The sequence below is a fragment of the Mycobacterium hubeiense genome, assembly GCF_002838065.1.
GTDB lineage: Bacteria > Actinomycetota > Actinomycetes > Mycobacteriales > Mycobacteriaceae > Mycobacterium > Mycobacterium hubeiense.
Genome location: NZ_PIZU01000007.1, coordinates 1 through 115,343, shown reverse-complemented (window position 1 = coordinate 115,343; position 115,343 = coordinate 1). Strand labels below are relative to the sequence as shown.

General features: G+C 66.3%; 98 protein-coding genes, 5 tRNA genes and 1 pseudogene (1 of these 104 running past the window's edge). 39 read left to right on the top strand and 65 right to left on the bottom strand.

What is annotated here, in order from left to right:
- The 3 genes from CWS39_RS08185 to CWS39_RS08175 form a co-directional block, all read left to right on the top strand.
- Window positions 1–2,229, top strand: the 3' portion of a protein-coding gene (locus CWS39_RS08185; protein WP_102142399.1) for an FdhF/YdeP family oxidoreductase. 99 nt of this gene lie to the left of the window's left edge; the window shows 2,229 of its 2,328 coding nt (coding positions 100–2,328); its start codon lies beyond the left edge, outside the window; the stop codon is at window positions 2,227–2,229.
- Entirely contained in the window at window positions 2,217–3,041 is an 825-nt protein-coding gene (fdhD, locus tag CWS39_RS08180) for a formate dehydrogenase accessory sulfurtransferase FdhD (RefSeq protein ID WP_102142398.1), read from the top strand. Before CWS39_RS08185 ends, fdhD begins: the two co-directional genes overlap by 13 nt.
- A gap of 79 nt (window positions 3,042–3,120) precedes the next feature.
- Entirely contained in the window at window positions 3,121–4,416 is a 1,296-nt protein-coding gene (locus CWS39_RS08175) for a nucleotide disphospho-sugar-binding domain-containing protein (protein ID WP_102142397.1), read from the top strand.
- Window positions 4,417–4,483: 67 nt separating this feature from the next.
- On the opposite strand, the gene CWS39_RS08170 is transcribed toward CWS39_RS08175, so the two are convergent.
- Complete coding sequence (locus CWS39_RS08170; protein WP_102142456.1) at window positions 4,484–5,209, bottom strand: TetR/AcrR family transcriptional regulator C-terminal domain-containing protein; 726 nt, start codon at window positions 5,207–5,209, stop codon at window positions 4,484–4,486.
- Window positions 5,210–5,449: 240 nt separating this feature from the next.
- Here CWS39_RS08170 and CWS39_RS08165 point away from each other — a divergent pair, with 240 nt between their 5' ends.
- A complete protein-coding gene (locus CWS39_RS08165; protein WP_102142396.1) occupies window positions 5,450–6,670 on the top strand; it encodes a fatty acid desaturase family protein in 1,221 nt (406 codons plus the stop codon).
- 103 nt (window positions 6,671–6,773) lie between these two features.
- Complete coding sequence (locus CWS39_RS08160) at window positions 6,774–7,295, top strand: DUF5994 family protein (RefSeq protein ID WP_102142395.1); 522 nt, start codon at window positions 6,774–6,776, stop codon at window positions 7,293–7,295.
- On the opposite strand, the gene clpX is transcribed toward CWS39_RS08160, so the two are convergent.
- On the bottom strand, window positions 7,292–8,572 hold the full coding sequence (gene clpX / locus CWS39_RS08155; RefSeq protein WP_102142394.1) for an ATP-dependent Clp protease ATP-binding subunit ClpX: 1,281 nt from the start codon (window positions 8,570–8,572) through the stop codon (window positions 7,292–7,294). The two genes, CWS39_RS08160 and clpX, sit on opposite strands and share 4 nt — an antisense overlap.
- A 266-nt stretch (window positions 8,573–8,838) precedes the next feature.
- Between clpX and mmuM the strand changes: the two genes are divergently transcribed.
- Window positions 8,839–9,714, top strand: a complete 876-nt coding sequence (gene mmuM, locus CWS39_RS08150; protein ID WP_102142393.1) for a homocysteine S-methyltransferase — start codon at window positions 8,839–8,841, stop codon at window positions 9,712–9,714.
- Window position 9,715: 1 nt separating this feature from the next.
- Here mmuM and CWS39_RS08145 read toward each other — a convergent pair whose 3' ends face one another.
- From CWS39_RS08145 to CWS39_RS08125, 5 genes are all read right to left on the bottom strand, one after another.
- On the bottom strand, window positions 9,716–10,459 hold the full coding sequence (locus CWS39_RS08145; protein ID WP_102142392.1) for a VOC family protein: 744 nt from the start codon (window positions 10,457–10,459) through the stop codon (window positions 9,716–9,718).
- A gap of 4 nt (window positions 10,460–10,463) precedes the next feature.
- Window positions 10,464–11,117 (bottom strand): ATP-dependent Clp protease proteolytic subunit, encoded by a 654-nt coding sequence (locus tag CWS39_RS08140; protein ID WP_102142391.1) that lies wholly within the window; start codon window positions 11,115–11,117, stop codon window positions 10,464–10,466.
- Window positions 11,110–11,697 carry an ATP-dependent Clp protease proteolytic subunit gene (locus CWS39_RS08135; protein WP_102142455.1) on the bottom strand — a complete coding sequence of 196 codons (588 nt, stop codon included), beginning with the start codon at window positions 11,695–11,697 and terminating at the stop codon, window positions 11,110–11,112. The genes CWS39_RS08140 and CWS39_RS08135 overlap by 8 nt, the downstream gene beginning before the upstream one ends.
- A gap of 105 nt (window positions 11,698–11,802) precedes the next feature.
- The gene (gene tig / locus CWS39_RS08130; RefSeq protein ID WP_102142390.1) at window positions 11,803–13,191 is read right to left on the bottom strand and encodes a trigger factor; all 1,389 of its coding nucleotides are present in this window, start codon (window positions 13,189–13,191) and stop codon (window positions 11,803–11,805) included.
- A gap of 47 nt (window positions 13,192–13,238) precedes the next feature.
- A tRNA-Pro gene (locus CWS39_RS08125) sits at window positions 13,239–13,312 on the bottom strand.
- 120 nt (window positions 13,313–13,432) lie between these two features.
- Here CWS39_RS08125 and CWS39_RS08120 point away from each other — a divergent pair.
- From CWS39_RS08120 to CWS39_RS08110, 3 genes are all read left to right on the top strand, one after another.
- Window positions 13,433–13,506, top strand: a tRNA-Gly gene (locus CWS39_RS08120).
- Between the two features lie 169 nt (window positions 13,507–13,675).
- Window positions 13,676–14,872: a serine hydrolase domain-containing protein gene (locus CWS39_RS08115; protein WP_102142389.1), complete on the top strand. Its 1,197-nt coding sequence runs from the start codon at window positions 13,676–13,678 to the stop codon at window positions 14,870–14,872.
- Between the two features lie 45 nt (window positions 14,873–14,917).
- Window positions 14,918–15,724 carry a DUF1542 domain-containing protein gene (locus CWS39_RS08110; protein WP_102142388.1) on the top strand — a complete coding sequence of 269 codons (807 nt, stop codon included), beginning with the start codon at window positions 14,918–14,920 and terminating at the stop codon, window positions 15,722–15,724.
- 15 nt (window positions 15,725–15,739) lie between these two features.
- Here CWS39_RS08110 and CWS39_RS08105 read toward each other — a convergent pair whose 3' ends face one another.
- From CWS39_RS08105 to CWS39_RS08095, 3 genes are read right to left on the bottom strand one after another with little or no spacing between them, the layout of a single operon-like run.
- A complete protein-coding gene (locus tag CWS39_RS08105) occupies window positions 15,740–16,534 on the bottom strand; it encodes an Fpg/Nei family DNA glycosylase (protein WP_102142387.1) in 795 nt (264 codons plus the stop codon).
- Window positions 16,535–16,536: 2 nt separating this feature from the next.
- Complete coding sequence (locus CWS39_RS08100; protein WP_199178007.1) at window positions 16,537–17,016, bottom strand: ribose-5-phosphate isomerase; 480 nt, start codon at window positions 17,014–17,016, stop codon at window positions 16,537–16,539.
- Between the two features lie 27 nt (window positions 17,017–17,043).
- Complete coding sequence (locus CWS39_RS08095; protein WP_102142385.1) at window positions 17,044–17,664, bottom strand: mycothiol-dependent nitroreductase Rv2466c family protein; 621 nt, start codon at window positions 17,662–17,664, stop codon at window positions 17,044–17,046.
- A gap of 213 nt (window positions 17,665–17,877) precedes the next feature.
- On the opposite strand from CWS39_RS08095, the gene CWS39_RS08090 reads away from it, so the two are divergent.
- From CWS39_RS08090 to CWS39_RS08080, 3 genes are all read left to right on the top strand, one after another.
- Window positions 17,878–18,204, top strand: coding sequence for a DUF732 domain-containing protein (locus CWS39_RS08090; protein WP_102142454.1), 327 nt, complete (start codon window positions 17,878–17,880; stop codon window positions 18,202–18,204).
- 35 nt (window positions 18,205–18,239) lie between these two features.
- Window positions 18,240–20,792, top strand: a complete 2,553-nt coding sequence (pepN, locus tag CWS39_RS08085) for an aminopeptidase N (protein WP_102142384.1) — start codon at window positions 18,240–18,242, stop codon at window positions 20,790–20,792.
- Window positions 20,793–20,864: 72 nt separating this feature from the next.
- Window positions 20,865–21,209: an HNH endonuclease gene (locus tag CWS39_RS08080; protein ID WP_102142383.1), complete on the top strand. Its 345-nt coding sequence runs from the start codon at window positions 20,865–20,867 to the stop codon at window positions 21,207–21,209.
- On the opposite strand, the gene CWS39_RS08075 is transcribed toward CWS39_RS08080, so the two are convergent.
- Genes CWS39_RS08075 through CWS39_RS08065 form a run of 3 tightly spaced genes read right to left on the bottom strand, consistent with a single transcriptional unit; the run spans window position 21,206 to window position 22,556 of the window.
- A complete protein-coding gene (locus tag CWS39_RS08075; RefSeq protein ID WP_102142382.1) occupies window positions 21,206–21,685 on the bottom strand; it encodes a DUF5130 domain-containing protein in 480 nt (159 codons plus the stop codon). The genes CWS39_RS08080 and CWS39_RS08075 overlap by 4 nt on opposite strands.
- A complete protein-coding gene (gene ctaJ, locus CWS39_RS08070) occupies window positions 21,672–21,905 on the bottom strand; it encodes an aa3-type cytochrome oxidase subunit CtaJ (protein WP_102142381.1) in 234 nt (77 codons plus the stop codon). The genes CWS39_RS08075 and ctaJ overlap by 14 nt, the downstream gene beginning before the upstream one ends.
- Window positions 21,906–21,929: 24 nt before the next feature.
- Entirely contained in the window at window positions 21,930–22,556 is a 627-nt protein-coding gene (locus CWS39_RS08065) for an HNH endonuclease (protein WP_102142380.1), read from the bottom strand.
- A 117-nt stretch (window positions 22,557–22,673) separates the two neighbouring features.
- Here CWS39_RS08065 and CWS39_RS08060 point away from each other — a divergent pair, with 117 nt between their 5' ends.
- Window positions 22,674–23,069, top strand: a complete 396-nt coding sequence (locus CWS39_RS08060; protein ID WP_102142379.1) for a globin — start codon at window positions 22,674–22,676, stop codon at window positions 23,067–23,069.
- Complete coding sequence (locus CWS39_RS08055; RefSeq protein WP_199178006.1) at window positions 23,069–24,625, top strand: glycoside hydrolase family 13 protein; 1,557 nt, start codon at window positions 23,069–23,071, stop codon at window positions 24,623–24,625. The genes CWS39_RS08060 and CWS39_RS08055 overlap by 1 nt, the downstream gene beginning before the upstream one ends.
- A 14-nt stretch (window positions 24,626–24,639) precedes the next feature.
- Here the strand turns inward: CWS39_RS08055 and CWS39_RS08050 are convergent, their stop codons facing one another.
- From CWS39_RS08050 to CWS39_RS08010, 9 genes and pseudogenes are all read right to left on the bottom strand, one after another.
- Window positions 24,640–25,293 carry a DUF8185 domain-containing protein gene (locus tag CWS39_RS08050; RefSeq protein ID WP_102142377.1) on the bottom strand — a complete coding sequence of 218 codons (654 nt, stop codon included), beginning with the start codon at window positions 25,291–25,293 and terminating at the stop codon, window positions 24,640–24,642.
- Window positions 25,290–25,703 carry an acyl-CoA thioesterase gene (locus CWS39_RS08045; RefSeq protein WP_102142376.1) on the bottom strand — a complete coding sequence of 138 codons (414 nt, stop codon included), beginning with the start codon at window positions 25,701–25,703 and terminating at the stop codon, window positions 25,290–25,292. The genes CWS39_RS08050 and CWS39_RS08045 overlap by 4 nt, the downstream gene beginning before the upstream one ends.
- Complete coding sequence (locus CWS39_RS08040) at window positions 25,700–30,574, bottom strand: NAD-glutamate dehydrogenase (RefSeq protein ID WP_102142375.1); 4,875 nt, start codon at window positions 30,572–30,574, stop codon at window positions 25,700–25,702. The genes CWS39_RS08045 and CWS39_RS08040 overlap by 4 nt, the downstream gene beginning before the upstream one ends.
- A gap of 92 nt (window positions 30,575–30,666) precedes the next feature.
- Window positions 30,667–32,434, bottom strand: a pseudogene (ettA, locus tag CWS39_RS08035) (energy-dependent translational throttle protein EttA).
- A 102-nt stretch (window positions 32,435–32,536) separates the two neighbouring features.
- Window positions 32,537–33,010: a single-stranded DNA-binding protein gene (locus CWS39_RS08030; RefSeq protein WP_102142373.1), complete on the bottom strand. Its 474-nt coding sequence runs from the start codon at window positions 33,008–33,010 to the stop codon at window positions 32,537–32,539.
- Window positions 33,011–33,252: 242 nt separating this feature from the next.
- The gene (locus CWS39_RS08025) at window positions 33,253–35,250 is read right to left on the bottom strand and encodes a bifunctional copper resistance protein CopD/cytochrome c oxidase assembly protein (RefSeq protein WP_199178005.1); all 1,998 of its coding nucleotides are present in this window, start codon (window positions 35,248–35,250) and stop codon (window positions 33,253–33,255) included.
- 37 nt (window positions 35,251–35,287) lie between these two features.
- On the bottom strand, window positions 35,288–37,630 hold the full coding sequence (locus tag CWS39_RS08020) for a glycerol-3-phosphate 1-O-acyltransferase (protein WP_102142372.1): 2,343 nt from the start codon (window positions 37,628–37,630) through the stop codon (window positions 35,288–35,290).
- Complete coding sequence (locus tag CWS39_RS08015; RefSeq protein ID WP_102142371.1) at window positions 37,627–39,330, bottom strand: HAD-IB family hydrolase/lysophospholipid acyltransferase family protein; 1,704 nt, start codon at window positions 39,328–39,330, stop codon at window positions 37,627–37,629. The genes CWS39_RS08020 and CWS39_RS08015 overlap by 4 nt, the downstream gene beginning before the upstream one ends.
- A 56-nt stretch (window positions 39,331–39,386) precedes the next feature.
- Window positions 39,387–40,871, bottom strand: a complete 1,485-nt coding sequence (locus tag CWS39_RS08010; RefSeq protein WP_102142452.1) for a wax ester/triacylglycerol synthase family O-acyltransferase — start codon at window positions 40,869–40,871, stop codon at window positions 39,387–39,389.
- A 102-nt stretch (window positions 40,872–40,973) separates the two neighbouring features.
- On the opposite strand from CWS39_RS08010, the gene CWS39_RS08005 reads away from it, so the two are divergent.
- The 3 genes from CWS39_RS08005 to CWS39_RS07995 all read left to right on the top strand — a co-directional run bounded on the left by CWS39_RS08005 (window position 40,974) and on the right by CWS39_RS07995 (window position 42,518).
- Window positions 40,974–41,051: transfer RNA gene (locus CWS39_RS08005), tRNA-Arg, on the top strand.
- Window positions 41,051–41,653, top strand: coding sequence for a class I SAM-dependent methyltransferase (locus CWS39_RS08000; protein ID WP_102142370.1), 603 nt, complete (start codon window positions 41,051–41,053; stop codon window positions 41,651–41,653). The genes CWS39_RS08005 and CWS39_RS08000 overlap by 1 nt, the downstream gene beginning before the upstream one ends.
- A gap of 115 nt (window positions 41,654–41,768) precedes the next feature.
- Window positions 41,769–42,518, top strand: a complete 750-nt coding sequence (locus CWS39_RS07995) for an enoyl-CoA hydratase (protein ID WP_102142369.1) — start codon at window positions 41,769–41,771, stop codon at window positions 42,516–42,518.
- 1 nt (window position 42,519) lies between these two features.
- Here CWS39_RS07995 and CWS39_RS07990 read toward each other — a convergent pair whose 3' ends face one another.
- The 8 genes from CWS39_RS07990 to CWS39_RS07955 form a co-directional block, all read right to left on the bottom strand.
- Window positions 42,520–43,707, bottom strand: coding sequence for a dihydrolipoamide acetyltransferase family protein (locus CWS39_RS07990; protein WP_102142368.1), 1,188 nt, complete (start codon window positions 43,705–43,707; stop codon window positions 42,520–42,522).
- Window positions 43,704–44,759, bottom strand: a complete 1,056-nt coding sequence (locus CWS39_RS07985) for an alpha-ketoacid dehydrogenase subunit beta (RefSeq protein WP_102142367.1) — start codon at window positions 44,757–44,759, stop codon at window positions 43,704–43,706. The genes CWS39_RS07990 and CWS39_RS07985 overlap by 4 nt, the downstream gene beginning before the upstream one ends.
- Before the next feature lie 3 nt (window positions 44,760–44,762).
- Window positions 44,763–45,854, bottom strand: a complete 1,092-nt coding sequence (gene pdhA / locus CWS39_RS07980) for a pyruvate dehydrogenase (acetyl-transferring) E1 component subunit alpha (protein WP_102142366.1) — start codon at window positions 45,852–45,854, stop codon at window positions 44,763–44,765.
- 95 nt (window positions 45,855–45,949) lie between these two features.
- The gene (locus CWS39_RS07975) at window positions 45,950–46,768 is read right to left on the bottom strand and encodes an HpcH/HpaI aldolase/citrate lyase family protein (RefSeq protein ID WP_102142365.1); all 819 of its coding nucleotides are present in this window, start codon (window positions 46,766–46,768) and stop codon (window positions 45,950–45,952) included.
- The gene (locus tag CWS39_RS07970; protein WP_102142364.1) at window positions 46,768–47,256 is read right to left on the bottom strand and encodes a MaoC family dehydratase; all 489 of its coding nucleotides are present in this window, start codon (window positions 47,254–47,256) and stop codon (window positions 46,768–46,770) included. The genes CWS39_RS07975 and CWS39_RS07970 overlap by 1 nt, the downstream gene beginning before the upstream one ends.
- The gene (locus tag CWS39_RS07965) at window positions 47,253–48,413 is read right to left on the bottom strand and encodes an acyl-CoA dehydrogenase family protein (RefSeq protein ID WP_102142363.1); all 1,161 of its coding nucleotides are present in this window, start codon (window positions 48,411–48,413) and stop codon (window positions 47,253–47,255) included. The genes CWS39_RS07970 and CWS39_RS07965 overlap by 4 nt, the downstream gene beginning before the upstream one ends.
- Window positions 48,410–50,398, bottom strand: a complete 1,989-nt coding sequence (locus CWS39_RS07960; protein WP_102142362.1) for an acetyl-CoA carboxylase biotin carboxylase subunit — start codon at window positions 50,396–50,398, stop codon at window positions 48,410–48,412. The genes CWS39_RS07965 and CWS39_RS07960 overlap by 4 nt, the downstream gene beginning before the upstream one ends.
- A gap of 4 nt (window positions 50,399–50,402) precedes the next feature.
- Complete coding sequence (locus CWS39_RS07955; protein WP_102142361.1) at window positions 50,403–51,953, bottom strand: carboxyl transferase domain-containing protein; 1,551 nt, start codon at window positions 51,951–51,953, stop codon at window positions 50,403–50,405.
- A 71-nt stretch (window positions 51,954–52,024) separates the two neighbouring features.
- Here CWS39_RS07955 and CWS39_RS07950 point away from each other — a divergent pair, with 71 nt between their 5' ends.
- A complete protein-coding gene (locus CWS39_RS07950; protein ID WP_431306099.1) occupies window positions 52,025–52,657 on the top strand; it encodes an SACE_7040 family transcriptional regulator in 633 nt (210 codons plus the stop codon).
- Here the strand turns inward: CWS39_RS07950 and CWS39_RS29115 are convergent.
- From CWS39_RS29115 to CWS39_RS07940, 3 genes are all read right to left on the bottom strand, one after another.
- Window positions 52,654–52,809, bottom strand: a complete 156-nt coding sequence (locus CWS39_RS29115; protein ID WP_142386814.1) for a DUF6131 family protein — start codon at window positions 52,807–52,809, stop codon at window positions 52,654–52,656. The genes CWS39_RS07950 and CWS39_RS29115 overlap by 4 nt on opposite strands.
- Before the next feature lie 63 nt (window positions 52,810–52,872).
- Entirely contained in the window at window positions 52,873–53,082 is a 210-nt protein-coding gene (locus CWS39_RS07945; protein WP_102142359.1) for a hypothetical protein, read from the bottom strand.
- A gap of 94 nt (window positions 53,083–53,176) precedes the next feature.
- Window positions 53,177–55,054 (bottom strand): alpha/beta hydrolase family protein, encoded by a 1,878-nt coding sequence (locus tag CWS39_RS07940; protein WP_102142358.1) that lies wholly within the window; start codon window positions 55,052–55,054, stop codon window positions 53,177–53,179.
- Window positions 55,055–55,144: 90 nt separating this feature from the next.
- Between CWS39_RS07940 and CWS39_RS07935 the strand changes: the two genes are divergently transcribed.
- Complete coding sequence (locus CWS39_RS07935; protein WP_102142451.1) at window positions 55,145–55,891, top strand: MmpS family transport accessory protein; 747 nt, start codon at window positions 55,145–55,147, stop codon at window positions 55,889–55,891.
- A 6-nt stretch (window positions 55,892–55,897) separates the two neighbouring features.
- Here the strand turns inward: CWS39_RS07935 and CWS39_RS07930 are convergent, their stop codons facing one another.
- Entirely contained in the window at window positions 55,898–57,223 is a 1,326-nt protein-coding gene (locus CWS39_RS07930; protein ID WP_102142357.1) for an MFS transporter, read from the bottom strand.
- A 25-nt stretch (window positions 57,224–57,248) separates the two neighbouring features.
- On the opposite strand from CWS39_RS07930, the gene cmrA reads away from it, so the two are divergent.
- On the top strand, window positions 57,249–58,055 hold the full coding sequence (gene cmrA / locus CWS39_RS07925) for a mycolate reductase (protein WP_102142356.1): 807 nt from the start codon (window positions 57,249–57,251) through the stop codon (window positions 58,053–58,055).
- 17 nt (window positions 58,056–58,072) lie between these two features.
- Here the strand turns inward: cmrA and CWS39_RS07920 are convergent, their stop codons facing one another.
- The gene (locus CWS39_RS07920) at window positions 58,073–59,665 is read right to left on the bottom strand and encodes a helicase HerA-like domain-containing protein (RefSeq protein WP_102142355.1); all 1,593 of its coding nucleotides are present in this window, start codon (window positions 59,663–59,665) and stop codon (window positions 58,073–58,075) included.
- Between the two features lie 109 nt (window positions 59,666–59,774).
- Between CWS39_RS07920 and orn the strand changes: the two genes are divergently transcribed.
- Together orn and CWS39_RS07910 are read left to right on the top strand one after the other, a co-directional pair.
- The gene (gene orn, locus CWS39_RS07915) at window positions 59,775–60,422 is read left to right on the top strand and encodes an oligoribonuclease (protein WP_199178004.1); all 648 of its coding nucleotides are present in this window, start codon (window positions 59,775–59,777) and stop codon (window positions 60,420–60,422) included.
- Window positions 60,423–60,450: 28 nt separating this feature from the next.
- Window positions 60,451–60,523: transfer RNA gene (locus tag CWS39_RS07910), tRNA-His, on the top strand.
- Window positions 60,524–60,610: 87 nt separating this feature from the next.
- Here the strand turns inward: CWS39_RS07910 and CWS39_RS07905 are convergent.
- A complete protein-coding gene (locus CWS39_RS07905; protein WP_102142450.1) occupies window positions 60,611–61,828 on the bottom strand; it encodes a L,D-transpeptidase in 1,218 nt (405 codons plus the stop codon).
- Between the two features lie 157 nt (window positions 61,829–61,985).
- On the opposite strand from CWS39_RS07905, the gene CWS39_RS07900 reads away from it, so the two are divergent.
- Window positions 61,986–62,058 (top strand) — tRNA-Lys (locus CWS39_RS07900).
- A gap of 523 nt (window positions 62,059–62,581) precedes the next feature.
- Here CWS39_RS07900 and CWS39_RS07895 read toward each other — a convergent pair.
- A complete protein-coding gene (locus CWS39_RS07895; RefSeq protein ID WP_102142353.1) occupies window positions 62,582–62,809 on the bottom strand; it encodes a DUF3618 domain-containing protein in 228 nt (75 codons plus the stop codon).
- A gap of 117 nt (window positions 62,810–62,926) precedes the next feature.
- On the opposite strand from CWS39_RS07895, the gene bcp reads away from it, so the two are divergent.
- The gene (gene bcp / locus CWS39_RS07890) at window positions 62,927–63,400 is read left to right on the top strand and encodes a thioredoxin-dependent thiol peroxidase (RefSeq protein ID WP_102142352.1); all 474 of its coding nucleotides are present in this window, start codon (window positions 62,927–62,929) and stop codon (window positions 63,398–63,400) included.
- Here the strand turns inward: bcp and CWS39_RS07885 are convergent.
- From CWS39_RS07885 to CWS39_RS07870, 4 genes are all read right to left on the bottom strand, one after another.
- Complete coding sequence (locus CWS39_RS07885) at window positions 63,397–64,731, bottom strand: dipeptidase (protein WP_199178003.1); 1,335 nt, start codon at window positions 64,729–64,731, stop codon at window positions 63,397–63,399. The genes bcp and CWS39_RS07885 overlap by 4 nt on opposite strands.
- 45 nt (window positions 64,732–64,776) lie before the next feature.
- The gene (gene acpS, locus CWS39_RS07880) at window positions 64,777–65,169 is read right to left on the bottom strand and encodes a holo-ACP synthase AcpS (protein WP_102142351.1); all 393 of its coding nucleotides are present in this window, start codon (window positions 65,167–65,169) and stop codon (window positions 64,777–64,779) included.
- Window positions 65,170–65,178: 9 nt separating this feature from the next.
- A complete protein-coding gene (locus CWS39_RS07875; protein ID WP_102142350.1) occupies window positions 65,179–74,427 on the bottom strand; it encodes a type I polyketide synthase in 9,249 nt (3,082 codons plus the stop codon).
- 507 nt (window positions 74,428–74,934) lie between these two features.
- The gene (locus tag CWS39_RS07870; protein ID WP_102142448.1) at window positions 74,935–75,651 is read right to left on the bottom strand and encodes a DUF1906 domain-containing protein; all 717 of its coding nucleotides are present in this window, start codon (window positions 75,649–75,651) and stop codon (window positions 74,935–74,937) included.
- A 301-nt stretch (window positions 75,652–75,952) separates the two neighbouring features.
- On the opposite strand from CWS39_RS07870, the gene CWS39_RS07865 reads away from it, so the two are divergent.
- Both CWS39_RS07865 and CWS39_RS07860 read left to right on the top strand, forming a co-directional pair.
- Window positions 75,953–77,329 (top strand): PE-PPE domain-containing protein, encoded by a 1,377-nt coding sequence (locus CWS39_RS07865; RefSeq protein ID WP_158240327.1) that lies wholly within the window; start codon window positions 75,953–75,955, stop codon window positions 77,327–77,329.
- A gap of 57 nt (window positions 77,330–77,386) precedes the next feature.
- Window positions 77,387–78,547, top strand: a complete 1,161-nt coding sequence (locus CWS39_RS07860; protein ID WP_199178002.1) for an ABC transporter substrate-binding protein — start codon at window positions 77,387–77,389, stop codon at window positions 78,545–78,547.
- Here CWS39_RS07860 and CWS39_RS07855 read toward each other — a convergent pair.
- Window positions 78,544–79,287, bottom strand: a complete 744-nt coding sequence (locus CWS39_RS07855) for a MerR family transcriptional regulator (protein WP_102142447.1) — start codon at window positions 79,285–79,287, stop codon at window positions 78,544–78,546. The genes CWS39_RS07860 and CWS39_RS07855 overlap by 4 nt on opposite strands.
- A gap of 316 nt (window positions 79,288–79,603) precedes the next feature.
- On the opposite strand from CWS39_RS07855, the gene CWS39_RS07850 reads away from it, so the two are divergent.
- Complete coding sequence (locus tag CWS39_RS07850) at window positions 79,604–80,899, top strand: MFS transporter (protein ID WP_199178009.1); 1,296 nt, start codon at window positions 79,604–79,606, stop codon at window positions 80,897–80,899.
- A 2-nt stretch (window positions 80,900–80,901) separates the two neighbouring features.
- Here CWS39_RS07850 and CWS39_RS07845 read toward each other — a convergent pair whose 3' ends face one another.
- Together CWS39_RS07845 and CWS39_RS07840 are read right to left on the bottom strand one after the other, a co-directional pair.
- A complete protein-coding gene (locus CWS39_RS07845; protein WP_102142446.1) occupies window positions 80,902–81,321 on the bottom strand; it encodes a ChaB family protein in 420 nt (139 codons plus the stop codon).
- A 206-nt stretch (window positions 81,322–81,527) separates the two neighbouring features.
- A complete protein-coding gene (locus tag CWS39_RS07840) occupies window positions 81,528–82,814 on the bottom strand; it encodes a low temperature requirement protein A (RefSeq protein WP_431306098.1) in 1,287 nt (428 codons plus the stop codon).
- Window positions 82,815–83,125: 311 nt separating this feature from the next.
- Between CWS39_RS07840 and CWS39_RS07835 the strand changes: the two genes are divergently transcribed.
- Window positions 83,126–83,836: an IspD/TarI family cytidylyltransferase gene (locus CWS39_RS07835; protein WP_102142346.1), complete on the top strand. Its 711-nt coding sequence runs from the start codon at window positions 83,126–83,128 to the stop codon at window positions 83,834–83,836.
- Here the strand turns inward: CWS39_RS07835 and CWS39_RS07830 are convergent.
- From CWS39_RS07830 to CWS39_RS07805, 6 genes are all read right to left on the bottom strand, one after another.
- The gene (locus tag CWS39_RS07830; protein WP_102142345.1) at window positions 83,817–84,491 is read right to left on the bottom strand and encodes an IspD/TarI family cytidylyltransferase; all 675 of its coding nucleotides are present in this window, start codon (window positions 84,489–84,491) and stop codon (window positions 83,817–83,819) included. The genes CWS39_RS07835 and CWS39_RS07830 overlap by 20 nt on opposite strands.
- Before the next feature lie 19 nt (window positions 84,492–84,510).
- Window positions 84,511–85,107, bottom strand: coding sequence for a hypothetical protein (locus CWS39_RS07825; protein WP_431306097.1), 597 nt, complete (start codon window positions 85,105–85,107; stop codon window positions 84,511–84,513).
- A complete protein-coding gene (locus CWS39_RS07820) occupies window positions 85,104–85,943 on the bottom strand; it encodes a hypothetical protein (RefSeq protein WP_102142344.1) in 840 nt (279 codons plus the stop codon). Before CWS39_RS07820 ends, CWS39_RS07825 begins: the two co-directional genes overlap by 4 nt.
- Window positions 85,944–86,109: 166 nt before the next feature.
- Window positions 86,110–87,564 carry a FadD3 family acyl-CoA ligase gene (locus tag CWS39_RS07815; protein WP_102142343.1) on the bottom strand — a complete coding sequence of 485 codons (1,455 nt, stop codon included), beginning with the start codon at window positions 87,562–87,564 and terminating at the stop codon, window positions 86,110–86,112.
- Window positions 87,561–88,751, bottom strand: a complete 1,191-nt coding sequence (locus CWS39_RS07810; RefSeq protein WP_102142342.1) for an amidohydrolase family protein — start codon at window positions 88,749–88,751, stop codon at window positions 87,561–87,563. The genes CWS39_RS07815 and CWS39_RS07810 overlap by 4 nt, the downstream gene beginning before the upstream one ends.
- A gap of 35 nt (window positions 88,752–88,786) precedes the next feature.
- Complete coding sequence (locus CWS39_RS07805) at window positions 88,787–90,334, bottom strand: AMP-binding protein (protein WP_102142341.1); 1,548 nt, start codon at window positions 90,332–90,334, stop codon at window positions 88,787–88,789.
- A 58-nt stretch (window positions 90,335–90,392) separates the two neighbouring features.
- On the opposite strand from CWS39_RS07805, the gene CWS39_RS07800 reads away from it, so the two are divergent.
- The gene (locus CWS39_RS07800) at window positions 90,393–91,109 is read left to right on the top strand and encodes an enoyl-CoA hydratase/isomerase family protein (protein ID WP_102142444.1); all 717 of its coding nucleotides are present in this window, start codon (window positions 90,393–90,395) and stop codon (window positions 91,107–91,109) included.
- An 8-nt stretch (window positions 91,110–91,117) separates the two neighbouring features.
- Here CWS39_RS07800 and CWS39_RS07795 read toward each other — a convergent pair whose 3' ends face one another.
- Complete coding sequence (locus CWS39_RS07795) at window positions 91,118–91,537, bottom strand: nuclear transport factor 2 family protein (RefSeq protein WP_102142340.1); 420 nt, start codon at window positions 91,535–91,537, stop codon at window positions 91,118–91,120.
- A 54-nt stretch (window positions 91,538–91,591) separates the two neighbouring features.
- Here CWS39_RS07795 and CWS39_RS07790 point away from each other — a divergent pair, with 54 nt between their 5' ends.
- The 3 genes from CWS39_RS07790 (at window position 91,592) to CWS39_RS07780 (ending at window position 93,675) form a co-directional block, all read left to right on the top strand.
- Complete coding sequence (locus tag CWS39_RS07790; protein WP_102142339.1) at window positions 91,592–92,023, top strand: Zn-ribbon domain-containing OB-fold protein; 432 nt, start codon at window positions 91,592–91,594, stop codon at window positions 92,021–92,023.
- Window positions 92,024–92,038: 15 nt separating this feature from the next.
- Window positions 92,039–93,184: a thiolase family protein gene (locus tag CWS39_RS07785; RefSeq protein WP_102142338.1), complete on the top strand. Its 1,146-nt coding sequence runs from the start codon at window positions 92,039–92,041 to the stop codon at window positions 93,182–93,184.
- Between the two features lie 65 nt (window positions 93,185–93,249).
- On the top strand, window positions 93,250–93,675 hold the full coding sequence (locus CWS39_RS07780; RefSeq protein WP_431306096.1) for a hypothetical protein: 426 nt from the start codon (window positions 93,250–93,252) through the stop codon (window positions 93,673–93,675).
- On the opposite strand, the gene CWS39_RS07775 is transcribed toward CWS39_RS07780, so the two are convergent.
- Entirely contained in the window at window positions 93,591–94,262 is a 672-nt protein-coding gene (locus tag CWS39_RS07775; RefSeq protein ID WP_102142442.1) for a TetR/AcrR family transcriptional regulator, read from the bottom strand. The genes CWS39_RS07780 and CWS39_RS07775 overlap by 85 nt on opposite strands.
- 140 nt (window positions 94,263–94,402) lie before the next feature.
- Between CWS39_RS07775 and CWS39_RS07770 the strand changes: the two genes are divergently transcribed.
- Window positions 94,403–95,683: a cytochrome P450 gene (locus CWS39_RS07770; RefSeq protein WP_102142337.1), complete on the top strand. Its 1,281-nt coding sequence runs from the start codon at window positions 94,403–94,405 to the stop codon at window positions 95,681–95,683.
- Between the two features lie 62 nt (window positions 95,684–95,745).
- Here the strand turns inward: CWS39_RS07770 and CWS39_RS07765 are convergent, their stop codons facing one another.
- Window positions 95,746–96,129 carry a hypothetical protein gene (locus tag CWS39_RS07765; protein WP_102142336.1) on the bottom strand — a complete coding sequence of 128 codons (384 nt, stop codon included), beginning with the start codon at window positions 96,127–96,129 and terminating at the stop codon, window positions 95,746–95,748.
- Between the two features lie 79 nt (window positions 96,130–96,208).
- Between CWS39_RS07765 and CWS39_RS07760 the strand changes: the two genes are divergently transcribed.
- A complete protein-coding gene (locus CWS39_RS07760; RefSeq protein ID WP_102142335.1) occupies window positions 96,209–96,727 on the top strand; it encodes an Rv2253/PknI dimerization domain-containing protein in 519 nt (172 codons plus the stop codon).
- 10 nt (window positions 96,728–96,737) lie between these two features.
- On the opposite strand, the gene CWS39_RS07755 is transcribed toward CWS39_RS07760, so the two are convergent.
- The 12 genes from CWS39_RS07755 to CWS39_RS07700 are packed head-to-tail and all read right to left on the bottom strand — an operon-like array spanning window position 96,738 to window position 111,358.
- The gene (locus CWS39_RS07755; RefSeq protein ID WP_102142334.1) at window positions 96,738–98,387 is read right to left on the bottom strand and encodes an MCE family protein; all 1,650 of its coding nucleotides are present in this window, start codon (window positions 98,385–98,387) and stop codon (window positions 96,738–96,740) included.
- Complete coding sequence (locus CWS39_RS07750; RefSeq protein WP_102142333.1) at window positions 98,387–99,724, bottom strand: MCE family protein; 1,338 nt, start codon at window positions 99,722–99,724, stop codon at window positions 98,387–98,389. Before CWS39_RS07750 ends, CWS39_RS07755 begins: the two co-directional genes overlap by 1 nt.
- Window positions 99,721–101,208, bottom strand: coding sequence for an MCE family protein (locus CWS39_RS07745; protein WP_102142332.1), 1,488 nt, complete (start codon window positions 101,206–101,208; stop codon window positions 99,721–99,723). Before CWS39_RS07745 ends, CWS39_RS07750 begins: the two co-directional genes overlap by 4 nt.
- The gene (locus CWS39_RS07740) at window positions 101,192–102,295 is read right to left on the bottom strand and encodes an MCE family protein (protein ID WP_102142331.1); all 1,104 of its coding nucleotides are present in this window, start codon (window positions 102,293–102,295) and stop codon (window positions 101,192–101,194) included. Before CWS39_RS07740 ends, CWS39_RS07745 begins: the two co-directional genes overlap by 17 nt.
- Window positions 102,296–103,321 carry an MCE family protein gene (locus CWS39_RS07735; protein ID WP_102142330.1) on the bottom strand — a complete coding sequence of 342 codons (1,026 nt, stop codon included), beginning with the start codon at window positions 103,319–103,321 and terminating at the stop codon, window positions 102,296–102,298.
- Window positions 103,318–104,604, bottom strand: coding sequence for an MCE family protein (locus tag CWS39_RS07730; RefSeq protein ID WP_102142329.1), 1,287 nt, complete (start codon window positions 104,602–104,604; stop codon window positions 103,318–103,320). The genes CWS39_RS07735 and CWS39_RS07730 overlap by 4 nt, the downstream gene beginning before the upstream one ends.
- Window positions 104,605–104,612: 8 nt before the next feature.
- Window positions 104,613–105,470, bottom strand: coding sequence for an MlaE family ABC transporter permease (locus CWS39_RS07725; protein ID WP_199178001.1), 858 nt, complete (start codon window positions 105,468–105,470; stop codon window positions 104,613–104,615).
- A gap of 13 nt (window positions 105,471–105,483) precedes the next feature.
- On the bottom strand, window positions 105,484–106,281 hold the full coding sequence (locus CWS39_RS07720) for an MlaE family ABC transporter permease (protein ID WP_199178000.1): 798 nt from the start codon (window positions 106,279–106,281) through the stop codon (window positions 105,484–105,486).
- Window positions 106,271–107,440, bottom strand: a complete 1,170-nt coding sequence (locus CWS39_RS07715; RefSeq protein WP_102142328.1) for a thiolase C-terminal domain-containing protein — start codon at window positions 107,438–107,440, stop codon at window positions 106,271–106,273. Before CWS39_RS07715 ends, CWS39_RS07720 begins: the two co-directional genes overlap by 11 nt.
- Entirely contained in the window at window positions 107,437–108,630 is a 1,194-nt protein-coding gene (locus tag CWS39_RS07710; RefSeq protein WP_102142327.1) for a Zn-ribbon domain-containing OB-fold protein, read from the bottom strand. The genes CWS39_RS07715 and CWS39_RS07710 overlap by 4 nt, the downstream gene beginning before the upstream one ends.
- 17 nt (window positions 108,631–108,647) lie before the next feature.
- Window positions 108,648–109,856, bottom strand: coding sequence for a CaiB/BaiF CoA transferase family protein (locus CWS39_RS07705; RefSeq protein WP_102142326.1), 1,209 nt, complete (start codon window positions 109,854–109,856; stop codon window positions 108,648–108,650).
- Complete coding sequence (locus tag CWS39_RS07700; protein WP_102142325.1) at window positions 109,853–111,358, bottom strand: aldehyde dehydrogenase family protein; 1,506 nt, start codon at window positions 111,356–111,358, stop codon at window positions 109,853–109,855. The genes CWS39_RS07705 and CWS39_RS07700 overlap by 4 nt, the downstream gene beginning before the upstream one ends.
- A 245-nt stretch (window positions 111,359–111,603) precedes the next feature.
- Between CWS39_RS07700 and CWS39_RS07695 the strand changes: the two genes are divergently transcribed.
- The 5 genes from CWS39_RS07695 (at window position 111,604) to CWS39_RS07675 (ending at window position 115,284) form a co-directional block, all read left to right on the top strand.
- The gene (locus CWS39_RS07695; protein ID WP_102142439.1) at window positions 111,604–112,305 is read left to right on the top strand and encodes an SDR family NAD(P)-dependent oxidoreductase; all 702 of its coding nucleotides are present in this window, start codon (window positions 111,604–111,606) and stop codon (window positions 112,303–112,305) included.
- Window positions 112,306–112,329: 24 nt separating this feature from the next.
- Complete coding sequence (locus CWS39_RS07690) at window positions 112,330–113,190, top strand: mycofactocin-coupled SDR family oxidoreductase (RefSeq protein ID WP_102142324.1); 861 nt, start codon at window positions 112,330–112,332, stop codon at window positions 113,188–113,190.
- A 13-nt stretch (window positions 113,191–113,203) separates the two neighbouring features.
- Complete coding sequence (locus tag CWS39_RS07685; RefSeq protein ID WP_102142323.1) at window positions 113,204–113,398, top strand: ferredoxin; 195 nt, start codon at window positions 113,204–113,206, stop codon at window positions 113,396–113,398.
- Between the two features lie 33 nt (window positions 113,399–113,431).
- A complete protein-coding gene (locus CWS39_RS07680; protein ID WP_102142322.1) occupies window positions 113,432–114,781 on the top strand; it encodes a cytochrome P450 in 1,350 nt (449 codons plus the stop codon).
- Between the two features lie 65 nt (window positions 114,782–114,846).
- The gene (locus CWS39_RS07675) at window positions 114,847–115,284 is read left to right on the top strand and encodes a hypothetical protein (protein ID WP_431306095.1); all 438 of its coding nucleotides are present in this window, start codon (window positions 114,847–114,849) and stop codon (window positions 115,282–115,284) included.
- Window positions 115,285–115,343: the final 59 nt, after the last annotated feature.

Below are 115,343 nucleotides of genomic sequence, written 5' to 3'. Positions count from 1 at the left end.
GCGGTCGTGGTGTCGCTGCAGCGCGGCCTGGAGCAAATGGGCGCGCTGCGCACCGCGGCCGCGTTGGCCCGGCTCAACCAGCGGCGGGGTTTCGATTGCCCCGGCTGCGCCTGGCCCGAAGAGCGCGGCGGGCGCAAGTTGGCCGAATTCTGCGAGAACGGCGCCAAGGCGGTCGCCGAGGAAGCCACCAAGCGCGTCGTCACGCCCGAGTTCTTCGCCCGCCACTCGGTGGCGGAGTTGTCCGCCAAACCCGAGTACTGGCTTTCCCAGCAGGGCCGGCTGACCCATCCCATGGTGCTGCGGGCCGGGGATGACCATTACCGGCCGATCGAGTGGGACGACGCCTACCGGTTGATCGCCGACGAACTGCGCCGCCTCAACAGCCCCGATGAGGCGGTGTTCTACACGTCGGGACGCACCAGCAACGAGGCCGCCTTCCTGTACCAGCTGATGGTGCGCAGCTTCGGCACCAACAATCTGCCGGACTGCTCGAACATGTGCCACGAGTCGTCGGGTACCGCGCTGATCGAGGCGATCGGTATCGGGAAGGGCTCGGTCACGGTCGAAGACATCACTGAAGCCGACCTCATCGTCATCGCCGGGCAGAACCCCGGCACCAACCATCCGCGCATGCTGTCGGTGCTAGAGAAAGCGAAAGCCAACGGCGCCAAGATCATTGCGGTCAATCCGCTGCCCGAGGCGGGGCTGATCCGGTTCAAGGACCCCCAGAAGGTGCGCGGCGTGATCGGCGACGGCGTCCCTATCGCCGACGAGTTCGTGCAGATCCGCATCGGCGGCGATATGGCGTTGTTCGCCGGCCTGGGCCGGCTGCTGCTGGAGGCCGACGATGCCGCACCCGGCACGGTCGTGGACCGTGACTTCATTGCCACCCACTGCGCGAATTACGAGGGGTACGAAGCGAACACCCGCGCGGTCGAGATCGACACCGTGCTGGAGGCGACGGGCGTCGGCCGCGATCAGCTCGACCGGGTGGCCAAGATGCTGATCGATTCACAACGGACCATCGTGTGCTGGGCGATGGGGTTGACCCAGCAACGGCATGCCGTCGCCACCATCGGCGAGATCACCAACGTGCTGCTGCTGCGCGGCATGATCGGCAAACCAGGCGCCGGGTTGTGCCCGGTGCGTGGGCATTCCAATGTCCAGGGCGACCGCACCATGGGCATCTGGGAGAAAATGCCCGAGTCGTTCCTGACCGCGCTGGACAACCGGTTCGGCATCACCAGCCCGCGCAAACACGGTTACGACACCGTGCACGCGATCCGGGCGATGCGCGATGGCCGCGCCAAGGTGTTCATGGCGATGGGCGGTAACTTCGCGTCTGCCACACCCGACACCGCCGTCACCGAGGCGGCGCTGCGGAACTGCTCGCTGACCGTGCAGGTGTCCACCAAACTGAACCGCAGCCACCTGGTGCACGGCACCACCGCACTGATCCTGCCGTCGCTGGGGCGTACCGACCGCGACGTCCAGGCAAGCGGCAAACAGCAGGTGTCGGTGGAGGATTCGATGTCGATGGTGCATCTGTCCCGGGGCAGCCTGCATCCACCGAGTGACCACGTGCGCAGCGAAGTGGCGATCGTCTGTCAGTTGGCGCGCACCCTGCTGGGCCCGGACCACCCGGTGCCGTGGGAGCAGTTCAACGCCGACTACGACACCATCCGCGACGCGATCGCGGCGGTGGTGCCCGGCTGCGCCGACTACAACATCAAAGTGCGCGCGCCCGACGGCTTCCAGCTGCCCCACCCGCCGCGGGATGCCCGCGAATTTCCCACCAGCACAGGCAAAGCCAACTTCTCGGTCAATCCGCTGGAATGGGTGCCGGTACCGCCCGGCCGGCTCGTGCTGCAGACACTGCGCAGCCACGACCAGTACAACACCACCATTTACGGTCTCGACGACCGCTACCGCGGCGTGAAGGGCGGGCGGCGGGTGGTGTTCGTCAATCCGACGGATTTGGAGAATTTCGGGCTGCGTGAGGGCGACAGGGTCGATCTGATCTCGGAGTTCACCAACGGTGACGGTGAGCTCCAGGAGCGTCGCGCCAAAGACTTCATGGTCATCGCCTATTCCACCCCGGTTGGCAATGCCGCTGCCTACTACCCCGAGACCAACCCGCTGGTCGCGCTGGATCACACTGCCGCCAAATCGAATACGCCGGTGTCGAAGGCGATCGTGATACGCCTGGAGCCGCAATGGGCCGGGTGACTGCACGACGTCGGGCCCAGCACGTCACCGCCGACGCCGCGGTGGCCCGGCCGGAAACCCTGGTGGTCGAGGAGCCGCTGGAGATCCGGGTCAACGGGAAACCCACGACGGTCACGATGCGGACCCCAGGATCGGATATCGAGCTGGCTCAAGGCTTCCTGTTGACCGAGGGTGTCATCGCGCACCGTGACGACGTCCTCACCGTCCGGTACTGCAAGGGAGCCGGTGAGGACTCGCTCAACACCTACAACGTGCTCGATGTGACCCTGGCGCCGGGTGTCGCGACGCCGGACGTCGACGTCACGCGCAACTTCTACACCACCTCCTCGTGTGGGGTGTGCGGTAAAGCCTCGCTGGAGGCCGTGCAGTTGGCGAGCCGGTACTGCCCGGGCGATGACCCGTCAACCGTTGCGGCAGAGACACTGTCGGCGATGCCAGGCCGACTTCGCAACGCGCAGAAGGTGTTCGCGAGTACCGGCGGACTGCACGGTGCGGCGCTGTTCGGCGTCGACGGTACCGCCCTGGTCGTCCGCGAGGACGTCGGCCGGCACAACGCCGTCGACAAGGTCATCGGCTGGGCGTTGGAACAGGGGCGCATTCCGCTCACCGGCACCGTGTTGCTGGTCAGCGGCCGCGCGTCGTTCGAGCTCACGCAGAAGGCGGTGATGGCCGGAATTCCCGTGCTGGCCGCGGTGTCTGCGCCCTCGTCGCTGGCCGTCGACCTGGCCAGCCAGTCGGGCCTGACGTTGGTGGCGTTCCTGCGCGGCGAGTCGATGAACATCTACACCCGCCCGGACCGGATCACCCGCTAACAGCGCCTACCTGCAATCTCCAGCCGATCTCCACACAACCTCCAAGCTTGCGCAGCGGTGGTCGCCGAGCATCATTGGCATGCCAGAAATTCTCATTGCCTCGCTGTCGCCGACCGGGCACATCGGCCCCCTGCTGAGGGTCGCCCAGGGCCTTGTCGATCGCGGCGACCACGTCACGGTGCTGACGTCGGCGGCGCACGAAGCCAAGGTTCGCGCGGTCGGGGCGACGCCGGAAGCGATCTCAGCCGAGGCCGATTTCGACCTCACTCGCCTCGATATCGATCTGCCCGGTCGCGCCGACACGTCGGGCATCAAGCGGGTCAACTTTGACATCGTCCGGCTGTTCATCGCACCGATGCCGCACCAGACTGCCGTTCTGTCAAAGCTGTTCAACCGCAGACGATTTGATGCAGTCATCGCCGACGCCGGCTTTTTCGGAATCCTGCCCTTCCTGCTCGGCGAGCGGGCCCGTCCCCCGATACTCACCTACACCACCACGCCGCTGATGGTCAGCAGCCGCGACACTGCGCCCAGCGGGCTGGGCCTGGCACCGTCGTCGACCATGTTCGGCAGATTGCGCAACAGCACCCTGAATGTGCTGTCGCAGAAGGTGTTACTGCGCCAGTCGCATCAGGCCGCCAATCAGCAGCTGCGCCGGATGAACTGCCGTCCACTACCCATGTTCATACTGGATTCGGGACTGCTGGCGGACCGTTACATCGTGCCGACGGTGCCCGAATTCGACTATCCGCGCAGCGATCTGCCCGCGCACGTGCGCTACGTCGGCGTGGTGCATCCGGTGGCATCGCAGGGCTTTCGGCCCCCGCCGTGGTGGGGGCAACTCGACGGCGATCGCCCGGTCGTGCACGTCACTCAGGGCACCATCGACAATGCCGATCTCGGCCGACTGCTCGAGCCGACAATCACGGCGCTGGGCGGCGAGGACGTCGTCGTGGTGGCCACCACCGGCGGTCGCCATGTGTCGGATCTCAATATGGCACTGCCCATGAATACCTATGTGGCCGAATATATCCCGCATGATGTGCTGCTACCCAAGGTCGATGTGATGGTGACCAACGGGGGCTACGGCGCGGTGCAACAGGCGCTGTCGGCGGGTGTGCCGCTGGTGGTGGCCGGCAATACGGAGGACAAACCGGAAGTGGCCGCCCGCGTCGCATGGACCGGGGCGGGCATCAACCTCAAGACCGGCACCCCGACGCCCGCAGCGGTGCGCTCTGCGGTGCGCAAGGTGCTCAACGACGGACGCTACCGGCGCGGCGCGCAGGAGTTGGAGGCGGCGTTCGCCCGTCGCGACGGAGTGGCCGAGATCGCGGCCCTGGTCGACGAGGTCATCACCGAACGGGTGACCCGCTGATGGCCGCCAGTTGTGCCGATCCGTTCGGCCGTCCGCCCGTAGACCACCTTGCCTGCACAGCGCCTGATCAGTCGGATGAGCGTGCGAGTGTGGTCTTGAGCCCGGCGAACAGAATGTCCAGGCCAAGTTCGAGTTCCGCGGCACCGTCGTAGCTCGCGAGTTCCGATGCGAGGTCACGCAGGAGAGGAAATTCTGTGGCGGGCAGTCGGTGCAATCCGAGACGCAGGAGGTCGTTCGTTTCGTCGGGGCGCTCGACAACCTCCTGCAATTCGCTGAGCACATGGCCGTATATGACACCGAAGAGTGCCCGGTAGATGTGAAGCGCCTCCGCACTGGTGAAGCCCGCACGGGTGAGCAGCGTCAGGATCTGCTCGAGTGGGCGCAATGTGCCCAGCGGTTGCAGTCCCAGTGGCGTGGCCAATGGTCGGGTGACCAGGAGCGGAACGACATTGGGGTGGGCGAGCGCCAGTTCACGGAAATGCCTTGCGAATCTTCGTAACTGGCCCTCCCAGTCCGGGTCGGTGCTGTCGACGGACAGTTCGTTGACCACCATCTCGACGACGCCGTCGAGCAGGACCGCCTTGTTGGCCACATGTCGGTAGAGCACCATCGGGTCCCGCCCCAACGTCTCGCCCAGACGGCGCATGGTGAGCCCCTCGACCCCATCGCGGTCGATGAGCTCGAGCGCGGCAGCCAGAATCGCCGCCCGCGTGTAAGGGCGTTGCGCTGGGGCATCAGTTCCGCCCGCGTCGGCCTGACCGCCTCTGGGACTGCGCCCAGAGGCTCGCTTCATCGAGATCAACACCTTCCAAATTCCCCCAGCAATGGCGCTTGTCTACAATGTAGAACTACAGTGTTGACTACGTCGTAGACCAACGGTAGGCTCGCAACGGTAAGAAAGCAATAGCTGTGCCGGACTCCTCGGTGCGGACTGCGGCAGCTTCTCGGTCCAGGTCTGAACAAAAGATCTCACCTTCAGAGCTGTGCGCGCCCCAACCAGCTGCCAGGCAGCACTATTCGAGGAAGTCCCCGATTGGCAATCACCCAGGTCGCCGTTTACGCGCATCTGAACGACACCGACGTCGAGGCGTTGGGGCGCGAACTCGACGCGATCCGCTCCGACATCGCGGACAGCCTCGGCGCACGCGATGCCGCCTACATACATCGCACCATCGCATTGCAGCGCATGCTCGACCTCACCGCGCGGCTCGTCATCCCCCTGACCCGGTCGCGGACGGGCTGGTTAGTGGGCACGATCGCCCTTGCCGCCGCCAAGAGCATCGAGAACATGGAAATCGCCCACAATGTCGGTCACGGCCAATGGGATTGGATGAACGACCCGGAAATCCACTCCACCACCTGGGAGTGGGACATGGCGGGCCTGTCATCGCAGTGGCGGTACTCGCACAACTACATCCACCACATCTTCACCAATGTGGTGGGAATGGACGACGATGTCGGCTTCGGCGTGATGCGAGTGACCCGTGACGAGCCGTGGCGGCCCGTCCATCTGCTTCAACCACTGCGAAACTATCTGCTGGCAGCGATATTCGAGTGGGGAATCGCATTGCATGGGTTGCACGCGGCGCGGGCCCGGGCGACGACTGAGGAGCGGAAAGCCGCCGAGGGCCGCGCACTGAGGCGCAAGATCGCCCGGCAAGTCACCAAGGATTACGTACTGTTCCCCGCGCTGAGCGGACGACGGTGGCGACGCACCCTGACGGCCAACGCAACCGCCAACCTCATCAGGAACATCTGGGCCTACTTGGTGATCTTCTGCGGCCACTTCCCCGATGGCGCCGAGAAATTCACGCCAACCGCGATGGAGGACGAAACAAGGTCGGAGTGGTATCTGCGGCAGATGCTCGGCAGCGCGAACTTCGACGCCGGGCCCGCCCTGGCATTCGCCAGCGGACACCTCTGTTACCAGATCGAACATCACCTGTTTCCCGACCTACCGAGCAACCGGCTGCCCGAGATCGCCGAGCGGGTGCGGGCATTGTGCGACAAGTACGACCTGCCCTACACACGCGGGCCGCTGGCACGGCAGTACCTGTTGGCGCTGCGCACCATTCACAAGCTGGCCCTGCCCGACCGATTCCTGACCGCCACCTCCGACAACGCGCCCGAGACCGCCTCGGAGCGACGATTCCTCGCGTCCACCGCGATCCTCAGCGGCGCCTCGGTCATGGGGCGACAGGGCTTGCGCACCGCGTTAGAGCGTCTGCGACGACGGCCGCGACTAAGCGCGTAGCGTATGAGCCATCGGCGGTACTTCGCATATGACCGTTCTGAGGTCGTTTCATCGCCGGTTTGAAGAAGATTGACCGATTCGCGGTCAAGACGGGAGCGTCGCCATGACGCTGCAACACGACCGCCCCGAACCCGGTCGGCACCAAACCCCTCCCGAGTACACGCCGCGGCTGCGGTTGAAGCCCAAGGGCCAGCTCTCCGGCTATGTCGATGGCGCCTGGTGGCCCCGGACCGACGATCTGGTGACCGAGCTTCCGGACCTACTCGCCGTCCTTTCGGTACGTCTCGGCCGGATCGACCGCGTGCTGTACAGGTTCGGCGAATGGGCAAGCGCCCCACGCAAACTCGTCACTGGCGGACGAGCTGTCCGACTCGACGGCTACAAGCGTCAGCCGCGCAACACCATTGAGGTCCTCGGCGTCAACCGCGACAAGATCGTGCTGTTGATCGTTGCGGCGCACACCAAGCCCGACCAGGCCCACGACAGCATGATGGCCGCGGCGGGCCCCGGGAACGACGACAGCGTCGACGATCTACTCATGGTCAGCGCTGGCGAGCAGCACGCGCGTGCGCGCGCGGCCGCGGCGGAAGGTCATTGGGCGGCCGGAGTCAGCACGCCACGCTAGGCGGACTTGTCGCGGCGCTCACTGCGCGGCGGCTTGCGCGGCACGATCGTCGGCAGCACGTTGTCCTGCACGGTCTCCTTGGTGACGACCACCTTGGCGACGTCGTCGCGGCTGGGGATGTCGTACATCACCGGCAGCAGCACTTCTTCCATGATGGCGCGCAGCCCACGGGCGCCGGTACCGCGGTGGATGGCCTGATCGGCGATGGCCTCGAGCGCATCGTCGGTGAATTCCAGCTCCACGCCGTCCATTTCGAACAGCCGGGTGTACTGCTTGACCAACGCGTTCTTCGGTTTCGACAGGATCTGAACCAGTGAATCCTTGTCGAGGTTGGTCACCGATGCGACCACCGGCAGCCGGCCGATGAACTCGGGGATCAGCCCGAACTTGATCAAGTCTTCGGGCATGACCTCGGCGAAGTGATCCTGAGTATCGATCTCGGCCTTGGAATGCACCTCGGCGCCGAAGCCCAGACCGCGTTTGCCGATACGATCCGAGACGATCTTCTCCAGACCCGCGAACGCACCCGCCACGATGAACAACACGTTGGTCGTGTCGATCTGGATGAACTCCTGATGCGGATGTTTGCGTCCGCCCTGCGGCGGCACCGACGCCTGCGTGCCCTCGAGAATTTTCAGCAGCGCCTGCTGCACGCCCTCACCGGAGACGTCACGGGTGATCGACGGGTTCTCGCTCTTGCGGGCGATCTTGTCGACCTCGTCGATGTAGATGATTCCGGTCTCGGCGCGCTTGACGTCGTAATCGGCGGCCTGGATGAGCTTGAGCAGGATGTTCTCGACGTCCTCGCCCACATACCCGGCCTCCGTCAGCGCGGTGGCGTCGGCGATCGCGAACGGGACATTGAGCATCTTGGCCAGCGTCTGCGCGAGATAGGTCTTGCCGCAGCCCGTGGGGCCGAGCATCAGGATGTTGGACTTGGTCAGTTCGACGGGCTCGGAGCGCGAATCCCGCGACTTCTCACCTGCCTGGATGCGCTTGTAGTGGTTGTAGACGGCGACGGCCAGCGTCCTCTTGGCGGTGTCCTGACCGATCACATAGCTCTCGAGAAACTCCCGAATCTCGGCCGGCTTCGGCAGCTCGTCGAGTTTTACGTCGTCGGCGTCGGCCAGCTCTTCTTCGATGATCTCGTTGCAGAGGTCAATGCACTCGTCGCAGATATAGACGCCCGGCCCCGCAATGAGCTTCTTCACCTGCTTTTGACTCTTGCCGCAGAACGAGCACTTCAGCAGGTCACCGCCGTCTCCAATGCGCGCCATGGTGGTGGGGTCCTACTCTCTAAGTTCGCAGTCGGTGTCGATCCAGTTCGAGCGGTCGCCTCGAGTTGTTGGTCCCGACGCTACCCGCTTGTTCCGGCGCGGTGCGACCGATAAAGCCGAATCGCGTCGGTGGTATTTAGCTTTCGTTCGCTGAACATATCCCGTGACGGCCCTCGTCGCCCCTCCGAACGCGCCGCCGTGTCCCTGGCGTGTCGCCGCCGTGATCGGACCGAGAGGCGGTGCACGAGTGGCCGTAGAGTTGCGCCGTGGTGTTCGCCGTGCCCCACGATACCGTTCTCATCAGCGACGGCGGCCTGGCCACCGAGCTGGAGGCGCGTGGCCTCGATCTCTCCGACGCGCTGTGGTCCGCCCGGCTGCTACTCGACGGCCCAGAGCACATCGTCGCAGTTCATAAGGCATTCTTTGACGCCGGCGCCCGGTTCGCCACGACTGCGAGTTATCAGGCCTCGTTCCAGGGTTTCGCGGCGCGCGGAATCGATCGCGACGGCGCCGAGCGACTGCTGCGGCGCAGCGTCGAGCTGGCCCGAACGGCCGCCGCGGAGGCCGACGGCTGGGTGGCCGCCTCGATCGGGCCGTACGGCGCCGCGCTGGCCGACGGCTCGGAATACCGCGGCCGCTACGGGCGCTCCGTCGCGGAGTTGATGGCGTGGCATCGCCCGCGGATGGAGGTGCTCGCCGACGCCGGACCCGACGTGTTGGCCGTCGAAACCATCCCGGACGCGGACGAAGCCGAGGCGCTGGTCGCCTTGATTCGCGAACTCGCCGTGCCGGCCTGGCTGAGCTACACCATCGACGGGAGGACGACCCGCGCCGGACAACCACTGGACGAGGCGTTCGCCGTCGCTTCCGGCGTGCCGGACATCGTCGCCGTCGGCGTCAACTGCTGCGCGCCGGGCGACGTGCTGCCCGCGATCGAGATCGCCCGCAGCGTCACCGGCAAGCCCGTCGTCGTCTACCCCAACAGCGGGGAAGGCTGGGACGCAACCCGTCGCACGTGGGTAGGCCCGTCGCAATACTCGCCCGACCTTGCCCCGCAATGGGTTTCGGCGGGCGCGCGCATCATCGGCGGGTGCTGTCGGGTGCGGCCGTCGGATATCGCCGCGCTCGCCGCAGCGATTTAGCTCAGCCGAGCATCCCGGTCTCGGGGTCGCGGTCGGTCAAGCAGTAGCGCCGGCCGCAGGGGTCGGCGAGCACCGTCCACACCGGTTGGACGTCCAGGACGCGTGCGCCGAGCGCGACATGGCGTTGGGTCTCGGCCGCGCGATCAGTGGTCGCCCAGTCGAAATGGGCGCCGACGTCACCCGCTGAGTCACCCAGCCGTTGCAGGAGGAGCCGCAGTGGATGGCCCTCGGGACGGGCGAGCGACCGGAAGTCCGTCGAGACCGCCGATGCCCGTGTCTCCCACTCGGTCAACGCCGCCCAGAAGGTGCATTCGGCGTCGTAGGACGGCCCCGGGATGTCCAGGCACACCTGGTCGACGAGCGACGAGTGGCCGCTCGGCCAGGTGCTCGGCCGCGGCCGGGTGGCCGCCGGATGGGCCACGAAGCAGAACGTGAACCCGCCCGGGGACCGCAGGACCACATAGCCGCGATCGGCGAGCTCGGTGGCACCGAGTTCGATCGCGCGGTCCGCGGCCGTGCGGGGGTGCGCCACGTGCAGGTCGAGATGGATCCGGTCGGCGCCCTCGTCGAGGCGCTGCACCTTCAAGAACGCATCGCCGTCGGCCGGCACCAGCGTCGCGAACTCGCCATTGTCGCAGCGGCGTGGGCTTATCCCGTACCCCGTCGCCGACGACCAGATTCGCATGCCCTCGCCGTAGTGCTCAGGCGCGAAGTCGAGAAACGCGGTGACCCAGTCGGGAGTCAACCGGTTAGGCCGTCTGCGCGGACAGCTTCCGGTACTCCAGAACGGTGTCGATGATCCCGTAGTCCTTGGCCTCTTCGGCGGTCAGGATCTTGTCGCGGTCGGTGTCTTTGCGGATCACCGCGGGATCCTTGCCGGTGTGGTGGGCGAGGGTGGTCTCCATCAGCGTGCGCATCCGCTCCACCTCGGCGGCCTGGATCTCCAGATCGGAGAACTGGCCCTGGATGACGCCCGACAGCGCCGGCTGGTGGATCAACACGCGGGCGTTGGGCAGCGCCAACCGCTTACCCGGCGTACCCGCCGCCAGCAGCACCGCAGCCGCCGACGCGGCCTGGCCCAGGCACACCGTCTGGATGTCGGCGCGCACGTACTGCATGGTGTCGTAGATCGCCATCAGCGAGGTGAACGAACCACCCGGCGAGTTGATGTACATGGTGATGTCGCGGTCGGGATCCAGCGACTCCAGCACCAGCAGCTGGGCCATGATGTCGTTGGCCGACGCGTCGTCCACCTGTACGCCGAGGAAGATGATCCGTTCCTCGAACAGCTTGTTGTACGGGTTGGACTCCTTGACGCCAAAGCTCGAGTGCTCAATGAACGACGGCAGGATGTAGCGCGCCTGCGGCGCCAGGCGAGGGTCAGCTGACGAGTAGTTAGACATTGGACACTCCATTGACTGCGGCGCGGGTGATGATGTGGTCGACGAACCCGTACTCGAGGGCCTCCTGCGCGGTGAACCAGCGGTCGCGGTCGGAGTCGGCCTCGATGCGTTCGACCGGCTGTCCGGTGAACTCCGCGTTGAGCCGGAACATTTCCTTCTTGATGACGGCGAACTGCTCGGCCTGGATCGCGATGTCGGCGGCGCTACCCGTCACACCGCCGAGCGGCTGGTGCATCAGGATCCGCGCGTGCGGCAGCGCGTAGCGCTTGCCCTTGGTGCCGGCGGCCAGCAGGAACTGGCCCATCGAGGCGGCCATGCCCATCGCGTACGTCGCGATGTCGCACGGCGCCAGCACCATAGTGTCGTAGATCGCCATGCCCGCGCTGATGGAGCCGCCGGGCGAGTTGATGTAGAGCGAAATGTCCTTGGTGGGGTCCTCGGCGGCGAGCAGCAGAATCTGCGCGCACAGCCGGTTGGCGATGTCGTCGTCCACCTGGGAACCCAGGAAGATGATGCGCTCGGAGAGCAACCGCTCATACACCGAGTCGACGAGGTTGAACCCCTGCCCGTTCGACCGCATGTCCGTCACGACTGGATACCTGCTTTCTCTACGTCTGGTACTCACCGACACTAACCAACCTGCGACGCCGCGCACTCCCTGAAAGGCTCGCGTTCGCTCACAGCGTCACTGTGCGTCGTCGGGCGCCTCGTCCTTGGACTCTTCGCCAGCCTCTTCACCGGCTTCTTCCCCGCCGGACGGGCCGAAGAACTCCGTGGTGTCGATCACGTTGCCCTCGGTGTCGGTGACCGTGGCGCCATGCACCACCGCGGCGATGGTCAGGCCGCGTCGCACGTCGGCATACATCGCGGGTAGCTGGTTGTTCTGCTGCAACACCTGCAGCAGCTGCTGCGGCTCGAGGCCGTACTGCCGCGACATCAGCACCAGCCGCTCGGTGAGGTCGTTCTGGCCGACCTGGATGTTGAGCTTGTCGGCGATGGCGTCCATCAGCAGCTGGGTCTTGATGGCCTTCTCGGCGTTGCTGCGGCTGTCGGCGTCGAATTCCTCGCGGCTGCTGCCCTGTTCGGCCAGCGCCTCGGCGAAGCGCTCCTCGTCGTGGTCGAGGGCGTGGATGGCGTTGTGCAGGGTGTCGTCGACCTGGGCCTGCACGATCTTCTCCGGCAGCGGCACCTCGGTCTGCTCGAGAAGGGTTTCCAGCGCCTTGTCACGGATCTGCTCGGCCTGCTGCACGCGCTTCATCCGGCGCACCTGCTCGGTGAGGTTTTCCCGCAGCTCGTCCATGGTGTCGAATTCGCTTGCCAATTGCGCGAATTCATCATCGGGCTCGGGCAGTTCGCGTTCCTTGACCGACTTCACCGTGACGGTCACCTGGGCCTCCTTGCCGGCGTGCTCACCGGCGGCCAGCTTGGTGGTGAAGACGCGGGTCTCGCCCTCCTTCAGCCCGACGATCGCCTCGTCGAGGCCGTCGATCAGCTGACCGGAGCCGACCTCGTGGGACAACCCCTCGGTGTTGGCTTCGGGCACCTCTTCGCCGTCGACCGTGGCCGACAGGTCGATGGAGACAAAGTCGCCCTCCTGGGCTGCACGGTCGACGCCCGTGAGCGTGCCGAAGCGGGCGCGCAGGTTCTGCAGCTCGGCGTCGACCTCCTCGTCGCTCACCTCGATCGGGTCGACGGTGATCTTGAGCGCGCTCAGGTCGGGCAGGTCGATCTCGGGACGGATGTCGACCTCTGCGGTGAACTCGAGGTCCTCGCCGTAGGCCTTCTTGGTGATCTCGATCTCGGGCTGCCCCAGCGGCTTGACGTCCGAACTCGTCACCGCCTCGCTATAGCGACTGGGCACCGCCTCGCTGACCACCTGGTCGAGCATCGCTTCCTTGTCGATGCGCGCCTCCAATAGCTTCACCGGCACCTTGCCCGGCCGGAACCCGGGCAGCCGCACTTGCTTGGCCATCTCCTTGAGGGCCCGGTCGAAGTCGCCTTCCCACTCCTCGAAGGGCACCTCCACGTTGATGCGCACCCGCGTGGGGCTCAACTGCTCGACGGTGCTCTTCACTGCGGTACTCCTCTTATCTCGGTCTGGGTAGACGGGTCTGCTGTCGGTCGGGGTGACAGGATTTGAACCTGCGGCCTTCCGCTCCCAAAGCGGATGCGCTACCAAGCTGCGCTACACCCCGGTGTGCCGTCCGCTGCAAAAAACGCACGGCTGACCACGCGAGATACTACGGGCTGGACACGCGACGCATTCAATTGGATTTGATTTCGGACGCGCCGGTACAGTCTGCGTTGCGCAACATGCGGGCGTAGCTCAATGGTAGAGCGCTAGTCTTCCAAACTAGTGACGCGGGTTCGATTCCCGTCGCCCGCTCCACGACCGGAAATCTCGGCCCGACGGCGAGGCCGTAACGATCCGATACCGCCCCTCCATGCAGGGCGCCACGCCGACATAGGATCACCCGACCGGCTGATCTCACTTCTGCCCAATATCGTTGCGGCCGGTAAGGTTTCCAGGGCCTTCAGGGATGGTCAGCGACAGGAGGATGGGGTTGAGGGACACGCAGGTGCCCATCAACGGCTCATGCTCTGCCGGCTTCGACAAAGTCCGCGACGCCTTCGAGCAGAACTTCACCGATCGCGGCGATATCGGCGCCGCGGTGGCGGTGTGGGTGGACGGCGACCTCGTCGTCAACCTGTGGGGCGGCTCCGCTGATGCCGACGGCCGTCGGCCCTGGCGGCAGGACACGCTCGCCAGCATCTTCTCTGGCTCCAAAGGACTCACCAGCACCTGCGTGCATCTGCTGGCCGACCGCGGCGAGCTCGACCTCGACGCCCCCATCGCCGCGTACTGGCCCGAATTCGCCCAAGCCGGCAAACAGGACATCACGCTGGCCATGGTGATGGGCCACCGGTCCGGCGTGATCGGCCCGCGTCATCGCCTGCACTGGGCCGACGCCGCCGACTGGGACGGCGTGTGCCGCCACATCGCCGCGGCCGAGCCGTGGTGGGAACCCGGCACCGCGCAGGGCTACCACATGGTGACGTTCGGGTTCATCCTCGGCGAGGTGGTCCGTCGCGTCACCGGCCGCACCCTCGGCCAGTACCTGCGCACCGAGATCGCCGAACCGCTCGGCATCGACGTGCACATCGGCCTGCACCCGTCGCAGCACCACCGGTGCGCCGAGATGGTGAACAAGCCGCACATCCGCGATGTGCTGGCCGCCAGTGAGGCGCCCGAGCATCCGGCCTCGCTGGCGGAGCATCCGATGGCCGGGCTCGCGGTGGCAATGGGCTTTGTCCCCGACGACGAACTCGGCTCCAACGTCCTGGAGCTGTGGCGCGAGATCGAGTTTCCGGGGACCAACGCGCACGTGTCGGCGCTGGGCATGGCGACGTTCTACAACGCGCTGGCGCAGGAGAAGCTGCTCTCACGCGACCACATGGAGCGCGTGCGGGTGTCGCAGGGCGGGTTCGACACCGATGTCGTGCTGGGGCCGCGGGTGGCCGACCACGGCTGGGGTCTGGGCTACATGTTGAACCAGCGCGGCGTCGCGGGCCCCAACCCGAAGATCTTCGGGCACGGCGGCTCGGGCGGATCGTTCGCGTTCGTCGACCTCGAATACCGCATCGGCTACGCGTACGTGATGAACTACTTCGATGCCACCAAGTGCAACGCCGATCCCCGCTCGGTGGCGCTGTCCGACGAGGTGTACTCCGCTCTGGGCGTAATCCGCGACTGATTCAGTCCGCCGTTTTCGCTCGTCGCGCTGGGTACGCTGGACGCCATGAACACCGTGTTGGTGGTCCTCATCATTCTGGTCATCGCCGCGATCGCGCTGGCCGTATACAGCTCGCGGGCGTCGGGTAGGCGCACCGCCACCACGCTGGCCGACGCCAAGGCCGACGCGCGCCGTCTCATCGAACGCCTCGGCGGTCAGGTGCTCAACCTGACCGGCACCGACGAGGCCTCCAAGCAGGCGCTGGCCGACGCCAGCGAGCGCTACACCGCCGCGTCGTCGCAGATCGATCAGGCCACCACGCCGCGCCAGGCCGAGCTGGCCAAGGAGAGCGCGCTGGAAGGTCTGTACTACGTCCGCGCCGCGCGCGTCGCGATGGGCATGGATCCGGGACCCGAACTGGAATCGCTGGCCGGCCAACGGTCGGCGGGTGCGGTCACCGAGGACCGTCGAATCAACTTCGAGGGCAGGGAGATCGAGGCCTCCCCCGAGCCGTCGGAACGCACGCCGAACTACTACCCCGGCGGCCGAGTGGCGGGCCGACCCGTTCCGGCCGGATGGTATTCCGAGCCGTGGTGGAAGCCGGCGCTGGTGGCCGGCGCGTGGGGCATCGGATCGGTGCTGCTGTTCGATGCGCTGTTCTCCGGCATGCACGGAGTTGACTACGGCGCACAAGGTTTCGAGAGCGGCTACGGCGAGGGCTACCAGGACGGCTTGGCCGCTTCAGACGCGGGAGACGCGGGTGGCGGCGACTTTGGCGGTGGTGACGCCGGCGGCTTTGACGGCGGTGGCGACGGCGGCGGCTGGGATTTCGGCGGTGGGGACTTCGGCGGTGGGGACTTCGGCGGCTTCTGAACGCAGCATCGACGGCTACACCTGACAGCCCGGGCACCAGAACAGGTTTCGGCCCTCGAGTTCGGCGGTGCGGATCGTCGTGCCGCACACCCGGCACGCCTCCCCCGCCCTGCGGTAGACGTAGGTGCGCGGGCGGTCCGGCGCATACGAGGGCGCACCGTGGTCGTGCTCGGGCCGCACCACGATGATCTTGCCGCGGCGCAGCCCGACCTTCATCAGCGCCACCAAGTCGGTCCACATCGCGTCGAACTCCCCCGCGTCGATCGACGTGCCGAGCCGGTACGGGTCCACGCGATGGCGGTACAACAGCTCGCTGCGATACACATTGCCGACGCCGGCGATCACACTCTGATCCATGAGTAGCGCACCAATAGGCCTGCGGGACTTGGTGATTCGCTTGAAGGCCAGCGCCGGATCGGCGTCGCGGCGCAGCGGGTCCGGACCCAGCCGCATGACGATGTCGGCGATCTCGGGTTCGGTGATCACCTCGCACACCGTCGGCCCGCGCAGATCGGTGCCGTACTCGGCGCCGACCATCCGCATCCGAACCTGCCCGACCGGCAGCGGCATCGGCAGCGCCGTCTCGGTGAAGGTGCCGTACAGGCCGAGGTGCACGTGCACGACGCGGCCGCCCTCGTAGTGGTGGAACAGGTGCTTGCCCCACGCGCTGGCCCGCTTGAGAATTCGGCCGTTCACCGCGTCGGCGCCGTCGGCGAATCTGCCCTGGGGGCTGGACACCAGCACCGGAGCCCGGCCGAACCGGCGTTGATGCAGCCGGGCCAGCCGATGCAGCGTGTGCCCTTCGGGCATGGCTAGGCAGGCGCGCCGGGCACCGGCGGCGCGACGTGGGTGCGCTCGTACTCCGACAAGATGTCGATACGCCGTTGGTGGCGTTCGGCTTGCGACCACGGCGTGGACACAAACGCGTCGACGATGGCCAGCGCCTCCTCGGTGCTGTGCATGCGGCCGCCGATGCCGATCAACTGGGCGTTGTTGTGCTCGCGGGCCAGCTTGGCCGTGTCCACGCTCCAGGCCAGCGCGCAGCGGGCCCCGGGAACCTTGTTCGCCGCGATCTGCTCGCCGTTGCCCGAGCCGCCCAGCACCAGGCCGAGGCTGCCCGGATCGGCCACCGTCTTCTCCGCGGCCGCGATGCAGAATGCGGGGTAGTCGTCGTCGGCGTCGTAGCTGAACGCGCCACAGTCGATCGGCTCGTGGCCAGTTTTCTGCAGGTGTTCGATGATGGCCTGCTTGAGTTCGAAGCCGGCGTGGTCAGCTCCCAGGTAGACGCGCATGGCGGCCATTCTGGCAGAGCGCGAACCTCAGTCGAATGTCGGCGGCTCGGTGCGGGTGCGCTTGAGCTCCCAGAAATGGGGATAGCTCGCGAACGTCACCGACGCGTCCCACAGCTTGCCGGCTTCTTCGCCGCGCGGAATCTTCGACAGCACCGGTCCGAAGAACGCGACACCGTTGACATGAATCGTCGGCGTGCCGACGTCCTCGCCGACCGCATCCATGCCCTCGTGGTGGCTCTGGCGCAGCGCCTCGTCGTATTCGTCGGTGGTGGCCGCCTCCGCGAGCTCGGCCGGCAGGCCGACCTCCTCGAGTGACTGCTTGATGACCTCGTCGAAGTTCTTGTTGTCCTGGTTGTGAATCCGCATGCCCATCGCGGTGTAGAGCGGGCCGAGGATTTCGCGGCCCTTGGCCTGCTCGGCGGCGATGGCCACCCGCACCGGGCCCCAGGCCTGCTTGAGGCCTTCCTTGTATTCCTCGGGCAGATCGCGGCCTTCGTTGAGCACCGCCAGGCTCATCACGCGGAAGTTCACCTCGATGTCGCGCACCTTTTCGACCTCGAGGATCCACCGCGAGGTGATCCAGCACCACGGGCACAGCGGGTCGAACCAGAAATCCGCGGTGGATTTCGCGGGGGCCTTCTCGGGCATAGCGGTCCTCTCGATCGGTCGGCAGGCTTCAGGCTTCTGCTCAGCTCAACTACGGGTGCGCGGGCGTTGTTCCCCGGGCACATCCCCCAAGCACGCCGCACGCACTGGGCGGTCCAACGAAACGCATTGTGTGCAAACCTTGGCCAAATCGTGTTGCAGATGTGACTGTTGTAGACCAGTGTCACCGAAGTGAAAGCAATTTTGGCGGTCGGCATGGTCACCGCGATCGCGTTCGCCGCACCGGCCAGCGCCGACACGATCGACGCGGTCGACGACACCTTCCTCACCACACTGACCAACGCCGGCGTGTCCTACGCCGACCCGACCCGCACCGTCGAGCTGGGCCAGTCGGTCTGCCCGATGCTGGTCGAGCCGGGCAAGTCGTTCGCGAGCGTCGCCTCGCGGGTCGCCGACAACGGCATCCATCCGGACATGGCGGCGTTCTTCACCGGCATCGCCATCTCGATGTACTGCCCGTCGATGATGTCGTCGCTCGGCAACGGCACCTTTTTGAACTGGCTGCAGGCGCCACGGCCGTAAGGACCAGCCCGCTGCGCTACCACTAGGTTGGGTGCGTGGCACTTCCCAATCTCACTCGCGAGCAAGCGATCGAGCGCGCCGCGCTCGTCACCGTCGACTCCTACCGCATCGACCTCGACCTCACAAACGGCGACCGCACCTTCCGCTCGGTGACCACCGTGGAGTTCGACGCGCTGCCCGGCGCCGACACGTACATCGACATCGCCGCCGACACGATCCGCAGCGCCACGCTCAACGGCCACGCCATCGACGTATCGGGTTACGACGAATCCACCGGCATCCCGCTGACGGGATTGGCCGAGCGCAATGTCGTCGTCGTCGACGCCGACTGCCTCTACTCCAACACCGGCGAGGGCCTGCACCGTTTCGTCGACCCGGTCGACAACGAGGTGTACCTGTACTCCCAATTCGAAACCGCCGACGCCAAGCGGATGTTCGCGTGCTTCGACCAGCCCGACCTGAAGGCCACCTTCGACGTGACGGTCACCGCGCCGGCCCACTGGGAGGTCATCTCCAACGGCGCGACGGTGTCCGCGGACGGCGGGGTGCACACCTTCGCCACCACACCGCGGATGAGCACCTACCTGGTGGCGTTGATCGCCGGGCCGTACGCGGTGTGGCGCGACGTCTACCGCGATGAGCACGGCGAGATTCCGCTCGGCCTGTTCTGCCGAAAGTCGTTGGCGCAGTTCATGGATGCCGAACGGCTCTTCACCGAGACCAAACAGGGCTTCGGTTTCTTCCACGCCAACTTCGGCGCGCCGTACGCGTTCGGCAAGTACGACCAGCTCTTCGTGCCGGAGTTCAACGCCGGAGCAATGGAAAACGCCGGCGCCGTCACGTTTTTGGAGGACTACGTCTTCCGATCGAAGGTCACTCGCGCGTCCTACGAGCGGCGAGCCGAGACGGTGTTGCACGAGATGGCGCACATGTGGTTCGGCGATCTGGTCACCATGACGTGGTGGGATGACTTGTGGCTCAACGAATCCTTCGCGACGTTTGCCTCGGTGCTGTGTCAGGCCGAGGCCACCGAGTACACCGAGGCGTGGACGACGTTCGCCAACGCGGAGAAGTCGTGGGCGTACAAGCAGGATCAGCTGCCGTCGACGCATCCGGTGGCCGCCGACATCCCGGACCTCGCCGCCGTGGAGGTCAACTTCGACGGCATCACCTACGCCAAGGGCGCCAGCGTGCTGAAGCAGTTGGTGGCCTATGTGGGTCTCGAGGAGTTCCTGTCCGGGCTGCGCGACTACTTCCGCGACCACGCGTTCGCCAACGCGACGTTCGGCGATCTGCTGGGCGCGCTGGAGAAGGCGTCGGGTCGTGACCTCTCCGGGTGGGGCCAGCAGTGGCTCAAGACCACCGGCCTGAACACCTTGCGCGCCGACTTCGATGTCACCGACGGCAGGTTCACTCGGTTCACCGTGCAGCAGTCCGGCGCCGCGCCGGGGGCGGGTGAGACGCGGGTACACCGACTGGCGGTGGGCGTCTACGACGACGACGGGTCCGGCAAGTTGGTGCGCGTACACCGCGAGGAGCTCGACGTCGAGGGCCCAACCACGGATGTGCCTGCGCTCGTTGGGGTTTCGCGTGGCAAGCTGGTCCTGGTCAACGACGACGACCTGACCTACTGTGCACTGCGGCTGGATCCGGATTCGCTGCAGACGGCATTGACCCGCATCGCCGACATCGCCGAGCCGCTACCCCGCACGCTGGTGTGGTCGGCGGCGTGGGAGATGACGCGCGAAGCCGAGTTGAAGGCGCGCGATTTCGTCGCCCTGGTGTCCTCGGGTGTGCAGGCCGAAACCGAAGTGGGCGTGGCGCAGCGACTGCTGATGCAGGCCCAGACCGCGCTGGGCTCCTACGCCGAACCGGGCTGGGCCCGTGCCGAAGGTTGGCCCGCGTTCGCCGACCGCCTCCTGGAGCTGGCGCGCGGTGCCGAAGCCGGATCGGACCATCAGCTGGCCTACATCAATGCGCTGTGCAGTTCGGTGCTCTCGCCGCGGCACACGGTGGTGCTGGCGGACCTGCTCGATCGCGACCCGGCCGAGCTCGGGCTGGCGGGCCTGGACGTCGACACCGATCTGCGCTGGCGCATCGTCACGGCGTTGGCCGCGGCGGGCCAGATCGACGCCGAGGGTCCACAGACGCCGTTCATCGACGCCGAGGTGCAGCGTGATCCGACGGCGGCGGGCAAGCGCAATGCCGCGGCGGCGTCGGCGGCCCGTCCGCAGGCCGGTGTCAAGGAATCGGCGTGGCAGCAGGTCATCGAGGACGATACGCTGCCCAACATCACGGCGCGCTCCATCGTCGGCGGTTTCGTGCGGCCCGGGCAGGAGGAGTTGCTGCTGCCGTTCCGCGACCGCTACTTCGGCGCGATTTCCGGTGTGTGGGAACGGCGTTCGAGTGAGGTCGCGCAGACGGTCGTGATCGGCCTGTACCCGTCGTGGGACATCAGCCAGGACGGTCTCGATGCCGCCGACCGGTTCCTCGCCGACCCCGATCTGCCGCCGCCGCTGCGCCGGCTGGTGTTGGAGGGCCGCGCCGGCGTCGAGCGCGCGCTGCGGGCCCGGGCCTTCGACGCATAAGGGCCGACACGCCGGCCGACACGCCGTGGCTGAGCAGCATTTTGCGCACGCTCGCGCGCATACGCTTGCTCGATGGCGAGTCGCACACGCACGGCACGGTATGCCCGCAGACGGAAACGCCGGCTCGGGCGCGTCGTCAACGACCTCACCGACGACCAATGGGCCGCCCTCAAGGCCGCCTGGAACGGCTGCGCCTACTGCGGCGCGACGGATGGCCCATTGCAACGCGACTGCGTCATGGCGATTTCACGGGGCGGCCGGTACACCGTCGACAACGTCGTGCCCGCCTGTACCGCCTGCAATGCGAGCAAGTGCAACGACGAGGTCACCGGCTGGATGCGGCGAAAGCGCCTCGACGAGCGCAGGTTCCTGCAGCGCTACGTCGAGATCCGCGCGGCCCTTACGACTGCCGACTAGCGCGGTGAGACGCCGGCGCTCAGCACGCGCACGGCGCTGATCAGTCCGTCCATCAGGTTGCCCTCGCGGAACGACGCCGCGGCCGCCGAGACTCCCAACGGGGCGGCTTCTTCGATGCCGCGACCCTTGACGTCTGCGCCGTAGACCACCTCGATCGCGCGCTGGTTCGGCGACACCGCGAGCAGCACCGCGTTATCGGGCGTGGGCACCTTGGCCAGGATTTCGCGGGCCGTCGCGGCGGTGTCCTCGCCCAGATCGCCGATGTACACGGCGAAGCGGGCCTTGGCCCCACGCGAGCCGTACGTCAGCGCATCGTCGAGCATCACCAGATCCTTTGTGGGGAACGGATAGTCGACCGACGGCTGACCGGGCTCGGTGACGCCCGAGACTCGGCCGCTGGAGGTGACCACGAAGCCCAGCGGCAACTCACCCCGCTCGAGCGTCGCGACTTCGGCTGTTGGGCTACCACTTGCCACTGGCGCCGCCTCCTACGGTCAACGGGTGCGAACCATGTCCGCCATGTCCATGATCGGCGGGCTCCTCGGACGCCCACAGGATCGGCGCGTGCGTCCAGGGCTCCGACAACGTGTACGTCGCCGGGTGCGGTCCCTTACGGCGGTAGATCAGTGCGATCAGTACCACCAGCACCAACAGCGGAACCCCTCCGAGGAGGGAATGGGTAAGTGCAGTGCTCACGTCGCAAACCGTACAACAGACGGCTTACGCCGCGCCCTCACCCAGGTATCGCGCCCACGCCGGGTCGAGTTCCTTGACGCTGGACAGCAGTCGCCAGTGCTGGCCCTTGGGCGGCACCGGCACCGACCGCAACGTCCAGCCCAGTTCCGCGAGCAACCGGTCGGCCTTGCGGTGATTGCACGTCGAGCAGGCGGCCACACAGTTCTCCCACGAGTGGTCCCCGCCGCGGCTGCGCGGCACCACATGGTCGACGGTGTCGGCCTTGCTGCCGCAGTAGGCGCAGCGGAACCGGTCGCGGTGCATCAGCGCCGCGCGCGTCATCGGGATGCGCGCCCGGTATGGCACCCGCACGTAGGACCGCAGCCGGATCACCGACGGCACCACGATCGCGCGGGTGGCCGAATGGATGACCGGGCCGTTCGGGTCGTCGTGCACAGCGTCGGCTTTGCCGCACATAAGCATGATGACCGCCCGGCGCATGGGCAGGGCGGTCAACGGTTCGTATGTGGAATTGAGGAGGAGGACCCGACGACGGCCCCAGATCGAGCCGTCGTGCGTGGTACTTGGCGGATGCCCGTCGACGCTGTGCAGCGCGCGCGACCGGGCATGCGTCACTGCCGGCCCGGACGAGCTCTTCTTGCGATGCGCCATACGTCCTCCGACGCACAGTCCACCATGGATTGCCGTCGATCGCACGACAATTCTTGTCGTGTTCGCTGGTCAGTCCCGTGAACGCGAGGTGACTCGCTGGGCTGACACAATGGAGCCGTGACGCAAGCGCAGCGCTCGTTCTACGACGAAGTCGGTGGTCACGACACGTTCCACGCCATCGTGTCGAGGTTCTACCAGCTGGTCAGAGAGGACGAAATCCTGCTTCCGCTGTATCCGCCGGACGAGCTCGACGACGCCGAAGAGCGGCTGCGGATGTTCCTCGAGCAATACTGGGGCGGCCCGCGGACCTACTCGGATCAGCGCGGGCATCCCCGGCTGCGGATGCGTCACGCCCCGTTCCGGATCGGCTACCTCGAGCGCGACGCCTGGCTGCGCTGCATGCACACCGCCGTCGCGGAGATCGACTCCGAAACCCTCGACGACGACCACCGCAAGGCGCTGCTGGACTACCTGGAGATGGCCGCGCATTCGATGGTCAACTCGCCGTTCTGATGTTCTGGTGGTCCCGTGCGGTGTTCTACCAGGTCTATCCCCGCTCGTTCTGCGACAGCAACGGTGACGGGGTCGGCGACCTGGACGGCGTCACCGCCAAGCTGGACTACCTGCAACGGTTGGGCGTCGACGCCATCTGGCTCAACCCGGTGACGGTGTCCCCGATGGCCGACCACGGCTACGACGTCGCCGACCCCCGTGACGTCGATCCGCTGTTCGGCGGGCTCGGCGCGCTGGACCGCCTGATCGACGCGGCGCATCGGCGCGACATCAAGATCACGATGGATCTGGTGCCCAACCACACCAGCTCGGCGCATCCGTGGTTTCAGGCCGCGCTGGCCGCCGGCCCCGGCAGCGACCAGCGTGAGCGCTACATCTTCCGCGACGGCACCGGGCCCGACGGCATCCACCCACCGAACAACTGGGTGTCGGTGTTCGGCGGACCGGCGTGGACGCGCGTCATCGAACCCGACGGCAACCCCGGCCAGTGGTATCTGCATCTGTTCGACGCCGAGCAACCCGACCTCAACTGGGACAACCCCGAGGTCTTCGACGACCTGGAGAAGACGCTGCGGTTCTGGCTGGAACGCGGGGTCGACGGGTTTCGCATCGACGTCGCACACGGTATGGCCAAGCCGCCGGGACTGCCCGACATGACGATCACCGACACCGCGCTGCTGCGCAACGACGACGACGATCCGCGCTTCAATCACGACGGCGTACACGAGATCCACCGCTATATCCGCTCGGTGCTCAACGACTACCCCGACGCGGTGGCGATCGGCGAGGTGTGGGTGCACGACAACGAACAGTTCGCCCGGTATCTGCGGCCCGACGAGCTGCATCTCGGCTTCAACTTCCGGTTGGTCAAGGCGATGTTCGACGCCGAGCAGATCCGCGATGCGATCGAGAACTCGTTGACCGCGGCCGCGATCGAAGGCGCGACGCCAACATGGACGCTGTCCAACCACGACGTCGACCGCGAGGTCACCCGTTACGGCGGCGGCGATGTGGGCCTTTCGCGGGCCCGCGCGATGGCGTTGGTGATGCTGGCCTTGCCCGGCGCGGTGTTCATCTACAACGGCGAAGAGCTCGGCCTGCCCAACGTCGACCTGCCCGACGAGGTGTTGCAGGACCCGGTGTGGGAGCGTTCCGGACACACCGAACGCGGTCGCGACGGCTGCCGGGTGCCGATCCCCTGGCACGGCGACGAGCCGCCGTTCGGCTTCTCGACGAACCCTGCTACCTGGTTGCCGATGCCGCCGGAGTGGGCTGCGGTGACGGTCGAGAAGCAGCTTGGTGCACCGGATTCGACGCTGTCGTTCTTTCTGCGGGCACTCGAATTGCGCCGCAACCGAGGCGAATTCGAGGGGTTCACCATCGAATGGCTGCCTACGCCTCCTGACACGCTGATGTTCCGGCTCGACGGCGGACTGGTGTGCGTGCTCAACGCCGGCGCCCCGCCGATACCGCTGCCTGCGGGCGAGTTGTTGTTGGCCAGCGGGGAGTTGGTCGACGGCATGCTCTCGCCGAATGCGGCCGCCTGGCTCGTCTAGGACTCCCCGCTAACCTAGGAAATCAGAGCCGCAGCGCCGCGGCGGCGGTACACCGAGCCGAACCGCGCATCGATCCGCAGCCACGCGGCGTGTGCCCGCACCCGGACCATCTCCTCGGCGGACACATCGTCGCCGGATTGCGGTAGGAAACCCATTGCGGTCAAAGCGAATACACACCGCATCGGAATACCGATGCCGACGCCCTCCGAACTCACCTCGACCACATCCTGGTCCAGCAGTGAGGCCGGCGGGCCGTGGGCGCTCGAATGTTCCTTGGCCAGCGCCACGCCGCGCTGCGCCAGGTCAAGGACCGCGCGCGCCGGCACGTCGTCGAGATGGACGAAGCCGGTCTCCGGTGGCAACGCGCCCCGCCACGCCGAATCCATCGCAAACCCCGGATCGACGAAGCCGGTGCTGTCCATCGCGGCGAGTCCCCGCGCCAGCACGTCACCGCCCGCGCACAGGTCGGCGGGCTTGATCCGGCCCGCAACCACCCGGCTGGCCAGCACGTCGAAACCCGTTGCCACCCAGGCGACCACCGCTCCGTCCGAACGTTCCTTCAAGCGGATGACGGCGGAGTCGTCGAGGCGCAACGCCCGATCGACGAACGTCGCAAGGTCCTCGCGGTGACCGGCGTCGAGCCAGAGACCGCGCTCCGGTTGGTTCATCGCATCCAGCGCTGCAAATATTCGCGCTGCTCAGCCGAAAGACGTTGCAGCCGTTGTTCTTCGATATGCACCGCCGCCAACTGGGTCTCGGCGATCACCGACGGCTTGGAATCGGGCGCCGCACTCACCGAGCGCACCTCGTAGCCCACCGTGAAATCGACGGCACGCACCCGCTTCGACCACATGGTCACCTGCAGCGGCGAGTCCACCAACCGCAGCTGTCCCTTGTACAGGATCTTCACCTCATGGATCAGCAGGCCGATCGTGGTGATGTCGGCCCCGAAAGGCTCGCGCAGGAACGGAATCCGGGCCTCTTCGAGGATGGTCACCATGGTGGCGTGGTTGATGTGCTGGTACATGTCGATGTCTGACCAGCGCACATGCACCGGCGCTACAAAACCTGCGCTCACCCAGTTGATCCCGTCCCACTCGTTCGTGTCATACTCCGGATTTGACGCGCCGCCACCGATAGCGTCGCCAAGTCGTGCTCTTCATCTTCGTAGATCTCGGTCAAGGTGCGGCGGGCACGCGCCACCCGCGCACTGTTGGTCGCCTCCCATTCGGCGATCTTCTCGTCGCCGCTCTCCTCCGGCTCACCCACCGCGAGCACGTCGAAGCACAGTGCCCGCAACGAACTGTAGATGTCCTCGCGAATCGCCAAGCGCGCCAACGAATGCCACCGGTCATCACGCGGCAGCCGGGACACCGCGGTGAGCAGTCCATCGGTGTTGAGATGGTCCATCAGCGCAAAATAGGTGTCGGCAACCTCGTCCGGTTCGCGGTCGGCGATGTCGGCGATGTCGATCACGTCGAGCAGACTGTACTGGTACAGCCCGGTCGCCACCATATAGGCCAAATCCTCGGGCACACCGTGCGAGCTGAATTCACCGGCCTCCTTGGCGACGATCGCCTTGTCGTCACCACGCAGCCACTCCGACATCCGCGGCGTGAGTGCGCCGACCTTCTTGGCGAATCGGTTGATCTCCGCCCCGACGGCCAGTGGCTGCGGACGGTAGTTGAGCAGCCAGCGTCCGGCCCGGTCGACGAGCCTGCGCAGATCCAACGTCATCCGATCGGTCACCGCCACCGGAACCCCGTTGGCCCCGGCCGCGCGGATCTGCCGCCACACCTCACCGATGCGGAAGATCGCATTGGTCGCGGCGTAACTGCGCACCGCATCGACCGGTCCGACGCCGACGTCTTCGGTGATCCGGTAGGCGTAGGTGATGCCGCTGGTGTCGACGAGATCATTGACGAGCATGGTGGTGACGATCTCCCGGCGCAGTTGATGCGATCGGATGTCACCGGTGAAGCGGTCACGCAGTTCGCTCGGGAAGTAGTAGGGCAGCCGGGATGCGAAAACTTCTTGGTCCGGCAACTCGCTGGCGAGCACCTCATCCTTCAGCGCCAGCTTCACATGTGCCATCAGGGTGGCCAGTTCGGGCGAGGTCAGGCCGAGGCCGGCTTCGCTGCGTCGGCGGATCTCCTTCTCCGACGGCAACGCCTCCAGTTCGCGGTTGAGGCCCCGCTCTTTGACGAAGTCCTTGATCATCCGGGCGTGTACGGGCAGCAGACTGGGGGCGTTGGCGCGGCTGGTGCCCATCAGATCGTTCTGATCCTCGTTGTCCTCCAGTACCAGCCGGCCGACCTCGTCGGTCATCGACATCAGCAGGTCGGTGCGCTCCTCGGCGCGCACCTTGCCCGCGGTCACCAGCGAGTCGATCAGGATCTTGATGTTGACCTCATGATCGGAGCAGTCCACGCCCGCGGAGTTGTCCAATGCGTCGGTGTTGATCCGCCCACCCGCCAGGTCGAACTCGATACGGCCGAGCGATGTCACACCCAGGTTGCCGCCTTCACCGATCACCTTGGCGCGCACCTGGTTTCCGTTCACCCGCACCGGGTCGTTGGCCCGGTCGCCGACGTCGGCGTCAGACTCGCTCTCCGCTTTGATGTAGGTGCCGATCCCGCCGTTCCACAGCAGATCGACGGGCGCCTTGAGCACCGCCTTGATCAGCGCCGGCGGCGTCATCTCCTCGGCGCTGTCCTCGATCCCCAGAGCCGTGCGCACCTGCGGGCTGATCGGAATCGCTTTCTGCTGCCGGCTGTACACGCCGCCGCCCTCGCTGATCAGCGCTCGGTCGTAGTCCTCCCAACTCGACCGGGGCAGTTCGAACAGCCGCTTGCGTTCCTGCCACGACGACGCCGCGTCGGGGTTGGGGTCGAGGAAGATGTGACGGTGGTCGAACGCGGCGATCAACCGGATGTGTTGGGACAACAACATTCCGTTGCCGAAGACGTCGCCGCTCATATCCCCGATGCCGACGACGGTGAAGTCTTCGGACTGGGTGTCGATCCCCATCTCACGGAAATGCCGCTTGACGGACTCCCACGCACCCTTGGCGGTGATGCCCATTGCCTTGTGGTCGTACCCCACCGAACCGCCGGAGGCGAACGCGTCGCCCAACCAGAACCCGTACGATTTGGCGACCTCGTTGGCGATGTCGGAGAAGGTGGCGGTGCCCTTGTCAGCGGCCACCACCAGGTAGGCGTCATCGCCGTCGCGACGCACGACGTCCTGGGGAGCCACGACGGCGCCGGTGGACTTGTCGACGTTGTCGGTGACGTCGAGCAGCCCGGCGATGAACAGCCGATAACACGCGACGCCCTCGTTGCGCTGCGAATCACGGTCTACCGCAGCGTCACCGGTGAGTTCAGGCGGCTGCTTGACGACGAAGCCGCCCTTCGCACCGACCGGGACGATCACCGCGTTCTTGACCGCTTGGGCCTTGACCAGGCCGAGGATCTCGGTGCGGAAGTCCTCCCGGCGGTCCGACCAGCGCAGCCCGCCGCGCGCAACATAGCCGAACCGCAGGTGCACGCCCTCCACCCGCGGCGAGTACACGAAGATCTCGAATTTGGGTCGCGGCAACGGCAGTTCGTTGATCAAACCCGGGTTCAGTTTGAGCGACAACACATTCTGCTGACGCGCCGACTCCGGCCGCTGCACAAAGTAGTTGGTGCGCAGGGTGGCCTGGATCATCGAGGCGAACGCGCGCAGCACCCGGTCGGTGTCGAGGCTCACCAGCGCGTCGATGTCAGCGGCGACCGCGGCGGCCGCGGCCTGAGCGTTCTCACGTTTGGAGGTGTCCGCGGGATTGAACAAGGCTTCGAACAGTTCGACCAGCGAGCGCGCGGTGCGGGGGTTGTCGTTGACCACCGACTCGATGTGGGACTGGCTGTAGGGGAAACCCGCCTGCCGCAAGTACTTTGCGTATGCGCGCAGCACCATCACCTGCTGCCAGGTGAGGCCCGCGCGCAGCACCAGCTCGTTGAACCGGTCGATCTCCGCCCGGCCGTGCCATATCGCGGTGACGGCGTCGGCGAAGCGTTCTGCGGTGGCCTCCCGCTCCGCCCCCGGCGGCGTGTCGGGAATGGTGTGGTGCGGCGAGATATTGAACTGGTAGATCCACACCGGCAGCCCGTCGGCACGGGTCACCGTGAACGGGCGCTCTTCGAGCACCACCACACCCATCGATTGCAGCATCGGCAGCAGTTGGCTCAGCGAGGCGGACCGCCCACCCAGGTACCAGGTGAGCTGCGCGATCTTGTCCTCGCGCCCCTCCGAGAACACCAACTTGACCGAATTGTCTTGCAGCTGTTGGATGATCGCAATGTCGTGGATCGCCTCAACCGGTGTGACGGCCTGCTTGTAGTCCTCCGGGAAGGCGGCGGCGTAGTGCTCGGCCATCGCCTGGTCGATCGATCCGGTCTTGACCGCGCCGATGAGCCGGTCGCCCCACGTTCGGGCCGCCTCGGTGAGCAGGTTCTGAATCCGGGTCTTGTTGTCGGCCGATACGTCGATGTCCCGGGGACGCGTGCCATCCGGCATGCGTACCGTGAAATGCACTGCTGCCCAAGGCGATTCGCTGACCCGGGCGGTGTACTCGATGCTGACGCCGCCGAGTTCGCGCACCAGGATGTCCTGCATCTGCAGCCGAACGGCCGTGGTGTAGCGGTCGCGCGGGAGGTAGACCATGCATGAGACGAAGTGCGCGAGCTGGTCGACGCGCATGAACAACAGCGTGCGGCGCCGCGAACCCAGGTCGACCACCGCCATCGCCATGTCCAGCAGCTCCCCCGCGCTGAGCGCAAACAGTTCCGACCGCGGAATGGTCTGGATGATGTCGAGCAGCAGCTGGCCGGGGTGGCTGGGATCGCGCTGAGCCATCGCGAGCGCCTCGGTGACGCGACGCGAGATCAACGGTATTTCAAGCACATTCGTGTTCATCGCGGCGACGCTGAACAACCCTACGAAGCGGTGCTCAACGGCCCCCGCGCCGGTCTGTTCGCGGACCACGACGATGTAGGGGTAGGCGCCGTAGCGCAGGTAGCTCGGGATGGTCGCCTGCGCCAGCACCAGCAGGTCGTCGCTCTTGGTGAGTTGCGGAAGCACGTCGGTGCGCAGTCGGAGCACGCCGAGCCGGCTGGCCGGGTCGACGGACGCTTGCCCGTCGCGGACCGAGCACCGCTGGTAGCCCAGGAGGATGAAATTGCCGTCGCCCAGCCACCGCAGGAGCGCGGCGACGTCCTTGCGGTCCGCGCTCGGGAAGTGGCCCTCCGGATCGGTCGCGAGGTCGTTGGCCAGGCCGTGCAGCGTCGCGGCCAGCGCGCCGCTGTCGAGAGAGACCTGCCGGGCATCGGCGAGGACTCCGGGTAGCAGCCGTTCGGCCTCCGCGACCGATTTGCGGTCCACCGACCTCGACAATTGGACGTGAATCCATGCCTCGTCGATTCCGTCACCGAAGGCGGCGTCCGACGGCGGCTGAACGTCCAGCAGTTCGCCGGTCGGCCCGCGGCGTACCCGGAACACCGGGTTCATGATCGACTTGTAGGCCACACCGAACCGGTGCAGCAGCACCGTCACCGAATCCATCAGCATCGGCGCGCGGTCGGTCACGATTTGCAGGGCCGGACCGAATCCGCCGGGATCGTCCTCGTCATAGACCGCCACCCGCGTCTCGCCGATCGCGCGCAATCGTCCCAGTCGGCAGTGGGCGGTGACCAGGTCCGCGGACACCGCCTGGCCTGCCGTCCGGATATCCACCGGCGCGGTGACCGCGGAGTCGGCGGCGGGTGCGTCGGCGTGCGGTCCGCGGTAGGTCGCGATGTAGGCCCTGGCCAACTTCGCCAGGGTGTCTTGTGACAGCGGTGTAGATGTGTCAGAGCCGGTGCTCGGTTTGGTCCGCTCTCCCCCGATGGCTCCCGGATTGACCGTCATCGCACCGCTCCTGCCTCACACCCGCGTACCGACGCTGGTACGCATGCGAGACATTATCGCCCCCCGAGTCGCAGCGCTCCTGCCCCGCAGGATCAGTCGCGTGTGAGCCTGCGGTGGGTCACCCTGTGCGGACGGGCCGCCTCGATTCCGAGCCGCGCCACCTTGTTCTCCTCGTAGGCCGCGAAGTTGCCCTCGAACCAGAACCACTTGGCCTCGTTGTCCTCGTCGCCCTCCCACGCGAGGATGTGGGTGCAGGTCCGGTCGAGGAACCAGCGGTCGTGGGAGATCACCACGGCGCAGCCCGGGAAATTCTCCAGCGCATTCTCCAGCGACGAGAGCGTCTCCACGTCGAGGTCGTTGGTCGGCTCGTCGAGCAGGATCAGGTTCCCGCCCTCCTTGAGAGTAAGTGCGAGATTGAGCCGGTTGCGCTCGCCGCCGGACAGGACGCCCGCGGGCTTCTGCTGGTCGGGTCCCTTGAACCCGAACGCCGAGACATATGCCCGCGACGGGATCTCGTTCTGGCCGACCTCGATGTAGTCCAGCCCGTCGGAGACCACCTGCCAGACTGTCTTCTTCGGGTCGATGCCGGCACGCGACTGGTCGACATAGCTGAGCTTGACCGTGTCGCCGATCCTCACCGTGCCGCTGTCGGGCTGCTCCAGGCCGACGATGGTCTTGAACAGCGTGGTCTTGCCGACACCGTTGGGACCGATGACGCCGACAATCCCGTTGCGGGGCAACGTGAACGACAGGTCCTTGATCAACTGCCGGCCTTCGAAACCCTTGTCCAGGTGCTCGACCTCGACGACGACGCTGCCCAGCCGCGGCCCGGTCGGGATCTGGATCTCCTCGAAGTCGAGCTTGCGCGTCTTCTCGGCCTCCGCCGCCATCTCCTCGTAGCGCTGCAGGCGGGCCTTGCTCTTGGCTTGGCGCGCCTTGGCGCCGGAGCGCACCCACGCCAGCTCGTCCTTCAGCCGCTTCTGCAGCTTGGCGTCCTTGCGGCCCTGCACCGCGATCCGGTCGGCCTTCTTCTCCAGGTAGGTCGAGTAATTGCCCTCGTACGGATACGCGCGGCCGCGGTCGAGCTCGAGGATCCACTCCGCGACGTTGTCCAGGAAGTAGCGGTCGTGCGTGACCGCCAGGATCGCGCCCTTGTATTCGGCGAGATGCTGCTCGAGCCACTGCACGCTCTCGGCGTCGAGGTGGTTGGTCGGCTCGTCGAGCAGCAGCAGGTCCGGCTTGGACAGCAGCAGCTTGCACAGCGCCACCCGGCGGCGTTCACCGCCCGACAGATGCGTGACGGGCTCGTCGGGCGGTGGGCAGCGCAGCGCGTCCATCGCCTGCTCCAGCTGCGAGTCCAGATCCCACGCGTCGGCGTGGTCCAGCTCCTCCTGCAGCCGGCCCATCTCCTCCATCAACTCGTCGGAGTAGTCGGTGGCCATCAGCTCGGCCACCTCGTTGAAGCGGTCGAGCTTGACCTTGATGTCGCCCATGCCCTCTTCGACGTTGCCCCGAACGGTCTTTTCCTCGTTCAACGGCGGTTCCTGCTGCAGGATGCCGACGGTGGCGCCGGGCTGCAGGAACGCATCGCCGTTGTTGGGCTGGTCCAAGCCGGCCATGATCCGCAAGACGCTCGACTTGCCTGCCCCGTTGGGGCCGACGACGCCGATTTTCGCGCCTGGAAGGAAGTTCAGGCTCACGTCGTCAAGAATCACCTTGTCGCCGNGACTTGCCTGCCCCGTTGGGGCCGACGACGCCGATTTTCGCGCCTGGAAGGAAGTTCAGGCTCACGTCGTCAAGAATCACCTTGTCGCCGTGCGCCTTGCGGACCTTCCGCATCGAATAGATGTAATCGGCCATGCCGTGGTGTTGCCTTTCCCAAAATGTTGACGTCGGGTGTTGCCCGCGGCCCATCCTAGGCGTGGCCACGTCGGCGGAGCCGACCAGAGCTACCTCCGCCGGCTAGGCGCTCAAAGGCAGCGCCTTTCCGTCGGCGACCTCATCGGCCTCGCCGGCCTCGCCGCCCTCGGACGCGTCGTCCTGGGTGTCTGCCGCATCCCCGCTGCCGGCGCCGGTCGCTTTCGGCCGGTCGATGGTGGCTATGCAGCGCGAGAGATCCGGCCCCACCGCGGTGGCCCGCACTTCCAGCGACGACCGTCGCACGCCTCCGCGATCGTCGTACTCGCTGGTGTACACATATCCAACAACGATAACCGGGTCTCCCTTCCCGAGCGAGGCGCCGACGCCCTTCACCAGCTTGCTGCCCCAGCAGTTGACTCCGACGTACAGCGAATTCCCGGGCTCCCACTGACCCTCGGCGGTGCGCCGTCGCGAATTGCTGGCCACCCGGAACTTGTAGACCTCCTGATCGCCGACGCGGCGGCGGATCGGGTCGGTGATGATGGTGCCGACCACGGTGAACGGTGTCTCAAACATTGCCAATTCCTCTCATTTGTCTCCGGTTGCGACGCGCGTCGCACCGCCATTGACCGCCGCAGCTCCGACAGAGCCGCTCGTTGGTGGCGCCTCGCCCGCAGAGGTTGTGGATGAACTGCGCACTGTGGATAACCGCGTACGCCCGCCCGTCGAGCTCGTCGAGATCTGCACCAGGGTCGTGCCGCTCGCCGCACAATCACAGCCCTCGCGCAGAATTCGGCGGTCGCCGGCTTTTGCTGGAGCTATCTCGTCGCGTCCCGTCGCGCCAGCTCGGCCAGCATCGCGTTGTAGGCGGCCAGCTCGGCGTCGTCGTCGCGCTCGGCGGCCCGGTCGAGCCGCTTGGCGGTGCGCCGGTCGCTGCGCGTCCACTGGATCAGCAGCGCGATCATCACCACGACGAGCGGGACTTCCCCTGCGGCCCAAGCGATTCCACCGCCCAGGCGCTGGTCGCCGAGCAGGTCGGTGTGCCAGGGCAGCTGCAGTGAGCGATAGAACGGCTCCCCCAGCACGGTCTGCATGCCCATCAGCACCACACCGAAGAATGCATGCAGCGGCAGCGAGGCGAACACCATCGCGACCTTGCCCAACTGCGGGATGGGCCGCGGCGTGGGATCGATGCCGATGACCACCCAGTAGAAGAGGTAGCCGGACAGCAGGAAATGCACGTTCATCAGCACGTGCGCGGCGTGGTTGCTCACCGCCGCGTCGAAGATGCCGCCGAAGTAGAGCCCGTAGAACCCCGCCACGAACAACACCGTCGCCACGATCGGATGGGTCAGAAACCTCGACACCCGCGAGTGCAGCGCGGCCAGCAGCCACTCCCGCGGCCCGGGCGGGGCGCCGCGTCCCGCGGTCGGCAGTGCCCGCAGCGCCAGGGTCACCGGCGCGCCGAGCACCAGCAGGATCGGCACCAGCATCGACAGCAGCATGTGGGCGACCATGTGCATGGAGAACATCGCCGGCATGTAGCGGCCCAGCCCCGAGGAGGTCGCGAACAGCAGCGCCGCACACCCCAGCAGCCAGCCCAGCGTCCGTCCCACCGGCCACGCGTCTCCGCGGCGGCGCAGCCGCCGCACCCCGGCCAGGTACAGTACCGCCATCACGATCGCGGCGGTGCCGAAGATCAGATCGAACCGCCAGTCGAACAGCACCCTCGCGAGGGTCGGCGGGCCGGCGAAGTCGTAGCCGATCGCGACCTCGGCGGCGCTCGGCTGCTCGGGCAGCGGCGGCGGCGGGGTGCGGCCCAGGCCCACGGCGATACCGAATGTCGCGCCGAACAGTGCCGCCTCGGCCAGTGCCAGTTGGATGAGCGGACGTCGGCCCGTCGGATCGGCCTGCAGGGCGGCGACCCCGCGGCGCCGCTGCGCCCAGCCGAGCACACCCAGCAGGCATAGCGCCACGAACTTGGCCACCACCAGCCAGCCGTACTCAGTGCGGACCAGGTCGACGGGTTCGATGCGCACCAGTGCGTTCACCACACCGCTGAGCGCCATCGCGACGAAGCACCACAACGCCAGCGCGGAGAACCGGCGCGCCGCCAGATCCGCACCCTCACCGCGTCGCAGAGCATGCACCAGCAGCGCGAGCAGGCCGCCCGCCCACAGCGCGGCCGCGACGAGGTGGATCAGCAGGCTGTTGGTGGCCAGATCGTGCGCACCGCCCGACGACGAGTGCCCGGTCAGGCCCAGCGGAACCAATGTGATGAGCGCGCCGCCGAACAGCAGCGGCGTCCACGACCAGCGCAGCACCGGCAGGCTGGCCACCGTGACCGCGGCCGCCAGCAACGCGGTCCAGCGCCAGGCGCCCGCGACGTCGATGAGGTTGGTGGCCGTCCACACGCCGCCCGGATCGAGGCCGCTCAGCGGCTGACCGGCGACGTCGGAGACGGTCAGCGGAACCAACAGCGCCGCGCAGACCGTCCACACCCCAGAGGCCGCGGTGCCCAGTCGCAGCGCGCGATAGCCGGCGGCGTCGAGCACCCCGTTGGACTGCGGCGGGACCAGAAACGCAGCGAATAGAAACGACCCGACGGCCACTACCGCGGCGATCTCGCCCGCCGCGCGGACGAACGGCAATCCATATGTCGTCACCGGGCCGGGGTCGGGCAATCCGGTCGCGGTCAGCGCGTCGGCCAGCGACAGGGCGCCGATGCCGGCCGCGATCGCGCCGGCCAACACGCCGACGCCGACGAGCACGGGCCACGCTGGCGTCGTACGCATCTTGGCGGCGGCGGTGGTCATCCTCCCAGCGTATGGCGTGGCCGCTGCATCGCTGCGGCTAGGCGGATTGCTGACGCTGCCGGCGTCGCTCCATCTCACGGGCGTAGAACTGCTCGCGCGAGATCGCCTCGACCTTGTCCATATCGGCCAGGATCGCCCGCAGTTCGGCGAGGAATGCCGACCGCCGCTCGGCCAGATCGGGTGCGGGCTCCAGCAGATTCTGATCCGCGACGACCTGGCGTGCGGTGGCGAACAAAAGCGCCGAGACCGACTCGTTGCTGTGTACGCGGTCCTGCGCGACGTATTGGCGCCCGACGCCGAGGGCCCGCGTCGTCAGTTCTTTCTCCTCGACTTCGGCGGGTAGGTCACGTAGCACGTCGGCCACGATCTCGTAGGCCTCGAAGTACGGCCGCAGCATGGCACCGGCCACCAGTGGGCGCTTGGCCCGCAACAACATGTCGACCTCACCGGCTTCGACATGGGTTTCCCAGTCCTCGTGCCACGACATCTCCTCGGCGACGTGCTCGCGGAAGGCGGCCGAGTCGGCGAAATAGAAGTCGAACTTCAGCAGATCGCGCAGCCGCATCACCTGCGACCAGAACGCCTCGAGTCTATTGCCTTCGGCACGCCCCGCATAAGCGAGGCCCAGGTCGACGATCGATGTCTCCAGGAACGCGTGGATCAACGTGTTGCGGTAGAACGACGCCTCGTGCTCGTCTTCGGGGGCGATGTACCAGACAGGCTCGCGGCCGCTGTCGACGCGGGTTACGGGATGACCGTTCGACAGCGCGTCCACCGCCGCCCGCACACCGTCTTGGGTTCGTAATCGCAACGCGCTGTTGGTGATCGGAGTCTGCTTGCGCTCCAAATAGTCCAGCGAATCCTGTAGGGTGTGGTGCAGCTGGTCGAGTGTGAGCGCCCGACCGCGGGTGGCCAACAACAACGCCGACACCAACCCGGTCGCGTTGACCGGGGTGGCGCGCAGGATGCGCCAGGCCACCTCGAACGCCATCTTCTGCATGGCGAGGCGCTTGGCAGCCTGGTCTGTCGTCATCGGACCGTGCGGATCGCCGAGGTACTCGCGCATCGAAACCGCTTCGGGGAAGCGGACATAAATCTTGCCGTAGTTGCGCTCCCCCTGCGCCTTGATGAAGTTGTACAGCCAGCTCAAACCCTCGGGCGTCTTCTCACCACCACGGGCGTATGCGGCGTATTCGGCGGTCTCGTGCAACTGATCGAAGCTGATGGACACCGGCTGCAGCAGGATGTCTTCACTGCGCCCGTCGAGGTACGCGTCGGCGACGTAGGCGAGCAAACCGAGCTTGGGCGGCAACATCTTTCCGGTGCGGGAGCGCGTGCCCTCGATGGACCAGCTCAGGTTGAACCGCTTTTCGACGATATAACCGACGAACTGCCGCAACACATATTTGTAGAGCGGGTCGTCGAGCTTGCGCCGTAGAAAGATGACGCCGGAGTGGCGCATCAGCGGGCCCATGAGGCCGAACGACAGGTTGATGCCCGCGAAAGTATGGACCGGGGGTAATCGGTTCTCCTGCATCGCCACCGGCACGATCACGCCGTCGAGATAGGACCGGTGTGAGAACAGCAATACGGCCGGATGGGTCTCCAACGCCCGTCGCATCGCCTCGATTTCGGCGCGGTCGTAGTCGATGTTGGGGTCGAAGCCCCGGCTGAAGATCGCGCGGCCCACCGTCGGGATCAGATCGACCGAGAACCGACTCCATCCGGTGGATAGCTCGTCGAGCATCTCGCCGGCCTTCTCGATGGTGGCGCCGGGGATGTTCTCCAACCCTTCGCGGAATCTCGCCGACGCCAGCATCTCTGGTTTGATGAGTCGTGGCGACTTGTATTCCGGCCCCAGCAGCCGCAATTCCACCCGCTCGATCGCCAGGATCGCGCGGCGGATCACGAAACGCGCGAATTCCCTTGGGTTCTCGGCGACCGTGGTGTCGCTCCACTGCTGCCGCAATTCGGAGACTGTGGCGGGTTCACCGGCGACCACCCGGGCCCGCGACGGGTCCTTGCGCAGGATGCGACGTTGCAGGATCTCGGGAGGACGGTAGGTGTCGCGCCCGGATATCAGCGCCACCACCTTCGAACGCGTGGGCAGTCCACCCGGTATCCAGAACACCCGCACCGGCACGACGGTGCGATCCTCGTCGGCCTCCAGCAGTTCCACCAGTCGTGCCAGCACCCAACCCGGCGGGTCGTCGTCGACGGGCATCCGCAGCACCTCGACGTGGGTGTCGGGATGATCGCGGCGTTGCTGCGCCAGCCAGTCGTTCAGCAACTCCTCTTCGGCCGGTGACGACACCGACGCGAGCACGAGCGCATCGTCGGTGGCCGTGAACGGGGTGAAGTAGTCGGCGGGAACTTTCACGATCGACCTTTCGCGCCGGACTTCGGAGTGCCCTTCGCCGCGGTTTTGGTCGCCTTCACGGCTTTTTCGGCCTTCTTGGCTGCAGCCTTCTTGACGGCCGTCTTGGCGGCCTTCTTGGGTGCGGCCTTCTTGGGTGCGGCCTTCTTGACGGCCTTGGCCGGAGAACCCTTCTTGGCGGCCGTCTTCTTGGCCGGCGCTTGCCCGCCTGCCTTCTCAGCGGCCTTCTTGGCCGCCCTCGACCGGGTGTACAGCGGCACCTCGGGCACCGTGTCGTGCGGCCAGGCTTTGAGCGTGTCGAGGTAGAGCTGACGAACCTCCTCGATGCGATCGGTCAAGTTCTCCGTTGTCCAGTCGTCGACCGGAATCGGTGGATAGACAACGACATCCACGGTGCCGGGATTGAACGTCGTCGAATCACGGGCCGCGATGACTTCGGCGTTGCGGATCACGATCGGCACGATCGGTATCCCCGCCGACATCGCGATCCGGAACGGCCCCTTCTTGAACGGGCCGACCTCGGTGGTGTCGAGCCGGGTGCCCTCGGGCGCGATCAGGATCGACAAACCCTTGCGCGCAAGGTCTTCGACCTTCTTCAGGCCCTCGACGGCCTTCTTGGGGTCATCGCGGTCGATGAACGCCGCATCCATCACCTTGCCGATGGTGCCGACGATCGGATCTTTCTCCAGTTCCTTCTTGCCGACAGAGGTGAAGTTGTCGTTGACGAGCCTGCCCGCGATGATCGGGTCAACCTGGTTGCGGTGATTGAAGATGAACACCGCGGGCCGCTGTTTGGTCAGGTTCTCCTCGCCCAGCACGTTGAGGTGGACACCGGTGGCGGTCAGCAGCGCCCGACCGAACGCCGACGTGAAGAAGTTGACCCCGGTGCGCTTGTTGCGGGTCAAAAGGCCCAATCCGACGGCCCCTGCGGCGATCGGCATCATCGACGCCACACCCGCTACCGTGCGCAGCTGCGAAACGGGATTGCTCCCACTGCGACTGGTGAACCGCAGCACCGGCCACCCGCGTTTGGCCGCCACGGCGGCCAATTTGCCTGCGGGGTTGGTCGGCCGCGGATTGCCGACGAGGTACATCAACGCGACGTCTTCGTCACCGTCGGCGTAGAAGTAGCTCTTGGACAGGTCGATTCCGTTCTTCGCGGCGAATTCCTGCACCGCGCGGGCTTTGCCCGGGCCCCAGATGATCGGCCGCTTCACCTCGCCGGTGATCAGCCCGTCGTCGTCGGTCTCGAACTTGTTGCTCAGCACGTTTTCGATGCCCAGAAACCGTGCCACCGGCTCCACCTGCACGGTCAAAGCCGAAGAACTGAGTACGACGGTGTGGCCGCGGGCTTGGTGGGCGCGCACGAGTTCACGCATCTCGGGGTAGATGCGGCCCATGATCTTCTGCACGAACAGCCGTTCGGCCAATTCGTCGATATCGTCCAACGAACTACCGCGCAGCATACGGGCGCCCCTGCCGATGAGATCCTCGAACTCGGAGCGCCCGAGTTGGTGGTTGAGGCCGGCCTGCACCATGCCGATGAACTCGCCGACGCCCATCTGCCCGCGTCGCAAGCGATCTCGCGTCATGATCACACCGGTGAAGCCGGCCACCAGCGTGCCGTCCAGATCGAAGAACGCGCCGACTTCGGGCCCTTCCGGGCTGGCCTCGATCTCTGCGACCGACCCCGGCAGGCGCATTGTCTTCGACGCTTGACCGTTGCCTGAAGTCCCTGAAGTCCCTGAAGTCCCTGAAGTCATTGTGCTGCACTCCCGTTGGGTGAGGGCGTACTGGACTCAGCAGCCTCGACCGCGAACGTCGCCGGAACGGCCCGCGCCGGGCCGCCGAGCGCCAGCACTTCGTCGAATCCGGCAAGCAGGCACCGCGCGAACAGAGCGTCATCGTTGATGGCGGCGCGGTCGTAGCGCGCGGTGATGGTGCAGTAGCCGCCGCGGGAGATCAGCACCACCATCATCGCGACACCTGGCAGCGGGCCAAGCCCGTAGTGCCGCAAGATCTTTGCGCCGGCGATGTAGGTGTCGCCCGCATACACCGGCACATTGCTGGCTTGCACGTCGGAGTTGACGATCGAACCGGCCATCGATTCAAGCAGGTTGTCCGGTAACAGGCTGAGCACCGGGGCGATGGCGCCGACCATGTCCAGCGCGCGTTCTTCGCGCTTGCGCGTCATCTGTGCGCGGATGTTCTTGATGCGTCGCTGCGGATCGGCAATGCCCACGGGCGCAGCCAAGTTGACGCCCGTGAAACGATTTCCCCCGGCCGGGTCAGCCTCCGAGCGCAGATTGACCGGGACGGCCATCGGCAGCGCCTGGACGGGTATGCCCTTGGCTTCGTGATAGAGGCGCAGCGCACCGCACACCCCCGCCAGGTAGGCGTCGTTGATCGAGCCACCGACTGCCTTGGCCGCCTTGTGCAGATCGGACAGTGGGATGTCGATCGCCTCGGTCCGCGACGACAGGCTGCGGCGCCGGAGAAGCGGTGACGGTTCAGCGGCCGGGCTCATCACGCGAGCACCTGAGCGCGCATAGTCGACGACACCGCCCACCGCCGAGATCGGATCGCGGACCACCTGTCCGACCGCATGTGCGGCACCACCGAGCACCCCACGCACGCCCCCGAATATCGCGCCGGGAAGCCGGTTGATCCCTTCGCGCATAAGGTCATTGGGCGACAGATCCTGCGGAATGGGCAGCGGCGGGATCTCCTGCGGAGGCGGATCACGCTCGAGGTCATAGATGTTGGCGAACATTTCCACGCTGCCCACACCGTCGGTGACCGCGTGGCTCAAGTGCAACATGGTCGCGGCGCGGCCATCGGCGAGACCCTCGACCAGCGTCGCCGTCCACAGCGGACGGGAGATGTCCAGCGGCGATTGCAGCGCGACCTCGGCGAGGTCGATGACCTGGCGCAGCGTGCCCGGCGCGGGCACGCGCACCCGGCGCACGTGAAAGTCGAGGTTGAAGTCGGGATCGACCACCCAACGCGGCGCCGCGGTCGGCAACGTGGGCATCACCACCTTCTGGCGCAGCCGCAAGACCTTTCGCGAAGCGATATCGAACCGAGTGCGAAAGCGGTCCCAATCCGGGGTGGTATCGAGCAACTCGACGCCCATGATGCCGGAACGGGTGCGCGGGTTGGCTTCTCCGCGATGCAGGATCTGATCGAAGGGGCTGAGTTCCTCCGGAAGTCCGGCCGCGTCATGTTCCGGCACGTCGCTCATGGTCACCACGCTAGTCCGACGCCCGTCGGCGCGGAGTGCCTTTACCGCCCCGCTGTCGCGCCGGCCGATGCCGGGGCCTGCGAGATAGACTTTCCGGGCGTTGCCTCCGTAGCTCAGTTTGGATAGAGCATCGGACTTCTAATCCGACGGCCGCAGGTTCGAGTCCTGCCGGGGGCGCCATGGCTGGCTCACCCGAGTACTGGAACCACAACACCGCGTATCACCCCTGGCTGCTGCGCATCGCCGCGACGCACCGCGGTGACGTGCTGGACGTCGGCTGCGGGGACGGGCTGCTCGCGCAGCGACTGGCCGCCGTGTCTCGCTCCGTTACGGGCATAGATTCCGATGCCGCCGCAATTGAGCGGGCGCGAAACAGGTTGGCGGACCAGGCGAACGTCACCGTGTCGCACGAGAACTTCCACGCCTTCGACGCCGGTGCCCGAAGATACGACCTCATCACGTTTGTGGCCACCCTCCATCACATGGATCTGCGGGCAGCTCTGTCGAAGGCGCGCGACTTGTTGACACCGACCGGTGAGATTGCCGTGGTCGGCCTCGCCACCAATAAGTCGGTCTGGGACTGGGCCTGGGCCGTCGCTTGCGTACCGCCCGCCCGCATCGGCTCCTGGCTGCACGGTGAGACCCGAGATGTCGGTGGTGCCGTAGCCAATCCGCGTGAGGGGCTCGGCGAGATTCGCCGCACGGTCGCGGAAGTGCTTTCGGGAGCCTCCGTACGCAGGGCGCTCTATTACCGCTACCTGCTGCGGTGGACCAACAGCTGACTTACAGCTAAAACTTGTCGGTGGTTCGAACTAGTGTTCGACCTCCACCACCCCGAAAAACTACCTCGTCCAACCAGAAGACAACGACGAGCACTAGCGCACTACGCTGACGCGCGTGTCCGATCCGTTATTGGTCGACGTCACCGACCACGTCGCGCTGCTCACCGTCAACGATCCCGACCGCCGCAACGCCGTCACGGCCGAAATCTCGGCGGCATTGCGGGCGGCCGTCGATGCCGCCGAGGCCAATCCCGATGTGCACGCGGTGATCGTCACCGGCGCGGGCAAGGCGTTCTGCGCGGGCGCCGATCTGAGCGCACTGGGTGAAGCGACCGAGGGCGGCCTGCGCCGGATCTACGACGGCTTCCTCGCAATCGCCAATTGCACGTTGCCGACGATCGCGGCGGTCAATGGTGCCGCCGTCGGCGCCGGCTTGAACCTGGCGCTGGCAGCCGACGTGCGCATCGCCGGAGCGGCGGCGCTGTTCGATCCGCGGTTCCAGAAGCTCGGCATACATCCAGGGGGCGGCGCGACGTGGATGCTGCAGCGCGCCGTCGGCCCGCAGGTGGCACGGGCCTCCCTGCTCTTCGGCATGCGTTTCGACGCCGAGGCCGCAGTGCGACACGGCCTGGCGCTCACCATCGCCGAGGACCCCGTCGCCGCCGCACGCGAATTGGCCGCCGGTCCCGCCGCGGCCCCACGGGAAGTCGTCATCGCCACCAAGGCTTCGATGCGGGCCACCGCCAACCCTGGATTCGTCGACACCGAGCAGCACGCCATCGCGGTCGACACCGAGCTCGGCCCGCAAGCCGAATCGATCCTTTCGCCGGAATTCGCACGAAGGCTCGCCGCCGCCCGGAAGTGAGCTACAGGTCGAGCAACGCCAGTTCGGGCGACTCGATGAGATCGCGAAGCTCGCCCAGGAACGCCGCGACTTTCGCGCCGTCGGCGATTCGATGATCGAAGACGCATGTCAGCGGCATCGTCGGCCGAGGCACCACCGCACCGTCGACCACCACCGCCCTCGGCTTGAGCGCGCCGACACCGAGGATCGCCGCCTCCGGGTAGTTGATCACCGGCACTCCGTCGTCCAGGCCCAAGGCGCCGAAGTTGGACACGGTGAACGTCGAGCCGACCATGTCGACGGGTTTGAGGGTGCCGGCCCGCGCCTCGTCGATCAGCCGGCTCACTTCAGCGGCCATGGCCCGTGTCGTCTTGGCTTGGGCGTCCTTGACCACCGGCACCAACAATCCCCGCGGCGCCGCCACCCCGAAGCCCAGGTGCACGGCCGAATGCAGATGGATGTGCGGGCCATCCCCCGCGTCCACCCATGTGGAGTTCAACACCGGGTGGTGCGTCAGCGCCAGCGCCACCAACCGCAGCGTCAGCACGAACGGCGTGATCTGCGCGCCGCCCTCCCCGGGGGTTGAGCGCAGCCGGTCGCGCAGCCGCAGCAACGCGGTGCCGTCCACCTGAACGCTGGCGGTGGCATCAGGAATCTCGCGGCGCGACAAAGTCATTCGCTGCGCCATTTGCGCCTGCACACCACTGACCTCAAGCGTGTCCGAGGTCGGGAACGCCTGCCCGGCGGCGGCCAGCACATCCTCCCGGGTGATCACACCGCCGGGGCCAGAGCCGGCCAACGCGGTCAGGTCGACGTGCAGGTCGGCGGCCAGTTTTCGCACGGCGGGTTTGGCCCGCGGCCGCTCCGAGGGCGGCGCGGTGCGCCTGCTGGTGTCCATATCGTCGTCGGTGCCGTAGCCGACCAGCACCGGCTTGCGCGGCTTGGTCTCCTGCGAGGCGGGCGCGTGCGCCTCGGTGGCGATGCGCACCAGCACCGAGCCGACGTTGAGCGTGTCACCCTCGGCGCCGCCCAATTCGACCACCCGGCCCGCGAACGGACTGGGTATCTCGACCTCGGCCTTGTTGGTTTCCACGGTGCACAGCGTCTGGTTCAATTCGACGTCGTCACCCACCGCGACGTCCCAGCTGGTGATCGTGGCGTCCTCCAGACCCTCGCCGAGGTCGGGGACGAGGAAGTCCCGTACCGTCACGGCTGCTCCATCGCCCGCTCGACGCAGTCCAGCAGCCGGTCCGGCCCGGGCAGCCACAGCTTTTCGAGCCGCGCCGGCGGATACGGCGTGTCAAACCCGGTGGCGCGCAACACCGGCGCCTCCAAGTCGTAGAACAGCTCCTCCTGGATACGGGCGGCCAGTTCGGCGCCGAAGCCCAACGTCCGTGGCCCCTCATGCATCACCACCGCGCGACCGGTCTTGCGTACCGACTCGGCGACGGTGTCGAAGTCGAGCGGGTTCAACGACCGAAGGTCGACGACCTCGAGGCTCCAGCCCTGTGCATCCGCCAAATCTGCTGTGGCCAAGGCGGTCTGGACGAGCCCACCGTACGTCAGGACGGTGACGTCGTCGCCGCTGCGCCGCACCGCTGCCCGGCCTATCGGCAGCCCCGGAGTTGTGGTGTCGACGGGCTCGCGCGCCCAGTACCGTCGCTTGGGCTCCAGGTAGATCACCGGGTCTGGACTGGTAATTGATTGCCGCAGCAACCAATACGCATCCGACGGTGTCGACGGAACCACAACCTTCAACCCGGCGGTGTGCAGCCAATAGCTTTCGGTGGATTCCGAATGGTGTTCCACCGCACCGATTCCGCCGAACGACGGAATCCGGATGGTGACGGGCATGTCGAGATCGCCGTGGCTGCGCATCCGGTACTTCGCCAGATGGCTGGCAATCTGGTCGAACGCCGGGTAGCTGAAGCCGTCGAACTGGATCTCGGGCACCGGCACAAAACCGCGGATCGCCATTCCGATCGCGATGCCGACGATCGCCGACTCAGCCAGCGGCGTGTCGAAACATCTTTGGTCACCGAATGTTTCGGCCAGCCCGTCGGTCACCCGGAACACGCCACCCAGCTTCGCGACGTCCTCGCCGAAGACCAGCACCCGATCGTCGGCGGCCATCGCGTCGTGCAGCGCGCGATTGATCGCGGCCACCATCGTCAGTTCCGCGACGGTCGGCACCGCGGTGAACAGCGGACCCTCGGGCGTATCGCCCCCACGCATCGGGGGCCGGTCGATGATCTGGGTCATCTCTCACGCCTCCTTCGCCAGTTCGGCCAACAATTGCTCGCGTTGCTGCGCGAGGGTCGGGGTGATCTCGGCATACACGGTGTCGAACATGTCGGTGATGTCCATATCGGGTGCTCCGACAATGGAATCCCGAAGCTCCGTCCGCAGCCGCTTGGACTTCGCCGCCACCCTCCCCTCCAATCGGTCGGTCCACACCCCGATGGACTGCAAGTAGGTCCGATAGCGCGGAAGCGGATCGCGGGCCAACCAGTAATCGACCTCCTCTTGCGAGCGGTACCGCGTCGGATCGTCGGAGGTGGTATGGGGGCCCAGCCGATACGTGATCGCCTCGATCAACGTCGGGCCGCCGCCTTCGCGGGCCCGCGCGGCGGCCTCGGCCATCACCGCGTAGCACGCCAGCACGTCGTTGCCGTCGACCCGGATCCCCGGCATGCCGTATCCGACGGCGCGGTGCGCAATCGACGGCGCGGCCAATTGATGGCTCACCGGAACCGAGATGGCCCACTGGTTGTTCTGCACGAAGAACACGCACGGCGCCTTGAATACCGACGCCAAGTTCAGCGCCTCGTGCGCGTCGCCCTCGCTGGTGGCACCGTCACCGAGGAACGCCACCGTCACCGATTCTTCGCCCAGCCGCTGCGCGGCCATCGCCGCCCCGACCGCGTGCAGCCCGTGGGTACCGATCGGAATGGCGATCGGGGCCACGCACTTCTTGGTGAACCCCAGCCCGCCGTGCCACATGCCCCGCCAGATCGCGCCCATCTGTGCCGGCGTGATGCCCCGCAGCAGGAACGCCCCGATCTCGCGGTACTGCGGGAAGAGCCAGTCGGTTTTGCGCAGGCATGCGGCCGCGCCGATCTGGGCGGCTTCCTGGCCTCGGCACGACGCGAACAATGCCAGCTCGCCCTGGCGCTGCAGGTTGACGAACTCGACGTCGAGGTCGCGCGTGACGACCATCATCTCGTAGAGCCAGCTAAGAGTTTCGGGCGGCAAATCCCGGCTGTAGCGATCCTCGGCGGTTGGTGTCCCGTCCGGGGCCACCAACGTCACCGGCTCGATGTCGACGACCGTCTGGGTCGCAGATAGCTCAGCCATACCGCCTCCTTCTCGGTGACGGCATGTTCCGCCGTCAGACCGTGAGGTGCTCAGCGCGGAGGCGATAAGAGCAATCCCCTGGTGAGGGGTGCCAGCTAACTACCGGGGTGGGGCGCTAGCTGGACAATGCGCTCTGCTCGCCGCAGCACTGGGGCATCCACCATTATGCCCTCGAATTGGAAGACCCCTCGCTCATCGCGGGCGGCGGCCAGCACGTGTCGTGCCCAGTCGACCTGGTCGGCCGTCGGGGTGTAGCCCTCGCGAATGACAGCGACCTGCGACGGGTGGATGGCGACCTTCGCATCGAATCCGACCGCTACCGCGTCGTCGACCTCGGCGCGCAGCCCGTCAAGGTCCTTGATGTCCAGATAGACCGAATCCAGCGCCATGCGCCCGTACGCCTTGGCGGCCAGCAGCGTCTGGGACCGGACGTGCTTGGCGACGTCGCGATAACTGCCGTCGGCGTTGCGGTTGGCGGTGCCGCCGAGCACGGCGAAAAGATCCTCCGCCCCCCACATGACCGCGAACGCGTTGTCGGGCTGCACCAGCTCGGTGACGGCAAGCGCTCCCAGCGGCGTCTCGATCAACACCACCACGTCCAGTGGCGCCAGCGCTCGAACCTGGTCGACGGACTCGGTTTTGGCCAGCATCACGGTGGTGTAGGCGGTCTTGCTCAGCGCCTTCAGGTCGAGCTCGTGGTCGGCGGTGGCGGCGGGGTTGACCCGTACCACGGTTCTGGCCGGGTCCAGCGGTGTGTCGATCAGGGCAGTGCGGGCAACTTCCCGATCCTTGCCCGCGACCCCGTCTTCTAGGTCCAGAATGACGACATCCGCTGCGGCGGCGGCCTTTTCGAATCGTTCCGGACGATCGGCCGGGCAGAACAGCCACGCCGGCCCGGGCTGTTGCAACGCCATCAGGCCTCCGTCGCCGGGCGCATGCGCACCATCGTCTTGCGGACGGCGGTGGCCACCACGTCACCGTGCTGGTTGCGGCCGGTGTGGGCCAGCGTCACCACCCCTTCGCCGGGACGGCTCTTCGATTCGCGTTTCTCAGTCACCAACGTCTCGGCGTACAGCGTGTCGCCGTGGAAAAGCGGTTTGGGGAACGCGATTTCGCTGAATCCGAGATTCGCGACGATGGTGCCCTGGGTCAGCTGGGCCACCGACAGACCGACGAGCGTCGACAGCGTGAACATTGAATTGACCAGCCGCTGGTTGAACGGCGGCAGTGCGTCGGCGAACGCCGCGTCCAGATGCAGTGCCTGGGTGTTCATCGTCAGCGTGGTGAACAACACGTTGTCGGCCTCGGTGATGGTGCGCCCCGGCCGATGCAGATACGTCGTGCCCGGTTCGAATTCCTCGAACCACAGGCCGCGTTGTTCAATGACCTTTCCGTCACTCATAGACCGGCCTCCCGCGCGATCAACATCAGCTGCACCTCCGTTGTCCCCTCGCCGATTTCGAGGATCTTGCTGTCCCGGTAGTGGCGGGCGACAACGAACTCGTTCATGAAGCCGTAGCCGCCGAAAACCTGCGTGGCATCGCGGGCGTTGTCCATCGCCGCCTCGCTGGCGACCATCTTGGCGATCGCGGCGTGCTTCTTGAAAGGCTTGCCGGACAACATCAATGCGGCTGCGTCATAGTAGGCGGTGCGGGCGGTATGGGCGCGGGCCTCCATCCGGGCGATCTTGAAGGCGATGGCCTGGTTCTCGCCGATCTTCCGGCCGAATGCCTCGCGTTCCTTGGCGTACTTCACGCATTCGTCCACGCAGCCCTGGGCCGCACCGACCGACAGCGCGGCGATCGCGATCCGCCCTTCGTCGAGAATGCGCAGAAAGTTCGCGTAGCCGCGACCGCGTTCGCCGAGCAGGTTCTCCTGGGGTACGCGCACATCGTCGAAGCTCAGCGGATGGGTGTCCGACGCATTCCAGCCGACCTTGTTGTACGCGGGCTCGGCGGTGAATCCCGGTGTGGGCACCGGCACCAGGATCGTCGAGATCTCTTTTTTGCCATCGGTTTCCCCGGTGACCGCGGTGACGGTGACAAGTTTGGTGATGCCGGTTCCGGAGTTCGTGATGAACTGCTTGCTGCCGTTGATCACCCAATGTCCGTCGTCTAGACGGGCGGTGGTCTTGGTGGCGCCGGCGTCGGTGCCGCCGCCGGGCTCAGTCAGGCCGAATGCGGCCAGTGCGCGGCCACTTGTCAGCTGCGGCAACCATTCCTGCTTCTGGGCTTCATTGCCGAAGCGGTACACCGGCATCGCGCCGAGCGATACGCCGGCCTCCAACGTGATCGCCACGCTCTGGTCGACCTTGCCGAGTTCCTCCAGCGCCAGGCACAGCGCGAAGTAGTCTCCGCCCATGCCGCCGTACTCCTCGGGGAACGGAAGGCCGAACAGCCCCATATCGGCCATGCCCGCGACCACTTCGTACGGGAACGAGTGCTCGGCATCGTGTTTGGCCGCGACCGGTGCCACGACGCTCTGGGCGAAGTCGCGCACGGTCTTGGCAAGCTGCTCATAGTGATCGGGCAGCATCCCGGTGGCCAGAAAATCGGTCATGACTCGTCTGCTTTCTGCGTTGCACTGATACGGGCCAGCGGCTGGCCCACCTTGACCTGATCGCCCACGGCGACAAGCAGTTCGACGACACCGTCCACCGGCGCGGTGAGGGCGTGCTCCATCTTCATGGCTTCGACGGTGACCACCACCGAACCGCTGTCGACGGAGGCGCCGTCGGTGACACCGACCGCCACAACCGATCCCGGCATCGGGCTGACCAGTTCGGCATCGCCGCTGTGCGCGTCGTCGGGACGTACCGGTGCTTCGCGCACCTCCTCGATGACGGCCGTGCGACCCGCCCCGTGCAACCAGATGTGATGATCGGTGGTGGCGACGAGGTAGTCGGTGCGCAGCCCGTCGAGAGTGACGGCCAGTCGATCACCGTCGAGTGTTGCGGTGAGCGAACGTGATTCGCCGTCCTCGACCGCCGCCACGGCATCGTGCGGGGTGCCCGTGAGCCGGACATGGTCGGTGCGATCACCGGCGTGCAGCCGAAACACGACCGGAGCCCGCTCCCCCATCCGCCATCCCGAGGGCACCGCCCACAGGTCTTCGGCAACTGGGGGCCAGGCGCGCAGCCACTTGTACGCGGCGGCGGCGATGAGTTCGTCGTCGCCGGGATCGGCGGGAACGAAATCGGGGGTCCGGCGGTCCAGCAGGCCCGTGTCCAGCCGCCCTGTGGCGACGTCGGGTTCGGCCAGCAGGAACCGCAGGAACTCGATGTTGGTGGCGACGCCGAGCACGGCGGTGTCGGCCAGCGCGCGGTCCAGCGCGCGCAACGCGGATGGACGGTCGTCGGCCTGGGCGATGACTTTGGCGAGCATCGGGTCGTAATCGCTGCCGATGACGCTGCCCGCGGCCAAGCCCGAATCCACCCTGATACCAGGGCCTTGCGGCTCGACCAGATCGAGTACCGTCCCCCCGGTCGGCAGGAATCCGTGGGCGGGGTCCTCGGCGTAGACGCGGGCCTCGATGGCATGCCCGGACATCGTCACGTCATCCTGCACGATGGGCAGCTTCTCGCCCGCCGCGATGCGCACCTGAAGTTCGACCAGGTCGACACCGGTCACCATTTCGGTCACCGGGTGTTCCACCTGCAGACGGGTGTTCATTTCCATGAAGAAGAACTCATCGGGGCGGTCGGCGGAGACGATGAACTCCACGGTTCCCGCGCCGGTGTAGTCGACGCTGCGGGCGGTATCGCATGCCGCGGCCCCGATCCGGGCCCGGGTCGGGGCGTCCATTAGCGGCGACGGTGCTTCCTCGATCACCTTCTGGTGTCGGCGCTGCAGGCTGCATTCGCGTTCCCCGAAGTGCACGACGTTGCCGTAGCCGTCGGCAAGCACCTGAACCTCAATGTGCCGCGGGTGCAACACATACCGCTCCAAGAACAGTGTGTCGTCGCCGAATGCGGCGGCCGCCTCGCGACGCGCGGAAGCGAGGGCGGCCTCGAGTTCGCCGCGCTTCTCCACCACGCGCATGCCCTTGCCCCCGCCACCGGCCGACGGCTTGACCAACACGGGATAACCGACATCCTCGGCGCCAGCGATCAGGTCGGCGTCGGTGAGCCCCGGTCGGGACACACCCGGCACCACCGGCACACCGAACGCCGACACCGCGGCCTTGGCAGCGATCTTGTCGCCCATGGTCTGGATCGCCGTCACGGGCGGCCCGATGAAGACGATGCCCGCGGCCTGCAGAGCGGCGGCGAATTGCGGGTTCTCCGAGAGGAACCCGTAGCCGGGGTGGACGGCCTGGGCGCCGGTGCGCTGTGCTGCGGCGATGATCGCGTCGATGTTCAGATAACTCTGCCGCGCGGGTGCGGGCCCGATGTGCACCGCGACGTCGGCTTCGGCGACGTGGCGCGCGCCCGCATCGGCGTCGCTGAACACCGCCACCGAGCGAATTCCCATGGCGCGCAAGGTGCGGATGACCCGCACCGCGATCTCCCCGCGGTTGGCGACCAGCACGGTATCGAAAGTCATCTCATCACATCCGGAATACGCCGTAGGAGATCGGCTCGAGCGGGGCCTGCGCGACGACCGAAAGCGCCAACCCCAGAACGGTTCTGGTGTCCGCCGGGTCGATGACGCCGTCATCCCACAGCCGGGCCGTGGAGTAGTACGGGTTGCCCTGGTGTTCGTACTGCGCCCGGATCGGCGCCTTGAACTGTTCCTCTTCCTCTGCGGTCATCTCGCCGCGCACCGTGGCCAGGACCGATGCCGCCTGCTCCCCGCCCATCACCGAGATCCGGGCGTTGGGCCACATCCACAGGAATCGCGGCGAATACGCTCTGCCGCACATGGAGTAGTTACCCGCGCCGTATGAGCCACCGATGACGACCGTCAGCTTGGGCACTCGCGCGCAGGCCACCGCGGTCACCATCTTGGCGCCGTGCTTGGCGATGCCGCCCGCCTCGTAGTCGCGACCGACCATGAAGCCGGAGATGTTCTGCAGGAACAACAGCGGGATCAGCCGCTTGTCGCACAGCTCGATGAAATGTGCGCCCTTCAAGGCTGATTCAGAAAACAGCACGCCGTTGTTGGCGACGATGCCGACCGGGTGGCCGTGGATGCGGGCGAAGCCCGTCACGAGGGTGCTGCCGTATTCCGCCTTGAACTCCGAGAACTCACCGCCGTCGACGATGCGGGTGACGACCTCGTGCACGTCATAGGGCACCCGGGGGTCGACGGGCACCACGTCGTAGAGCTCGGTTTGGTCGGCCACCGGGTCGACCGTCGGCATCACTTCCCAGGGCGGGGTTTCGCGGGGCCCGAGCGTCGCGACGATGCGCCGGACGATACGCAGCGCGTCGCGGTCGTCGTGCGCCAGATGGTCGGTGACGCCGGAGGTCTTGGAGTGCAGGTCGCCACCGCCGAGGTCCTCGGCCGACACCACCTCGCCCGTCGCGGCCTTAACCAAGGGTGGGCCGCCGAGGAAGATCGTGCCCTGGTTGCGCACGATCACGGCTTCGTCGCTCATGGCCGGCACATACGCCCCACCGGCCGTACATGACCCGAGCACGGCGGCGATCTGAGGGATGCCCTGGGCGCTGAGGTTGGCTTGGTTGAAAAAGATCCGGCCGAAGTGGTCGCGGTCGGGGAACACCTCGTCTTGGCGGGGAAGGAACGCGCCGCCGGAATCCACCAGGTAGATGCAGGGCAGCCGGTTCTGCCCGGCGATCTCCTGGGCGCGCAGATGCTTCTTCACCGTAATCGGGTAGTACGTACCGCCTTTGACGGTTGCATCGTTGGCCACGATCATGCATTCGCGACCCGACACCCGCCCGATGCCGGCGATCATTCCCGCGCCGGGGCACTCGTCGTCGTACATGCCGTCGGCGGCCAGCGGCGCCAGTTCGAGAAACGCACTGCCGGGGTCCAGCAGGCCGTCCACCCGGTCCCGCGGCAACAATTTCCCTCGCCCCACATGACGTTCGCGCGACTGCGCCGGGCCGCCGAGGGCGGCGGCGGCGAGCTTGGCGCGCAACTGGGCGACCAACCCAAGATGCTCGTCGCGATGTGCCGCCCGCGGTGTCATGGCACTCCTGATCCGGCTCAATTTCAGTTAATGGGCGCTAACCCGTGGTATGTTAGTCACGATTAACCGAGATGTCTACTGGCCGGGAGCCGTGCATGTCCAGTCCGACGCCGACGCGCCGCAGCAGGGCGAAATCGGATCGGCGCAGCCAACTCATCGCCGCAGCGGAACGCCTGGTCGCCGAACGTGGCTATCTCGCCGTGCGGCTGGAGGACATCGGAGCGGCCGCAGGAGTCAGTGGACCAGCGATCTACCGGCACTTTCCGAACAAAGAAGCGCTGCTCGTCGAACTGTTGGTCGGCATCAGCACCCGGCTGCTGGCCGGTGCGACCGAGGTGGTGGCGCGGGCGCACGATCCCGCGTCTGCGCTGGATGGATTGATCGACTTTCACCTTGACTTCGCATTGGGCGAGCCGGACTTGATCCGCATCCAAGACCGCGACCTCGGGCACCTACCTCCGAACGCCAAGCGCCAAGTCCGAAAGGCGCAGCGTCAGTACGTGGAGATCTGGGTCGACGTACTGCGGCAATTGCAGCCCACGCTCGGTGAGGCCGATGCGCGACTGATGGCCCATGCCGCCTTCGGATTGCTGAATTCCACGCCACACAGCGTCAAGCCGGGTTCCGCCAATTCACGCGCGGTGCTGCGCGCGATGACCGTCGCAGCACTGAGGTCAACCGGTGACGGCAGCGCCCGCCGTTAATACCAGTAACGCCGGCCGCCGACGGGTCGTCCTGCCATACCCAACAGCCAGAACACGGCACCGATGACCAAGAGCACAACACCGATGTAGGTCAAAATCGAAATGCCGAACACCAGCCCGAGGACCAGCAAGATGGCTCCGATGACAATCATGGTTACTCCACTTTCTTCGTAATGGCGTAGGTGAACTTTCGTGAATTGGTCAGTGCCAGTGGGCTACTGGCTGGGCTCGGGAAGATTGCAATCCGTGACCTTCGGGTTGACTCCCGCGTAATTCAACGGCCCCACGAGCACTGTCAGCGCAATGCTGCCCGCTGTGGCGCAATTGGTTTCACTGGTGGAGAAGTAATCGCGCTGATAGGCCGCGACGACCCCGATCAGCAACCAGACGAACACAATGACGCCGATGATTCCGCCACCTCGCATGCCCCGCCTCCATCCGTGTTCGCGCCAAACCTAGCGCGCAGCACGGTTTACCCGCAGGACAATTCCAATAAACATGGTGAGTCGCGCAATGAGCTCAGCCGATCGGACTCGGCGCGAATGCCGCGGTCAGCCAACGCGTCATGGCGCTGACCAGCGTCGCACGGTTCTCGCGTTTGACGATTTCGTGTCCGTCGTCGTCGAAAATCAACAATTCGACGTTGTGGCCCAGCGAGCGCAGCGCCTCGAACATTTGTTGGGATTCACTGGGCGGGACGTTGGTGTCGTTGGCGCCGTGGACGAGCAACATCGGTGCGGTCAGCGCGTGCGCTCTCAGCAATGGCGACAACCGTTCCAACAGCTCCCGGTCGGCAATCGGGTGACCGTATTTTGGGTAGGCCGCGGCCGCGATCCACGGCTCGGTGGTGCGGTACCAGGTGTTCAAGTCGCTCATCCCGCAGATGCTGATGCCCGCCGCGAACAGGTCTGGGTGAAATGTCAACGCCGCCTGGGTGAGGTAACCGCCGTAGGACCATCCGCTGCAGGCGATGCGATCGGTCGGGACCTCCTCGCGCTCGATCAGGAACTCGACACACGCGGCGACGTCGTCGATGGCCGCGAACCGCAGTTCCTTGTCGTCGGCGTGCATGAACGCGCGTCCGAAACCGCCGGACCCCCGCACATTCGGGGCGAACACCGTGATGCCGGCCTCCAGCAGCGGCGGGAAGAACTCGTTGTAGCCCGGCCGGGATTGTCCTTCCGGCCCGCCGTGCAAAAAGATCATCGCCCCGATCGGCCGCACCGGAGCCGGCGGCCGATACAGCCACCCACTCATCTCCAGACCATCTCGCGCCGTGACGAATTCGAGTGTCGGGTCCGCGGTCAGCGGCCCTCGGCTGGGCTCGCGGTCGATGCGCTCCCATTCCCTGGTGCGCGGGTCCACCAGCTCGACGGTGGGCGGCAGGTTCGGACTCTCGACGGTCATCGCCACCATCGAACCGCCCGCGCTGATGCTCAACTCGGTGGCCACCAACCCGGGCAGCGGGATCGGCTCGGACAGTGTGTTGTCCGCATAGGAGAGAATCTGTAATTCGCTGCAGCCGTGAATGTTCCACAACAATGCCACGGTCGACAGGTCGTCGCTGACGACGAACTCGTCCAAGTCGTAGCCTGGCCGCTCGGCGACCACATGGTAGGACACGCCGTCCGCGGTGGTCGTCACCTCCAGCAAGCGGGCGTGTGCGGCGCCGTTGTCGCTGCGAATCAGCGCGCGCACGAATCCCTCTGTGCTGTTTAATCCGTAGACCTTGTGCGGCTGGTACAAGGTCATGGTTTCGCCGTCCAAACCGGACCGCAGCCTTCGCGGGCTGTGGTCGTCGAGGATCGTGCCCGCGTCGGTGGTCGAACCAGGATCGTAAGGCAGCAAAGCGATTTCGGTGAGTCCACGCAGCATGATCAGATCGCGATAGCCGCGCGGGCCCACCCGCACCAGTGAGGCGCCCGCCCAGGAGTCGACGAGCCGACCGCCCGAGCGACGGTCGAGCAGCACCGTGCTGCCGTCGGCCGGGTTGATCAGACACGAGCTGCCCACACCATCCTCGCCGGTCAGGATCGCCGCGACTTGCGTTCCGTCCCAACCGATCAGCTCGGCGGTGCCCTCACCCAACGGAGATGACCACCGGTCGATGCGATGTGCATCGCGGTCGTCGGGATCGGTTGTGACCACCCAGATCTGGCTTCGTGTACCGCCTTCGGGTGCGACTTCGCATGCCAGCCAGTGGCCGTCGGCGGAATGGATCACGCGGTTGACGGGTCCTTCGACCGGCAGCTCGACATCGCGCGACGAGCTCGCCCGCCAGCCGCGCAGGAAGCGCTGGACCGCGCGGGGGTAACCACCGTCGTCGACGAGATGGGCGAACGCCGTGGCATCCGGAGACAGGGAGGCGCCGTAGTTGGTGCGTACGAACGATGCCACGACTCAATTCTGGCCAGGCCCGATGCCCTCTGCGCAATCGGGGCGGCATACTGAGCACTTGCACAGGTACCCTGCAGCCATGAGGTGGGCATGACCGATTCACCGCGGCGCGACGGGCCCGAACCGACCCGACCGCAGGGGCCTGACTACCCGGGATACACGGACCCGGCGTACGCAGGCCAGGCCTACGGCCCCACTTACCAGGCACCATCGGCGCCGAAGCCGACCGAACAACTCCCCGCCTACGCGCCGTACGGCTACGACCCGTACGCGACGGGGCACTATCAGTACCCGCCCGGCGCGGGACCGCAGCAACCGCCCGAAGGGCCGAAATCGCCGCGCTGGCTGTGGCTGGTCGCGGGCGCGGCCGTGCTGGTCGTGGTCGGGTTGGTGATCGCGCTGGTCATCGCCAACAGCTCCCGCCAGGAAACGGTCGTTGCGCCGCCCATCCAGGAGCCGACGTTCACCACCCCCCGGACGACGCCTCCCACTCCGACATCTCCCACGACGACGCGCAGGCCCACACCGGTCGTGCCGCCGACGACCGGACCGGACACCACCGCTGGTGGCGCGACCGAAACGGTGGTCTACGAGGTCACCGGAGAGGGCCGGGCGATCAACATCACCTACGTGGACAGTGGCGGGGTGCTGCAGACCGAGTTCAACGTGATGCTGCCGTGGAGCAAGGAAGTCGAGCTGACGCAGCCGGCGCAGGATTCGGCCAGCGTCAGCATCATCAACGTGGGCCGCGAGGTCAGCTGCACGGTCACCGTCAACGGCGTCCAGATCCAGCAGCGCACCGGATCGGGCCTGACCATCTGCGTGGCCCGAGGCTAGCGAGGCTCAGCCGATAGACATTCGGCCCGGCGTCTTCACCGCCAGCATCGCCACCAGCCCGATCGACAGCACCACGCACAGTCCGCCGATGCCGGCCCGGTCCGTGTCGAACACGTCGATGAACGTGAAGAACAGCCACGGCGCGAGGAAGGACACCGCCCGGCCGGTGGTGGCGTACAACCCGAAGGCCACACCTTCCTTGCCGTCCATCGACATTCGCATCATCAGCGTGCGGCCCGACGCCAGGGTCGGACCGATGAACAGACAGAGCAGCAGCCCGCACACCCAGAACGCGACCGGCCCAGACAGGCTCAGCAGCGTCAGGCCGACCGTGATCATCAAGGTGAGCGCGCCGACGATCACCGGTTTGGACCCGAGCCGATCGTCGAACAGCCCGCCGACGACCGCGCCGGCCGCGGCGACCACGCAGGCGCTCACCCCGAACAGCAACACATCGGCATCGGAGACGCCGTACACGTTGACGCCGAGGACGGCGCCGAAGGTGAAGACGCCCGCGAGCCCGTCGCGGAACACCGCGCTCGCGAACAGGTAGTAGACGATGTTGTGGTCGCGTTTCCACTCGCCGGATATTTCCGACCACAGCTTGCGGTAGGCGCCGAAGAAGCCGACCTTCTCCCCTTGGAGCTCGGGCAGTCCGTCGGGCGCGCCGAATATCAGGGGCAGCGCGAAAAGCGCGAACCACGCTGCGGTCAGCAGCATCACGCCGCGGACGTTCTGGCCGCCCTCGACCGGCAGGCCCAGAAATCCTCTGGTGTCGCCGTCGCCGCCGATGAACCCGAGGTAGGCCACCAGCAGCAGCACGACGCTGCCGAGATAGCCCATGGCCAAACCGAATCCGGACACCCGGCCGGAGGTCAGCGGGGTGGACAGCTGTCGCAGCATCGCGTTGTAGGGCACGGTCGCCAGGTCGTTGCACGTCGCTGCGGCCGCCAGCAGCACCAGCCCCAACCACAGGTAGTGGTAGTCGTCGCGGACCAGGCTCATGGCCGAGGTCAGCACGACTGCCAGCGCGGTCAGGGCGGCCAGCACGCGGCGCCGACGGCCCGGTGCGTCGACCCAGATCCCGATCGCCGGGGCCAGCAGGGCCACCGTGAGGCCGGCAATGGCCAGCGCCCGCCCGAGCAGGCTCGACGGTGAGGTGTCCCCGGGCAGGTCGCCGCCCACCGCGCCGGTGAGATACACCGAGAAGACAAATGTTACGACGATCGCGTTCAGCCCCGTCGCGCCGCAGTCCCACAGCGCCCACGCGAGCACCTGAGACCGACCGGCGCTCGGCACGGGCGGCTGATCCACACGGGAGCGCTCGCTCATCGTCGCCCACGATATAGTCCCGCGCATGCCAGTACCCGCTCCTCATCCCGATGCCCGCGCCGTCGTCACCGGCGCCTCGCAAAACATCGGCGAAGCGTTGGCGACGGAACTCGCCGCGCGGGGACACCATTTGATCGTCACGGCGCGACGCGAGGATGTGCTCAATGCGTTGGCGGACCGGCTGACCGAACGCTATGGCGTGACCGTCGAGGTGCGCCCGGTGGACCTGTCCGACCCCACCGAGCGCACGAAGTTCGCCGACGAGCTGGCCGCACGGGACATCTCGATCCTGTGCGCCAACGCCGGCACCGCGACGTTCGGTCCAGTGTCGAAACTGGACCCGGCCGAGGAGAAGGCGCAGGTACAGCTGAATGTCCTTGGCGTGCATGACCTTGTGCTGGCCGTGCTGCCCGGCATGGTCGAGCGCGGCGCCGGCGGCATTCTGATTTCCGGCTCCGCGGCAGGCAATTCGCCGATCCCCAACAACGCCACCTATGCGGCGAGCAAGGCGTTCGTCAACACGTTCAGCGAATCGCTGCGCGGCGAACTGAAAAGCGCCGGTGTGCATGTCACGCTGCTGGCGCCCGGTCCGGTGCGTGAAGCGCTGCCCGACGAACACGAGCAGTCGCTCGTCGAGCGGTTGATCCCCGACTTCCTGTGGATTTCGACTCAGCACACCGCGAAGTTGTCGCTGGATGGGTTGGAGCGCAACAAGATGCGTGTCGTCCCAGGCGTGACCTCGAAGGCGATGTCGGTGGCCAGTGGATATTCGCCGCGGGCCATCGTTGCGCCGATCGTCGGCGCCGTCTACAAGAAGCTGGGCGGCGACTGAGCGCGCTTACGCTGCGACTAACGGCGGCGTCGACGGCCGGTGCCGAAGATACTGCGGGTGATCTCGCGGCCGATGACGGTGCCCGCCGATCGCATGGCGCTCTTGAACGCCGGGCTGCTTGCCATCTTCTCGAAGAAGCCGGGCTCTTCGGGCTGCGCCGGCGCGGGCATCGGCGGCACCTCACCCCCCGCGGGCACGGGCACCTCGACTTCGGCCTCGGCGCCGGCGAATTCGCCTGCGCCGGGCGGCGGTGCCAGTTTCGCGGCCAGCCGTTCGAAAGCCGAGTCGCCGTCGATGGTCTGGCCGTACTCGGCCTGCAGCGGGCTGGCCTTCGCTGCGGCGGTGATGGCGTCGGGCCCGATGGTGTCCATCAGCGAGCGTGGGGCCCGCATCCGCGTCCACGCGACCGGCGTCGGCGCACCCCTCTCCGAGAGCACGGTGACGATCGCTTCACCGATGCCCAGTGACGTCAGCGCCTTCTCCAGGTCGTAGACATCGGTCTTCGGGTAGGTGCGCACCGTCTTGGACAGGGCCTTCTGATCGTCCGGAGTGAATGCGCGCAGGGCGTGCTGGATCCGCGCGCCGAGCTGCGAGAGCACCTCGTTGGGCACATCGGTCGGCAACTGAGTGCAGAAGAACACGCCGACGCCCTTGGACCGGATCAGCTTGACGGTCTGCTCCACCTGCTCGAGGAACGCCTTCGACGCGTCGGTGAACAGCAGATGGGCCTCGTCGAAGAAAAACACCAGCTTCGGCTTGTCGACGTCGCCGACCTCCGGCAGCGTGGTGAACAAGTCGGCCAGCACCCACATCAAAAATGTCGAGAACATCACCGGCCGGGCGGCCTGCTGGCCGACTTCCAGCAGCGTGATGATGCCGCGGCCCTGGGCGTCGACGCGCATCAGGTCCTCGGGTTCGAGTTCGGGCTCGCCGAAGAAGGTGTCGCCGCCCTCGGCCTCTAGGTTCACCAGCGCACGCAGGATGACGCCGGCCGTCGTCGACGACACCGCGCCCAGCGCCTTCAACTCGGGCTTGCCCTCGTCGCTGGTGAGGTACTGGATAACCGACCGCAGATCCTTGAGGTCCACCAGCGGCAGCCCCTTCTGATCTGCCCAGTGGAAGATCAGGCCGAGAGTGGACTCCTGAGTCTGGTTGAGCCCCAATACCTTTGACAGCAGGATCGGCCCGAAACTGGTGACGGTGGCGCGCACCGGAACACCGATTCCAGTGGTGCCCAGCGACAGAAACTCGACGGGATATGCCGTCGGCGTCCACTGGTCGCCGGTGTCCTTGGCCCGCTCGGCGATCTTGTCGCCCTGCTCGCCGGGGCGGGACAGGCCGGACAGGTCGCCCTTGACGTCGGCCATCAGCACGGGCACCCCGGCGGCCGACAGCTGTTCGGCGATGACCTGCAGCGACTTTGTCTTGCCGGTGCCGGTGGCGCCGGCGACGAGCCCGTGCCGGTTGACGGTGGCCAGCGGGATGCGGATCTGGGCGGCCGGGTCGGCGGTGCCGTCGACGACGACGGTGCCCAACTCCAGCGCCTGGCCTTCGACGGCATAACCGGCCGCGATCTGCTGCGCCGGGGTGCCTGTCGATTCGGTGGTCATGCCGCGGTCCTCCCTTTGCGCGAACGACTGACGATCGGGTCCTGACATTACTTGCCAACCGGGCGGGTCTGGGAGCCAGTTGACGGGCGTGCGAATACTGTGGAGCGCTGTGCGTGACGAATTGGTGTGGATCGACTGTGAGATGACCGGCCTGGACCTGCGGTCCGACCGGCTCATCGAGATTGCGGTACTGGTCACCGATGCCGACCTCAACATCCTCGGTGAGGGTATCGACGTGGTCATTCACGCCGACGAGGATGCGCTGTCGAACATGATCGACGTGGTGGCGCAGATGCACACCCGCTCCGGCCTGATCGATGAGGTGCGCGCGTCGACCGTCGATGTGGCCGAGGCCGAGCAGCTGGTGCTCGACTACATCCGCACCCACGTCAAGCAGGCCAAGACCGCGCCGCTGGCGGGCAATTCGATTGCCACCGACCGCGGTTTCATCGCCCGCGACATGCCGGTTCTCGACGATTACCTGCACTACCGGATGATCGACGTCAGCTCGATCAAGGAGCTGTGCCGACGCTGGTACCCGCGGATCTACTTCGGACAGCCCGAGAAGGGGCTGGCGCATCGCGCGTTGGCCGACATCCACGAATCCATCCGGGAATTGAAGTACTACCGACGCACCGCGTTCGTGCCGCCGCCGGGCCCGTCGACCAGCGATATCGCCGCGATTGCGGCCGAGTTGGCGGCCTCCAACGGCGACTCGCAGACTATCGATTCGGCTGTCGAGCGCCCGAGCGGCTAGTATCGACGGCGCCGCTCATGCGGCGATGGTGGCTGTAGTTCAGTTGGTAGAGCACCAGGTTGTGATCCTGGCTGTCGCGGGTTCGAGTCCCGTCAGCCACCCCGAAGATGGCAATGCGGGCCTCAGATGAGGCCCGCATTGTCGTTTCGGCGATATCCGGCAGCCACTAAGTGGATGCGCCCACCGCGTCAGATGCTGGCGTTGCCGGCCTTCCACTGCTCCCAGGGGATGTTCCAGTCGCCAAGGCCATCCGTGCCGGGCAGCACTGGCCCGACCGTGTTGCGGATCTCGACGATGTCGCCGCGTTTGGTGTTGTCGAAGAACCACCGGCCGTTGCTGGTGCTGACGTTAATGCAGCCGTGGCTGACGTTGCTGTAGCCCTGGCTGCCCACCGACCACGGGGCGGCGTGCACGTAGATACCGCTGTAGGAGATCTGGGTGGCCCAATCGACTTCGGTGCGGTAGCCGTCGGGTGAGTTCACCGGCACGCCGTAGGTGGACGAGTCCATGATCAGGTGCGGGAACCGATCGCCGACGATGTAGATGCCGTTGTTCGTGGGCGTCTTGTTCTTGCCCATCGAAATCGGCATCGTCTTGATGACCGCGCCGTTGCGACGCACGGTCAGCGTCTTGGTGGCGTCGTCGGCGGTCGCGATGACCTCGTCGCCGATGGTGAACTTCGTGGTGACGTTGTCCTGGCCGAACAGCCCGTCGCCGAGTTCTACGCCGTAGGTGTTGACGTTGACCTCGACGGTCGTTCCCGGCTTCCAGTAACGCGCTGGGCGCCAACGGACTTCGCGGTTGTTGAGCCAGTAGAACGCGCCCTCGACGTGTGGGGTGGTCTTGACCGTGATGGCTCGCTCGGCCGCCACGCGGTTGGGGATGTTCTCGTCGAAGCGGATCGCGACCGGCTGGCCGACGCCGACGACCTCGCCGTCATTGGGCAGCACATACGGCATGGTCAGGTTTTCCGGCGAATGCGTTTGGAACGACATCTGCTGGCTGGTGGCACCGCCGAGGCCCAACGACCGTGCCGTCAGCGTGTACCGCTTGTTGTAGCCCAGCGGTTCGGTCGTCGACCAGGTCAACCCGTCCTTGCTGAGTTCGCCGGAGACCGGTTCGCCTTCTTCGTTGACCATCGTGACGGAGTCGAGCACGCCGTCCTCGGCGCTGACCGTGACGGGTGCCTCGACCGTGACGCCGACGGCGCCGTCCTTGACCGAGGAGATGATCTTCGGCACCAGCAGGTCGTGGTACGGGGTGCCCTTATCGGTGATCACCTGGACCGGCTCCTGGCCGGAATCGCCGCTGCAGCCGCTCAGGCCAAACACCACGGCCGGCACCAGCGCTAGAGCGGTCAACCAGGGTCGATGTCGGCGACGGGTCACCGATTGGACCTGCCACATGCTGTACTCCACCTCGCAAACAGGGTCTGGATCGACCGATTATTGGCAATAGTCTAAGGGCTACGATGGATAGCGCGCGCCACCGCAGCGTCGGCAGCGCGCGCGGCCGTCGGGCGATTTCACCCTGTGCCGCAAGGCCTGTTATTGTCGCACACGCGCGCCGTTAGCTCAGTTGGTAGAGCAGCTGACTCTTAATCAGCGGGTCCGGGGTTCGAAACCCTGACGGCGCACTCAATTTCACCGCTACCGCGCAGATCGCGCGCGGTCCGCGGGCTTGTTTCCCAGCCTCGTCTTGCCGTGCCGGCTATCATTCAGTGGTTGCGGTTGACGTTTTCGACAATATTTCCCGGATACTCGCCGGTAGCGTTGTAAAATGTGCTAACAACCACCGTAGGCGACCTGATGCCGACGTGATCTGCCATCGATCAATGGTTGCGGATCATTGACAATCTCGCGGAAATGCGTCGTTCAAGCTGGGTAGAAGGTGGCACCGGTGCTATGCTTGCATTAGCTGAATACGCCTGGACGTCCTCCTTGCGCCAGCTGCGGTACACGAATCGAGGAATTAGCTGATGCCGACGTCAGGCGCACCGGGCACGCCGGGTTGGTCGGATGGACAGTCTGACGGCGACGTAACTGCGCAACAGCCGTTGTTCGTGTACAGCTGCAACCGCCTCGGCCGTACCGCCAATCCGCCGGCGTTTTCGCTCACCGAATGGTTGCTGCCCCGCCGTCACCGCTGAGCAAACTCCGTCAGCGTCGTCTGAGCTTGCGAATCACCAGCAGCACGACCAGCGCGCCCACACCGGCCAGCGAGATCGTCACGGCCGGCTTCTTGACGAATCGGACCACCCCGGCCTTGGCGTCATCGGCGATCCGACGAGGATTGGCCCGCTCGGCAAGCGAGTCCACGGTCGACGCCAACTGCTCGCGAGCCTGATCGATGTCCCTCTTGATGCTGTCGGGATCCCGGTTCGCCACTGTGCCTCCCTATCCCCCGCGTAGCCGGCGTGATGCCGAGCCGCTGCCTTAGCGAACTACCCTAGTTCAGTCGGCACTCATCCCGGCGCACCGGTCGACGAGAAGGGTTCACCACGCATGCCACAGACCCCGCGACTCAAGGTAGGCGACAAGGCTCCCGCATTCAGCCTGCCCGATGCCGACGGCAACACGGTCAAGCTGTCGGACTACAAGGGCCGCAAGGTCATCGTGTACTTCTATCCCGCCGCGTCCACTCCGGGCTGCACCAAACAGGCGTGTGACTTCCGCGACAACCTGAGCGAACTCAACGAAGCCGGACTCGACGTCGTCGGGATCTCACCCGACAAGCCCGCCAAACTCGCGAAGTTCCGCGACGAGCAGGGCCTGACCTTCCCGTTGCTGTCCGACCCCGACAAGAAGGTGTTGACGGCCTGGGGCGCATTCGGTGAGAAGACGATGTACGGCAAGACCGTGCAGGGCGTCATCCGCTCGACGTTCGTCGTCGACGAGAACGGCAAGATCGCCGAGGCGCAGTACAACGTCCGCGCCACCGGTCACGTCGCCAAGCTGCGCCGGGATCTTTCGGTCTAACCCAGGTTCGCGAGGTTCTGTAGCAGGAGTGCCTCGGCCGTCGCCGCGCGTGCGAGCACACCCAGATGCAGGCTCTCGTTGACGCTATGGGCTTGTGTACCAGGGTCTTCCACGCCGGTCACCAAAATCTTGGCTGACGGGAACGCCGCCGCGAACTCGGCGATGAAGGGGATCGATCCGCCCATGCCCATATCGACGGGGTCGTTACCCCACGCCTGCCGGAAGGCGGAGCGCGCGGCGTCGTAGACGGGACCGCTGGCGTCGATCGCATACGGCTGGCCGATGTCACCCGGCGTGACGGTGACCCGCGCGCCCCACGGTGCATGCTGCTCGAGATGGCGCGTCAGCGCCGCCAGGTGGTCGCGGGCGTCACCGCCGGGCGCCACCCGCATGCTGATCTTCGCGCGGGCCCGCGGAATCAGCGTGTTCGACGACTTGTCGATGGGCGTGGTGTCGATGCCGATGACGGTGATCGCCGGTTTGGCCCAAAGCCGTTGCACCACAGAGCCAGAGCCGATTTCGGATACTCCGTCGAGCAGTCCGGATTCCTTGCGCACCCAGTCGGGCCCGCGGTCGACGTCGGCCGCACGCGTCTCGTGCAGGCCCGCGACGGCCACATTGCCGTCGTCGTCGTGCAGGCTGGCCAACAGACGCACGAGGACCGTCAGCGCGTCGGGTACCACGCCGCCCCACAGCCCGGAGTGCAGGCCGTGGTCAAGCGTCGCGACTTCCACGATGCAGTCGGCCAGGCCACGCAATGACACTGTCAACGCCGGGATTTCGGTGCTCCAGTTGTCGGAGTCGGCGATCACGATGACGTCGGCGGCCAGGGTGTCCCGGTGCGCGGCAAGCAGGCGGCCCAGCGACGGCGAACCCGATTCCTCCTCGCCCTCGACGAACACCGTCACGCCGACCGGCGGCTTGCCGTCGAAAGCCCGGAATGCCGCCAAATGCGTTGCGATACCGGCCTTGTCGTCGGCGCTACCGCGCCCGTAGAGGCGGCCATTGCGCTCGCTGGGCTCGAACGGAGGGGAAATCCAATGGCTCAGTTCGCCTTCGGGTTGCACGTCGTGGTGGGCGTAGAGCAGCACCGTCGGCGCCCCGGCTGGTGCCGGGTAGCGGGCGATGACGGCGGGGGCGCCTGTTTCGCTGACGATCTGCACATCCGGAAAGCCCGCGTCTCGCAAGAGCTTTGCCACCGCCTCGGCACTACGCGCCACGTCGGCCCGCCGGGCCGGGTCGGCCCAGACCGATGGGATGCGGATCAACTCTTCGAGATCGTGCCGCACCGACGGCAGCACTTCGCGTACCCGCTCGACCAGATCACTCATGTAGACGAGGCTAGCGGGTCACCTTCCGCCGCGAGCAGACAGAAACTACGGCTCCTCGATGATCGCGACGGCCGCGGCGGTGTCGGCCTCGTGCGTCAACGACACGTGGATGGTCACGTCCTTGAGATGCTTGGCGATGTCACCGGACAGCCGCACCTTCGGCCGGCCCCACATGTCGGTCACCACCTCGATGTCGCGGTGGATGTCCTCCGGCAACACGGGCCGTTTGGCGAACCGTGACCCCGACCACGCCTTGATCACCGCCTCCTTGGCGGCCCAGCGGGCGGCCAGGTGCCGTGCCGCCGACGAACTCTTGTCGGCGGCGTCGCGGCGTTCGCCGGGGGTGAACGTCTCGGCGAACATCGTGCCCGGGCGGTCGACCTGTTCGGCGAAGTCGGGAATCGACACCAGGTCGATTCCCACTCCGACTATCGCCACGGCTGCAGGCTAGCGCACGTACACATCGCCATCGCCCAGCCGGGCCGCGGGATCCAGCAGCATCGCCGCCTCCTGCCGCTTCTCCGGCACGTCGTGGTCGAAGCGACGGTCGGCCGGCCGCTCGTACATCGGCGGGCCGCCGGCGATCGCCGACGCCAGCCTGCGCTGGCCGGCCAGCACCCGCGCGTCGGCGCGCTGCTTGTAGGCCTCGCGCTGCTCGGGCGACAGCGCCGCCAAGAACGCCTGCGGATGCACCAGTGCGATCAGACCCGACACGTGCCCGAACCCGAGGCTGGTCACCAGACCGGCCTTGAGCGGGAATTTGTCGCCCATACGCAGGGTCTCGCGCGGCCAGACGAAATGGCCGGAGGTGGCCAACTCGTCGTCGACGCAGTCCAGGCTGCGGTTCGGCGGGATGACGCCGTCGCGCAGGATCTGGCACAGACCCATCATCTGGAACACCGCGGCGCCGCCCTTGGCGTGCCCGGTCAGCGTCTTCTGGCTGACGATGAACAGCGGGTTGCCGGGTGCGCGGCCCATCGAGTCGGCCAGCCGCTCGTGCAGCTCGGTCTCGTTGGGGTCGTTGGCCAGCGTCGAGGTGTCGTGCTTGGAGATCACCGCGATGTCGTCGGCACCCACGCCCAGCTTCGCCAGCGAGCGCGCCAGCACCGAATCCTTGCCGCCGCGACCGGCGCCCAGCGCGCCGAGCCCCGGAGCGGGGATCGAGGTGTGCACACCGTCGGCGAAGCTCTGCGCATAGCCCACCACCGCAAGCACAGGCAGACCCATCTTGAGTGCCAGGTCGCCGCGGGCCAGCAGGATGGTGCCGCCGCCCTGGGCCTCGACGAAGCCGAGTCGACGACGGTCGTTGGCGCGGGAGAACTTCGAATCGCTGATGCCCTTGGCCCGCATCATCTCGGTGTCGGCGGTGGCCGCCATGTCACCGAAGCCGATGATGGCCTCCAGCGTCAGGTCGTCGAAACCGCCGGCGACCACCAGGTCGGCCTTGCCGAGTTTGATCTTGTCGACGCCCTCCTCGACCGACACCGCCGCGGTGGCGCACGCGCCGACCGGGTGGATCATCGCGCCGTAGCCGCCGACATAGGACTGCATCACATGTGCTGCAACGACGTTCGGCAGCACCTCCTGCAGGATGTCGTTCGGCTTGGCTCGGCCGAGCAGGTTGCCGTGGTACATGGTCTGCATCGACGTCATGCCGCCCATACCGGTGCCCTGGGTGCTGGCCACCAGGCTCGGGTGCACCCAGCGCATCAGCTCGGTCGGCGTGAATCCGGCCGACAGGAAGGCGTCCACGGTCGCGACGATGTTCCACAACGCCACGCGGTCAATCGAATTCGCCATGTCGGGCGTGATGCCCCACACCGTCGGATCGAATCCGGTCGGGATCTGCGCCCCGACCGTGCGCGACAGCTTCGTCTTGCGCGGCACCCGAATCTCGGTGCCCGCCTTGCGGATCACCTGCCAGTCCGACGAATCGGGCACCGGGCGTGCGACGGTGTGCTCCGGATCGAATTCGACAAACGCCCGGGCGTCGGCCTCACTGGACACCACGAACGAGAAGTCCTTGTCCAGGAACACCGACACCAGCAGCGGGGAGGCGTGATCGGGATCGATGGCACCGTCGTCGACGAATTCTCGAATACCACAGCGCCGCACAACCTCGTCGTGGTAGCGCTCGACGATCTCCTCTTCGGGCACCAGTTCACCGGTTTCGGTGTCATACCAGCCGGGTTTGGGATCGTCCTCCCACTTCACCAGGCCGGTCGTCCACGCTAGCTCCAGCACGCCCGCCGCGGAGAGTTCGTTGTCGACCTCCATCTCGAACCGGGTGCGCGACGAGCCGTACGGGCCCAGTTCGGCGCCGCCGACGATGACCACCAGGTCCGCCGGATCGACGTCGAGGTCGGCCCATTCGGGCGCCGGCGCGGGCGTGTAGCCGCGCGGCGGTGACGGCAGTGCCAGAATGGCGCCCTCCGCGTCGTCATCGTCTTCGGAAGCGGCAGCAGACATTTCCTCGCGGGCCTTGGCGGCCAGCTCGGCCATGTCTAGCTTGACATCGCCGAGCCCGCCGGTCAGATCGGCCTTGAGGGGCTCACGTGCGGCGGCCACCTTGGACTCGATGTCGCACAGTTCGAGCAGCATCGCGGCCATCTCGTCGGTGGTGTAGGTGCGCACTCCGGCCTCTTCGACGGCGTCGACGATGACGTCGTTGCGACCCATCAGACCGGTGCCCTTGGTCCAGCCGATCAGCGCATGCGCCAGGCTGACACGTTGCGCCCACGACGATTCCGCGCTCCAGCGCGTCACCACGGCGTCCAGCGCCGACTTCGACTCGCCGTAGGCGCCGTCGCCGCCGAACATGCCGCGGTTGGGCGAACCGGGCAGCACCACATGCAGCCGGGAGGCGATATCGCGCTCGGCGCCGATCGACGACAGCCCGCCGATCAGCCGCTCGACGGCCCACAGCAGGACCTTCATCTCCATCTCGGCGCGTGCACCCGCCTCCGACATGTCGCCGCCCACCCGCGGTGCGGCGAACGGGAACAGCAGCGTCGGGGTTTGCGCGTCCTTGATGTGAATCGACTGCGGGCCAAGGCTTTCCGTCTGCTCGGTGCCGATCCACTGGACGAGCGCGTCGATGTCGGAGTACGACGCCATGTTGGCGGGCACCACCCACAGGGTCGCGTCGAAACGAGCGTTCTCCCGGTAGAGGGTCTTGTAGAACTCCAGCCGGTCGTCGTCCAGGCGCGACGTGGTCGCGATGACGGTTGCTCCGCCGTCGAGCAGCTTGGCCACCACCGCAGACGCGATCGACCCCTTTGAGGCGCCGGTCACCACCGCGACCTCGTCGCTGTAGCGCCCATTGCCCGGGTTCTCCGCACCCGCGGCAATGCGTCCATACAGCGACGCATGGATGGTGCGCCCGGACGCCAGTGCCTTGCCCTGCCACCAATTGGCTTGGGTGGCAACGACATGGCCGGCGCCCTCGAAGCGCTCGGACAGCCGCGGCCAGTCGGCGTCGATCTCGTCGTCGTCGGCCAGCCAGATCTTGACCAGGTCCTCACGGGCGCTGGCCCAACGGTCGTCGAACACCACGGCCTTGCGCGCATCGAATGCCGGAGCGACCAAACGCGGCCAGTCCGAACCGAGTTCGGCGGTGACCAGGTCGATGAGCTCCGCGTCGGTCGCGGTCTCCGGTGTGGTGACCGCATCGTCGAGACCGAGCTGGCCGAGCACCAGGCGGGCCGCCGAGGCCAGCACACCGTCACGGCCGGTGACCTTTTCGGCGAACTCACCGAGTGCGGCCGAATCCACCACACCGCCACCAGCGCCGCCGGCCGACGGCAGCGAGACCGCCACGCCGTGACGTGCGCCCACCGCGGCGACCGCCGCGTCGATGACCTTGTCGACGGTGGCGGCGTCGGCCAGCGCACCCTCGTGCAAGCCGCCGAGGTTGCCGCCACGCACGCTGCTGCCCTCGCGAGTGCCCAGCGCCATCTCGACGGTCACATGCTTGACCCAGCCCTCGCCGAGCTCCCACGTCTTGCGGACCCGCTCGGCGATGTAGGCCGGGCGCTTGCCGGACGGGCCGAGCACGGTACGCAGCTGATCGTTGATCGCATCGGAAAGCACTGGGCCGAACGGCTTGTAGGTCCGGGCCAGCTTGGTGACCTGACCCTTCAACGCGCCCAGATCCGCCTCGGCCGCGCCGTCGATGGCGCCGAGGTTCAGCTCGGAACCCAGGTCGACCAGCAACTGATTGCGGCGCGAGGACGCGCCGTCGGTGATCGACTCGATCGAATCGAGCGCCTCGATCTGATCCATCCGCATCTTCGCCGACAGCGCGATGAGCGCCATGGTGGCATCGCTGGCGTCGAAGGTGAGGTCGTCGGGGCGGGGCGCACCGGGCGCGGACGCGGGTGCCGCCGGGGCGGCAGGTGCGGCGTCGACGGTGGCCTCAGCGGCCTCGACGGGTGCCTCCTCGGCTTCCTCCGGTTCGGGTTCCGGATCGGTGTCGGTGGCGAACAGCACCGCCGCGTCGCGCTCAGAATTCAGCACTTCCACTGTGCTGTGCGAGTATTCGGGCAGCTTGAGCGTGTTGGATGCCAGGCCCGCCACAGTCGGCGCGGACTTCACGCCGATCTCGACGAACCGCTCCACGCCGAGTCCGCCCGCGGCCTCCTCGATGAACAGCAGGTCCTGCGTCTCGATCCAGCGCACCGGGCTGGCGAACTGCCAGGCCAGCAATTCGATGACGATCTTGCGGCACAGCTCGCGCGGCTTCTCGTTCCGCCAGGTGTCGTAGTCGGCGAGGATCTCGTCGAGTGGCTCGGCCGGCACCAGATCGCGGATCTCCTGAATGAATTCGCGATCCAGGCTGAACGGCTTGGGCACCAGGTTGGGGATGTAGCGGCCGATGATCAGCTCGGGATCCTTGTCGCGCGGCATGACGCGCTCCAGCGAGCGGCGGAAGTCGGCGACGCCGACCCGCAGCACCGACGAGTGGAACGGCACATCGATGCCGGGCACCAGGATGAACGACCGCTTCCCGCCGGTGATCTCGCGGCGTTTCTCGACCTCTTCCTCCAACGCCTCCAGGCCGGCGACGGTGCCCGCGATGGCGTACTGCGAGCCACGCAGGTTGAAGTTGACGATCTCGAGGAATTCCCCGGTGCGCTTGGAGATTTCGTCGATGAACCCCGGAACGTCCTTGTCCGCCAAGTCAATCTGTGACGGCCGGATCGCCGCCAGCCTGTAGTTGGACCGGCCGAGCTCGTCGCGCGGCACGATGTCGTGCATCTTGCTGCCGCGGTGGAACACCACCTCCAGCAGCGCCTCCAGCTCGTACACCCCGGACACGCAGGCCAGCGCGGTGTACTCGCCGACGGAGTGCCCGCACGCGATGGCTCCCTCGACGAAAGCGCCCTGCTCACGCATCTCGGCGACCTGCGCCGCCGCCACCGTCGCCATCGCGACCTGAGTGAACTGCGTCAGGTACAGCACGCCTTCGGGGTGTTGATAATGCACGCCCGCCGCGATCAGGCTGGTCGGGTTGTCGCGCACCACGTGCAGCACCGAGAAGCCCAGGGTTTCGCGGGTGAACTTGTCCGCGGAGTCCCACACCTTGCGGGCGGCTTTGGACCGGGCGCGCACCTCCATGCCCATGCCCTTGTGCTGGATGCCCTGGCCTGGGAACGCGTAGACGGTCTTGGGCGCGGCCAGCCGAGCGGTCGCCGACATGACGAGGTCGCTGCCGACCTTGGCGCTGATCTCTAAAACCTCTGCGCCGACGTCGATTCCGACGCGATCGACGCGGAATTCGATCTCGTCACCGGGCAGCACCATGCCCAGGAACCGCGCGGTCCAGCCGACCAGCCGAGCAGGCGGAACGGCCCGGCCGTCGGTGGCGGTGACGACGTGCTGCGCCGCCGCCGACAGCCACATCCCGTGCACAATGGGCGACTGCAGCCCCGCCAACAGGGCGGCGGCGCGGTCGGTGTGGATCGGGTTGTGGTCACCGGAGACCACCGCGAACGGCCGCATGTCGACGGGAGCGCCGACGGTGACGTCGCGACGACGACGACGCGGGGTCTCGGTGGCGTTGTCGGAGATCGCGCCGCCGGCCCGCACCGGGTCCGTCAGCTCCGCCTCGCCGGTCCGGCCGCGGATCGCGAAGCGCTCCTCCAGCCGAGCCAGCACGGTGCCGTCGGCAGCCGAGACAGTCACCGAAACGGGCACGACGCGGCCCACCTCGGTGTCGGTCGCGACCGAAGCCGTTGCCGCGACAGTCAATTCGGCAGGCTCGGTCGGTAGCTTGGCCAGCAGATGCGCGGCATGGTCGAGGTGCACCAGGCTCAGCAGGCCCTCCACGACCGGGAAGCCGGTGTCGGTGACCGCCGAGCCGATGGCGGCGAACACCGCGGGCCAGCAGCGACCGACCAGCGCGTCGGGGACCACCGACAGCGTCGGCGCCAGCGGCGCACCGAACGTCGCGGTGACGCCGGTGTGGTCGGCGACCTGCTCGGGATCCCACGGCACTGTCACGGTCGCGGTGCCGTCATGCACCGCCGGAAGAGCATCGGGACCATCGACCCCGGCGGCGATCGCCAGCACGGCGCGCATCGCGGCCGAGGCGTCCTCGACCGACACCACCGGCGCGCCGCCGCTGCGGATCACGTCGGTGAGGGTGAAGCGGATCTCGATCCAGGTGCCCGACAGCGGGACGGACAGCACGACGTGTGAATCGTCGGCGACCTCCAGCCGTGCACCCGTGGAAGCGTGTGTGGCCCTGGTGAATTCCCGAGTCGCTTCGCTCTTGCCCTCCGGACGGTTTTCGTTGACCTGCCAGTCGCCCGGCTCGGCGATGCGGTGCACCGGGTTGGTGGCGGTGCGCCCGGCCCACAACACGTCGGGGGCATCGAGCACCACGGCCAGCGGACCGGTCACATCGGTGCGGCCCTGGCGGCGCGAGAACACCGGCTGCGGCTCGCCGTTGGCGGCCAGCACCTGGTCGACCGCGGCCTGCTCGAAGCGGTCCAGCAGCTCGCCGACGGGCTCGTCGAGGCGGGTGATGCCGGCCACCGCCTGGGTGCCCGGGATGATGCACACCGCATCGGCGTCGTAGCGCGCGTCGTGGGCCTGCCACAGCGAGTCACTGCGCCACCAGCGGCGGACGTCCTTGTCGATGACCGGCACGAAGTTGACCGGCTTGCCCAGCGTCTTGCACAGCTCGATGAAGAACGGCACGTCGGCCGGGTGCAGCTGGACGGTTTCGGCGTCCGGGTAGCGGGCCAGCAGCGCGGCGATCGCCTCGTCCGGCCGCTCGAGCAGATCCGCGTCGGCGAAAAGGGTTTCGATGGGGCCGAAGTCCTTGGGATGCAGGCGCGCCTCGGCACGCTTGAGCATCTGCTCGAACCGGTCGCGCCACGTGTCGGCCAGCCACGGGCTACCCGGGGACGCGGTATCGGCTGTCGACGTGCCGTCCCCGATGGCCAGTTCGACGTAGCGCCGCAGCCACTGCAGGTAGGTCATCTCCTCGACGTCGCCGAAGTACGGCTTGGCCGTCTTGGCCATCGCGGCGATGATCTCGTCGCGCCGTGCGGCGACCGCCTCCGCGTCACCGGCGACTTCGTCGAGCAGCCGGCCGCAGCGGGAAGCGGAGTTGTCGATCTCGTGGATGTCGGCGCCGAGCTGGCTGCGGCTGGATGCCATGCCGCCCTGGGCTTTTCCGGCGCTGATCCAGTGGTCGGTGCCGCTGGTCTCCACCAGCATCCGCTTCACCTGCGGCGAGGTGGTGGACTCGAGCGTGGCCATCGCGGCGGTGCCGACGAGGATGCCGTCGATCGGCATCAGCGGGTAACCGTGCGCGGCCGCCCAGCGACCGGTCAGGTATTCGGCGGCCCGCTCCGGGGTGCCGATGCCGCCGCCAACGCAGATGGTGATGTTGGACCGCGACCGCAGCTCGGAGTAGGTGGCCAGCAGCAAGTCGTCGAGGTCTTCCCAGGAGTGGTGGCCACCGGCGCGGCCGCCCTCGATGTGCACGATCACCGGCTTGGTGGGCACCTCGGCGGCGATGCGGATGACCGAGCGGATCTGTTCGACGGTGCCGGGCTTGAACACGACGTGGCTGATGCCGACGTTGTTGAGCTCGTCGATGATCTCGACGGCCTCTTCGAGGTCGGGGATGCCGGCGCTGATGACCACGCCGTCGATCGGCGCGCCGGACTGACGGGCCTTCTGCACCAAGCGTTTTCCGCCGACCTGCAGCTTCCACAGGTACGGGTCGAGGAACAGTGTGTTGAACTGGATCGCGCGGCCCGGTTCGAGAAGCTTGGTCAGTTCCTCGATGCGGTTATTGAAGATCGGTTCGGTGACCTGGCCGCCGCCGGCGAGCTCAGCCCAGTGCCCGGCGTTTGCCGCGGCCGCGACGATCTTGGCGTCGACGGTGGTCGGCGTCATGCCCGCCAGCAGGATCGGTGAGCGACCGGTGAGGCGAGTGAACCTGGTGGACAGCTTGATCGAGCCGTCGGGCAGCCGCACCGTGGTCGGGGTGTAACTGGACCACGGCCGGGCCACCTCTGGCACCGCGCCGACGGTGAACAGGTTGCGCTGCCCGCCGCGGGTGGCGGCCGGGACGATGCCGACGCCGAGGCCGCGGATGACCGGCGCGGTGAGCCGCGTCAGGATGTCGCCGGGTCCCAGGTCGAGGATCCAGCGGGCGCCGGCCTCGTGCAGTTCGGTGATCTCGTCCACCCAGTCCACCTGGCGCACCAGGATGGCCTCGGTCATCTCGCGCGCCAGCTCGACGTCCAGGCCGACCGCCTCTGCCCAGTGGCCGACGATGTCGACGCCGTCGGACAGCCGCGGCGAATGGAAGCCGACCTCGACCTGCACCGGTTCGAAGACCGGGCTGAACACCGCGCCGCCGCGGATCTTGTTCTTGCGCTCGGCTTCTTCCTTCTCCGAGATCTGCTGGCAGTACAGCTCGAACCGGGACAGCTGCTCGGGGGTGCCGGTAATGACGACGGAGCGGCGGCCGTTGCGGATCGACAGCACGGGCGGCAGCACCGTGCGCACGTCTTGGGAGAATTCCTCCAGAAGCTCGTAGATGCGCTCTGGATCGGCGTTGCTGACCGACACCATCGGCGGGCGGTCGCCCAGCACGGTGATCCCGCGGCGGCGAGCCACCAGCGTGCCCGCGGCGCCGATCAATTGCGCGAGCGCCAGCAGCTCGACGTCCTTGGCTCCGGCGGCGGCCAGCGCCTCGACCCCGAGTACGCCCTGGGAGTGCCCTGCGACGGCCACGGGCGGCTTGGCGACCAGATCCATGCCCTGGCGGGCCAGCGCCCGGATGGCGGCGATCTGGGTCAACAGGACGCCGGGCACCGAAACGGCCGCCGACGTCAGCTGCTTGGCGGTGGGCACCGGCTCCTCGGCGGCCAGCGCGCGCACCCACTGCAGCGGCTCGAAGCCGATGGGCCGGACCACGACCAGTTCCCTGGCCACCGGCTCGAGCAGCAATTCGGCTTCTCCGGCCAGCGTGGCCAGCTCGGCTTCGATCCCGGCGGCGGACACCAATTCTTCGAGCGTCTCCAGCCAAGCGCTGCCCTGTCCGCCGAAGGCGACGGCATAGGGCTCGCCGGCGTTCAGACGATCAACCAGGGCATGGGTGGAGTGCGTCGGTTCTGATCCGTCGTCCCACCCGGTGGACACCCTGTCGTGCTCATAGATCGTCACGTTTCGCTATCTCCCTCGTCCTGCTCTGGCGCTACCGCGTATCACTCGTCGAAGTCTGCTGTCGGCTGTGGGTCGCCGGCGTCCGCGCTCCCCTGCGCAGGCCAGCGTTCGATTCGGCGTCGAATCGGGGGCTGGCTCGTCGTTCGGTGACAGTTGTCCTGCCGTTCCAGCCGTACTAAGAGTGGCATAAGAACAAGCCCCACTTTGACGGCCCAATCGGTTACTGGCGAGTTCTACGTACGGGTAACCCGCGGTTCTGTAACGCGGCCCCAAGGGGCGCCGTGAAATCAATCGGACAAACGTCCTGCATGCAGGTGGTTACGGTCGAGTAGGCACAACAGCGCAGATCAAGGCATGATTGTTATCAAATCGTTATCTACGAATTTTCGGTTGCGCCGCGCCTGGTCCGCGGGTCGGACAAGCACTTGCTCGGGTGACGCCAGGCCATTCTCGCGACGCGGTTCGGCCAAGAAGTTTGCTAGCAATCCTTACTAGTCGGTAAGTTTTCTAGTCCCATTGGCCGAATCGGGGCTTGAGGATGTGGTTGATGTCGACTCCGACCCCGCCCACACTACGGCTGTCGATCTCCACCTGATGCAGATGTGCGGCGGGATGGGCGACCTTGCCTGGCGAACCCCAGTTGTGCTGCCAGAAATACGCACCCAGCCCGTCCTGTAACGCCCACTCGATGGTCTTGGAGTTGGCATAGACCCCCACCCGCTGGTGGCCGAGCACCGCCTCCCAGCCCCGCAAATATGGCGCGACCTGTTGTTTGTACTGCTCATACGTCGGGTTGTCGTCAATGGACGCATAGATCGGCGCGCCGTAGGAACCGCCCGCGGCGACGTGCAGCTGCCAACCCCGCTTGGCGTGCTGCACGCCGGCGTTCTGGCCGCCCAGCCAATCGGCGGTGTCCTGTTTCCCGTACTGGTAACACGACACGATCTTCAGGCCGTTTCGGTACAGATCCCGCGCCTCGGCCAGCTGGATCGGCTTACCGAGCATCCACTCGCCGCCCGGTCTGCGGTCCGAGACATAGCGGATAGCTCCGAGTGCCCCGGAAGCGCGGATGGCGGACGCACTGATGACGCCTGCCGCATAGTCCAACAGGACACCCAGCGGCGCGGCGGAGGCCGGCGGGGAGGCGAGCGTCGAGCCCGCCGTCCCGAGCCCCACGGCCGCCGGGACGCTCGCCGCCAGCTTCAGCAGGTTCCGCCGGGATATGACCGCCCTCGGCGGTGACGGATCGGCGGACACGAGCCACAGGATACGACATTTACCTCAGTTTTCACTCCAACGCCGCTGGTCACATCTGTATCAAACCCGGCCTGGAATGCACGCGTACCAATTCCACACGTGTGCAACGTCTTTGGCCATTTCCCTGACAACGAACGCTGTCAAAGCGCACGATTCCGCTGGGTCGGGGGATGCAGCCAGCCGCAGAACGCCAGGTCTTGGCCTCTTCCTTCGAAGGGTTTCACCGCGACAGGAGGAGTAGAGCGTGCGTGTGATTCGGATGACTCGGATGGCTTTCCTGGCCGTGCTGGCGGTGATCTGCACCGTCGTGCTGGCCCTGGCGTCGACGATGACGACCATCGTCACGCTGGCCGCCACGACGGCGCTGATCATGGGCGGCACCGGGATGAAGACACCGAGTCAGGGATTCATGGACCTGGTCAACGACACCTATCTGGGCCTGGACACGGCCGTGGACCGGCTGCAGTGGGTACAGACCCCGGAGCACTTCTGGCCCGCCACCGGGCTGTCCGACATGACGTTCGACGCCTCGGTGGCCAAGGGCGTGCTGAGGCTGGACAACGACATCCGCGCCACGCCGGGCACCAAGGTCGTGGTGGGCTACTCCCAGAGCGGGCGCATCGCCGCGATCGAGAAGCGCAATCTGAACTACCTTCGCGAACAAGGGGCCGCCGGCGTGCCCTCCCCCGACGAGCTGTCGTTTCTCTTGCTCGCCAACCCCAACCGCCCCAACGGCGGGATCCTCAAGCGGCTCGAAGGTCTGTACATCCCGATCCTGGGCGCGACGTTCGACGGCGCCACACCGAACGACGATTACGTGACGGTCGACGTCGCGCGCCAGTACGACGCCATCGCCGACTTCCCCGAGTATCCGTTGAATCTGCTGGCCGACCTCAATGCGCTCGCCGGCTACTTCTACATCCACCCGTACTACGGTCCCGACGTCGTCGATCTCACCGACCCGACGCGCTACCAGATGCACACCGAGGGCAACACGACCTACTACCTGGTCTACACAGAGAACCTTCCGATCCTGCAGCCGCTGCGCGATCTCGGTGTGCCTGAACCGGTGGTCGACTTGGTCCAGCCGGTGCTGCGCGAGCTGATCGAGCTGGGCTATGACCGCACCCCGGCGAGGATGGGTACGCCCACGCGCGCGAAGTTGTTCCGCGACATCGATCTCGAGAAGCTGGCCGATGATCTGGCCGACGCCGTCGACGAGGGCGTGAACGACGCGCTGACCGGCCTCGGCCTACGCGGGCCCGCCACCGAACGGGACCCGAAAACACCTGAGGCTCCGGCGGATAACGCTCTGGCCGGCACATCGCAGGACGACTCGCAGGACGAGGTGACCAACGCGGATTCGTCGAAGGCGACCGCGGACGAGCGCGAGCGGCCGAGGATCCGACGGCCCGTCGTGACGGCGCGCCCGAACGGGACGTCGGACATCGGCGAGTCGGCACTGTCGTCACAGCCGGCGATGGCCACCGCAGAAGGCGCCGGGCCGGGGGGTGAAAAGCCTTTGGGCGCAGGCGTGCCAGTATCCGCAGCGCCGGACGCCGGGGCTGACGGAGCCGGCAGCGACGACACCGACGACGACACCGACGAGCCGTCGAAACCGGGCAGCGCGCCGAATTCGGAGTAGCATTCCGCGTAGATGTTGTTGTGCGCTAAGACCACTGCTGCCCGTCTCGTCACGAGCATGGTCGGTTGCACCGTTCTCCTTCTCGCCTGTTCCTGCTCGACGTCGCCGAGCTCCGAGCCTCCGCCGGCGATGACGCCGCACAGCTCCGTCGGCGACGGGGAAGGCCAGCTCAATCTCATCGCCTGGGCGGGCTACGCCGAGGACGGGTCCAACGACCCGTCCGCCGACTGGGTGACGCCGTTCGAGCAGCAAACCGGCTGTCAGACCAACGTCACGGTGGGCAACACCTCCGACGAGATGGTCGCGCTGATGCGGACCGGCCGCTACGACGGGGTGTCCGCGTCAGGCGACGCCACGCTGCGGCTGATCTACGCCGGCGACGTCGCACCGGTCAACACGGATTTGGTGCCCAATTACGAAACCATTTCGTCGTTCCTCAAGAACCAGCCGTGGAATTCCGTCGACGGACAGGCCTACGGGATTCCACACGGCTGGGGGGCCAACCTGTTGATGTACAACATCCAAGTCGTTCGCGACGCACCCAACTCATGGGCGGCGGTGTTCGACGACGCCGGCAAATACAAGGGTCGTGTGACAGCCTACGATTCGCCGATCTACATCGCCGATGCGGCGCTGTACCTGTCCAAGACAGAGCCTGAGCTCGGCATCACCGATCCGTACTCGCTGACACCCGAACAACTCGACGCCGCAACACAATTGCTGAGGGAACAGCGCGAGAATATCGGCGAGTACTGGGCGGACTACACGAAACAGGTCCAGGCGTTCGAGGCGGGGCGTTCGGTGATCGGCACCACCTGGCAGCTGACCGCCAACACGATCGGCGCCAACAACAAGGTGCAGGTCAATACCGTGCTGCCCAAGGAGGGCGCCACCGGCTGGTCGGACACCTGGATGATCTCGTCGAAGGCGGCGCACCCCAACTGCATGTACAAGTGGATGGACTGGATCACCTCACCGGAGGTGAACGCCCAAGTTGCCGAGTATTTCGGCGAGGCGCCGGCGCAGACGAAGGCCTGCGAATACACCACCGAACCGGACTTCTGCGACATCTACCACGCCACCGACGAGGAGTTCGCCTCGCAGATCCACTACTGGACCACGCCGCAGACACAGTGTGTGGACGGCAGCGGAGACGGCTGCACGTCCTATGACGAGTGGACGGCGCGGTGGCACCAGATCACGGGCGCGGCCAGTTAGCCCCGCTTCGGGTCCCACCGCCCACTGAGCAGTATTCCGGCGGTGTAATCCGAAACCGCGGACACCGACCTTCGTCGTAACGCGTCGTCAAGTCGGTCCGCGACGACCTTGTTGGCCAGCTCGCGGTGATCCTCGACGATCCGGCTCACCTCGCTCATCTGCTCGGCCTTCGGCACGTAGTTCGGCCCGAAGCGCGACGTGAGGGCCTCGCTCAACGCGTCGACGATCTCGGCGGCCAACTCGTCGATGGTCTGTTTCGTCGCGTCGTAGATGCGCAGAATCGCGCGCACATAGGCGAGTTGGTCGGTGGCCCGCCTGACGATCTCGCCCATGGCGCGATCGCCCAGTACCAGCTTGCCGTCGACGAGTTGGGCCAAACCGCTGTCGAGGAGTTTGCGCGCCTCGTCGCCGTTGGGATCGATGTCCAAAGACGACTGCGCCGCCGCGGCGCTCGGCCGGTCCCGCAGCGGTCCCAGCACGGCGCGATGAATACCGAGGATGTCGGCCAGGTCGAGACCCTCGCGCAAGGTCGCGAAGAACTCGGCGATGTGGGCCGAGTTGAAGCCTTTGGCCAGCAGCTGCGTGATCGTCTGGAGTTGAGCCAGGTGGTAGTCGTCGTAATAGGCGGACCGGCCTTCCCGCCGCGGCGGATCCAGCAGTCCGCGTTCGCGGTACGCACGGATATTGCGGGCGCTGACCCCGGAGACACGAGCAAGCTCGTCCAGTCGGTACTCAGCCAATTCCGCGCACCTCGAACCCGCAGCACGCGGCGCGGCGTCGGCGGGAACGGCAACATCGCATGCGACCACTCTAACCCTGGTACAGAAGTGGTGAGCGAAGTTTTCATCACCGGAATCAAACCGGGCGGCTCTGGTGTGACAGTGCCGTCAACAGCGCATATATAAGTCAGCTGCCTGAAATCCGATACGCCCGCATGCAGTTTCAGCCAACTCCGTGGATGCCGGTGAGTGAACTCACCGCCTGGCAATTGGCAACCAAACGCCGTCATGAGCGACGATGAATCGAGACTTCGAGACGGCCGACGAAAGGCTCTATGTGCGTCCGTGGATCGTGTGGGCCACCGGACTGCTCGCGTACATCGTCGCGGTGCTCGACCGCACCACGTTGGGCGTTTCGGGTTTGGATGCGGCCGATCGATTCGCCGCGAGCCCCGGTGTGCTGTCGACGTTCGTCGTCCTTCAGGTGATTGTGTATGCCGGCGCGCAGGTACCGGCCGGGCTGCTGCTGGACCGCTTCGGTTCTAAGGCGTTGATCGTGTGCGGGGCGGCTCTGATGGCATCCGGGCAATTGGTGCTCGCGTTCACCGAGTCACTCCCCACCGCGATCGGCGCGCGTGCGGTGGTCGGCCTCGGCGACGCGATGACGTTCATCTCGGTGCTGCGCCTGGTTCCGCATTGGTTCACCCCCCGGCAGGTGCCGCTGGTGACGCAGTTGACGGGCATCTGCGGCCAACTGGGGCAAGTACTTTCGGCGGTGCCGTTCCTGTCGGTGCTGACAGGATCGGGCTGGACCGTCGCCTATACGTCGGTGGCCGCGCTCGGGGTGGTGGCGATAGTGCTGACCCTGGCGCTCGTGCGCAACACGCCGGAAGGCTTGGTGGTGGCCACCGAGACGATGACGATCCGCGACACGCTCTCCAGCGTCAAAACCGTGTGGCTGCGGCCCGGCACCCGGCTGGGCTTCTTCACCCACATGGGCACCCAATTCTCCGTCACCGCATTCGCATTGATGTGGGGCGTGCCCTATCTCACTGTTGCGCAAGGTGTTTCGACACGCATCGCGGGAGGATTGCTGACAGTCTCGGTGGTTGTCGCCATCACCGCCGGTATCGGCATCGGCTTGTTCACCGGGCGCCACCCGCACCGACGCTCGCGACTTGTGTTGGCGATCATCGCAAGTAATGCCCTCGCCTGGACAGTCGTATTGGCCCTCCCAGGTCCGGCGCCGCTGTGGCTGCTGGTCGCCTTGGTCGTGGTCATCTCGGTCGGCGGGCCGGGCTCGATGGTCGGCTTCGACTTCGCGCGCACGTTCAACCCGAGTGCCACCCTGGGCACGGCTTCGGGTCTGGTCAATATGGGCGGCTTCCTCGCCGCGCTGCTGGTGATGCAGTCGATGGGCCTGATCCTGGGCGCGGCCGGCGATTACTCCTTCGACTCATTCCGGTTGGCCTGGACCGTGCAATACGCGATCTGGGCGCTGGCCGCCGTGGGCATCCTGATCACGCGCCGCAAGGCGCGACAGGTGGTCAAGCGCGAGCTCGGGGCACCGCCGGAGCGCGAGGTGGACCGAATGTTGTTGGAGGCCTTCGAAACCCGGCAGTCGGCGCGATAGGGTCACCGGTTGCGTGCGGAGACCCGCCGATTCGCCTTCTTGATCGCAGCGACGAGCTCGTCCTTGTTCATCGTGGAGCGCCCCGAGATGTCCAGCCGCCGGGCGACGTCCATCAGGTGCTTCTTGGACGAAGTGGCGTTGACCCCTTCGGCGCTCGCCCCTTTGGCGTTTGGCCCACCGCTGCGGGCCCGCTGATCGGAAGGACCCTTCTTGGACTTGGGCTCCCAGTGGTCGCCGACCTTCTCGTAACTGTGCTTGAGCGCGCTGTAGGCAACCCGATGGGCGCGTTGGCCTTCGCCATACTCCTTGACGGCCGCGTCATGCGCCTTGGCGAATGTGCGCTGCGCCTTGGCATCCGACTTACGCAGCGTGCTGGGTAGTTCACTCTTCTTGGCCTGGCCGCTCTTCGTGGTCTTCGGCATCGTGCTGCTCTCCTTCGGACTGCTACCGCTGAAGGTGCCGCCGAGGCGCATCACCGAGATGCGTCAGCACCGTCATCAGACCGGGCGGCCGCTTCTTGACCTCCACGGTTCCCGTACTCGCCCTCGCGAGCGATGGTGCTGCTACCTCGTCGTGCGCCCCGAACGGCTGTCGGATGACTTACCCGAACGGCATCCCACTAAACGTGCTAACAAGTCCGGGTCGCCGCCAGGCTGGCCCTGATCGCCTCGGTCATGTGCCGATGGCCGAGCACTTCGTAGCCGACCACCGTCACCACCGGGGCAAGCATCACCACCACCAGACAGGCCGCCATGGAGATGCCTGCGGCGGCCAGCCACAGCGCCGCTGCGAGAACCGCCGCGGTCAGCACCACCAGCAGCACGTGGAAGGGATCCCACGCGCGCACCAGCAGCGTGTAGATCAGGTAGACCGAGGCGATGTACATCCCGACGGGCAGGGCGACCCAGAACACGGTGGCCACCGACCCGAGTTTGGAGTGATGCTCGATGTAGTACGCCGCGGCGTGCAAACCGGCGCCCGTGCCCACGATCGAGCCGAACACCAGCAGGTGCAGGTACCCGTACCGGAAGGACCGATCGCGATGTACGTGCAGCAGCTCCGCCGCCGGCACCGCGAAATACATCCACCACATGCCGAATGTCAGGCCGGTCCCGGCGACCGCCACGAGCACCGCATCCATCGACCAGCCTTGTGCGCCGACGACCGCCGAGATCGAGGCGACCGTTCCGACCACACCCTCCCCGAGCGCGATGATGGCCAATAGGCCGTACCGCTCGACGATGTGGTGGGCATGCCACGGCGTACCGCCCTTGCGGGTTTCGGCCAGGAAAGGACCCATCAACTCGATGACCACCAAACCCGCCGATGCCACGAACGTCACCGCCACCGATGTGTGCGCGATGAGCAATGCGACCCAACCGATTTGCGCGACGGTGACAGCGCAGGCGTAGGTCAGACACGCCGACCGGTGCTCGGGATCCTGCTTGGCCGCACGTAACCATTGGCCCACCAGCGCAATTCGCATCACCACATAGCCGGCCACCACGACCGCGTTGTCGACGTGGTCACCGTGCTCGATCGAGGCGAACAGTGCCGGGAGACCCAGCGCCAGAATGATGACGCCGACCATCTGCAACATCGTCGCCAGCCGGTACATCCAGTCGTCGGTGTCGAAGGCGGAGGCGAACCAGCTGAAGTTGATCCACGCCCAACAGATGGCGAACGTGGCATAGGCGAAGCCGGCCAGTCCGGCACCGACGTGGTCTTCGGCGAGCATGTGCGCGAACTGCGATGCGGCGATGCCGAACGCGACGACGAATGTCAGGTCGAACAGCAACTCGAGTGGGGTGGCGGTGCGGTGCTCTTCATGGGGGTCGCGACCCACCATGCGACGGATTCGGTGCGCCTGCACTGGCCCGGATGGCTGCGGTTCGATCTCACTCACGAGATCCATTTCACCGCATACAGCCGGCATGCGTAGTGAACCTGCAGGGCGGGTGCGTCGTCTACAAATCAGGTAGCCCACTACGCATGTCGATCCCACGGTGTCGCCCATACGCTCGGTACCGTACGAAAAACGACAAACGACGCGAGAGAACGATGAACGCCCTACTGCTGATCTGCCTGTCCGTCGGCGCACCGCTCGCCGCACTGGGCCTGCATGACTTGCAGGTGCGGCTGGAGCGCTGGGACTACAACCGCCACGCCGAAGACTGACCGACCGAACCTCGCGGGCAGCGGCATCGCCTGCTGCAAAATAGCCGTATGAACAAGCCGTCCGGGGCCGTCGGCGTCGTCTTGGCCGCGGGCATGGGCACGCGTGTCGGCGTGGACGGCAACAAGGCCTACCTGCCGCTGGCGGGCCGAAGCATGGTGTCGTGGTCGCTGGACGCGATGCTGCACGTAGCCGAGGTGACGCGCACGGTGCTGGTGTTTCGGCGCGGCGAGCGGGAGCTGGCCGAACGCACCGTGCACGACGAACTTCCCGATGCGACGGTGGAGTTCGTCGAAGGCGGCGAGACCCGGCACGGCTCAGAGTTCAACGTGCTGACCTACTTGGCCACCGACATCGAGTCGGGTGCGGTCGATGCGGTGCTCATCCACGATGCGGCGCGGCCGTTGGCCGGGCCGGCAATGATCCGCACCGCGCTGTCGGTGGCTCGTGAACGCGGCGGCGCGGTACCCGCGGTGGTGGCGGCGGACGTGGTGCGGCTGACCGAATCCGGCGAAATCAATGCCCTGCCAGGCAGATTGGTGCGGGTGCAGACACCGCAGGCGTTCCGCGCACTCCCGCTGCTCGAGGCCTACCGAAAAGCGGACGACGCGGGCTTCGAAGGCACCGACACTGCGTCATGCGTCGAACGATTCACCGATCTCGAGGTACGGACGTTCCCCGGCGCCGAACACAACCTGAAAGTGACCTACGCGCAGGACATCGCGGTCGCCGGACATCTGCTCAGCGGCGGCACGCGATGATCGCCTCGACGTAATCCGTGTCACGCGGCAGTTCTGCGGCGAAGGCGTCCGCGTCGCCGTCCACCAGGGTCAGACCCGCGCCGGCGTCGAGGGATTCGGCCAGTTCGTCGAAATCCTCGCTACTGCAACGCGCGACCAGTTGGGCCAACCGATCGAGGGTGAAGCCCCGCGGGTATTGCATCGTACGCAAGGCCTCGCGATCCACGGTTGCCGTGATCGCGCCGTGCTCGTCGACGGTTTTCACGCTGTCGGTGACTGGCAGCGCCGGCAGCACCGCAGTGCCACCGGTCCGCAGACCCTCGATCACCCTGTCCCGCAGCCCCGCCGATGCCAACGGTCGCCGCACGTCGTGGATGAGCACATAGCGCGGCGGGATCGGCTGGCCGACAAGGTATTCCAGTCCTGCCGCCACGCATCGCATGCGGGTGTCACCGCCGGCCACCACATCCTCCGCGGACAAGCCATGGGCCGCCAGGCATTCGCGGGCGTCGTCGATCAACGCGTCGGCGCTCGAGACGACGATGTGTTGTGCGGCGCCGGCCAGTGATGCCACCACCCGGGCCAGCGCCGCCTCGCCGGCCAGCGGCGTAACGACGGCCGCGCGCGCCAGCGTGCCCGGCAACGGCACGATCGCCGCGATTTCGGTTGGCGACATGAGGGGACTCGCGCCGGTGCTACACCGGGTCGAATGCGGAGATGAGCCAGCTGCCGTCGATCTTCTTCAAGCCGACCTTGACGCTGCTGGCCGCGAAGGCCCCGTCCGGGTTCTCCTTGCTTGTCGTCGTCTGGTTGATGAACACGAGCACGTCCGCCGAATCCGGCTGCAGATCGATGACTGCGGCCCGGATGACCGACGCGGCCGTCTTGACGGATTTCTCTTTGGCCGCCGGGGTGACGATCTGTTCGGTGAATTGCGTGTAGTACGAAAGGAAGTCGCCTGTTAAATGCGATTTGGCCGCCGCGAAGTCCTGCTCGAGCTTTTCCGGCGAGTAGGACAACAGCGCGATGGTGCCGGATTTAGCGGCGTCGAGTGCGACTTGGCGCGCGTCGGAGTTCCGCTGTTGATCCGGGCGGTATTGGTTGGTGTACAGCCAGGCCGCCACGCCCGCCGAGGCGAAGAGCGCCAGCACCACCACGATCACGCCCACGTTGGCGCGCGCCGCACGCAGCGAGCGGCGCAGTACGCTGCCGCGCGACTCGGCCTGCGCTTCGGCTTCTATGGGCGGCGCTTCGGCGTCCACCATGTCGGTGTTGTTGTCATCGGTGGTCACGGTACGAACTCGACTTTCGACATCTTGATCTGGTCGCCATCGCGTTGCAGGTGAACACTTAGCCGCCAGGTACGCGGTTCCTGTTTGGCGCCGGCCGAATTGGTGACGCGGGAGTTGGCCGAAACCAGCACAACCGCCGAATTGTCCGTCATCGACTCAACACCGGTGGCCGTCACGTTGACGTCGGTGACCACCTTGGATTCCTGGGCCACCTTGATGAAGTCCTCGGCCTGCGCCGCGAACTCCTCTTTGAAATCGCCCGTCGAATTGTCGATGATGCGCTGCACATCTTCTTTGGCCCGGTTGAAGTCCAGCGACATCAGCGTGACCACGCTCTGGCGCCCCGCTGCGGCGAATTCCGCGATGCGTTGCTGCTCCTGCGCCACCTGCCGGTGATGCCAGATCATGTAGCCGCTGACGGCCAGAAGTGCGACGGTGCCGAGGGCCGCAAGGCTGACGCCGACCTTCTTCCAGTTCGGCCGGGGCAACCGAAGCCGACGCGCCTTGGCCGGCGTGGCTTCAGTGGCTTCAGTCGCTTCAGTGGCTTCAGTCGCTTCGGTGACGTCGGTGCCTTCGGCGCTCGCGTCCTCGTCGGTGTCGGTGACTTCGACAGCAGCGCCGTTGGGCTTATCGGCCTCGGCCTGCTGGCGCAGCCGGATCGCGCGGGCCCTGGCCCGGGCAGCGGCTGCCTTGGCCTCGGCCTCGGCGGCCTCCGCTTCGGCTTGCTCGGCCAGAGCCAGAGCATCAGCCGCATCCGCCCCCTGCTCAGGGTCCTGCGGCGGTTGATCGACACGGTCAGCGTCGACCACCGACCCGCGGCGCCTGAAAGACGGCACGGCGACCTCCTTGTCTGTTAAGCAGTCCGTTAAGCACTGTGCTCAATGAGAATGTCATTATCCATTTTTGAGTATGGCATCGACGATACAGTATCGCCAGACGGTGACAAAAGGCCGGTTTTCCTGCGGAAATGCTATTTACGTGCTGTGCTAGCGCTCAGCGCAGCTACTTTCCCAGTTGGTCCTTCATCACCTTGCCGGTGGCGTTCAACGGTAACTCGTCGAGAAACTCGACGAACCGCGGAACCTTGAAACCGGCCATCCGTTCGCGGCACCACGCGATCAGTTCGTCGGCCGTGAGGGCGTCGGCATCCTGCTTGCGCACGACGAACGCCTTGCCCACCTGGCCCAGTCGATCGTCCGGTACGCCGATCACCGCGGCCTGTGCCACGGCGGGATGCTCCAAGAGGAAGCCCTCGATCTCCGCCGGGTACGCATTGAAGCCGCCGACGATGAACATGTCCTTCTTACGCCCGACGATGCGCAACCGGCCGGCGTCGTCGAGGCTGCCGAGATCGCCGGTGTGCAGCCAGCCGTCGGAATCGATCGCCTCGGCGGTGGCGACCGGATCGTCGAAATAGCCCTGCATGACGCTGTAGCCGCGGACCAGCACCTCGCCGTCGTCGGCGATGCGCACCTCGACGCCGTCGCACGGGGTTCCGACGGTGGTCGCGATGTCTTCGAACGAGTCGCCGGGCCGCGACAGCGTGGCAGTGCCCGCTTCGGTGAGCCCGTATCCGGTCATGACGGTCTGGAACGGCAACTCGTCGTGCACCCTGCGGATGAGCTCCACCGGGATGTCCGCAGCACCCGTGACCCCGGCCCGCAGCGTCGACAGTTTCGATTTGTCGGGCACCGACAACAGCGAGTGATACAGCGTCGGAGGCCCCGGCAGCATCGTGATGCGTTCGCGCTCAATGAGTTCCACGACGGTGTCGAGGTCGAACACCGGGACCGGCAGGATGGTCGCCCCGCGGATCAGTGACGCGATGCAGCCGGCTTTGTAGCCGAAGGTGTGAAAGAACGGGTTGACGATCAGGTAGCGGTCACCTTGGCGCAGATCACACAGCTCGCACCACTCCTCGTACAGGCGCAGCGTCTGCGTGTGGTTCATCATCACGCCCTTGGACCGCCCAGTGGTGCCCGAGGTGAAGATGATGTCGGCGATGTCGGTGCCCTTGATCTCGCGGGCCTCGTACGGTTGCGCGTCGGACAGGAATTCCGAGCGCAGGTCGATCGCGGGGATGCCCGCGGGAACCTCGAAATCCTGCCCGAGAAAACCCTTTTGGACCATCACGGCCTTGGCCCCGCTGCGGCGGATGATGTCACCGGCCTCGTCGGTTTTAAACCTGGTGTTGACCGGCACCAGCACCCCGCCCGCGGTGAGCAGACCGAACGCGGCGATCACCCACTCCGCGGAGTTGGGCGCCCAGATCGCTACCCGGTCACCCTTTTCCACACCCAGCCCATGAAACGCGCCTGCCGCCACGCGAATTCGGTCGACGAGTTCGGTGAAGCTGAGGCGCAGCGGACCGTCGACAAGCGCTTCGGCATCGCCGAATCGGTCCGCTGCGCTCAAGACCATCTCGGGGATGGTCTGCCACTTCGGAACGTACGTCACACCGTGACGAGGCGACCCAGGTTGCCACCCATGATCTTCGCCTGATCCTCGACGGGCAGGTGCTCGAGAGCCGTCACATAGTGGGTGGGCTCTGCCAGCCCCTCCGGGTGCGGCCAGTCGGAGCCATAGAGCACCTGGTCCACGCCGATCAGGTTGATCAGGTCGTCGATGCCCTCCTCGTAGAACGGGCTGACGTAGATGCGGTTCTTGATCTCCTCGATCGGGTTGCCGAGGAAGGCTTCGGGCGCCTTCTTGTACACCTCGGCCATCGAGTCCAGCAGCGGGAACATCCACTTGGAGCCCGCCTCGACGATCCCGACCTTCAGCTTCGGGTGCCGGAACAGCGCGCCGTGGATGACCCACGAGGCCACCGCGTCCTGAATCGGCCGCCACTCGTTGAGGATCGACATGGCGTTGGTCTGGAACGGCAGCATCTCTTGGGCTTCGCCATCCCATTCGGACGTGTAGCGCGAGTACCCGCTGTCGGAGGAGTGCATCCCGACGAACACGTCGTACTCGACGACGCGCTCCCAGAACGGGTCGAACTCGGGCAGCGCGAACGACCGCGGGCCGCGGAAGCCGGGCACCGGCGCCGGGCGGATGAGGATCGCGCGGGCACCGCGCTTGACCGCCCACTCCAGTTCCTCGATGGCCTTCTCGACGATCGGCAGCGTGATCACCGGGGTGGTGAAGATGCGGTTCTTGTAGTTAAAGCCCCACACCTCGTGCAGCCACTCGTTGAGTGCATGGATGAGCACGTGGATGGCGACCGGATCGTCGCGCAGCCGCTCCTCGATCAGGCTGGCCAGCGTCGGGAACATCAGGCTGCGGTCGACGCCGAGCTCGTCCATCACCGCGATGCGTGGTTCGGGCTCGAAGAACGCCGGGATGGCGCGCATCGGCTCACCGAACAACTCGCGCTTGCTCTTGCCCTCGGGGTTGCCGAACTTGAAGTACTCCTCCCACGCGCCCGGCTTGGCGACCACCGAGAACGTGGGGTTCGGGATGTAGTTGCTGATCTGACCCTTGATCGCGATCTTGGTGCGGCCGTTGACCTCGACGTACTGGACGATGTCCTTGTACTCCTTGGGCAGGTACTTGGTCATCGCCTCCGGCGGCTCATAGAGATGGTTGTCGGCGTCGAACAGCGGAAACGGAATGTCGACCCGATGTGACAGTTGCCCCATGGAATGCTCCTTTTCGGTTCTTGAGAATCATATTCTCATACGTGGTGGGCCGCAATCTGCTGCCGCACGCGAAACTTCTGCACCTTGCCGCTCGCGGTGCGCGGAAAGTCCTGGCCGTCGGGGACTTGGTGAAGTTCCTCCGGCCACTTCTGGCGGGCGACGCCGGCCCGTTCGAAGTGCTCGCGCACCTCGTCGAGCGTCGGCATCGTCTGCCCCGGCTTCACCCGCAGCACGGCCGCGGCGTGCTCACCGAGCCGCGCGTCGGGCGCGGCCACCACGACGGCCTCGCTCACCGCGGGCATCGCGAGCAGCACCTCTTCGACCTCGAGCGCGCTGATGTTCTCGCCGCCGCGGATGATCATGTCGGACTTGCGGTCGGTGATCGTGAGATAGCCGTCCTCGTCGAGAATCCCGACGTCGCCGGTGTGGTACCAGCCGTCGTCGTCGAACATTCGGGCGGTCAGCTCGTCGTCCGTGTAGCCGAGGCACAAATCCGGTCCGCGCGAAAGGATTTCGCCGTCCTCACTCAACTTGATCTCGACGCCCGGGCGCGGGCAACCGTCGGTGTAGAGCCGCTTGTCCTCCGGCGCGTCGGGACGCGAGCCGGTGATCGACGGATGCTCGGTGCTGCCGTATGACCGGAACACGAAGATGCCCATGTCCGCGAGCCGTCGGGTGACCGCGGCCGGCACCGTCGAGCCGCCGAGTCCCACGGTTGTGAAGTGGCGCATGTGTTCTGGCGTGCAGTTCGGGTGATCCAGCAGGCTGGTCACGAAGTGCGGCGGGCCGCCCCCGATCGACAGCCCGTCGCGTTCGATGAGCTCGAGCACCCGTCCCGGATCCCACACGTCGCACAGATCGATCGGCACGCCTTCCAGAACCGGGATGAGGAAGGCGCCGAGCATGCCGATGAAATGTCCGACGGGCGTGGCGGTGAGCTGGCGACCGCGGTCGGGCGGATAGTTCTCCAGCAGCTGACGGGTTTCGAACCCCAACGTCTGATGACTGTGGATGACGCCCTTGGGATTGCTGGTGGTCCCCGAGGTGAAGGCGATCAACGCGGGGCTCGCCGGGTCGGCCGGAATGGTGCCCGCCATCGGCTCGTCGGCGAGCAGATCGTGGAAATCCTTGTCCACCAACGCCACAATCGGGACATCCGCACAGAGGTCCGGCTGGAAGCGCATACGGCCGAATTCCGTTGCGGTGACGAACACTTTCGGCCGCGCGGTGGCCAGAATGTGGGTCAGTTCTTTGCGACCGTAGAAGTGCACGATCGGCACGACGACCGCGCCGAGAAACGCCGACGCCCAGAACGTCGCCGCCGCCTCCATCCAGTTCGGCAGCTGAAACGCCACCACATCACCGGGCTGCACCCCGCGCGCCCGCAGTCCCGCAGCCAGCCGGCGGGCGGTCAGTTCGACATCGCGGAACGTCCCCGTGAACGGCCGCACCGCGGAGTGCACATAGAAGCCGGTGTCCGGGCTGTCGCGCAGGCCGTCGGCCAACAGCATTCCCAGGGTTTCGGGCGTCCACCAGCCCTCTTCCTCGTAACGTTTGGTCAGCTCAACCGGGATGTGGCGCACCTTGAAGATGCTATTCTCCACTGCTGAGAATGCCAATACCGAAACCGGAGAACGCTTCATGGTCGATCTTGAACTCGATGACGGGTTAGCGGTCATCACCATCGACCGGCCGCACGCGCGCAACGCCATCTCGCTGGAGACGATGGATCAACTGGACAAGGCGCTCGACGGCGCCGACGGCGCGCGAGCATTGGTAATCAAGGGCGCGGGCGACAAGGCCTTCGTCTCCGGCGGCGATCTCAAAGAGCTCAGCGCCATCAGGACCGAGCTGGACGCGGCGGCGATGGCCTGGCGGATGCGGTCCATCTGCGATCGCATCGCACGCTTCCCCGTCCCCACCATCGCGGCGCTCAACGGGCATGCCCTCGGCGGCGGCGCGGAGGTCGCCGTGGCCGCCGACATCCGGTTGGCCGCCGACGACATCAAGATCGGCTTCAATCAGGTGACGCTGGAGATCATGCCGGCGTGGGGCGGCGCGGAGCGGCTCGCCGCGTTGGTCGGCAAGAGCAAGGCGCTGCTGTTGGCCGGCACCGGGATGATCCTTGCGGCCGCCGAAGCGGAACGAATCGGCTTGGTCGACAAGGTGTTACCGCGCGCATCATTCGACGAACAGTGGCGGGACATCGCTCGCCGGCTGGCCACGCGACCGGGAGGCGAGATCAAACGCGTGATCGCCGGAGTGCCGACCACCGAGGCCGTCGCCGCCTTCGCCCGGTTGTGGGTGGCCGACGAACACTGGGCGGCCGCGGACAAGGTGATCAAGCGCGGCAAGTAAACGCGTCGTCAGGGCGCGACGGCCGCGCCGCTGAGCACCCGCGCGATGTTCGTCGTGCGTTTGGCGATGCGCCACCCGTCTGGCGTCCGAACGAGTTCGTCGTCGTAGTGGCCGAGCGCATCGATCCAACTGGACGAGTCGGCGGGGACCGCCTGCAGCACGGCGTGGACGTACGAGCGCGCTGTCGCATGGTCCCCATCCACGTCGACGGCCATGTTGGAGATGTGGTGGTAGGTCTGCCCCATGCCGCCGTGGATCTGCTTCATCAAAGTGGTGAACTCGTCCGGGTTCGTGTGGCGACCGAGGTCCCCGTAGTCGATGTCGACATCGTCGGCCCAGCACGTGCGAAACAGCGCCCAGTCCTTGAAGTCGATCCCCGTCGCGTACCGGATCAACACCTCGGTGATCTGCGCCTTGTCGGTATCCACCCGGAGAGGATAGCCGAGCTGCGTTCTCTCTAGACGAGAACTTCATTTCCGATTATTGTCAGCGACGTGTCGACACAGATTGCGCTCGCGCCGGATATCTCTACCTGGCCCGACGAGAATCCCCAGCTCATTGGCAGCCGCTGCGGTAGCTGCGGCGCCACCACGTTCCCTGTCCAACAGCGCTGCCCGAAGTGCAGCAGCGCCGAGATGTCCGAGGTGCTGCTCCCCCGCCGCGGCACATTGGTCGCCTGGACCACGCAGGGCTTTCCGCCCGGGCCGCCGTACAAGGGTCCGACCGGCAAGGATTTCGTGCCGTTCGGCGTCGGCCTCGTCCAACTCGATGACGTCATCCGCGTCGAGGGCCGACTCACCGAAAACGACCCTGCCAAGCTGAAATTCGGCATGGAGGTCGAGCTGACGATGATTCCGTTCACCACCGACGAGGACGGCAACGACGTCGTCACGTTCGCCTTCAAGCCGGTCTAGAGAGGACATCCGAAGATGACGAACGACGTGGCCATCGTCGGTGTGGGCCTGCACCCCTTCGGGCGCTTTGACAAAACCGCGATGGAGATGGGCGCCGAGGCCATCCAGGCCGCGCTCGTCGACGCGAAGCTGGAGTGGAAGGACATCCAGTTCGGCTTCGGCGGCAGCTATGAGGTGTCCAATCCCGATGCGGTGACGCGACTGGTCGGCCTCACCGGGATCACGTTCACTAACGTGTTCAACGCCTGCGCCACCGCGGCCAGCGCCATTCAGCAGACCGCGGACACCATCCGGCTCGGCAAGTACGACATCGGCATCGCGATCGGCTTGGACAAGCATCCGCGTGGTGCGTTCACCGACGATCCGGCGAAGTTGGCGCTGCCGCAGTGGTACGCCGAGAACGGGCAGTTCGTCACCACCAAGTTCTTCGGGATGAAAGCCAATCACTACATCCACAAGCACGGCATCAGCCAGGAGACGCTCGCCAAAGTCGCGGCGAAGAACTTCCGCAACGGGGCTTTGAACCCGAATGCGTTCCGGCGCAAGCCCATTCCCGAAGAGGAGATCCTCAACTCATCGATCCTCAACTACCCGCTCACCCAGTACATGTTCTGCGCGCCCGACGAGGGTGCGGCGGCGGTCATCATGTGCCGCGGCGACATCGCGCACCGCTTCACCGACAAACCGGTCTATGTGCGGGCCACCGAGATTCGCACGCGGCGCTACGGCGCCTACGAGGTGCACGCGACATCGGCTCCGCTGGAAGAGGATTCATCGCCGACGGTGTACGCCGCCAAGGCCGCGTATGAGGCGGCGGGCATCGGCCCCGAGGACGTCGACGTCGCACAGCTGCAGGACACCGACGCCGGCGCCGAGGTGATCCACATGGCCGAGACTGGCCTGTGCGTCGACGGCGAGCAGGAGAAGCTGTTGGCCGACGGTGCCACCGAGATCGGTGGCACCATGCCGGTCAACACCGACGGCGGGTTGATCGCCAACGGCGAGCCGATCGGAGCGTCCGGTCTGCGCCAGGTCCACGAGTTGGTCCGCCAACTGCGCGGCGAAGCCGGCGAACGTCAGGTGCCGGGCAACCCGAGGGTCGGCCTCGCGCAGGTCTACGGCGCACCCGGCACGGCCTCGGCGACCATTCTGAGTCTCTGACAGGGCGAACCATGGAATCTCGCAATCGGCCGCCGGCCCGCAAACCTGCTTCTAGGATTCCCCGAATGATGGTTGCGCGGACGTTGCTCGGGTTGGTGTCGGCAACCGTGTTGACGGTCTCGGGGCTCACCGGCGCAACCGCGCACGCCGAACCCGTGCCGCCGCCGCTGCATCAGGTCAAGTACACGGTGTGGGCCGAGCAGCCGTTCTTCGTGGAGATCTACTACCGCGACGTCGACCCGCCGAATTGGGCGGAGTACAGCCACAATCCGTATCGCTTCAGCCCCAACGTCGAGGCCGACGTCGGTCCGGACAAGCAATGGATCCTTGACGTGGCGCTGGCCAATCCCGATCAGTGGGCGATGGTCACCGCGACCAGCGCGCCCTCACAGGGCACGCCGAACATTCATTGCGCACTCGCGGTGGACGGCGTCGTCGTCGCCACCGATGCGGGCCCCAAGGGCGCGCTCTGCTCGATCCGCAATTGGTGATCGCGCGGATCGCCTTCGAGCCGCCGAAGCCATCGATCGCAGAACTCCAGCGTCTCGGCGTGACCGGCCGACATGCCGAGCGCCCGCTCCATCACGAGCACCCACGACACACTGGTGGCGAAAACCGACCACACCACCGGCGGCACGTCGGGCGTGTCGATGCCGTAGTTCTCCAGCGCGGTGGTGAGCGCCTTGCGCTGTTCTTCGCGGAACCGCTCGCCGAAGTAGGCGATCTCCTCGCGCAGCGCCTTGCGATGGTTGGCCAGGCCCATGAACTCCATCGCCAGCCGTGCACCCGCCGGATCGGTGACGAACCGCCACAGCGCCCACAGCGGCTGCGGCGACTCCAGCGCCTTCGCCAGGACGTCGAGCCCCTCCTCGGCGCGGCGCCGAAAAACCGCCATGAACAGGTCTTCCATCGTCCGGAAGTAGTAGTGCACGAGCTGGGGTTTCAAGCCGGCGCGGTCGGCGACGCGCCGCGAGGTCACCGCGGCGTAGCCCTCTTCCAGCATCAGCTGTTCGGCCGCGTCGATGAGCACGCCGCGGTTCTTCGCGTCGGGCGCTCCGATACGTCGCGCAGATGCCATGCCGCCTCCCGTGTCCACCTTGACCGCCACTCTACCGCCATGCTAAGCAGATGCTCAGCATATTTCGTTTCTCGCACCGCTAGCCCAGTGCACCGTCAATTCACCGCAGCCAATCCGGGTTCCGAGAGGAAGCGCTTCACATGAGCACCGATTACGACTCCGTCGACTACTTCACCGATCCCTCCCTGGTGCCCGACCCCCACCCGTACTACGACCACGTACGGGCCAAGGATCCGGTGGGCTGCCCGATCACCAACGGCGTGCTGGCGGTCACCGGCTGGGAAGCGGCCAACGCGGTGTACAAGGACAGCGAGAACTATTCGTCCTGCGTCGCGGTGATGGGCCCGTTCACACCGCTGCCCTTCACCGCCGAGGGCGACGACATCAGCGGGCTCATCGAAGAGCACCGCACCGAGATCCCCATGTACGAGCACATGGTCACGATGGACCCGCCGCAGCACACCGACGCGCGCTCCATCCTGTCGCGGCTGCTGACGCCCAAGCGCCTCAAGGAGAACGAGGACTTCATGTGGCGGCTGGCCGATCGCCACATCGACGAGTTCATCGCCGACGGCCGCTGCGAGTTTCTGGCCGCCTACGCCAAGCCGTTCTCGCTGCTGGTCGTCGCCGACCTGCTCGGCGTGCCGGAGGAGGACCACGAGGATTTCCGCGAGGCCTTCGGTGCCGAGCGGCCGGGCTCGCGCATCGGCGCGCTGGACCACGAAACCATCGCGACAAACCCGCTGGAGTGGGCCGACGAGAAGTTCGCCCGCTACATCGAGGAGCGGCGCGCGTCCCCGCGTGATGACGTGCTCACCTCCATCGCGACCGCGAAGTACCCCGACGGCTCCACCCCTGAGGTGATCGACGTCGTGCGCACCGCCACGTTCCTGTTCGCCGCCGGCCAGGAGACAACGGCCAAGCTGCTCGGCGCGGCGCTCCGGGTGCTCGGCGACCGGCCCGACATCCAGAAGCGGCTGCGCGAGGATCGCAGCCTCATCCCGACGTTCATCGAGGAATGCCTGCGGATGGACAGTCCGGTCAAGAGCGTGTTCCGGATGGCCCGCAAGACAACGGCACTCGGCGACAAGCCCGTGCCGGCGGGCACCACGGTGATGGTCAGCCCCGGCGCGGCCAACCGCGATCCCCAGCGGTTCGACAACCCGCACGAGTTCGATCTGGATCGAAAGAACGTGCGTGAGCACATCGCGTTCAGCCGCGGTATCCACTCCTGCCCGGGCGCGCCGCTGGCCCGCGTCGAAGGCCGGGTTTCGATCGAGCGCCTCCTGGACCGGCTGGCCGACATCTCGATCGACGAGGACAAGCACGGGCCGATCGACGACCGGCGCTACACCTACGAGCCGACGTTCATCCTGCGCGGGCTCACCGATCTGCACATCACGTTCACGCCGGTCGGCTGACTGTGCGCTTAGGTGGAGGATTCGTGCCGGCATTTGGCTCGGATCCTCCACCTAATGCGTTATCAGGTGTCGCCGCGTTCCCAGTGACTGCTGCCGTTGCTCGCCACACACGTGAGGAACAGGCCGTCGGGCGCCTGGGCCACATCGCCGTCGAGGCCCGGGCAGAGGCTGTTCTCGTCCTTGACTCCGTGCATTTCGGGCGATCTGAACCAGCGCGGTTCGTACCGTCGCGGCGAGCCGCAGAACACCAGGCGGCCCCACGACGTCACCCCGAACACGTAGTGGGTGGTGTTGCTGCAGTTGGCCCCCAGCACCACATTGGGCGTGATGCCCGGCGTGCAGGCCGGGTAGTGGCACTCCGTCGGCCCCGCGGACGCCGGGGGCGCGACCGTGACCAACGAGACGGACGTCATCAAGGCAGCGAGCACTGCGGCGAGAGATCGCACCGGCCTATTTTCACATATGCGGGAACGAAATTCTCCCTTTTGGAGAGCATTAATACCGGCAACGATAGGATCTTTGACTATGCGTGGAGTCCAGGTAGCCGCGGGCGTGCTGGCGTCAGTCGCCGTGGTCGGAAGTGTATGCACAGCAACGCCGGCGAACGCCTCGAATTACGGGATCGAGCTCAACGGCAAGTACCGGGTGATCTCGAACGGCGAATGGGCCAGGACCAATCAGGTCTTGATCGACCAGCAGACCGTGGTGCAGACCTGGGACATCACCTCGAGTTGCGAGAGTCCGATCGAATGCACCGGCGAGGTGAGAAGTGACCAGGGCTGGACCGCGCCGATCCGGATGAAGATGGTCTATTGGATCCTCAATCGCGAGGTGCCCAACTGGATCCCGTGTCCTGACGGGACATCCGCCCCCGGTATGCAGAAGTTCGTCGTCTGGGGGATCAACCCCACCACCAACGAGCGCGACCTGAAGATCCGAGATCTGTTGGCCGGCCGCGACATCACCGAAGGCCCGAGCGGTGCCTGCGGCGTCAATAAGCCCGTTGACATCGAGCTGCCGGTGCGGATGGAGAAGATCTCCTAACGCCGCACAATCAGATCGGCAGCAGGTCCTTCCACGACTTCGGTTCGCCACCGGCGGCAACATTCGTCACCTGCTGAAGCTGACCGTCCGGAGTCACGTACTTGCCCGTCGTCGGGTCATAGGGGGCGAAGGCGATCGTCGGGCCGTCGGATTCGTTACCGCCGAACGCACTTGGCGCTGCAGGCACCGCACCGTCGCCAGGAGGCGGTGCGGCCGGCGGCCCCGGAAGCGGTGTCCCGTTGAGCGAGTTGCCCGGTGGAGGCGGTGGCGCAACCGGAGTCTCCACTGGTGCCGGTGCCGCGGCGGGCGCAGGTGCACCCGGCGGTGTGCCCGACGGGACCTCCCCCGGCGGCAGTGGCGTACCCCCGACCGGCGCGTGAATGCGGTCGCCGAAGTCCACCCGATCGTCGAGGGGCACGCCCTGCGAGATCAGGTTCGGGTCAATCGGATACGGCCCGAGGTAGTGCTGGCGGATCGCCAACGGCTGATAACCCTTGGGGTCGTTGCAAAGTTCGACGGTGGGCGCGCGTTTCCCGGGATGGGCCATACACGGGTAGTTGCGCGCGCCGCGCACCCCGATCGGAGAATCCTGTGGCAGTTTGCAATACAGGCCGTCCGGAGTATCGATAACGGTCTCGTCCTCGGGGTTGCGCCATTGTGACGGCGGCAGGAAGCCGACCGTGCACGGCGGCGGATCGCCGATCGTCAGCGCGAAGTCACCGGACGGCAGGCCCGTCGGGTTGTTCTTCGGAAGTCCGAAGGACTGCTGGGCCGCGATGATCCCCGGGAAGATCACCAGCAGCTGTTCCAGCGACGGGTTATAGGTGAGCAAGGTCTGCCCCACGTAGGTGAGATTCGCGAGCAGGATCGGCAGCGTCGGCTTCACCTGCTCCAGCAGCTGCGAAACCTCCTGTGCGAAGCCGGGTCCGCGTTGCAGAAGCGCACGGATCTCCGGGTCGTTCTGCGCGACCTGCTCGGTCACGCCGGCCAGGCTGCGCGCCCACGTCCGGATCGCGTCGGTGGTCTCGGCCTGCGACTCCAGCAGCGGCCCGCTGTCATCGATCAGCGACCGCGTCTGGTCCGAGACCGCGTTGGCGTCACGGGTGATGGTGGCCGCGGAGTCGAGTAGTGAACCGAAATCGGGACCCGCCCCGTTGAACGCCTTGAACGACTCGTCGAGCAGGTCGCCGATCCTGCCCTCCGGGATGCTGTCGACCAGTGCACTGACCTGATCCAGCATCGGGCCCACCTGCTGCGGGATGGTGGTGTTGGACACCGGGATTCGCGACCCGTCTTCCAGGTACGGCCCCGAATCGGTGCGGGGGCGCAGATCCACGTACTGCTCACCGACCGCCGAAACGCTGCGCACCTCGGCCTGCAGGTCGGCGGGAATCTTCGGCGACGTGTCGATCGACAGCGTTGCCTCCGCACCGTTCTCGGTCAGCGCCACGCCGGTGACCTTGCCCACCTGGACACCGCGGTAGGTCACGTTGGAGAAGCGATACAGACCGCCGGCCTCCGGCAGTTCCAGCGTCACCTTCAAACGTCCGACGCCGAGCAGAGTCGGTACCTGCATGTAGGTGAACAGCATCACCGCGACGCCGATGATCGACGCAATGGTGAAGATGATCAACTGGTTTCGGACAAAGCGGGTCAGCATCAGCCACCGCCTCCCGGTGTCGGTGCGGGCGCTTCCGCAGGCGGAGCCGGCGGCGGTGGGGCCGGCGCTTCGGCCGCGTACGGGCCGGCGAAGACCGACGACGACGTGACCACCCCTGCCGGTGGTGCGCCGGGCATCACCGGCCGTGGTGTCACGGGCAGCAGCGGTTCGTTGACCGACGGCATCGGCGCACCGGGCGGTGCTTCCGGCGCCGGCACCGGCGCAGCCGGCGGCGGGGTGACGCCGACCGACAGCGGATCATAGGAGTAGTTCAGGTAATACGGGTCGCCTGGCGCCGGAATGAGCTTGGCGTTCTCGTCGCCCCACCGGGTGCCGAGCAGCATCGTCTTTTTCAGCCGCGGATAGGTCAGGTCGAAAATGGCGACCAGGTTGATGTAGTCACCGCGGGTGATGGTGTCGGCGAAGCCCGGGCCGTACGGGAAAGCCGTCGCCCATATCAACGCCGAGCTCAGGTCGGGGCCGATATCGGAGAGTGCCTTGAGGGCCGGTTCCAGATTCTTCAGATCGGTCACCAGATCGTCACCGGCATCGTCGACCAGCCCTCTCGCGGTGTCGCTGAAGTTTCCCAGCTTCTGCAGCGCAGCGGTGAAAGTCGGCCGCTCCCTGATCAATACGTCCAGCGCCGGAGGTATCTCCTTAAGCGCGCGGTCGATCACATCGCGTTGCCCGGCGAACGTGCCGGCGACGCGATTCAGCTGCTGGATGGTGGCAATGATGTTGTCGCGCTGCTGATCCAGCACGCCGACAAAGTTGTCGAGGCGGGTGAGCAGCTCGCGGATCTCGGGTTCGCGGCCGTTCAACGCGGCATTGAAATTGTGGATGATATCGCCGATCTGTCCCAGTCCGCCCCCGTTGACGACGGTCGACAACGACGACAGTGTGCGTTCGGTGGACGGATAGGTCGACGACGCGTTCAGCGGGATGGTGGCGCCGGGTTGCAGTCGGCCCTGTGGCTCCTCGCCCACCGGCGGATTGATCGCCAGATGCATGGACCCCAGAAGGCTGGTCTGCCCGACCGTGGCCACCGCGTTGGCGGGCACCACGACATCGGGCTTGACCGAGATCTCGACGTCGGCGTGCCAGTTGTCGACGGTCATCTTGCCGACACTGCCGACGATGACGTCGTCGATCATCACCGGCGAATTCGACTCCAGCGTAGCGACATTCGCGACCTCGACGTGGTAGGTGACGGCGTCCGGACCCCGTCCCACCGCACCGGGCAGGGGCAGCGAATTCAGCCCCTGGAAGGAGCAACCGGTCAGCGTCATGGCGACGCACGACCCGGCGATGGTCAACCGCTTCAACCCGCGAATCATGAGGGCGGCATCCCTTCCGCTGGCAACAGAGGCGCACCTGGTGGTGGCGGCGGTGCCGGCGTCTGTGGCAGCAGCATGCCTTCGACGCTCGGCGGTTGTGCCGGCAGGTTCGATTGGATGTTGGGTGGACTCGGAATCGGCGCACCGGGGAACAACGCAGGCGACGGAATCGCCGGGGCGTCGTTGTCGGGCATGTAGATTCCCCGCGGCCCGGGCGGGGCACCCCATCCTGGCGGCGGCGGGATGTCGCCCTGGCCGGTGTAGGCCGACACCGTCGGCGGCGGCTCGGGCGGGTCACCGGGTCCCGCGCCGCCCGGCGCCAACTTCGGATCGGTGTAGATGATCCGGTCCGGGTTGATCGCCGGCCGCAGATACGCGTTGATCGGCAACGGGATGTTGTTGAAGTTGGCCAGTCGCAACGCCGGGCCGAGATACTGCGCACACAGTTTCGCGGTCTCGGGTGCGGTGGTGTTCGCGGTGGCACCGATCATGCCGCAGATGACCTGCAGCGGGTTCGAGAAGTTGACGAGCGAGAACGCACCGGTCACCGAACCGCCGTTGGGGTAGTAGATGTTGTTGAAGTTGGCGATCGCGTTGGGCGTGATGTGCAGGACGTTCTCGAACGCCAACTTGTGGTCGACGACGATCTGGGTGAGGTTGCCCAACCGCTGGATCTGCTCGGAGGTCTGGTTGCGGCTGCCCGCGACGAAACGCTGCACCTCGCCGATGGCCACCGACAGATCCGACAGGGCCGCGTCCAGATCGGACCTATTGTCGTTGAGCACACTGCTCAGACTGGCCAGCCGGTTCTCGAATAGCACAATCTGCTGCTTGCTGTCTCGAAGCGCGTTGACGAAGATCTGCAGGTTCTTGATGATGTCGACGATGTTGCCGCTGCCTTCGGCGAAAATCCTTGCCGCACCGGACAATTGAGCCAGCGTCTGCCGCAGCTTCTCACCGTTGCCGCCCAGGGCGTTCGCGGCGCTGTCGATGAACCGGGCGACCGAGGTGTCGGAGACTCCTGTTTGGGGGCCCAATTCCGTTGCCAGGCGCATCAACTGGTCTTTGACGTCGTCCCACTCGACCGGCACCGCGGTCCGGTCACTAGGTATCACCGCGCCGTCATCCATGGTCGGTCCTTGGCCGTTTCGGTAGGCCGGGGTGAGTTGCACGTAGCGCGCGGCCACCAGGTTGGGTGCGACGATCACGGCCTTCGCGTCGGCGGGAATCGGAACGTCCCGGTCGACGTTGAAGACCATCTTGGTCTGCGTGCCCTCCGGCGTGATCGACTCGATCTCGCCGACCTGCACACCCGAGACACGCACCTCGTCGCCCGGATAGATGGCGGTCGCGGTCGGGAAGTACGCGGTGATCGTCTTGGGGCCGAAGAACATCTGGCGCACCAAGAACACCGCCCCGGCCAGCAGCGCGATGGCCAGCAGCGCGGCGGTGACGGCCGCCAGTCGCTTACGGGTTGCCATCATTGGGAAGGTCTCCTGGTTGCGGGATGGAATTGACCGGGAACGGAAGCTCGGCGCGCGGCCCGGCGGTGTCCGGCGGCTGGCCGGCATTGACGCCGCGCCGGAACCCGAACGCGTAGTCCAGGAACGGCTGCAGGATCTGCCCGAACACCAGGTTGGGTACCAGCGCGTTGTAGTAGGCGCCGTTGGACACGATCTCGCCTTGTGTCAGATAGTATTTCGCCGCTCCAGGCAGCATCTTGGCGAGGTTGTCGCGGTTCTTCTCGAGCATTGCCGTGACCGAGTTCAGTCGTTCCAGCGCGGGCGCCAGTTGGTGCTCATTGTCGGCGACCAGACCGGTCAGCTCCTTTGAGACCGCCGAGACACTGGCGAGCAGACTGACGATCGCCTGCCGGCGCTCGTTGAGCACCGCGATCAGATCGTTGGCATTGAGAATCAACGTGTTGACCTGCTGACTGCGTTCGGAAAGGATTCCGGTGACGTCGCCTGCGGTCCTCAGCAGCTCGGCCAAACTCTCGTTGCGGTTGTTGAGCGATTGCGACAGGCGCGACAAGCCGTCGAACGTCGGGCCCAACTGCGGCGCAATCTGATCCAGCGTCGCCGCCAGCGTGTCCAACGACTGATTGAGCATGTCGGTGTCGGTGCCGGCGGTATTGGTGGTCAGGTCGCTGACCGCGTCGGTCAACGAATACGGCGACGACGTGCGCGACGTCGGAATCGTATCCCGCGGGTCCAGCGTCCCACTGCCCGCCGACTCCAGTGCCAGCACCCGCTCACCGAGCAGGGTGCCGGTACGGATGTGGGCGGTGGTGTCGGAGCCGAGCGCGTACTTGCCGTCGACGGTGAATCCGACGAGGGCATCGCCGTTTTCGAGTTTGACCGATGACACCGAGCCGACCTTGATGCCCGACACCGTCACGTCATTGCCGACGGTCACCCCGCCGGCCTCGGTGAACAACGCCTGGTATCGAAGCGCGGTGGCCCACTGCAGGAGTCGCTCCGGCTGCAGGCCGACGGCGATGACGAGGATGATCAGGACGACGCCGATGAAGCCTGCCCTGACGAGTTGGGATCCGCGGTACTTGAGCATTTATTCTTCCCTGCACCTTCCCGCTTCTTGTTTGATCCAGGGGAAGACCACGGTCTCTCCTTCAAGCGAGCTCGCCCTAAACGTGACGGCGCAGATGTAGTAGGGGAAGAAGGCGCCGTAGGCACCCACTCGCGCGAGCTTGCGGTAGATGTCGGGTAACCGCTGCAGTGTGGCGTCCAGCCGTTCTTTGTCGGCGTCGAGCACCTCTGCGAGGTTCTTTGTCTGCGCGATCGTGCCGGCCAGCGGCGGCCGCGCGCGACCGAGCAGATCCGACAGCGAGGCGGTGCCGCTGTCGAGCGCCGTGATGGCCTCGGCGATCGGATCGCGATCGGCTGACAATCCGGTCACCAGTTGCTCGAATCTGTCGATGGCGCCGGAGAATTCGTTGCCGTCTTTGGCGAGAGTGTCGAGCACCGTACGCAGCTCCTCGATCAACTGCTCGATGACCTGGTTGTTGTCGGCGAGCGAGTTCGTGAACGACGACGTCTTGCTGAACAGCGACTCGAGGGTGCCCCCCTGGCCCTGCAGGATCTGGATCAGCGACGACGTGAGCGCGTTGACGTCTTGCGGATTCAGGCCCTGGATAACGGGCTTGAGCCCACCGAGCAGCAGGTCGAGATCCAGTGCCGGGGCGGTGCGATCGTCGGGAATCTGCGCGCCCGCCGGAAGGATCTTCGTCGACCCCGGAGTGTCGACGAGTTCCAGATAGCGATCCCCGACCAGGTTGAGATAACGAATCGCGGCCTTGGTGCCGGTGGTCAGCACGACGTTGCGGTCGGTGTCGAACTCGACCAGGACCTTCCTGTCCGGCTGCAACGACACGCCGCGCACCGTGCCGACCCGAATACCCGCGACCCGAACCGTGTCCCCGGTTTCCAGGTTCGATGCATCGGTGAACACGGCCGAATACTTGTTGGTGGCACCGGTTCTCGTCTCACTGAAGACGAAGAACAGGAAGGCGGTCAGCATGGCCATCACGAGCCCGAAGGCCGTGAACTTGATGAGGGTGCTGGTCGATCGCGTCATCCCGGCATTCCGATCTGTGGGGTGTTGCGCGGCGGACCGTCAAGCGGCCCGAACAACCAGTTCTTGAGGCCCTCCGAGTTCAGCAGGATGCCCTGGTTTCCATACTGGGCCGGGTTGGAGCCGACGTCACCGGCGACGAACGGCGGCACGAATTCGGCGGGCAGGTCGGGAAGACCCAGCGCCTCACAGTAATTGGCGCCACCGCTCTTGGCGGCCACCTTCGGCAGGTCGCGCGGATAGCGATACCGCTCGACACCGAGCGTCAGGCCCGCCGACACGATGATCGCCGAATACTGCGGCGGCGACTTGGCGAACGGGACGAGGCCGCCGACACCGCACCGCAGCGCGTCGCGGTAGCGGGCCAGCAGATCCGTGGTGGGCACCAGCAGGTGGGCCACTTCGGTCAATGCCTGGCGGTTGTCGCCGAGCACCTGGTTGCCGAGATCGGCGAGGCCGATCGAGCTGATGAGAAAGGCGTCGAGGTTCGCCTGCTCGTCGACGATGGAGTTGCTGATCTGCGTTGCACTGCGAATCGTGGTGAGCAACTCGGGCGCGGTATCGGCGTAAGTGGTCAGCACCGGGACCGCCGTCTCGATGTCGTGGCTGAGGTTCGGCAGGCTCGGTTCGATCTTGGCGAGAAGCGCATTGAAATCGGACAGCGTCTGACCCATCTTTTCGCCGCGGCCGTTGAACGCCTGCGCGATAGCGCCGAGAGTCTCGTTCAGCTTCGTGGGTTCGATCTTGTCGAGCACGTTGACAAGCTTCTGGAACACGGTGTTGATCTCGACGGTGACGTGCTCGCCCTGGATGACCTGCCCGGCGCGCAAAGCCTCCGGCTGGGGATCCTCCGGCGCGGACATCTGCACGAACTTCGCGCCGAACACCGTCGACGAGGCGATGTCGACCTGCACGTTGGACGGTATGAGACGCATCTGTTCCGGGTCCATCGCCAGATGCAGCGCCGCCGTGCCGTCCGCCCGGCGCTCGATCGACTCGACGGTGCCGACCTGCACGCCGCGCATCTTGACCTTGGCTTCGGGGTTCATCACCAGCCCGGCACGGTCCGAGATCACCGTCACGGGAACAGTTTTGGTGAAGCTTCCCCGAAACAGGGCAATTGCCAGCGCGATGATGGCGACGACGGCGAGCACGGTGGCCAGACCGGCCAGCGGACGCGCGTAGGACTGCGCGCCGAAGTGGCGCCCAGGGCGACCGCCGACCGGGGCCGCGGCGCTCGTGGTCTCGGACCGATGGGCCGGGCCGGGCCCAAGGTTTTTCGTCAACGTCCCTCCTAGCCCGACAGGTTGAAGTTGCCGTTGGAGCCGTACACGGACAGGGAGACCAGCAGGGTCACCGAGACGACGACGACCAGTGAGGTGCGTACCGCGTTACCGACCGCCGCGCCCACCCCGGAGGGTCCGCCGGTGGCGAAGTAGCCGAAGTAGGTGTGGATCAACAGGATCGTGATCGCCATCAACACCGCCTGCAGGAACGACCACAACAAGTCGATCGGGTTGAGGAAGGTGTCGAAGTAGTGGTCATACAGGCCGGCGGACTGGCCGAACAACACCACCGTGGTGAACTGCGACGCCACAAACGACAGGATGACCGCGATCGAATACAGCGGGGTGATCGCGATCATGCCCGCCACGATCCGGGTGGACACCAGGTATTCGACCGGCCGGATGCCCATCGATTCCAGCGCATCGATCTCCTCGTTGATGCGCATCGCCCCCAACTGCGCGGTCACCCCCGCCCCGAAGGTGGCGGCCAACCCGATACCGGCCACCACCGGCGCGGCGATACGCACATTGATGAACGCCGCCAAAAACCCGGTCAACGCCTCGATACCGATATTGCCCAGCGACGAATAGCCCTGCACCGCCAACGTGCCACCGGCGGCCAGCGTCAAAAACCCGACAATGGCCACGGTACCGCCGATCATCGCCAACGTGCCCGCGCCCATCGAGATCTCAGCGATCAACCGGATGATCTCCTTGCGGAAATGCACCGCCGCGTGCGGCGTGCCCGCCAGCGCCTTGAGATAAAACAGCGTGTGATCACCGATACGGCTGACCAGCTCCACCGGCCGGTGCAACTGGCGCGTCAACCGCGGATAGGTCGTCCGCAGGATCGTCATCGTTCCCATCACAAACCCCGCGCTATCCCGTGGTCATCCGGATGCCGATCGCGGTCACCACCACGTTGATGACGAACAACGCCATAAACGCATACACCACCGTCTCATTCACGGCATTACCCACCGCTTTCGCGCCGCCCCCGGTGATCGTCAGCCCCCGATAACACGCCACCAGCCCCGCGATCAACCCGAACAACGCCGCCTTCACACACGAGATGATCACCTCGGGCACCCCCGTCAACAACGTGATCCCCGCCGCGAACGCCCCCGGATTCACATCCTGAATGAACACCGAAAACGTGTAACCACCCAGGATTCCGATGATCACCACCAAACTGTTCAGCAGCAGCGCCACCAACCCCGACGCCAAAAACCGCGGCGTCACCAACCGCTGCACTGGGTTGATACCCAGCACCTCCATCGCGTCGATCTCCTCGCGAATGGTGCGCGACCCCAGATCCGCACACATCGCCGTAGCCCCCGCCCCGGCCACAATCAACACCGTCACAATCGGGCCGACCTGGGTGACCGCACCAAACGCCGCACCCGCCCCCGACAAATCAGCAGCACCCAACTCCCGCAACAAAATATTGAGCGTAAAACTCACCAACACCGTGAACGGAATCGCCACCAACAACGTCGGCGCCAACGACACCCGAGCAATAAACCAACACTGCTCCAAAAACTCACGCCACTGAAACGGCCGCCGAAACACAAACCGCACCGCATCCGCCGACATCGAAAACAGGCCTCCGATGGCCTGCATGGTGCCGGAGAAGTTGCGGCCCAAGCTGATTCCAGCTGTCCATCTATCTGCCATCAGGCCCTGGCCCTTCCAGAATCGTGACGGCGGAGACCGCTGTCGGGCCGCCGATGTTGTGCGCCAGGCCGATTCGGGCGCCGTCGACCTGGTTGGCCGCCTCGCCCCGCAGCTGTTCGAACAACTCGACGCACTGTGCCACACCGGTCGCGCCGGGTGGGTGCCCCTTGGCCTTGAGGCCTCCACTCGGATTCACCGGCAGCGCACCGCCGACGCTGGTGACCTCGGCTTCGACCAACTTGTGCGCACCGAAGCGTTCCGCGAACCCGAGGTCCTCATAGCTGATCAGCTCGATTCCGGTGAAGTAGTCGTGCACTTCGGCGACATCCACATCGGACGGGGTGAGCCCCGCCATTCCGAACGCACGCTTGGCCGCCCGAACGGTCGCGGGAAACGTCGTCATATCGGGTTTGTGCGGATACATCACCGAGTCCAGCCCGAGCCCGACGCCACGTATCCACACCGGCCGGTCGGTGAACCGGTCCACCACGTCCTCGGCGGCCAGCACCAGCGCGGCGGCCCCGTCGCTCTGCGGTGCGCAGTCGTAGACACCGAACGGGTTGACCACGATAGGCGCCTCGAGCGCCTGCTCCACGGTGATCTCGAACCGCAGTCGGGCCTTCGGATTGTTGACCGCGTGGCGGTGGTTCTTGGCCGCGATCATTGCCAGGTGCTCACGCGTCGCGGATGACTCGTACAGATAGCGCCGAACATGCAGAGCAAACCCGGCGGGGGCGACGAGACCGAGCGGATAGTCCCATGCCATGTCGCGGGTCATCGCTTCCCAACCCCACATCATGTGCTTGGTGGCGACCTCGCGAAGCTTGTCGGCGCCCATGACGAGTGCGACGTCAGCCGCGCCCGACGCGATGCCGTAGACCGCGTTGCGCACGGCATCGTTGCCGGTGGCGCAGGAGTTCTCGATGTGGGTGACCGGCAGGTCCTGCAGACCGAGCGTGTCGGCGAGGATGCCCGACGGGAACCCGTCGGTGGTTCCCATCGCCCCGAACCACGCGGCATCCAGATCGGCCTTGTTCAGTCCTTTGTCGACGCTCGCAGCGCACTCCGCAAAGGCCATCGGCAACAGGTCTTTGATCCCGAGCGCGAAGTGTTCGGCGAAGGGCGTCATGCCGGCGCCGACGATGGCGACCCGCCTCACGCCGCCCCCTCGAGAGCGGCGCCGTCGGCGTCCGGCTCGAAGGCATACCCGTAATCGGGAACACCCGAGCGCACCGCGATGCGGCGCAACACCAACTGCCCGCGATCGCCGATGTCCACCGAGCCGGGCTCGGCGCCGGTCACCTTGACCAGTGCGCGCACGCCCACACCGTCGAGCTCGACGATCACCAGCGAGTAGGGCGTGCGCAGACCGGGCACCGGAATCTGCACCGTCACTTCGGTGTACACCGTGCCGGTGCGTGGCAGCGGCACCAGCTCGTAGTCGGTGGCCAGGGCGCAGTCGCCTCCGACACGATAGCGCGGGGGGAAGTCCAGTTCGTCACTGTCCGCGTATTTGCCTGCCTCCCAACGGACTTTGGCTTCGAACGCACGCTCGTAGGCCGCCAGCGAGATCGCCAACTCAGCGCCGGGGGTTACCACGCCGTCGGGCATCGGGCGCGCCGCCCGTTCTCGTCGGTGCAATTGAGCCTCGCCACGTGCAACTGTGATTCCTGACAGACTTGCCTGCTCGACCGCAACCAAGGGGCCGATGGTATCGGACTCCGCAAGTGCTGCGAGGGCAAATAAGCTCGAACTCGCTCCGACCGTCGGCAGACGGGCAGGCTCGCCCACGCACAGCTGCGCTGCCTTGTCGTGATCGACCCCGGCCACCAGCACCGGGGTGTCCAACCACGCCTCGGCCAACGAGGCCATCAGGCCGCGCTCGTGCAGCAGCCGCGGGTCGCCGTAGTCGTGCACCACGCCGCCGACGCTGCGCGTGCGGACGGGCAGGCTGCGGGCCACCCGGGCGGCGGTACGGACCGCGAGCCCGCTTTCAGCGGTCAGGATCGCGGCGGCACCGGCCGGATCCAGGTCCACCCCGATGATCAGGGTGCGCGGACGCGCCGAGCTGACGGCGTCCAACGTCGCCGGCGCGCCGCCGAGCCGTTCGTCGACCTCGAGTTCGGGGTCCAGGCCCAGACCCGCCAACAACACCGCCGCATTGCTGCTCTCCAGCAGGGGGAGGTCGCGGCTGACCAGCACGACCCGTTCGACCGATCCGCCCGAGCTCAGCGCCGCGCGGCCGGCCTCCACCGCCAAGGTGATGGCGTCCTCGTCATCACCGGGCACCCGCCGGTCGGGGGTTCCCCAACACGGCAGGTAGGTGCCGATGGACGCGACGTGCGGCATTGATAAGGTCTCCGGTCCTAGGTGACGGCGCCAGCCGTTTTGAGCTCGATGATGCGGTCCCAGTCCAGACCGAGTTCGGTGAGAATCTCGTCGGTCTGCTCGGCGAAACCTGGAGCCGGGCCGGTCTGCGGTGCGGCGAGGTCGAACTGGACCGGGTTGGCCACCAACTCCAATTCGCCTGCCTGCACCAGATATTCGTTGGCCCGAATCTGTGCGTCGTCGCAGGCTTGCAGGGTGTCCTGCACCGGCGCCCACGGCCCGGCCAGCGTCGCGAACCGTTCACTCCACTCGGCCAGCGGCCGCTTGGCCATCGCGTCGGTGAGGATCTCGACGGCCGCCGGGGTGTTCTCGGCGATCGATTCGACGGTGGCGAAGCGGGGATCGTCGGCGAGGTCGTCGAGATCCATGTGTCTGCACACATCCGCCCAGAACTTGGTCGGCTGCATCATCACGAACGAGATATAGCGGTTGTCCGCCGTCTCGTACAGGCCGACAAGTGGGTTGATCGGCGATCCGTGCACGCCCGGCGGGAAGGCCTCCAGGCGCTGGCCGAGATGCTTGGTCAACGCGACGGTGTGACCCATCGACCACAGCCCGCTACCCAGCAGCGAGACGTCGACAATCGAAGGTTCGCCGGTGCGTTCGCGCTTCAACAGCGCCGCCGCGATGCCGCCGGCGAGGTTCGTGCCGGAGATGGTGTCGCCGTACGCCGGGCCCGGCGGGCCGATCATGCCCGGGGTGCCCGGCGGCGTGATGGTGGCGGCCGTGCCCGCACGACACCAGAAGGCGGTCATGTCGTAGCCGCCCTTGACCGACTCCTTACCCCGCGGCCCCAGCGCACTGCCGCGCGCGTAGATGATCTTGGGATTCACCGCGCGGATGTCGTCGACATCGATGCCGAACTTCTGGCGATGCCCCGGCAGAAAACTGGTCAGGAAAACGTCTGAGCGCCGGGCCAATTCGAGCAGCACTTCTTTGCCCTCGGGCACGGACATGTCGAGGCCGATGCTGCGCTTGCCGCGGTTGGCGTGCTCGATGTTGGGATTCGGGTCGCCCTCGACGCGCAGCGGGCCCGTCTGCCGCAGACCGCGCTGGGGGTCACCGGTCACCGCGTGTTCGACCTTGATGACCTCGGCGCCCCACTCCCCCAACACCGCACCGGCCGACGGCACGAAGCCGTACATGGCGACTTCGAGGACACGGATACCTTCGAGTGGTCTGGTCATGCCACCACCTCGGCGAACGTCTTGGTTTCCAAGAACTCCTCCAAACCCGGTACACCCATCTCGCGGCCGATGCCCGATTGTTTGTAGCCGCCGAACGGGCTGTCGGGGCTGAAGTAGTTACCGCCGTTGATTGAGAACGTCCCGGTGCGGATCCGCCGGGCCATGGCGACGGCGCGGTCGTTGCCGCCGAAGATCGCCCCGGACAATCCGTAGATCGAATTGTTGGCGATGCGGACGGCGTCGTCGTCGTCCTCGTAGGAGATGACGACCAGCACCGGGCCGAAGACCTCCTCCTGGGCGATCTCGCTATCGGGGTCGACGTTGGTCAGCAGCGTCGGCGTATAGAAGAAGCCGGGGTCCACCTTCTCGCCCCCGGTCACCAGCGTCGCACCCGCCGCGACGGCGCGCTGCACCATGCCGTCGACTTTGTCGCGTTGCTTCTCGCTGATGAGCGGGCCCATATAGGTTTTCGGATCGGCTGGGTTTCCCATGCGTACCAGGCCGAAGTTGTTCTTGACCTTCTCCACGATCTCGTCGTGGTGCTTGCGCGGGACCAGTAGCCGCGAGGTCAGCGCACAGCCTTGGCCGGCGTGCGTCACCATGCTGAACGCGCTGAACAACGCCGCGGTGTCGAAGTCGGCGTCGTCGAGCACGATGGCCGCGGACTTGCCGCCCAATTCGAGGAACACCTTCTTGAGCGTCTCGCTGGCGGCCGCCATGATCCGGCGTCCGGTCGGGGTGGAGCCGGTGAACGTCACCATGTCCACGTCCGCGCTCGTCGTCAGCGCCGCACCGACCTCGGGGTCGGCGCCGCTGAGCACGTTGACCACGCCCGGCGGGATGTCGGTGTGCTCGGCGATGAGCTCCCCCAGCGCGAGGGTGACCAGCGGAGTGTCGGGCGCGGCCTTGAGCACCACGGTGCAGCCGGCCGCCAGCGCAGGCGCCAGCTTGGCCAGCGCCAGCTGATTCGGGTAGTTGTACGCGATGATCGCTGCGACGACGCCGGCCGCTTCCTTTTCCACCCAGCGGTGGTGCTGCATGCCGCGGCTCTCGATATTGCCGAGGTCTTCGGTCAACGGATACGTCTTGAGCAGATCGGCGTAGTAGCGCACGATCTCGATCGGCTGGTCCAGCTGAGCGCCCGCGCACAGCGCGGGCGTGGCGCCGACCTCATCGATGGTCAGTTGCGCCAGTTCGTCGCGATGCTCCACGAGGGCGCGGTGGAACTGCTCGAGGCAGCAGATCCGCAAGTCGACGTTCGTCGACCAGTCGGTGGAGTCGAAGGCCCGTCGCGCGGCCGCGATCGCCGCTTCGGCGTCGCTCACCGTCGCGTCCGGGGCGTGGCCCAGGACGGCGCCGGTGGCGGGATTGAGGGATCCAAACACCTGCCGCGCGTCGACGAGCTTTCCGTCGATGAGCATGCGCCGATCGGCCTTGGATTCAGACGTGTCGGATTGCGTTCCCGTCTGTTCACCGCCCGATAACGTCGGCGTTCTGCGCATCCATGCTCCTTCGGTGTGACGGAAACTTCATTCTCATCCTCGGCGAATCTTACATTCGAAGGATGAGAACACAAGCAAAACTAGATTGGCTAGTCATAAGGCCTGACAGGGTTGGCAACGCCACCGACACGTCTCGTGCGATGCGCGTCTGATCTTGCGGTGCCGCGGGATCCGAGAGTACGGTTCTCATAATCGGAAGGATGATTCTTGATGCTTGACACGGCGCTCGGCGGGAAGGCGTGGACGTGAAGAATGCCGTCGTGACCGGAGGCGGCTCCGGGATCGGCCAGGCGATAGCGGCGCGGCTTCGCGCCGACGGGTACCACGTCGCGACGATCGATCTCAAACCGTCCGACGACGAGTACGCCCATGCCGCCGACGTCACCGACCGCGCCGCGGTCGACGCCGCGCTCAACGCCATCCGCGCACAGCTGGGGCCGATCACCGTGTTGGTCAACGCCGCGGGCATGGACTGCTTCAAACGTTTCACCGACGTCACCTTCGAGCAATGGCAGAAGGTCGTCGACGTCAACCTCAACGGCGTCTTCCACTGCATTCAGGCGGTGCTGCCCGACATGCTGGAGGCCGGCTGGGGACGCATCGTCAACATCTCCTCGTCCAGCACGCATTCCGGCGCGCCGTATATGTCGCCGTACGTGGCGGCCAAGTCGGCGGTGAACGGTTTGACCAAGACGCTGGCACTGGAGTACGGCCCGGCCGGAATCACCGTCAACGCGGTGCCGCCGGGGTTCATCGACACCCCGATGCTGCGGGCCGCCGCGGAGAAGGGCTACCTCGGCGACATCGAGAAGACGATCGAGGCGACGCCTGTCCGCCGCATGGGTAAGCCCGAGGACATCGCCGCAGCATGCGCATTCCTGGTCTCCGAGGAGGCCGGCTACATCACCGGTCAGATTTTGGGCGTCAACGGCGGCCGCAACACCTAATCAGTTATAGGAAAGGACATTCCAGTGGGACGCGTACAAGGCAAGGTCGCATTCGTCACCGGTGCGGCGCGCGGGCAGGGACGCAGCCACGCGGTGCGGCTGGCCGAGGAAGGCGCCGACATCATCGCGGTGGATCTGTGTCAGGACATCGAGACGATCGGCTACCCGATGGCCAAGCCGGAGGATCTCGAGGAGACGGCCAAACTCGTCGAGAAGACCGGCCGCAGCATCGTCACCGCGCAGGCCGACGTGCGCGAGGCGGCCCAGCTGCGCGAGGCGCTGGAGCGCGGGCTGGCCGAATTCGGCCATCTGGACATTGTGGTGGCCCAGGCCGGCGTCGCGGGTATGAAGGGGCAACCGCCGCTGCAGGCGTGGGTCGATGTGATCAACACCAACCTGGTCGGCACGCTCAACGCGATCAACGTCGCGCTGCCGCATCTGTCCGAGGGAGCGGCCATCGTCGCGACGGGATCGACTGCGGCGCTGATGGATACGCACCAGAAGGCCAACCCGGGCAATGACCCGGGCGGTATGGCGTATGTGCATTCCAAGCGCGCGCTGTCGGCCTACGTGCACGACCTGGCGACTGAGCTGGCGCCGCGTGGCATCCGCGCCAACGTGGTACACCCGACCAACTGCAACACCGACATGCTGCAGAGCGAGCCGATGTACCGCTCGTTCCGTCCCGACCTGGAGCACCCCACACAGGCCGACGCCGAGCCGGTGTTCTATGTGCAGCAGGCCATGAAGGTGCCGTGGATCGAGCCCGTCGACATCAGCAACGCGGTGCTGTGGCTGGCTTCGGATGAGGCGCGCTACGTCACCGGCATGCAGGTGCGGGTGGACGCCGGCGGCTACCTCAAGTGGTACGACTTCCATATCTGATCCGGAGGAACCCATGAAGGTTTTCGTCGATTCGGGACGCTGCCAGGGTCACACGCTGTGCTCGATGATCGCCCCGGATGCCTTCGAGCTCAGCGACATCGACGGCACGTCGTCGCCCGTGAACGAAGTGGTTCCGCCAGACCAGGAAGATGCCGTGCGCGAGGCCGTGCAGTCGTGCCCGGAGCAGGCCATCTCGATCGAAGAGTGACTTGAGCATCGAAAAGCGCAGGGAGACAACACGTTGAGCGTTGCCGACAGCGATCGTAAGAAGAATCGGTATCACTTCGACCGGCACACGCCTGAGTACCGGCTGCAGTTCGAGAAGATCACCGAGGAGATGCACGCCAGGTGTCCGGTGGCGTGGACCGACACCTATGGCGGGCACTGGGTCGCCGCCGGCAGCAAGGAAGTCTTCGAGCTCGCCCGCTGCCCGGCGGTGTCCAACCATCACGACATCACCGGGGAGACGCCGTATCAGGGCATCACCATCCCGAAAGCCAGTCGCGCCACCGTCGTTCGCGGGGGCATCCTGGAGATGGACGAACCAGAGCACAGCATCTACCGCGGTGCGCTGAACCCGTATCTGTCGCCCGCGGCGATCAAGCGGTGGGAGCCGTTCGTCGACGAGATCACCAGGGCGGCCCTCGACGAACACATTGAGACCGGGCAGATCGACTTCGTCGACCATCTGGCCAACGTGGTGCCCGCGGTGTTCACGCTCGCGATGATGGGTATCGAGCTCAAGAAGTGGAATCTCTACAGCGAGCCGACACATGCGTCTGTCTACACCCCTGAGCACTCCCCCAATCGGGAGAAAATCAACGAGCAGCACCGCGAAATGGGCATCGACCTCATCAACAACATGATGGCGATCCGGGAAAACCCGCGACCGGGTCTGGTCAATGCGTTGCTGCAGTTGCGAATTGACGGCGAGCCGGCGCCAGACATGGAGATCCTGGGCAATCTCGGCCTGATCATCGGCGGCGGATTCGACACCACCACGGCATTGACCGCGCACGCGCTGGAGTGGCTCGGCGAGCATCCAGACGAACGTGAGCGGCTCAGCCGGGAGCGCGACACGCTGCTACATCCGGCCACCGAGGAGTTTCTGCGGTTCTTCACGCCGGCGCCGGGCGACGGCCGGACGTTCTCCGAGGACGTCGAGGTCGAGGGTCAGCAATTCAAGCAATACGAACGGCTGTGGCTGTCGTGGGCGATGGCCAATCGCGATCCGTCGGTGTTCGAGAAGCCCAACGAGGTGATCCTCGATCGTAAAGGCAACCGGCACTTCAGCTTCGGCATCGGCGTGCACCGCTGCGTCGGCTCCAACGTCGCGCGCACGGTGTTCAAGTCGATGCTGACCGCAGTGCTGGACCGGATGCCCGACTACGTGTGCGACCCCGAGGGCACCGTGCACTACGAGACCATCGGCGTGATCCAGGGCATGCAGCACCTGCCCGCCACCTTCACGCCGGGCAAGCGGCTCGGGCCCGGGCTGGACGAGACGCTGGACAAGCTGCAGCGCATCTGCGACGAGCAGGAACTTGCGCGGCCCATCACCGAACGTAAAGAGATGGCTGTCATCGATTAGGGCCAAACCCGGCCGTCGGAGTGGTTTGATAGGCACCCGTCGGGGAGAAGGACGGAGGGACGACCGTGAAGTCCGTGTTGGCCGCGGTGATGAGCGCCGCACTGTCGCTGGCCGCGGCGATATTTGCCCCGCCGGCCCACGCCATGATGGCCCTGGGGAACTATGACCTGCTCACCAACCGGTACACCCAGGCCTCGTGGGTCTGGTTCATCTCGGCGTGCATTCCGGAGAAGTCTCTCGACTGCATCGACGTCAGCGGGATACCGCGGCTGAAGTTCTACTACGAATACGACGCCAAGGCGCATCTGGCCAACGGCCGCTACACGTTCACCGTCGACGTGCCCGACGGGCTGCGCTGCCCCGGCTACAACATGCCGACCCGCGACACGTACTCGTGGGATGAGGTCACGCTGGCCGGGACTATCGAGTCGGTCTATGACGTGGGCTGCTTCAACGGCCCGCCCGGCACGCAGTTCTGGACATTCGCGCTCCAGCGGCTCTAGCCAGCGATTTCGGCGTAGCTGGTCGCGCTCAGCGGGCTGTATCGAAATGGTTTCGCGCC

Coding starts and splice junctions, on each gene's coding strand:
- bcp (WP_102142352.1), top strand. CDS start 62,927: ATGCCACAGACCCCGCGACTCAAGGTAGGCGACAAGGCTCCCGCATTC.
- CWS39_RS07945 (WP_102142359.1), bottom strand. CDS start 53,082: ATGCGAGGTGGCGGAATCATCGGCGTCATTGTGTTCGTCTGGTTGCTG.
- CWS39_RS07755 (WP_102142334.1), bottom strand. CDS start 98,387: ATGCTGACCCGCTTTGTCCGAAACCAGTTGATCATCTTCACCATTGCG.
- CWS39_RS07950 (WP_431306099.1), top strand. CDS start 52,025: ATGTCTACTGGCCGGGAGCCGTGCATGTCCAGTCCGACGCCGACGCGC.
- CWS39_RS29115 (WP_142386814.1), bottom strand. CDS start 52,809: ATGATTGTCATCGGAGCCATCTTGCTGGTCCTCGGGCTGGTGTTCGGC.
- CWS39_RS08025 (WP_199178005.1), bottom strand. CDS start 35,250: ATGACCACCGCCGCCGCCAAGATGCGTACGACGCCAGCGTGGCCCGTG.
- clpX (WP_102142394.1), bottom strand. CDS start 8,572: ATGGCGCGCATTGGAGACGGCGGTGACCTGCTGAAGTGCTCGTTCTGC.
- CWS39_RS07710 (WP_102142327.1), bottom strand. CDS start 108,630: ATGCCGCACGTCGCGTCCATCGGCACCTACCTGCCGTGTTGGGGAACC.
- CWS39_RS07745 (WP_102142332.1), bottom strand. CDS start 101,208: ATGATGGCAACCCGTAAGCGACTGGCGGCCGTCACCGCCGCGCTGCTG.
- CWS39_RS08010 (WP_102142452.1), bottom strand. CDS start 40,871: ATGAGCGACGTGCCGGAACATGACGCGGCCGGACTTCCGGAGGAACTC.
- CWS39_RS07685 (WP_102142323.1), top strand. CDS start 113,204: ATGAAGGTTTTCGTCGATTCGGGACGCTGCCAGGGTCACACGCTGTGC.
- CWS39_RS07935 (WP_102142451.1), top strand. CDS start 55,145: ATGACCGATTCACCGCGGCGCGACGGGCCCGAACCGACCCGACCGCAG.
- CWS39_RS07920 (WP_102142355.1), bottom strand. CDS start 59,665: ATGACCACCGAATCGACAGGCACCCCGGCGCAGCAGATCGCGGCCGGT.
- CWS39_RS08170 (WP_102142456.1), bottom strand. CDS start 5,209: ATGAAGCGAGCCTCTGGGCGCAGTCCCAGAGGCGGTCAGGCCGACGCG.
- CWS39_RS08040 (WP_102142375.1), bottom strand. CDS start 30,574: ATGACGGTCAATCCGGGAGCCATCGGGGGAGAGCGGACCAAACCGAGC.
- CWS39_RS07760 (WP_102142335.1), top strand. CDS start 96,209: ATGCGTGGAGTCCAGGTAGCCGCGGGCGTGCTGGCGTCAGTCGCCGTG.
- CWS39_RS07970 (WP_102142364.1), bottom strand. CDS start 47,256: ATGAGTGACGGAAAGGTCATTGAACAACGCGGCCTGTGGTTCGAGGAA.
- CWS39_RS08090 (WP_102142454.1), top strand. CDS start 17,878: ATGGTCACCGCGATCGCGTTCGCCGCACCGGCCAGCGCCGACACGATC.
- CWS39_RS07865 (WP_158240327.1), top strand. CDS start 75,953: ATGGCTTTCCTGGCCGTGCTGGCGGTGATCTGCACCGTCGTGCTGGCC.
- CWS39_RS07860 (WP_199178002.1), top strand. CDS start 77,387: ATGGTCGGTTGCACCGTTCTCCTTCTCGCCTGTTCCTGCTCGACGTCG.
- CWS39_RS07780 (WP_431306096.1), top strand. CDS start 93,250: ATGATGGTTGCGCGGACGTTGCTCGGGTTGGTGTCGGCAACCGTGTTG.
- CWS39_RS07750 (WP_102142333.1), bottom strand. CDS start 99,724: ATGATTCGCGGGTTGAAGCGGTTGACCATCGCCGGGTCGTGCGTCGCC.
- CWS39_RS08110 (WP_102142388.1), top strand. CDS start 14,918: ATGAACACCGTGTTGGTGGTCCTCATCATTCTGGTCATCGCCGCGATC.
- CWS39_RS07810 (WP_102142342.1), bottom strand. CDS start 88,751: ATGGGGCAACTGTCACATCGGGTCGACATTCCGTTTCCGCTGTTCGAC.
- CWS39_RS07800 (WP_102142444.1), top strand. CDS start 90,393: ATGGTCGATCTTGAACTCGATGACGGGTTAGCGGTCATCACCATCGAC.
- CWS39_RS08160 (WP_102142395.1), top strand. CDS start 6,774: ATGACGCTGCAACACGACCGCCCCGAACCCGGTCGGCACCAAACCCCT.
- CWS39_RS08080 (WP_102142383.1), top strand. CDS start 20,865: ATGGCGAGTCGCACACGCACGGCACGGTATGCCCGCAGACGGAAACGC.
- CWS39_RS07905 (WP_102142450.1), bottom strand. CDS start 61,828: ATGTGGCAGGTCCAATCGGTGACCCGTCGCCGACATCGACCCTGGTTG.
- pdhA (WP_102142366.1), bottom strand. CDS start 45,854: ATGGCTGAGCTATCTGCGACCCAGACGGTCGTCGACATCGAGCCGGTG.
- cmrA (WP_102142356.1), top strand. CDS start 57,249: ATGCCAGTACCCGCTCCTCATCCCGATGCCCGCGCCGTCGTCACCGGC.
- CWS39_RS07720 (WP_199178000.1), bottom strand. CDS start 106,281: ATGGCAGATAGATGGACAGCTGGAATCAGCTTGGGCCGCAACTTCTCC.
- CWS39_RS08135 (WP_102142455.1), bottom strand. CDS start 11,697: ATGCGGTCGAACGGGCAGGGGTTCAACCTCGTCGACTCGGTGTATGAG.
- CWS39_RS07930 (WP_102142357.1), bottom strand. CDS start 57,223: ATGAGCGAGCGCTCCCGTGTGGATCAGCCGCCCGTGCCGAGCGCCGGT.
- CWS39_RS07885 (WP_199178003.1), bottom strand. CDS start 64,731: ATGAGTGATCTGGTCGAGCGGGTACGCGAAGTGCTGCCGTCGGTGCGG.
- CWS39_RS07725 (WP_199178001.1), bottom strand. CDS start 105,470: ATGGGAACGATGACGATCCTGCGGACGACCTATCCGCGGTTGACGCGC.
- CWS39_RS08065 (WP_102142380.1), bottom strand. CDS start 22,556: ATGGCGCATCGCAAGAAGAGCTCGTCCGGGCCGGCAGTGACGCATGCC.
- CWS39_RS07740 (WP_102142331.1), bottom strand. CDS start 102,295: ATGCTCAAGTACCGCGGATCCCAACTCGTCAGGGCAGGCTTCATCGGC.
- CWS39_RS07770 (WP_102142337.1), top strand. CDS start 94,403: ATGAGCACCGATTACGACTCCGTCGACTACTTCACCGATCCCTCCCTG.
- CWS39_RS08050 (WP_102142377.1), bottom strand. CDS start 25,293: ATGAACCAACCGGAGCGCGGTCTCTGGCTCGACGCCGGTCACCGCGAG.
- CWS39_RS08055 (WP_199178006.1), top strand. CDS start 23,069: ATGTTCTGGTGGTCCCGTGCGGTGTTCTACCAGGTCTATCCCCGCTCG.
- CWS39_RS07735 (WP_102142330.1), bottom strand. CDS start 103,321: ATGACGCGATCGACCAGCACCCTCATCAAGTTCACGGCCTTCGGGCTC.
- CWS39_RS07775 (WP_102142442.1), bottom strand. CDS start 94,262: ATGGCATCTGCGCGACGTATCGGAGCGCCCGACGCGAAGAACCGCGGC.
- CWS39_RS07840 (WP_431306098.1), bottom strand. CDS start 82,814: ATGGATCTCGTGAGTGAGATCGAACCGCAGCCATCCGGGCCAGTGCAG.
- CWS39_RS08015 (WP_102142371.1), bottom strand. CDS start 39,330: ATGCGCCTGCCGGGGTCGGTCGCAGAGATCGAGGCCAGCCCGGAAGGG.
- CWS39_RS08175 (WP_102142397.1), top strand. CDS start 3,121: ATGCCAGAAATTCTCATTGCCTCGCTGTCGCCGACCGGGCACATCGGC.
- CWS39_RS08000 (WP_102142370.1), top strand. CDS start 41,051: ATGGCTGGCTCACCCGAGTACTGGAACCACAACACCGCGTATCACCCC.
- CWS39_RS08030 (WP_102142373.1), bottom strand. CDS start 33,010: ATGTTTGAGACACCGTTCACCGTGGTCGGCACCATCATCACCGACCCG.
- CWS39_RS08105 (WP_102142387.1), bottom strand. CDS start 16,534: ATGCCCGAAGGGCACACGCTGCATCGGCTGGCCCGGCTGCATCAACGC.
- CWS39_RS08095 (WP_102142385.1), bottom strand. CDS start 17,664: ATGCCCGAGAAGGCCCCCGCGAAATCCACCGCGGATTTCTGGTTCGAC.
- CWS39_RS07960 (WP_102142362.1), bottom strand. CDS start 50,398: ATGACTTTCGATACCGTGCTGGTCGCCAACCGCGGGGAGATCGCGGTG.
- CWS39_RS07700 (WP_102142325.1), bottom strand. CDS start 111,358: ATGCGCAGAACGCCGACGTTATCGGGCGGTGAACAGACGGGAACGCAA.
- fdhD (WP_102142398.1), top strand. CDS start 2,217: ATGGGCCGGGTGACTGCACGACGTCGGGCCCAGCACGTCACCGCCGAC.
- CWS39_RS07785 (WP_102142338.1), top strand. CDS start 92,039: ATGACGAACGACGTGGCCATCGTCGGTGTGGGCCTGCACCCCTTCGGG.
- CWS39_RS08115 (WP_102142389.1), top strand. CDS start 13,676: ATGGGGTTGAGGGACACGCAGGTGCCCATCAACGGCTCATGCTCTGCC.
- CWS39_RS07965 (WP_102142363.1), bottom strand. CDS start 48,413: ATGACCGATTTTCTGGCCACCGGGATGCTGCCCGATCACTATGAGCAG.
- CWS39_RS07845 (WP_102142446.1), bottom strand. CDS start 81,321: ATGCCGAAGACCACGAAGAGCGGCCAGGCCAAGAAGAGTGAACTACCC.
- CWS39_RS07830 (WP_102142345.1), bottom strand. CDS start 84,491: ATGTCGCCAACCGAAATCGCGGCGATCGTGCCGTTGCCGGGCACGCTG.
- CWS39_RS08140 (WP_102142391.1), bottom strand. CDS start 11,117: ATGTCTAACTACTCGTCAGCTGACCCTCGCCTGGCGCCGCAGGCGCGC.
- CWS39_RS07985 (WP_102142367.1), bottom strand. CDS start 44,759: ATGACCCAGATCATCGACCGGCCCCCGATGCGTGGGGGCGATACGCCC.
- CWS39_RS07835 (WP_102142346.1), top strand. CDS start 83,126: ATGAACAAGCCGTCCGGGGCCGTCGGCGTCGTCTTGGCCGCGGGCATG.
- CWS39_RS07975 (WP_102142365.1), bottom strand. CDS start 46,768: ATGGCGTTGCAACAGCCCGGGCCGGCGTGGCTGTTCTGCCCGGCCGAT.
- CWS39_RS08100 (WP_199178007.1), bottom strand. CDS start 17,016: ATGCGCGTCTACCTGGGAGCTGACCACGCCGGCTTCGAACTCAAGCAG.
- CWS39_RS07955 (WP_102142361.1), bottom strand. CDS start 51,953: ATGACACCGCGGGCGGCACATCGCGACGAGCATCTTGGGTTGGTCGCC.
- CWS39_RS07705 (WP_102142326.1), bottom strand. CDS start 109,856: ATGACCAGACCACTCGAAGGTATCCGTGTCCTCGAAGTCGCCATGTAC.